This window comes from Streptomyces anthophorae (genome assembly GCF_049310305.1).
Classification (GTDB): domain Bacteria; phylum Actinomycetota; class Actinomycetes; order Streptomycetales; family Streptomycetaceae; genus Streptomyces.
This window is the reverse complement of sequence record NZ_JBLWQQ010000001.1, coordinates 5,098,087-5,209,966: the sequence shown is the minus strand read 5'-3', so window position 1 is coordinate 5,209,966 and position 111,880 is coordinate 5,098,087. Positions and strand designations below refer to the sequence as shown.

At 70.3% G+C, this 111,880-nt stretch carries 112 protein-coding genes, 1 tRNA gene and 1 pseudogene (1 of these 114 cut by a window edge); 31 read left to right on the top strand and 83 right to left on the bottom strand.

All coding sequences use genetic code 11. The features are described 5' to 3' along the window. Positions 1–291: 291 nt before the first annotated feature. The 4 genes from ACNYS0_RS23810 to ACNYS0_RS23795 all read right to left on the bottom strand — a co-directional run bounded on the left by ACNYS0_RS23810 (position 292) and on the right by ACNYS0_RS23795 (position 7,298). The gene (locus ACNYS0_RS23810; protein WP_422476514.1) at positions 292–1,989 is read right to left on the bottom strand and encodes a class I adenylate-forming enzyme family protein; all 1,698 of its coding nucleotides are present in this window, start codon (positions 1,987–1,989) and stop codon (positions 292–294) included. A 161-nt stretch (positions 1,990–2,150) separates the two neighbouring features. Continuing rightward, on the bottom strand, positions 2,151–3,656 hold the full coding sequence (locus ACNYS0_RS23805; protein WP_422476513.1) for an amino acid permease: 1,506 nt from the start codon (positions 3,654–3,656) through the stop codon (positions 2,151–2,153). 195 nt (positions 3,657–3,851) lie between these two features. Next, complete coding sequence (locus tag ACNYS0_RS23800) at positions 3,852–5,204, bottom strand: type III PLP-dependent enzyme domain-containing protein (RefSeq protein ID WP_422476512.1); 1,353 nt, start codon at positions 5,202–5,204, stop codon at positions 3,852–3,854. 237 nt (positions 5,205–5,441) lie between these two features. Further along, a complete protein-coding gene (locus tag ACNYS0_RS23795; protein WP_422476511.1) occupies positions 5,442–7,298 on the bottom strand; it encodes a PucR family transcriptional regulator in 1,857 nt (618 codons plus the stop codon). A 128-nt stretch (positions 7,299–7,426) separates the two neighbouring features. Between ACNYS0_RS23795 and ACNYS0_RS23790 the strand changes: the two genes are divergently transcribed. Beyond that, complete coding sequence (locus ACNYS0_RS23790) at positions 7,427–7,732, top strand: DUF6401 family natural product biosynthesis protein (RefSeq protein WP_422476510.1); 306 nt, start codon at positions 7,427–7,429, stop codon at positions 7,730–7,732. 20 nt (positions 7,733–7,752) lie between these two features. Here ACNYS0_RS23790 and ACNYS0_RS23785 read toward each other — a convergent pair whose 3' ends face one another. Continuing rightward, positions 7,753–8,562, bottom strand: coding sequence for a mechanosensitive ion channel family protein (locus ACNYS0_RS23785; RefSeq protein WP_422476509.1), 810 nt, complete (start codon positions 8,560–8,562; stop codon positions 7,753–7,755). A 196-nt stretch (positions 8,563–8,758) separates the two neighbouring features. Between ACNYS0_RS23785 and ACNYS0_RS23780 the strand changes: the two genes are divergently transcribed. The 4 genes from ACNYS0_RS23780 to ACNYS0_RS23765 all read left to right on the top strand — a co-directional run bounded on the left by ACNYS0_RS23780 (position 8,759) and on the right by ACNYS0_RS23765 (position 12,439). Beyond that, positions 8,759–8,831, top strand: a tRNA-Arg gene (locus ACNYS0_RS23780). 416 nt (positions 8,832–9,247) lie between these two features. Continuing rightward, positions 9,248–9,598, top strand: a complete 351-nt coding sequence (locus ACNYS0_RS23775; protein WP_422476508.1) for a helix-turn-helix domain-containing protein — start codon at positions 9,248–9,250, stop codon at positions 9,596–9,598. 913 nt (positions 9,599–10,511) lie between these two features. Then, positions 10,512–11,846 (top strand): NsdA family TPR-like regulatory protein, encoded by a 1,335-nt coding sequence (locus ACNYS0_RS23770; protein WP_422476507.1) that lies wholly within the window; start codon positions 10,512–10,514, stop codon positions 11,844–11,846. 44 nt (positions 11,847–11,890) lie between these two features. Further along, a complete protein-coding gene (locus ACNYS0_RS23765; protein ID WP_422476506.1) occupies positions 11,891–12,439 on the top strand; it encodes an NUDIX hydrolase in 549 nt (182 codons plus the stop codon). A 41-nt stretch (positions 12,440–12,480) separates the two neighbouring features. Here the strand turns inward: ACNYS0_RS23765 and ACNYS0_RS23760 are convergent, their stop codons facing one another. From ACNYS0_RS23760 to ACNYS0_RS23535, 46 genes are all read right to left on the bottom strand, one after another. Then, entirely contained in the window at positions 12,481–13,122 is a 642-nt protein-coding gene (locus ACNYS0_RS23760) for a collagen-like domain-containing protein (RefSeq protein ID WP_422476505.1), read from the bottom strand. Beyond that, positions 13,119–13,412: a hypothetical protein gene (locus ACNYS0_RS23755; protein WP_422476504.1), complete on the bottom strand. Its 294-nt coding sequence runs from the start codon at positions 13,410–13,412 to the stop codon at positions 13,119–13,121. The genes ACNYS0_RS23760 and ACNYS0_RS23755 overlap by 4 nt, the downstream gene beginning before the upstream one ends. Before the next feature lie 26 nt (positions 13,413–13,438). Continuing rightward, positions 13,439–13,666: a holin gene (locus ACNYS0_RS23750; RefSeq protein WP_422476503.1), complete on the bottom strand. Its 228-nt coding sequence runs from the start codon at positions 13,664–13,666 to the stop codon at positions 13,439–13,441. A gap of 2 nt (positions 13,667–13,668) precedes the next feature. After that, a complete protein-coding gene (locus tag ACNYS0_RS23745; protein WP_422476502.1) occupies positions 13,669–14,541 on the bottom strand; it encodes a peptidoglycan recognition protein family protein in 873 nt (290 codons plus the stop codon). A gap of 63 nt (positions 14,542–14,604) precedes the next feature. Next, positions 14,605–15,123 (bottom strand): hypothetical protein, encoded by a 519-nt coding sequence (locus tag ACNYS0_RS23740; RefSeq protein ID WP_422476501.1) that lies wholly within the window; start codon positions 15,121–15,123, stop codon positions 14,605–14,607. Continuing rightward, positions 15,120–15,623 (bottom strand): hypothetical protein, encoded by a 504-nt coding sequence (locus ACNYS0_RS23735; protein ID WP_422476500.1) that lies wholly within the window; start codon positions 15,621–15,623, stop codon positions 15,120–15,122. Before ACNYS0_RS23735 ends, ACNYS0_RS23740 begins: the two co-directional genes overlap by 4 nt. An 11-nt stretch (positions 15,624–15,634) precedes the next feature. Next, on the bottom strand, positions 15,635–18,079 hold the full coding sequence (locus ACNYS0_RS23730; RefSeq protein ID WP_422476499.1) for a LamG-like jellyroll fold domain-containing protein: 2,445 nt from the start codon (positions 18,077–18,079) through the stop codon (positions 15,635–15,637). Positions 18,080–18,083: 4 nt separating this feature from the next. Then, positions 18,084–21,284, bottom strand: coding sequence for a hypothetical protein (locus ACNYS0_RS23725; protein ID WP_422476498.1), 3,201 nt, complete (start codon positions 21,282–21,284; stop codon positions 18,084–18,086). A 175-nt stretch (positions 21,285–21,459) separates the two neighbouring features. Next, the gene (locus tag ACNYS0_RS23720) at positions 21,460–21,918 is read right to left on the bottom strand and encodes a hypothetical protein (RefSeq protein ID WP_422476497.1); all 459 of its coding nucleotides are present in this window, start codon (positions 21,916–21,918) and stop codon (positions 21,460–21,462) included. A gap of 13 nt (positions 21,919–21,931) precedes the next feature. Then, positions 21,932–22,468 (bottom strand): hypothetical protein, encoded by a 537-nt coding sequence (locus ACNYS0_RS23715; protein ID WP_422476496.1) that lies wholly within the window; start codon positions 22,466–22,468, stop codon positions 21,932–21,934. Between the two features lie 7 nt (positions 22,469–22,475). Next, on the bottom strand, positions 22,476–23,462 hold the full coding sequence (locus tag ACNYS0_RS23710) for a phage tail tube protein (protein WP_422476495.1): 987 nt from the start codon (positions 23,460–23,462) through the stop codon (positions 22,476–22,478). Positions 23,463–23,465: 3 nt separating this feature from the next. Continuing rightward, entirely contained in the window at positions 23,466–23,672 is a 207-nt protein-coding gene (locus tag ACNYS0_RS23705; RefSeq protein ID WP_422476494.1) for a hypothetical protein, read from the bottom strand. Between the two features lie 28 nt (positions 23,673–23,700). Next, the gene (locus ACNYS0_RS23700) at positions 23,701–24,168 is read right to left on the bottom strand and encodes a hypothetical protein (RefSeq protein ID WP_422476493.1); all 468 of its coding nucleotides are present in this window, start codon (positions 24,166–24,168) and stop codon (positions 23,701–23,703) included. Continuing rightward, positions 24,168–24,722: a head-tail connector protein gene (locus ACNYS0_RS23695; RefSeq protein ID WP_422476492.1), complete on the bottom strand. Its 555-nt coding sequence runs from the start codon at positions 24,720–24,722 to the stop codon at positions 24,168–24,170. The genes ACNYS0_RS23700 and ACNYS0_RS23695 overlap by 1 nt, the downstream gene beginning before the upstream one ends. 10 nt (positions 24,723–24,732) lie before the next feature. Beyond that, positions 24,733–24,963 carry a hypothetical protein gene (locus ACNYS0_RS23690; protein WP_422476491.1) on the bottom strand — a complete coding sequence of 77 codons (231 nt, stop codon included), beginning with the start codon at positions 24,961–24,963 and terminating at the stop codon, positions 24,733–24,735. 58 nt (positions 24,964–25,021) lie between these two features. Continuing rightward, positions 25,022–26,242 (bottom strand): phage major capsid protein, encoded by a 1,221-nt coding sequence (locus tag ACNYS0_RS23685; protein ID WP_422476490.1) that lies wholly within the window; start codon positions 26,240–26,242, stop codon positions 25,022–25,024. A gap of 85 nt (positions 26,243–26,327) precedes the next feature. After that, positions 26,328–27,041 (bottom strand): HK97 family phage prohead protease, encoded by a 714-nt coding sequence (locus tag ACNYS0_RS23680; protein ID WP_422476489.1) that lies wholly within the window; start codon positions 27,039–27,041, stop codon positions 26,328–26,330. Next, positions 27,038–28,333 carry a phage portal protein gene (locus ACNYS0_RS23675; RefSeq protein ID WP_422476488.1) on the bottom strand — a complete coding sequence of 432 codons (1,296 nt, stop codon included), beginning with the start codon at positions 28,331–28,333 and terminating at the stop codon, positions 27,038–27,040. Before ACNYS0_RS23675 ends, ACNYS0_RS23680 begins: the two co-directional genes overlap by 4 nt. Positions 28,334–28,344: 11 nt before the next feature. Next, positions 28,345–29,877, bottom strand: coding sequence for a terminase (locus tag ACNYS0_RS23670; RefSeq protein WP_422476487.1), 1,533 nt, complete (start codon positions 29,875–29,877; stop codon positions 28,345–28,347). Next, on the bottom strand, positions 29,810–30,091 hold the full coding sequence (locus ACNYS0_RS23665) for a hypothetical protein (RefSeq protein WP_422476486.1): 282 nt from the start codon (positions 30,089–30,091) through the stop codon (positions 29,810–29,812). The genes ACNYS0_RS23670 and ACNYS0_RS23665 overlap by 68 nt, the downstream gene beginning before the upstream one ends. A 180-nt stretch (positions 30,092–30,271) precedes the next feature. Next, positions 30,272–30,709 (bottom strand): hypothetical protein, encoded by a 438-nt coding sequence (locus ACNYS0_RS23660; RefSeq protein WP_422476485.1) that lies wholly within the window; start codon positions 30,707–30,709, stop codon positions 30,272–30,274. 21 nt (positions 30,710–30,730) lie between these two features. Next, the gene (locus ACNYS0_RS23655; protein ID WP_422476484.1) at positions 30,731–31,129 is read right to left on the bottom strand and encodes a hypothetical protein; all 399 of its coding nucleotides are present in this window, start codon (positions 31,127–31,129) and stop codon (positions 30,731–30,733) included. Positions 31,130–31,131: 2 nt separating this feature from the next. Continuing rightward, positions 31,132–31,410 carry an HNH endonuclease gene (locus ACNYS0_RS23650; protein ID WP_422476483.1) on the bottom strand — a complete coding sequence of 93 codons (279 nt, stop codon included), beginning with the start codon at positions 31,408–31,410 and terminating at the stop codon, positions 31,132–31,134. Between the two features lie 13 nt (positions 31,411–31,423). Then, on the bottom strand, positions 31,424–31,993 hold the full coding sequence (locus ACNYS0_RS23645) for a DUF4352 domain-containing protein (RefSeq protein ID WP_422476482.1): 570 nt from the start codon (positions 31,991–31,993) through the stop codon (positions 31,424–31,426). 194 nt (positions 31,994–32,187) lie between these two features. Then, entirely contained in the window at positions 32,188–32,367 is a 180-nt protein-coding gene (locus tag ACNYS0_RS23640; RefSeq protein ID WP_422476481.1) for a hypothetical protein, read from the bottom strand. A 111-nt stretch (positions 32,368–32,478) separates the two neighbouring features. Further along, the gene (locus ACNYS0_RS23635; RefSeq protein WP_422476480.1) at positions 32,479–32,907 is read right to left on the bottom strand and encodes a hypothetical protein; all 429 of its coding nucleotides are present in this window, start codon (positions 32,905–32,907) and stop codon (positions 32,479–32,481) included. Continuing rightward, on the bottom strand, positions 32,904–33,425 hold the full coding sequence (locus ACNYS0_RS23630; protein ID WP_422476479.1) for a hypothetical protein: 522 nt from the start codon (positions 33,423–33,425) through the stop codon (positions 32,904–32,906). The genes ACNYS0_RS23635 and ACNYS0_RS23630 overlap by 4 nt, the downstream gene beginning before the upstream one ends. Positions 33,426–33,432: 7 nt before the next feature. After that, positions 33,433–33,576 (bottom strand): hypothetical protein, encoded by a 144-nt coding sequence (locus tag ACNYS0_RS23625; RefSeq protein ID WP_422476478.1) that lies wholly within the window; start codon positions 33,574–33,576, stop codon positions 33,433–33,435. A 6-nt stretch (positions 33,577–33,582) separates the two neighbouring features. Further along, positions 33,583–33,768, bottom strand: a complete 186-nt coding sequence (locus tag ACNYS0_RS23620; RefSeq protein ID WP_422476477.1) for a hypothetical protein — start codon at positions 33,766–33,768, stop codon at positions 33,583–33,585. Beyond that, entirely contained in the window at positions 33,765–34,571 is an 807-nt protein-coding gene (locus tag ACNYS0_RS23615) for a helix-turn-helix domain-containing protein (RefSeq protein WP_422476476.1), read from the bottom strand. Before ACNYS0_RS23615 ends, ACNYS0_RS23620 begins: the two co-directional genes overlap by 4 nt. A gap of 146 nt (positions 34,572–34,717) precedes the next feature. Continuing rightward, entirely contained in the window at positions 34,718–35,380 is a 663-nt protein-coding gene (locus tag ACNYS0_RS23610; RefSeq protein WP_422476475.1) for a hypothetical protein, read from the bottom strand. A gap of 6 nt (positions 35,381–35,386) precedes the next feature. Then, positions 35,387–35,986, bottom strand: a complete 600-nt coding sequence (locus tag ACNYS0_RS23605) for a hypothetical protein (RefSeq protein ID WP_422476474.1) — start codon at positions 35,984–35,986, stop codon at positions 35,387–35,389. Beyond that, a complete protein-coding gene (locus ACNYS0_RS23600) occupies positions 35,983–36,192 on the bottom strand; it encodes a hypothetical protein (protein WP_422476473.1) in 210 nt (69 codons plus the stop codon). The genes ACNYS0_RS23605 and ACNYS0_RS23600 overlap by 4 nt, the downstream gene beginning before the upstream one ends. Continuing rightward, on the bottom strand, positions 36,189–36,326 hold the full coding sequence (locus ACNYS0_RS23595) for a hypothetical protein (RefSeq protein ID WP_422476472.1): 138 nt from the start codon (positions 36,324–36,326) through the stop codon (positions 36,189–36,191). The genes ACNYS0_RS23600 and ACNYS0_RS23595 overlap by 4 nt, the downstream gene beginning before the upstream one ends. Then, positions 36,323–37,090: a hypothetical protein gene (locus tag ACNYS0_RS23590; RefSeq protein WP_422476471.1), complete on the bottom strand. Its 768-nt coding sequence runs from the start codon at positions 37,088–37,090 to the stop codon at positions 36,323–36,325. Before ACNYS0_RS23590 ends, ACNYS0_RS23595 begins: the two co-directional genes overlap by 4 nt. A 76-nt stretch (positions 37,091–37,166) precedes the next feature. After that, positions 37,167–37,616: a hypothetical protein gene (locus ACNYS0_RS23585; RefSeq protein WP_422476470.1), complete on the bottom strand. Its 450-nt coding sequence runs from the start codon at positions 37,614–37,616 to the stop codon at positions 37,167–37,169. A 20-nt stretch (positions 37,617–37,636) separates the two neighbouring features. Next, positions 37,637–37,930 (bottom strand): DUF6011 domain-containing protein, encoded by a 294-nt coding sequence (locus tag ACNYS0_RS23580; protein WP_422476469.1) that lies wholly within the window; start codon positions 37,928–37,930, stop codon positions 37,637–37,639. Further along, complete coding sequence (locus ACNYS0_RS23575) at positions 37,930–38,163, bottom strand: hypothetical protein (protein WP_422476468.1); 234 nt, start codon at positions 38,161–38,163, stop codon at positions 37,930–37,932. Before ACNYS0_RS23575 ends, ACNYS0_RS23580 begins: the two co-directional genes overlap by 1 nt. After that, complete coding sequence (locus ACNYS0_RS23570; RefSeq protein WP_422476467.1) at positions 38,160–39,041, bottom strand: helix-turn-helix domain-containing protein; 882 nt, start codon at positions 39,039–39,041, stop codon at positions 38,160–38,162. Before ACNYS0_RS23570 ends, ACNYS0_RS23575 begins: the two co-directional genes overlap by 4 nt. Positions 39,042–39,123: 82 nt before the next feature. Beyond that, on the bottom strand, positions 39,124–39,900 hold the full coding sequence (locus ACNYS0_RS23565; RefSeq protein WP_422476466.1) for a DNA cytosine methyltransferase: 777 nt from the start codon (positions 39,898–39,900) through the stop codon (positions 39,124–39,126). Then, positions 39,897–40,724 (bottom strand): hypothetical protein, encoded by an 828-nt coding sequence (locus tag ACNYS0_RS23560; RefSeq protein WP_422476465.1) that lies wholly within the window; start codon positions 40,722–40,724, stop codon positions 39,897–39,899. The genes ACNYS0_RS23565 and ACNYS0_RS23560 overlap by 4 nt, the downstream gene beginning before the upstream one ends. Continuing rightward, complete coding sequence (locus ACNYS0_RS23555) at positions 40,721–41,611, bottom strand: PD-(D/E)XK nuclease-like domain-containing protein (protein ID WP_422476464.1); 891 nt, start codon at positions 41,609–41,611, stop codon at positions 40,721–40,723. The genes ACNYS0_RS23560 and ACNYS0_RS23555 overlap by 4 nt, the downstream gene beginning before the upstream one ends. Next, positions 41,608–42,267 carry an HNH endonuclease signature motif containing protein gene (locus tag ACNYS0_RS23550; RefSeq protein ID WP_422476463.1) on the bottom strand — a complete coding sequence of 220 codons (660 nt, stop codon included), beginning with the start codon at positions 42,265–42,267 and terminating at the stop codon, positions 41,608–41,610. Before ACNYS0_RS23550 ends, ACNYS0_RS23555 begins: the two co-directional genes overlap by 4 nt. A 91-nt stretch (positions 42,268–42,358) precedes the next feature. After that, positions 42,359–42,685 (bottom strand): hypothetical protein, encoded by a 327-nt coding sequence (locus tag ACNYS0_RS23545; protein WP_422476462.1) that lies wholly within the window; start codon positions 42,683–42,685, stop codon positions 42,359–42,361. Beyond that, positions 42,682–43,206, bottom strand: coding sequence for a hypothetical protein (locus ACNYS0_RS23540; RefSeq protein ID WP_422476461.1), 525 nt, complete (start codon positions 43,204–43,206; stop codon positions 42,682–42,684). The genes ACNYS0_RS23545 and ACNYS0_RS23540 overlap by 4 nt, the downstream gene beginning before the upstream one ends. Positions 43,207–43,296: 90 nt before the next feature. Then, entirely contained in the window at positions 43,297–43,734 is a 438-nt protein-coding gene (locus tag ACNYS0_RS23535) for a helix-turn-helix domain-containing protein (RefSeq protein WP_422476460.1), read from the bottom strand. A gap of 214 nt (positions 43,735–43,948) precedes the next feature. On the opposite strand from ACNYS0_RS23535, the gene ACNYS0_RS23530 reads away from it, so the two are divergent. The 3 genes from ACNYS0_RS23530 to ACNYS0_RS23520 all read left to right on the top strand — a co-directional run bounded on the left by ACNYS0_RS23530 (position 43,949) and on the right by ACNYS0_RS23520 (position 46,905). Then, positions 43,949–44,464 carry a helix-turn-helix domain-containing protein gene (locus ACNYS0_RS23530; protein WP_422476459.1) on the top strand — a complete coding sequence of 172 codons (516 nt, stop codon included), beginning with the start codon at positions 43,949–43,951 and terminating at the stop codon, positions 44,462–44,464. A gap of 397 nt (positions 44,465–44,861) precedes the next feature. Next, the gene (locus ACNYS0_RS23525; protein ID WP_422476458.1) at positions 44,862–46,142 is read left to right on the top strand and encodes a hypothetical protein; all 1,281 of its coding nucleotides are present in this window, start codon (positions 44,862–44,864) and stop codon (positions 46,140–46,142) included. A gap of 286 nt (positions 46,143–46,428) precedes the next feature. After that, positions 46,429–46,905, top strand: coding sequence for a hypothetical protein (locus tag ACNYS0_RS23520; RefSeq protein WP_345743345.1), 477 nt, complete (start codon positions 46,429–46,431; stop codon positions 46,903–46,905). Positions 46,906–49,022: 2,117 nt separating this feature from the next. On the opposite strand, the gene ACNYS0_RS23515 is transcribed toward ACNYS0_RS23520, so the two are convergent. Beyond that, positions 49,023–49,472, bottom strand: coding sequence for a hypothetical protein (locus ACNYS0_RS23515; RefSeq protein WP_422476457.1), 450 nt, complete (start codon positions 49,470–49,472; stop codon positions 49,023–49,025). A gap of 371 nt (positions 49,473–49,843) precedes the next feature. Here ACNYS0_RS23515 and ACNYS0_RS23510 point away from each other — a divergent pair. Together ACNYS0_RS23510 and ACNYS0_RS23505 are read left to right on the top strand one after the other, a co-directional pair. Further along, a pseudogene (locus ACNYS0_RS23510) lies at positions 49,844–50,155 on the top strand (HNH endonuclease); the annotation flags it as partial. A gap of 21 nt (positions 50,156–50,176) precedes the next feature. After that, entirely contained in the window at positions 50,177–50,494 is a 318-nt protein-coding gene (locus tag ACNYS0_RS23505) for a hypothetical protein (protein ID WP_422482925.1), read from the top strand. Positions 50,495–50,722: 228 nt separating this feature from the next. Here the strand turns inward: ACNYS0_RS23505 and ACNYS0_RS23500 are convergent, their stop codons facing one another. Both ACNYS0_RS23500 and ACNYS0_RS23495 read right to left on the bottom strand, forming a co-directional pair. Further along, complete coding sequence (locus ACNYS0_RS23500) at positions 50,723–50,851, bottom strand: hypothetical protein (protein ID WP_422476456.1); 129 nt, start codon at positions 50,849–50,851, stop codon at positions 50,723–50,725. A gap of 657 nt (positions 50,852–51,508) precedes the next feature. Continuing rightward, positions 51,509–52,291: a helix-turn-helix domain-containing protein gene (locus tag ACNYS0_RS23495; RefSeq protein ID WP_422476455.1), complete on the bottom strand. Its 783-nt coding sequence runs from the start codon at positions 52,289–52,291 to the stop codon at positions 51,509–51,511. Between the two features lie 329 nt (positions 52,292–52,620). On the opposite strand from ACNYS0_RS23495, the gene ACNYS0_RS23490 reads away from it, so the two are divergent. The 5 genes from ACNYS0_RS23490 to ACNYS0_RS23470 all read left to right on the top strand — a co-directional run bounded on the left by ACNYS0_RS23490 (position 52,621) and on the right by ACNYS0_RS23470 (position 55,294). Continuing rightward, complete coding sequence (locus ACNYS0_RS23490) at positions 52,621–53,163, top strand: glycine-rich domain-containing protein (protein WP_422476454.1); 543 nt, start codon at positions 52,621–52,623, stop codon at positions 53,161–53,163. 76 nt (positions 53,164–53,239) lie between these two features. Continuing rightward, positions 53,240–53,872 carry a class I SAM-dependent methyltransferase gene (locus ACNYS0_RS23485; protein WP_422476453.1) on the top strand — a complete coding sequence of 211 codons (633 nt, stop codon included), beginning with the start codon at positions 53,240–53,242 and terminating at the stop codon, positions 53,870–53,872. A gap of 140 nt (positions 53,873–54,012) precedes the next feature. Next, positions 54,013–54,531, top strand: a complete 519-nt coding sequence (locus ACNYS0_RS23480; protein WP_422476452.1) for an NUDIX hydrolase — start codon at positions 54,013–54,015, stop codon at positions 54,529–54,531. Between the two features lie 335 nt (positions 54,532–54,866). Beyond that, on the top strand, positions 54,867–55,004 hold the full coding sequence (locus ACNYS0_RS23475) for a hypothetical protein (protein WP_422476451.1): 138 nt from the start codon (positions 54,867–54,869) through the stop codon (positions 55,002–55,004). A gap of 23 nt (positions 55,005–55,027) precedes the next feature. Next, positions 55,028–55,294, top strand: a complete 267-nt coding sequence (locus ACNYS0_RS23470; protein WP_422476450.1) for a hypothetical protein — start codon at positions 55,028–55,030, stop codon at positions 55,292–55,294. A gap of 69 nt (positions 55,295–55,363) precedes the next feature. On the opposite strand, the gene ACNYS0_RS23465 is transcribed toward ACNYS0_RS23470, so the two are convergent. The 4 genes from ACNYS0_RS23465 to ACNYS0_RS23450 form a co-directional block, all read right to left on the bottom strand. Continuing rightward, positions 55,364–55,966 carry an HAD family hydrolase gene (locus ACNYS0_RS23465; RefSeq protein ID WP_422476449.1) on the bottom strand — a complete coding sequence of 201 codons (603 nt, stop codon included), beginning with the start codon at positions 55,964–55,966 and terminating at the stop codon, positions 55,364–55,366. Positions 55,967–56,013: 47 nt separating this feature from the next. Further along, a complete protein-coding gene (locus ACNYS0_RS23460) occupies positions 56,014–56,328 on the bottom strand; it encodes a hypothetical protein (protein ID WP_422476448.1) in 315 nt (104 codons plus the stop codon). 35 nt (positions 56,329–56,363) lie between these two features. Further along, positions 56,364–56,912, bottom strand: coding sequence for an NUDIX domain-containing protein (locus tag ACNYS0_RS23455; RefSeq protein WP_422476447.1), 549 nt, complete (start codon positions 56,910–56,912; stop codon positions 56,364–56,366). Positions 56,913–57,017: 105 nt separating this feature from the next. After that, positions 57,018–57,500 carry a GNAT family N-acetyltransferase gene (locus ACNYS0_RS23450; RefSeq protein ID WP_422476446.1) on the bottom strand — a complete coding sequence of 161 codons (483 nt, stop codon included), beginning with the start codon at positions 57,498–57,500 and terminating at the stop codon, positions 57,018–57,020. A gap of 291 nt (positions 57,501–57,791) precedes the next feature. Here ACNYS0_RS23450 and ACNYS0_RS23445 point away from each other — a divergent pair, with 291 nt between their 5' ends. Both ACNYS0_RS23445 and ACNYS0_RS23440 read left to right on the top strand, forming a co-directional pair. After that, entirely contained in the window at positions 57,792–58,664 is an 873-nt protein-coding gene (locus tag ACNYS0_RS23445; RefSeq protein WP_422476445.1) for a hypothetical protein, read from the top strand. A gap of 67 nt (positions 58,665–58,731) precedes the next feature. After that, positions 58,732–59,616: a hypothetical protein gene (locus ACNYS0_RS23440; RefSeq protein ID WP_422476444.1), complete on the top strand. Its 885-nt coding sequence runs from the start codon at positions 58,732–58,734 to the stop codon at positions 59,614–59,616. Between the two features lie 29 nt (positions 59,617–59,645). Here ACNYS0_RS23440 and ACNYS0_RS23435 read toward each other — a convergent pair whose 3' ends face one another. The 3 genes from ACNYS0_RS23435 to ACNYS0_RS23425 are packed head-to-tail and all read right to left on the bottom strand — an operon-like array spanning position 59,646 to position 62,650. Further along, complete coding sequence (locus ACNYS0_RS23435; protein ID WP_422476443.1) at positions 59,646–60,722, bottom strand: PAS domain-containing sensor histidine kinase; 1,077 nt, start codon at positions 60,720–60,722, stop codon at positions 59,646–59,648. Next, positions 60,715–62,256: a circadian clock protein KaiC gene (kaiC, locus tag ACNYS0_RS23430; protein WP_422476442.1), complete on the bottom strand. Its 1,542-nt coding sequence runs from the start codon at positions 62,254–62,256 to the stop codon at positions 60,715–60,717. The genes ACNYS0_RS23435 and kaiC overlap by 8 nt, the downstream gene beginning before the upstream one ends. A gap of 55 nt (positions 62,257–62,311) precedes the next feature. Beyond that, entirely contained in the window at positions 62,312–62,650 is a 339-nt protein-coding gene (locus ACNYS0_RS23425; protein WP_422476441.1) for a circadian clock KaiB family protein, read from the bottom strand. Between the two features lie 182 nt (positions 62,651–62,832). On the opposite strand from ACNYS0_RS23425, the gene ACNYS0_RS23420 reads away from it, so the two are divergent. Then, a complete protein-coding gene (locus ACNYS0_RS23420; protein WP_422476440.1) occupies positions 62,833–63,513 on the top strand; it encodes a response regulator in 681 nt (226 codons plus the stop codon). A gap of 236 nt (positions 63,514–63,749) precedes the next feature. Here ACNYS0_RS23420 and ACNYS0_RS23415 read toward each other — a convergent pair whose 3' ends face one another. The 3 genes from ACNYS0_RS23415 to ACNYS0_RS23405 form a co-directional block, all read right to left on the bottom strand. Further along, positions 63,750–64,832 (bottom strand): GNAT family N-acetyltransferase, encoded by a 1,083-nt coding sequence (locus ACNYS0_RS23415; RefSeq protein ID WP_422476439.1) that lies wholly within the window; start codon positions 64,830–64,832, stop codon positions 63,750–63,752. A gap of 183 nt (positions 64,833–65,015) precedes the next feature. Then, on the bottom strand, positions 65,016–65,594 hold the full coding sequence (locus ACNYS0_RS23410; RefSeq protein ID WP_422476438.1) for a GNAT family N-acetyltransferase: 579 nt from the start codon (positions 65,592–65,594) through the stop codon (positions 65,016–65,018). Positions 65,595–65,642: 48 nt separating this feature from the next. Next, positions 65,643–66,923 carry an MFS transporter gene (locus ACNYS0_RS23405; protein ID WP_422476437.1) on the bottom strand — a complete coding sequence of 427 codons (1,281 nt, stop codon included), beginning with the start codon at positions 66,921–66,923 and terminating at the stop codon, positions 65,643–65,645. A gap of 188 nt (positions 66,924–67,111) precedes the next feature. On the opposite strand from ACNYS0_RS23405, the gene ACNYS0_RS23400 reads away from it, so the two are divergent. The 4 genes from ACNYS0_RS23400 to dgoD all read left to right on the top strand — a co-directional run bounded on the left by ACNYS0_RS23400 (position 67,112) and on the right by dgoD (position 70,622). Further along, the gene (locus tag ACNYS0_RS23400) at positions 67,112–68,041 is read left to right on the top strand and encodes a sugar kinase (RefSeq protein ID WP_422476436.1); all 930 of its coding nucleotides are present in this window, start codon (positions 67,112–67,114) and stop codon (positions 68,039–68,041) included. Between the two features lie 4 nt (positions 68,042–68,045). Continuing rightward, the gene (locus ACNYS0_RS23395) at positions 68,046–68,792 is read left to right on the top strand and encodes an IclR family transcriptional regulator (RefSeq protein WP_422476435.1); all 747 of its coding nucleotides are present in this window, start codon (positions 68,046–68,048) and stop codon (positions 68,790–68,792) included. Beyond that, positions 68,780–69,388: a bifunctional 4-hydroxy-2-oxoglutarate aldolase/2-dehydro-3-deoxy-phosphogluconate aldolase gene (locus ACNYS0_RS23390; RefSeq protein ID WP_422476434.1), complete on the top strand. Its 609-nt coding sequence runs from the start codon at positions 68,780–68,782 to the stop codon at positions 69,386–69,388. Before ACNYS0_RS23395 ends, ACNYS0_RS23390 begins: the two co-directional genes overlap by 13 nt. An 82-nt stretch (positions 69,389–69,470) precedes the next feature. After that, a complete protein-coding gene (gene dgoD, locus ACNYS0_RS23385) occupies positions 69,471–70,622 on the top strand; it encodes a galactonate dehydratase (RefSeq protein WP_422476433.1) in 1,152 nt (383 codons plus the stop codon). 129 nt (positions 70,623–70,751) lie between these two features. On the opposite strand, the gene ACNYS0_RS23380 is transcribed toward dgoD, so the two are convergent. Together ACNYS0_RS23380 and ACNYS0_RS23375 are read right to left on the bottom strand one after the other, a co-directional pair. Further along, positions 70,752–72,614 carry an MFS transporter gene (locus ACNYS0_RS23380; protein WP_422476432.1) on the bottom strand — a complete coding sequence of 621 codons (1,863 nt, stop codon included), beginning with the start codon at positions 72,612–72,614 and terminating at the stop codon, positions 70,752–70,754. 153 nt (positions 72,615–72,767) lie between these two features. Continuing rightward, complete coding sequence (locus tag ACNYS0_RS23375; RefSeq protein ID WP_422476431.1) at positions 72,768–75,683, bottom strand: D-alanyl-D-alanine carboxypeptidase; 2,916 nt, start codon at positions 75,681–75,683, stop codon at positions 72,768–72,770. 213 nt (positions 75,684–75,896) lie between these two features. Between ACNYS0_RS23375 and ACNYS0_RS23370 the strand changes: the two genes are divergently transcribed. From ACNYS0_RS23370 to ACNYS0_RS23360, 3 genes are all read left to right on the top strand, one after another. Continuing rightward, positions 75,897–76,634 carry a GOLPH3/VPS74 family protein gene (locus ACNYS0_RS23370; RefSeq protein ID WP_422476430.1) on the top strand — a complete coding sequence of 246 codons (738 nt, stop codon included), beginning with the start codon at positions 75,897–75,899 and terminating at the stop codon, positions 76,632–76,634. A 289-nt stretch (positions 76,635–76,923) separates the two neighbouring features. Then, positions 76,924–77,781 (top strand): helix-turn-helix domain-containing protein, encoded by an 858-nt coding sequence (locus ACNYS0_RS23365; protein WP_422407972.1) that lies wholly within the window; start codon positions 76,924–76,926, stop codon positions 77,779–77,781. Positions 77,782–78,040: 259 nt separating this feature from the next. After that, a complete protein-coding gene (locus ACNYS0_RS23360; protein WP_422407973.1) occupies positions 78,041–78,241 on the top strand; it encodes a DUF397 domain-containing protein in 201 nt (66 codons plus the stop codon). Between the two features lie 151 nt (positions 78,242–78,392). Here the strand turns inward: ACNYS0_RS23360 and ACNYS0_RS23355 are convergent, their stop codons facing one another. Beyond that, a complete protein-coding gene (locus ACNYS0_RS23355) occupies positions 78,393–79,241 on the bottom strand; it encodes a hypothetical protein (RefSeq protein ID WP_422476429.1) in 849 nt (282 codons plus the stop codon). Positions 79,242–79,343: 102 nt separating this feature from the next. Here ACNYS0_RS23355 and ACNYS0_RS23350 point away from each other — a divergent pair, with 102 nt between their 5' ends. Both ACNYS0_RS23350 and ACNYS0_RS23345 read left to right on the top strand, forming a co-directional pair. Continuing rightward, positions 79,344–80,138, top strand: a complete 795-nt coding sequence (locus ACNYS0_RS23350; protein WP_422476428.1) for an SDR family oxidoreductase — start codon at positions 79,344–79,346, stop codon at positions 80,136–80,138. Between the two features lie 211 nt (positions 80,139–80,349). Further along, positions 80,350–81,909 carry a sodium:solute symporter family protein gene (locus tag ACNYS0_RS23345; protein WP_422476427.1) on the top strand — a complete coding sequence of 520 codons (1,560 nt, stop codon included), beginning with the start codon at positions 80,350–80,352 and terminating at the stop codon, positions 81,907–81,909. Between the two features lie 341 nt (positions 81,910–82,250). Here the strand turns inward: ACNYS0_RS23345 and ACNYS0_RS23340 are convergent, their stop codons facing one another. Continuing rightward, on the bottom strand, positions 82,251–83,372 hold the full coding sequence (locus ACNYS0_RS23340) for an ADP-ribosylglycohydrolase family protein (RefSeq protein ID WP_422476426.1): 1,122 nt from the start codon (positions 83,370–83,372) through the stop codon (positions 82,251–82,253). Between the two features lie 212 nt (positions 83,373–83,584). Between ACNYS0_RS23340 and ACNYS0_RS23335 the strand changes: the two genes are divergently transcribed. Further along, entirely contained in the window at positions 83,585–84,595 is a 1,011-nt protein-coding gene (locus ACNYS0_RS23335; RefSeq protein ID WP_422476425.1) for an AraC family transcriptional regulator, read from the top strand. Between the two features lie 235 nt (positions 84,596–84,830). Here the strand turns inward: ACNYS0_RS23335 and ACNYS0_RS23330 are convergent, their stop codons facing one another. Further along, the gene (locus ACNYS0_RS23330) at positions 84,831–87,422 is read right to left on the bottom strand and encodes a bifunctional FO biosynthesis protein CofGH (RefSeq protein ID WP_422476424.1); all 2,592 of its coding nucleotides are present in this window, start codon (positions 87,420–87,422) and stop codon (positions 84,831–84,833) included. 127 nt (positions 87,423–87,549) lie between these two features. Here ACNYS0_RS23330 and ACNYS0_RS23325 point away from each other — a divergent pair, with 127 nt between their 5' ends. After that, a complete protein-coding gene (locus ACNYS0_RS23325) occupies positions 87,550–89,052 on the top strand; it encodes a CehA/McbA family metallohydrolase (protein ID WP_422476423.1) in 1,503 nt (500 codons plus the stop codon). A 237-nt stretch (positions 89,053–89,289) separates the two neighbouring features. Here the strand turns inward: ACNYS0_RS23325 and ACNYS0_RS23320 are convergent, their stop codons facing one another. The 8 genes from ACNYS0_RS23320 to ACNYS0_RS23285 form a co-directional block, all read right to left on the bottom strand. Then, positions 89,290–90,843, bottom strand: coding sequence for an APC family permease (locus ACNYS0_RS23320; RefSeq protein WP_422476422.1), 1,554 nt, complete (start codon positions 90,841–90,843; stop codon positions 89,290–89,292). A 219-nt stretch (positions 90,844–91,062) separates the two neighbouring features. Next, entirely contained in the window at positions 91,063–92,604 is a 1,542-nt protein-coding gene (locus ACNYS0_RS23315) for a serine/threonine-protein kinase (RefSeq protein WP_422476421.1), read from the bottom strand. Between the two features lie 141 nt (positions 92,605–92,745). Beyond that, positions 92,746–94,206 carry an aldehyde dehydrogenase family protein gene (locus ACNYS0_RS23310; RefSeq protein ID WP_422476420.1) on the bottom strand — a complete coding sequence of 487 codons (1,461 nt, stop codon included), beginning with the start codon at positions 94,204–94,206 and terminating at the stop codon, positions 92,746–92,748. Beyond that, on the bottom strand, positions 94,203–95,942 hold the full coding sequence (locus ACNYS0_RS23305; protein WP_422476419.1) for an N-acyl-D-amino-acid deacylase family protein: 1,740 nt from the start codon (positions 95,940–95,942) through the stop codon (positions 94,203–94,205). Before ACNYS0_RS23305 ends, ACNYS0_RS23310 begins: the two co-directional genes overlap by 4 nt. Positions 95,943–96,176: 234 nt before the next feature. Beyond that, entirely contained in the window at positions 96,177–97,295 is a 1,119-nt protein-coding gene (locus ACNYS0_RS23300) for an LLM class flavin-dependent oxidoreductase (RefSeq protein ID WP_385760854.1), read from the bottom strand. Positions 97,296–97,401: 106 nt separating this feature from the next. After that, positions 97,402–98,190, bottom strand: a complete 789-nt coding sequence (locus ACNYS0_RS23295; RefSeq protein WP_422476418.1) for an SDR family NAD(P)-dependent oxidoreductase — start codon at positions 98,188–98,190, stop codon at positions 97,402–97,404. A gap of 24 nt (positions 98,191–98,214) precedes the next feature. After that, positions 98,215–99,129 (bottom strand): LLM class F420-dependent oxidoreductase, encoded by a 915-nt coding sequence (locus ACNYS0_RS23290; protein ID WP_422482760.1) that lies wholly within the window; start codon positions 99,127–99,129, stop codon positions 98,215–98,217. 967 nt (positions 99,130–100,096) lie between these two features. Further along, complete coding sequence (locus ACNYS0_RS23285; protein ID WP_422476417.1) at positions 100,097–101,365, bottom strand: amidohydrolase family protein; 1,269 nt, start codon at positions 101,363–101,365, stop codon at positions 100,097–100,099. A gap of 241 nt (positions 101,366–101,606) precedes the next feature. Here ACNYS0_RS23285 and afsR point away from each other — a divergent pair, with 241 nt between their 5' ends. After that, positions 101,607–104,585, top strand: coding sequence for an SARP-family global regulator AfsR (afsR, locus tag ACNYS0_RS23280; RefSeq protein ID WP_422476416.1), 2,979 nt, complete (start codon positions 101,607–101,609; stop codon positions 104,583–104,585). 205 nt (positions 104,586–104,790) lie between these two features. Further along, on the top strand, positions 104,791–104,970 hold the full coding sequence (locus ACNYS0_RS23275; protein ID WP_422476415.1) for a hypothetical protein: 180 nt from the start codon (positions 104,791–104,793) through the stop codon (positions 104,968–104,970). An 85-nt stretch (positions 104,971–105,055) separates the two neighbouring features. On the opposite strand, the gene ACNYS0_RS23270 is transcribed toward ACNYS0_RS23275, so the two are convergent. The 6 genes from ACNYS0_RS23270 to ACNYS0_RS23245 all read right to left on the bottom strand — a co-directional run. Then, positions 105,056–106,228, bottom strand: a complete 1,173-nt coding sequence (locus tag ACNYS0_RS23270; RefSeq protein ID WP_422476414.1) for a winged helix DNA-binding domain-containing protein — start codon at positions 106,226–106,228, stop codon at positions 105,056–105,058. Positions 106,229–106,273: 45 nt separating this feature from the next. Further along, on the bottom strand, positions 106,274–107,266 hold the full coding sequence (hemB, locus tag ACNYS0_RS23265; protein ID WP_422476413.1) for a porphobilinogen synthase: 993 nt from the start codon (positions 107,264–107,266) through the stop codon (positions 106,274–106,276). Between the two features lie 99 nt (positions 107,267–107,365). Continuing rightward, positions 107,366–109,045: a bifunctional uroporphyrinogen-III C-methyltransferase/uroporphyrinogen-III synthase gene (locus ACNYS0_RS23260; protein WP_422476412.1), complete on the bottom strand. Its 1,680-nt coding sequence runs from the start codon at positions 109,043–109,045 to the stop codon at positions 107,366–107,368. Beyond that, entirely contained in the window at positions 109,042–110,004 is a 963-nt protein-coding gene (hemC, locus tag ACNYS0_RS23255) for a hydroxymethylbilane synthase (protein WP_422476411.1), read from the bottom strand. The genes ACNYS0_RS23260 and hemC overlap by 4 nt, the downstream gene beginning before the upstream one ends. Beyond that, positions 110,001–111,638 (bottom strand): glutamyl-tRNA reductase, encoded by a 1,638-nt coding sequence (locus ACNYS0_RS23250; protein ID WP_422476410.1) that lies wholly within the window; start codon positions 111,636–111,638, stop codon positions 110,001–110,003. Before ACNYS0_RS23250 ends, hemC begins: the two co-directional genes overlap by 4 nt. Further along, positions 111,635–111,880: the end of a redox-sensing transcriptional repressor Rex gene (locus ACNYS0_RS23245; protein WP_422407996.1), read on the bottom strand. Its footprint extends 558 nt past the window's final position; 246 of the gene's 804 nt are visible here — the last part of the coding sequence; the start codon falls outside the window, past its right edge; its stop codon occupies positions 111,635–111,637. The genes ACNYS0_RS23250 and ACNYS0_RS23245 overlap by 4 nt, the downstream gene beginning before the upstream one ends.

Below are 111,880 nucleotides of genomic sequence, written 5' to 3'. Positions count from 1 at the left end.
GCCACCACGAACCCGCCTTCCGTCCCCGACGGTCGACTTCCACCCCACCTCGGCCAAGTGGCCACAGGCACGGCTCCCCGCCCCCGACGGCAGGCCGCCACCGACTTGGGCAATCTGCCGCCTGGGGCGGCAGGGTGGGCAAGGCGGCCCCCGGTGCCGCGCAACGCGAACCGGAGGCGCCGACCCCGGCAAGGCCCCCCGGGGTCCGGGTGCCGCCCAACCAAAACCACGGTCACCCCCGGTGCCGCCCACCCGTCCCCCGGCACCGGCACCGGCACCGGCCCCCGGCCATCAGCTCCGTGCCAGCGAGTCCCGGAGCCGGCGCTTCAGGATCTTGCCCGTCGCGTTGCGGGGGAGTTCCGTCTCCTGGAGGACGACGTGGGTCGGAACCTTGAACGCCGCCAGGGACTTGGCCACGAAGCTGCGGATGTCGTCCGGCCCGGCCGCGGAACCGGGCCGGACGCGGAGGACCGCCGCCACCTCCTCCCCGAGGACCGGGTGCGGGACACCCACGACGGCCGCCTCCAGAACGTCCGGGTGGTCGTGGAGGATCGCCTCCACCTCGACACAGTGGACGTTCTCGCCGCCCCGGATCACGAGATCCTTGATCCGGTCGACGACACTGACCCGTCCCTCCGAGAGCACCGCCAGATCCCCCGTCCGGAACCACCCGTCCGCCGTGAACGCCGCCCGGGTGGCCTCGGGCGCGTTCCAGTAACCGCGGATCATCGGCTGCCCGCGCAGGCACAGTTCGCCCACCTCACCGTCGGCGACCGCCTCGCCCGACGGGTCCGCGATCCGCACCTCCACCGCCGGCGCCGGACGGCCCACGCTCCCCGGCCAACTCCGGTACTCCTCCCCCGCGTTGGAGAGCACCCCGCCGAGCGTCTCGGTGAGCCCGTACCCGTTGCGGGGCTCGATGCGCTCGCCGTAGCGGTCGGTGAGGCGGGCCACGATCCCGGGCGGGGCCGCGGCGCCGCCCGTGCTGAATCCCGTAAGGGAGGGGAGTTCGTCGCCCAGTTCCTTGGCGCGTTCCAGGAGTTGGAGGGCCGTGGCCGGGACGCCGCCGAAGCTGGTGACGCCGTGTTCGCGGATCATGGCGAGCGCGACGTCCGGGTCCCACTTGCGCAGCACCACGATCGTGCCGCCCACCCCCATCGCCGCGTAGAACCCGGTGAACGCCGCCACGTGGAAGAAGGGGAACGTCAACAGACCGATGGGGGCCGGGCCCTGCCCCGGCATGACACCGCGCAGCAGCGCCGTGCGCGCGGCGGCGTAGCGGGGCCCCGCGATCGCGCCCATGTGCGCGTGGTGAGTGGCGACCGCCCCCTTGGGCCGACCCGTCGTACCGGAGGTGTAGAGGATCGTGGCGTCGGCGGCCGGGTCGATCTCCACGTCGGGCGGGCCGAGTTGGGGGTCGGGGGCGGGCAGGTCCGCATACCGCTCCACCCGGTCACCGCTCGCCTCCCGCCCCTCCTCGTGGCAGACCAGCGTCCAGGGGCGGGGGCTCGCCGCGTCGAGCCACGGCCGGACCCGTTCGTAGCGCTCCCCGTCGACGACCAGCACCGCGGGCCCGCAGTCGTCGAGGGCGTACGCGAACTCTTCGGCGGTCCACCACCCGTTGAGCGGCACCGCCACCAGACCGGCCAACTGCGCCGCCCAGAAGGCGACCTGCCACTCCGGATGGTTGCGCATCGCGATGACGGCCCGGTCGCCCGGCCGCAGCCCGTAGCCGCCCGCGCTCTCGTCGTCGGTGAAGCGGCGGGCCAGCGCGCACGCCGCCGCGAAGAACTCCCCGTAGGTCATGCGCCCGGTCTCGGAGACGACGAAGGGCGTGTCGCCGAACGCCCACGTCGTCTCGCAGAACTCGCGCAACGTACGGGGCCCGTCGGCATAGGAAAGGCGCCCGTCCTCGCCTCGTACGACGGCGAAGGGGGCGCCCGGAGCGGTCAGCAGCGCTTCCACGGAATCCACGGCATCAGCGTCCATGGTCGGACGGTACGTCCGGCGGCCCGACCCACGTCAAGGTACGTGCACCGGCCAACGGCCGGACGGGGCCCGGACAACACGGCGGACAGGGCCCCGACAACGCGGCGGGCGGTGCGCGTGAACCTCCACGCGCACCGCCCGCCGCCGAGCCTCGGAACCTTCTACGCCTCGGCCTTCGCCTGCTCGGCCACCCGCTTGTGCTCCGCCACCCGCTTGCGGGTCAGGAACCAGCCGATCACCAGGCTGACCACGATCAGCGGGGAGCAGTACACCGAGATCGCCGAGTCGCCGCCGCCGACGACCATCAGGACCACGACCGCGACCAGGAACACGATGGTCAGCCAGCTCGTGAACGGCGCGCCCGGAAGCCGGAACGAGGGGCGCTCCAGCTCGCCGCGCAGCGACTTACGGCGCAGCACCATCTGGCAGATCATGATCATGACCCAGGTGCCGATCATGGTGATCGCGGAGAAGTTGATGACGATCGCGAACGCCCGCTCGGGCACGATGTAGTTGAGGACGATGCCCGCGATGTAGCAGGTCGCGGTCAGCAGCACGCCGCCGTAGGGCACGCCCTTGCGGCTCATCTTCGTCGTGAACGCGGGCGCGGAGCCCGCCAGTCCCATGGAGCGCAGCACGCGGCCGGTCGAGTAGAGGCCGGAATTGCAGCTGGACAGGGCCGCCGTGAGGATCACGAAGTTCATGATGCCGCTGATGCCGGGCACGCCCAGCTTCCCGAGCAGCGTCACGAACGGGGACTCGCCCGCCTTGTACGCGCTCCACGGCAGGAGGAGGACGAGGAGCAGCACGGACCCGACGTAGAACAGCACGATGCGCCAGGACACGGAGTTGATGGCGCGCGGGATCACCTTGCGCGGGTTCTCCGTCTCGCCGGAGGCGATGCCGACCATCTCGATCGCGGCGTACGCGAAGACGACGCCCTGGATGAGGACGATCGCGGGGAGCAGTCCGTTCGGCAGCATGCCGCCGTTGTCGGTGATCAGCTGCGGTCCCGTGCTGTGGCCGTCGACGGGGTGGCGGCTCGCGAGCAGCCAGCAGCCGATGCCGAGGAAGCCGAGGATCGCGGCGACCTTGATGATCGAGAACCAGAACTCGAACTCGCCGAACCAGCGCACCGAGATCAGGTTGGCGCCGAGCACCACGAGCAGCGCCACCAGCGCGAGCGTCCACTGGGGTATGTCGCGGAACATGGCCCAGTAGTGCAGGTACATCGCCACCGCGGTGATCTCCGCGATGCCGCTGCACACCCAGTGCAGGAAGTAGACCCAGCCCGCCGTGTACGCGGCCTTCTCGCCGAGGAACTCACGCGAGTACGAGACGAACGAGCCCGACGTGGGCCGGTGCATCACCAGTTCGCCCATGGCGCGCGTGATGAAGAAGGCGAACAGACCGGTGATGGCGAAGATGACCACCAGGGACGGGCCCGCGGTGTGCAGCCGCTCCCCCGCGCCGAGGAACAGACCGGTGCCGATGGCGCCACCGATCGCGATCATCTGGACCTGACGATTGCGCAGGCCGGCCGCGTAACCCCCCTCACGGATGGCTCCGGCCGTGGCCTTGCCGCCCGTGGTCACACCGCTCTCGGTCGCAGCCGTAGAGGCCTGCGCGGGCCGAGCCTCGGACTCGGCTTGTGCTGTGTGCTCCATGGTTCTCCGACGTACGTGCAAAACGGCATGCCGCACACACGCGAGCGCGAACGCGCGCAAGCGTGTACGGCGTACCTGTTGGACAGGACTGGTCCGCCGGATTCGGCGAACTACGAGATCGGAACGGATCCCGGTGGAGTGTGCCGCGGGCTTACCGCGCGACGACACGCCACCTTAAACCGTTCACAGGGGCAACTAATCCACGAGCCCGACGAGTGAACCCACGTACGGGGCACCGGACTCGGCGAGCACCTCGTCGAGGGACTGCGCGGACCGGACGGGGGCGAAGGTCACCTTGCCCGCTTCTGCCCCGTTCTCCGACCGGACATATCCGTACACAGCAGGACGGGGAAGGCTGTTGTAGTGGAAGTGGGTCGAGAAGTAGTACGCGCCGGTGTCGTACAGCGCGACGAGATCGCCGGGCTCCAGTTCGGGCAGCTCACGGCCGCGCGCCACGAGGTCGCCCGCGAAGCAGCACGGCCCGGCCACGTCCTGCACCAGCGGAGCGCTCGTCCGCGGCCGGCCCTCGGCGTCGTACGCGCCGACCCGCAGCGGCCAGGAATCGGGCACGAAGACGGTACGGGTCGCCACCTGCGCGCCCGCGTGCGTCACGGCGATCCGCCGCCCGCCGGACGTCTTGGTGTACTCGACGTGCGCGGCGATGAACCCCTGCTTGGCGAGGAGCGAGCGCCCGAACTCGGTGACGAGCGTGTACCGCCCGTCGAAGAGCCCGGGGACGGTCTCCCGCAGGATCCGCGCGTACTCCTCGAAGCCGGGCGTGATGTCGTCCGACGCGAAGTTCACCGGCAGTCCGCCGCCGATGTCGATGGTGTCGATCTGCTGCCGCCCGACGTGCGCGTTGATCTTCTCGGCCAGGTCGTACGCGGCCCGTACGCCCTCGGCCATCAGCTCCAGGGCGACGCCCTGCGATCCGGTGTGGGTGTGCAGCCGGGTCATCCACGGCCGCGCCTTGTACGCGCCGACGACCCACTGCTCCGCGCCCTCGTCGCGCAGCGCGACGCCGAACTTGGAGGTGGCGGTCGCGGTGCTCATCGCGCCGATCGAACCGCTGCCGACCTGCGGGTTCACCCGCAGCCCCACGGGCGAGGCGCTGGGGTTCGCCGCGAACTCCTCGACGAGCGCGTCGATCCGCTCCAGCTCCTGCGGGTTGTCCGCGTTCACGGCGATACCGGCCGCGAGCGCCTCGCGCAGCTCACCGACGGTCTTGGCGGGCGAATCGAAGACGATCCGCTCGGCGGGCACCCCTGCCGCCCGCGCGAGGGCCAGCTCTCCGGGGCTCGCGACCTCGGCTCCGATGCCCTCCTCGTTCAGGAGCGCGAGCACGGGGACGAGCGAGGACGCCTTCACGGCGAAGGTGTGCCGCGCGTCGACGCCCGCGAACGCCGCCTTCAGCGCGCGCGCCGCCTCCCGGACCCCGGCCACGTCGAGCAGCCCGAGCACGGGGGCGTCGGGTCCTACGAGCCCCTGCTCGACGGCGGCACGCAGAGCGGCGTCGCGGCGGGCGGCGGAGGCGGGGGGCTGCGGCATCAGGGGTGGCCTGCCTTCTGCTTCGTATTGCTTCGTACGGGGTGGTGCTCGGGGCACTCGTCACTGTGCAGCGCGGCGGGGCGGCGTGTCTGCGTGCGCCGGCACGAAGTACGGGGCAGGGGGATGGTGCGCGGGCACAACGGGCGGACTTCAGGGCGGAACGTGTTGTGCCTGCGTACGACGGCGGGTGGGCGGGCATGGTGGCGGCGCACTACGCCCCGGGTTCTCATGCCGCGCTCACGGCAGCGGGATGAGCCCGGCCCGCCGCAGCCCGAGCTCGACGACGAGCCGTACGTCGGGGTCCGCCAGGTCGAAGCCGCCCAGCTCGCGGGCCCTGCGCAGCCGGTACCGCAACGTATTCGCGTGGATCCCCAGGTACCGGGCGGTGGCCCCGGCGTCCCCGAAGAACGCCAGATGCGCGGCCACGGTGCGCGGCAGGTCCGTCCCGTGCCGCTCGTCGTGCGCCAGGAGCGCCGCCACGGCGTCCCCGACGGACGGCACCTGCGCGGCGACGGCGTCCGACACCCGCAGCGCGTCCAGGGCGAACCGCACGTCGTCGGCGCCCGCCACCTCGGGCTCCCCGCGCTCGCGCAGCACCCGGAGCACCTCACCGGCCCCGGCGCGGGAGTCCACCGCGTCCTTCAGCGCGCCGACGACCGGCCCGACCGCGACGAGGGGCCGGGCCCCGGCGCCGCGCAGGACGGCGGCGAGGTCCCGGGCGAGACGCTCGGCGGCGTCGGCCCGGGGATCGATGAGCAACACGTCGAACCGGTCGCCGATATTTCCGGCTCCACCGGCATCTCCGGCTCCACCGGCATCTCCGGCTCCGCCTGCATCTCCAGCCCCTCCGGCGTTCGAATTTCCAGCCCCTCCGGGGTTCGAATTCCCAGCCCCTCCGGCGTTTGAGGAGCGGGGTCCGGGGCGGAGCCCCGAGTCCTGCGGACGGGGTGCCGCCCCGTGCGCCGGGGGCAGGCCACCTTCCACCCGATACGCGAACGCCGGCGAGCCATGCGCAGCAACCCGCAACGCCGCCGCCCGCAACGCCCGCTCCCGCACCTCCGGTGCCACGCCCCCCGACACCACACCGGAAAGCACCACACACGGCTGCCCGGGATCGACGCCGAGCGCGGCCCCCGCGGCGACCGCATCCGGCGACCGCTCCTCGAACAGCGCGCGCACCGCGTGCCGCCTGCGCCCCTCGGCGGACCGGGACCGCAACCGGTGGTGCAGCAGATGCGGGACCGCGATCGCGGCGGCCTGCCGCAGCGCGTCGCGGGCCCCGTCCGGCAGCGGCTCCCCGTCGGCGGCGGCCCACAGCGACCCGAGGACCTCATCGCCCGCGCGTACGGCGACGGCGAGCCGCTCGGGAAACCGCCCGTCAGCAGGTCGATGCACGACGTCCCCCGCCCACAGCGCGGCCAGGAACCCGCTCTCCGCGAGCTCGGCGACCCGCCACCGCGGCACCCGCCGCCCGAGGATGGTCAGCCGCCGCAGCGGATCGGCGGTGTCGGCGGTCGGCGAGTACGCCAGCACGTTGGACTCGGGGTCCTCGATGGTGATCGCGCCCCCGACGAGCGCGGCGAGCGCCGACGCGAGGGCCGGAAGATCCCCGAGCCCCACGTCGACGCCGGGCTCCGGCACCCGCGCCCCACCGGCCGCGAGCGCGGCCCGCAGCAGCCCGATCAGCTCGCCCCAGTCCACCCACGGGGCGCGGGCGAGCAGCGCGGTGGACACACCGTCTGCGACTTCGCCGAGCAGCGGCGAGACCCCTTCGGCACCCCGCCGCACGACCAGCGCCGCGGCCCCCGCGCGGTCGGCGGCCCGCAACACTTCAGCGGCAGCGGGATCCGACGTATCGACCCCCACGGCGATGAGCACCCGCCCCCGCTCCTGAAGGCTCTCCCCGGCGTCGAAGACCCCGACCCCGCCCACGGCGACGTCCGTCCCGCACGGGGCCCGTACGACCTCCACGACGTCCCGTCCCACGACCTCGACGACCCGCGCCAGCGTGGGGCCGCCGCCCGGAGCGGGATTCTCGGGCTGCGGCCTGTTGGACGCGGTTCCGGGCGCTGCGCCGGACGCGGAAAACTCCATGCCCCCAGTCTCACCGATCACGTGACCCCGCCCGATGTGACGCACAAGTCACCGCAAACACCCCACTTGTGAGCAACAGCACCCGCCACGCACCGCCAATCGGCCGCCCTCGCGCCTACGTTGGACGGATGTCCCCTCTTGCCCGGGTGAGCGAGGCGTACGGTCCGCGCTTCGCCGAATTCGCCTTCGAGCCCGCCTTCCTGGCCGCGGTGGACCAGCACGTGGCGGAGGTCCGCGACCGCCTGGAAGCCGGTTCGGCCGCACTGCACCCGCCGGCCCCCGACGCCGAGGCCCTCGGCGACTACGCGCTCGGCTTCCTCGACGCGCTCAGTGAGAACGGCTGGCTCGAACCCGTGGGACACGACTACGCGGTGTGCCGCCTCACCGCCATCAGCTGGCTGGTGAGACGGCACGACCTGCTCGACCTGGTGTAGCTCACACCGGTCGCCGGCCCCTACTGGTTGTCGAACCGCTCCCGCTCCTGAACGGGCTGGTTGGTGAGCGCGTCCTCGCGCCCCGCCTGATAGGCCCCGGCACCGCCGCTCCGGGCGCTCCCCTTCGCCTTGGCGGTCTCCTCCTCGGCCATGTTCAGCCACCGTTCCCAGCGCTGCTTCATCGGGCCGATGAGCCCGCCGCCGACGCCGACGATCAGGATTCCGGCGGCCGCCGCGAGCGCGGCGATCAGCACCGGCTGCGTGACGGTCGTGGCGATCCCCGCCTGCCCGAGCGCGGCAATCGCACCGAGCACGACGATGCAGGCCCAGACGATGGTGCCGATGGTCTTCCCGTACGAGACGGAGGACAGCGTGTTGGTGACGATGTCCCGCACCAGGTTGGCGACGGCCATGGCCACGACGATCAGGACGACCGCGACGATGCCGCGCGGCAGCCAGGCGACGATGCCGTTGATCATGTCGGACACCGGGTTGGGGCCGAAGACCCCGAACCCGAGCTGGAGCACGATCAGCATCAGGGCGACGTAGACGACCTTGCAGAGGATCGCGGTCGTGTCGTACTTCGACCCCTCGAGCATCTTCGCCGAGCCGGCCCGCTCGGCGAGCTTCTCCGACCCGATCTTGCGGAGGCCCCGGTCGAGCAGCTTGGTGATCATCTTGGCGATGAACCAGCCGATGACCATGACGACGATGAAGCCCAGCAGCTTCGGCACGAACTGGGCGACCTTCGACCACGCGTCGTTGAGCCCTTGAGTGAAGTTGACGGCGAGCGTGCTGGCGCCGTCCGGCGTACTGAGATTCTGGATCATGAGTGGTACCTCCACCCAGTGGGGCCGGGCGCCGCGAAGCCGCACCCGACGAGACGTGTCCCCCCTCGTTTTCCTGTGTCCCTCCGGCTTAACAGCCCCAGCCGCCCCCGGCCGCCCCACGTCCCCCATTGGCGTGACCCACCCCGCGCACCGGCCCACCCCACGCCCCGAACCCGATCCGCTACGCTGTTCACGCGCCTTCGTAGCTCAGGGGATAGAGCACCGCTCTCCTAAAGCGGGTGTCGCAGGTTCGAATCCTGCCGGGGGCACGTTTGTGATCAGGGGAAAGACCCCGGAAACCGCAGGTCAAGCGGGGTCCGGGGTCTTTCTGTCTCGACGTTGGGTACAGTCTCGGCACGCTGTCGCACAGTCCCGATACACCCTCAGTACGAGGGGCGGACTCCTAAATGACTCCTAAACGATCAAGTCGTTGACGCAGGTCGCGGCAGACACAAAGCGTCCGGCCCCCCTCGCGCGTTGAGGGGGGCCGGACTTGTGCGCCGCCCGCTGCCGGGGGCCACCACGGAGCGACGGCGCACGATCATGGATTGTTTCGCGCTGTACGACTTCCCACCCTGCTTAACGGATGCGCAGCCCCTGAGTCATTCACCCTTTCGAGCGAACGTGTGTTCTATTCCTTCAGACTACATCGAGCCCTGCGGCGTGACGCATATGCCGCAGAGCTATGTGCGCAGGTCTTCACGTTTCACGTCGCGACCGGTCACGATCAGCCAAAAGATCAAGAGGCGACCATTTGGGTACTGACACCCTCGCACAACGATCATTGTGTGGGTGGGTGGCAGCCCGACGAACCCCTCGACCCGACTGGGTAACCGCCCGTCGCGTCGCGCTCGGGCACCGCATCGCCGACCTACGCCGCCACGCTGACCTCTCGCAAGAGCAGCTCGGGAACCTCGCCGGCATGGACCGCCGATCGATCCAGCGGTACGAGAACGCACGCCGCGACCCCGCGTATTCGGACCTACTGCTCATCGCCGCGGCGCTGCGCGTCCACGTGACCGACCTCCTCGGATAGGTAGACCTGGCTCAGCGATGCGGTACTTACCCTTGCGTTAAATGTCATATACAGGAAGTGCGCGATCACCTCGCATCCCGGTGTTCCGTTCACGCCCCGTGTGAATCGGGCGGCGGCACGTCCGCCGTCGTGCCGCCGCCGCCCGCGCTCGGGGTCTGGGAACGCGGGAGCTTGAAGCGGCCGCCCCAAGCACGGGCTCGAGGCGGCCGCACTTCCCGGCGCCGGGGATCCGTGGAGGTGCCGGCGTCGGGGGTCGATGGTCAGCTGCGCGTGCTCCAGCCGACGGGTGACGCCTGTCTAGGACGCGGGGGCACAGGGCACTTACGGTGAATCTCGATGACCGCGCCCGCGCCCGAGTTGCTGAACACGTCGACCGTCTCGATCTCCTCGCCGGGGAGGAGCGGCTCGTCGCATCGCCAGCACAGCCGGCCCCGATCGGTGGTCATCGCGCTCGCCCTTCCCTCAGCGCCCGCCGCAACTCGACCGAGTCCGGGCACAAGCCGCCGTTGTCGGCGCACTGCTCGCAGGACGAGGCGTGCTCTATGAGCTGCACATACACCTGCTCTGCCGTGCAGAGAGGGCAGCCGCGCGGGAACCAACGCCGTCCACTCTCGTCATCGCGTTCGCCGAGGTCCACAACGAGAGCAGCACCGAGCGCGGCGCCACACCACACGCAGCACCGGCCGCAGAGCTGCACCTCGGAGAGTTCCCCAACAGCCGGTACTCGGACTGCTTCCACTCCTGCTACGCCGTTCACAACGCCGCTCCCTCCCAGCTGCCGAGCCCTCATCGTTCGCGCATGAAGGGGGCGTTCGGGAGTGAGTGCAGAGTGTGTGTCGCATGGACCGCTTCACACAGTGTGTGAACCAGACCTCACTACCCTTGTCGCACTGAGTAATTCGGGGGTCACGACATGGAACCCAATACCCTGCTCGACGCGCTCATCGACGAGGCGGGCATGTCCCGCAAAGGTCTAGCCGCGCGCGTCAACCAGGCCGGGTCGGCACAGGGGAAGCAGATGCGCTACGACCACAGCTCGGTGATCCGCTGGTTGAAAGGCCAACGCCCACGCGGCCCGGTCGCCGACCTGATCGCCGACGTGCTAGGCGACAAGCTCGGCCGACGGCTCACCCTCGACGACATCGGCATGGGCACCGCGGCCGCACAGCCCGCCGGCACCCCGCTCGACGGGTTCATCGGCAAGGCGACCGCGTTGTGGCGCGGCGACCACCAGCAACGCGAGGATCTCCAACAGGCCCCCATCATCACCGGGTTGCCCGCGGTCGGCCCGGTGTGGGAGTGGGAGAACCCGCCGGACGACACCGACGTCTCCAGCCGCGGCACTGTCCGCGTCGGCCTGCCCGACGTCGAGCAGCTGCGCACCGCCCGCGGCCACTACGAGCAGATGTACCGCAAGGCCGGCGGCGTCGCCACGAGGGGCCGCGTGCTGCGCTTTCTGGTCAAGGACACGGCGCCGCTGATGCGCGGCACGTACTCCGATCGCACAGGGCGTGAACTGCATCGCGCGGTCGGCGGGTTGGTGGCGGTCGCCGGGATCTGTGCGTACGACTCGAACGCGCAGGGCCTCGCGCAGCGCTACTACCACCAGGCGCTCCGCCTCGCGAAAGCCTCTGGCGACCGGGCGTTCGGCGGGTACGTGATAGCGCTCCTCGTCAATCACGCCATCTACCTCGGGGAGTTGAGGAGCGCGGTGGCGTTCGCCGAGGCTGGGCTCCGTACGGCCGGGAACGCGATCTCGCCCGCGCTCGCCTGCGACCTCCACGCGATGCAGGCGAAGGCGTACGCCCGGCTCGGCGACCAGGGTGGTGCGCACAGGGCGATGAAGCAGGCCGAGACCGCCGCCGGGCTGATCCGGCCCGACGAGGAGCCCGCCGAGACCGGTTACGTGCAGCCCGGTCTCCTGGAGACATCGCTCGCCGACACCCTCATGCGGCTCGGCGACACCGGACCCGCGCAGGCGTACGCGAAGTCGGCCGTCGACATTCAGACGCACGAGCGCGGCCGGGTTCACCGGCTTGCGACCCTCGCCGACTGCGAGCTGCGGGCGGGCCACGTCGACCAGGCCGCCGGCACTGCGACGCGGATGCTCGACACGATGCAGGGCATGGAGTCGCACCGGCTGTACGACCGGCTCGTCGGCGTGCGTCGCAACCTTGCAGCGACGAGGAGCCGCTCGGTGGGCGAGGTCGTCGGCAGGATCGACGACACCCTTCGCATCCCGCTGTAGCGGGTGTGGTCGGATGGAGCGCGTACCCGACGAGAGGCAGCAGCGTGTCAGTGTGGCGGAACCTCGGCGAGCGCACCGTGTACGAGAACCGGTGGGTGCAGGTGAACATGGCCGACGTCGAGCTCCCGGACGGACGGCACCTCGACCACACCGTGATCCGGCTGCGCCCGGTCGCGGTCGCCACGGTCGTCAACGAGGCGAACGAGGTGCTGCTCCTGTGGCGGCACCGGTTCATCACCGACGCGTGGGGCTATGAACTGCCATCGGGCGGCACCGGCGCTGGCGAGGACCCGGCCGAAGCCGCGGCGCGGGAGTTTGAGGAGGAGACGGGGTGGCGGCCGGGCCCGATGCAGCTGCTCCTCGCGGTCGACCCCATGCCTGGGATTTCGACGTCGCACCATCGCGTGTACGTGGCCGATTTGGCTGAGCAGGTACGGGAGATCCCCGTCGACGACTTCGAGTCGTCACGCCGTGAGTGGGTGCCGCTCGACAAGGTGCCCGAGCTGGTCGCGCGCGGCGAGGTCCGATCGGCGAACGCCGTGGCCGCGCTGCTCATGCTGCACGCGCAGCGGCTCGGCGGCGTCGAGGCATGACGAAAGGGCCCCGCCCTCCCGGAGGAGAGCGGGGCCTGGGTTCACGGGTACTGGCGGCGCTGCGGGTCGAGAGCGCCGAGGGACTGTGAATCGTTGCCCTGGTTCTGCTCGGGCTGTGGTGCCCCGTCGCGACGACACACGAGCGCGTCGGGATCATCGGGCGGGGGCTGCAGGGAATAGCCGCTGGGGCAGGTCTGCCCGTCGCTGCCGTCCTTGCCGTCGGCGCCGTCCGTTCCTGGTTCACCCTGTGGGCCCGCGGGCCCGGGTTCGCCTTGGGGGCCGGGTTGCCCTGCCGCGCCCTCCTGTCCCGCCGCGCCGTCCTGTCCGGCTTCGCCGCTGGCACCGGTCTGGCCGACTCCGTTACTGCCGTCGTCGCCGTTCTTCCCGCTCTTTCCTGACGGCCCGGTTGGCCCGGGGTTGCCCTGCTCGCCCTCGTCTCCCTTCGGTCCCTTCGGGCCTGTGACGGAGCGCCCGGGTTCGCCGCGGCTACCGGGCGGGCCGGACACCGGGTCGCCGCCGAGGTGTTCGACTTGGCGGGCGAGGGCGTCGCGGGCGGTGTACTGCGTCTGCAGGTCGGCGCGCAGTCCCTGCAGAGTGAGGACGACCCACAGGGCCCCGGCCAAGAACGCCAACGCGCCGAGGGCGTACAGGAGATCGCTGAGGCGGCGCTCCTTGTGCGTCACGTCTTCACCCCCTGCGAAGCCAGGTAGACGGTGAGCAGCAGCATGAGGACGGGGGCGATCAGGGCGGTGAAGATGAGACGCCGGTCGGCCGCGCGCCGGTCCTCGGTCTTCTCCTGGTCGTCCTTGATCTCTTGAATGTCACGCTGCAGGGAATCCATCGCGCGGTCGCGGGCGGTCTCTCGTGCGTCGTACACGTCCCTGCGCACCAGCTGGTCGAGCCGCAGCGACAGGTCGGCGCGTACCTCCGTGATGAGCCGCCACAGCTCGCTGTTCGACGGCTCATCAGCCACCGGGGCCCCCTCGTTCTAGTGCGGGATCAGGCGTCCGAGCGCGGTGTGTGCGGGGCCGCCCACCCGGCGACCCACGACGCGGCGGCCGGGACCAGGGCGAGGACGAACGGCTCCAACGCGTCCGGCATGCCGGAGATAAGCGACGGGTCGTCGGTGACGGCGCCGAGGACCGCGAGCCCGGCGAGACTCGCCAGGTAGGCGAGCACGCTGGACGCCTTGACCTTCTTCTCGATCGGAGCAGAGGACGAAGCCATGGTCAGGCCCCCTTCTGGGCGTTTCGGATCTCGCGGGTCAGGTCGCGGATCTCGTGCACGAGGTCGTAGATCTCGCGCAGGAAGCTGATCGGCTTCCACTTGGGGTTGGTCTTCACGGTCGGCGAGGTGGACGGGGCGTCGGCCTCGTCGACCTCCCACACGTCGTGGAACGTGTCGGGCACGGTGGACTCCTTCGGCGGGGTGGTGGACGTGCTGGCCGGTGACCAGCTGGGGGCGTGCGTGAGACGCTCGGCGACGTCTCGGCGGAACTGGTCCATGGAGAAGGTGAAGCGGCCGCGGCTGCCGTAGCCCTCGACCGGGCCGCGCGGGTCGACTTTGCCCTCGACCGAGGTCTCCAGGTGCCCGCCGCACGACTGCGCCGACCAGCCGTAGTGGCGGCAGATCGCGGCGTTGATGCGGACCCACGCTTCGTACTGCGCGCGCGGGTAGGCGTCGGTGTTGTTGCCGAGGTTCTCGGTTTCGATGCCGTAGGAGACGTCGTTGCCGTCGACGGTGCCCGACGCGCTGGACGGCTTGGGATGCGTGGTCTTCTCGTTGAGGAACGAGGTATACGCGTTCTGCGCCATGGTCCCTGCGTGGTTGGCGCGGCCCGCGCTGCACATCGTCGCGACGCCGGACTTGGCGAGGTGGATGTGCGCGAGCGGTCCGGGCAGTCCGGGCACGCCGTTCTTAGCCACGACGTCGCGGGAGTTGGAGCCTGCGGTGTGGTGGTTGAGGACCATGTGGACCGGGCCGAACGCTTTGCCGGTCGCGGCGTCCCGGCCGCGGGTGCGCCAGCCCGCGTACTCGGACGTCTTCACGCCCTCGGCGCGCAGGGCCGCGATGAATGCCGACGGGGACATGGGTGTCGCCATGAACTCTCCAGGAATGACGAAAGCCCCGGCCATGTGGCGCGGGGCGGCCGGGCGTTGGGCTGGTCAGGCGGCGGCTTCGTAGCGGCCGGAGGCGTAGAGGATGTCGCCGGCCGCGTACACGAACGGCAACGTCGAGTCCCAGATCCCCGAGGTATCTGCACGGTTGGACACCATCGTGCGGAAGACGCCGCCATTCGTCGTCGCGTAGATAGCGGTGGCGCTGTAGTGCAGCGAGGTCGACGCGTCGAATGCGTCAACGAGGATGATGCGCTGCGAGAACCCGGAGGCCGGCGCAGCGGGCAGGCCGATCATCCAGTTCTCGGATCCGCCGCCCGAGCCTGCTGCGGTCGTCGATCCCCATGTCAGCTGGACAACCCAGTCGACGGTGCGGCCGACCTTGAGGTAGCGGCCGGTCAACGTGCCGTTTCCGAGTGTCGGGTTGGTGCCGGTGTCGGCGAACCAGCCCGGCGTGTACGTCTGCCAGGCGCCGAAGAAGCTGTTGAACTGGTCGCGGATCTCCTGGTTGAGGAGGGCGGCCGTCACGGTCTCGCCGACGATCCAGGTCTTGGGGGCGAACGTCACTGCGGCTCCTCGGGTGCGGGCTCGGCCGGTGCCTCCGGGTCCTCGGGCGCGGGCTCGGGGTCCTCGGGCGCGGGCGCGGCGGGGTTGCGCGGGTCGTCGGTGTGGAACCAGAACCGGCGGTCCAGGGCGAGCGCTTCGGCTTCGGCGGCGGGGATGTCGTCGGGCACGATGAGCGGCACCCAGTCGCGGCGGCACTGCGGGTGCGCGCACCCGAACCGTGGGTCGAGGACGGACACGATCCACGCGTTTCCGCAGGTGCATTCGGCGACCCATCGGCCGTCGTCGATGCGCGCGTACAGGCCCGGGTCGTCCGGCACTGACTGCGTGGGGACGGGCATCCGCCAGCCGAACTTGTACTCCACCCACTTGTAGACGAGTTCGGCGCCCGGCACCTGCGACCAGTCCTGTGCGATCTGGCCGCGCCGCGGAGTGGGTGGCAGGTAGTACGTCTCGGCCTGCACGATCGCGTCGGCGGGCGGGGAAGGGACGGGGATGGTCATGGGCCCTCCGGTCAGTAGGCCAGCCTGGTCGTCTGGTCGAGCTGCGAGTAGTCCGGGTCGTCGAGGATCCACACGGAGTCGGTCGCCGAGGCGCTCGTGTGGAACGTGATGACGTGGCTGTTGTGCTTGATGACCTCGCTGTATCCCTCGACGGTGACCCGCATGGAGAGGGCGGGCGCCTGCGCGGGCAGGTTGTAGACGCTGAAGTACGAGCCGATCTCGGCGTCCAGGACGTCGAGGTAGTACGGCAGCGTGAACGCCTCGATGGGTACCTCGCGCAGCTCCGGCGTGGGGTTGGCGTAGCGGGACACCAGCCAGTACGCCGCGTCGAGCACGGAGTTGTCCGAGGTCTTCAGGATGTTCATGTCCTGCGAGTACTCGCCGAACGCCGCCACCGACTGCGACGCGGTGACGCGCTGCGTCGCCCCGCCCGGCCGGGTGGCGTCGACGATGTTGACCATCTTCTGGTCGTCGTCCGCGAGCGAGATGCCGGGCTCGAGGTCGGCGTAGTCGATGGTGAACGTCTCCGCGCCAGGGCTCGGGTTGTAGCGGATGTCGCGGGACTGGTAGGCGAGCCCGTACCAGTCGCGTTCGGCGAACAGGCGGCCGGACTCGGTGGCCTCGACCTCGCGCATGCGGGCCATGGCCGTGCTCCCGGCGGGGCCTTGGCTGGCCATCGGGTCGTGCGTGCTGCCCCACACCGTGATGTCGAGCAGGCCCACGTAGTACGCCAGGCGCAGCATCCGGGTGTCGGCGCTCTCGCCCGCATGCCCGTTCATGCCGGCGTCGTAGCGGCTGGCCTGGCTCGGCCCGAAGCCGATGCTGTCGCTGGTGAACATGGCGACGTGCCCGATGTTGCCATTGAACAGGCGGGCGCCTCGGTAGCCGCCGATGTGCAGCACGCGCATGTCGTGGACCGACACCACGAACGACGAGGTGTCGGTGACCGTGCCGTCGATGCGCAGGGTGTGGGACCGCTCGTCGTAGGCGACGTGGTGCCACTTGCCATCGGCGAGGTTGGCCGGCCCGGCGGGAGTGACCGTCGTGGTGAAGCCGTCCGAGATCATCTCGAACTGCAGGCCGCCGGTCGCGTTGAGCGACATCACCAGCTGGTAGCTCAGGTCCGTGCGGTGCATACCGAGGATGACGCGGTTCGCCGTGGTGGTCTGGATCCACGCCTCGAAGGCCAGGTAGTTGCCCATGCGGTCTTGGAACTGCGGGCCGAGGTCGGCGGTCAGGTACTTGCCCGCGGTGGCCGAGACGGGCGTGAACACGGCCAGCTGCTCGCCGGTCTCGGCGGGCCCCTCGGTGCTGCCGAGGGCGAGGGTGCCGCTGCCCGCGGCCCCGGCCTGCGTGACGGGAAGGGCCGGCGCCGCGGTGCCGGACAGGTCGCCCGCGCTCGTCGCGGCGCTGTCCTCGGTGAGCGGGTAGTACAGCAGGGGTTGGCCGACGATGATTTCCTCGCCGACCATGCTCCTCAACGACGGCAGTTTGTTGAACCGCTTGAACATGTCCGTCGCGGTGATCGTGACCTTGGAGTACAGGCCCTCCCACTCGATCGGCCATTCGTTGACGGTGCCGTAGAAGCGGGGCCGGATGGTGGCGCCGACCAGGTCGAACTCGACGTAGTCGCCGGTGCCGCCGGTCCGGTTACCGATCATCTCGACGACGAGCTGCTGCGCGCTCACCCATGCCGGGGTGGCCAGGGTGCGGCGCGTCGTCCAGTTGAAGCCGTCGCCCGAGGTTTCCCAGTAGAGAGTGCCCGCGGCCTCGCGCAGTCGCAGCCACATGTGGTTGATGGCGGAGAACGTGAGCTGGGTCGCGGCCCCGTCGAAGTAGCCGGTCTCGGAGACCAGGCGCAGCGTTCCGGCGACCGGGTTGTACGTGAACCCGGCGCGGGTTCCGTCGGTCGTGGAGTTCGCCATGATGCTCACCGCTGCGCTCGAACTCCCGCCAGCGGCCGGAAGCGTGGCGAGCTTTACCGTGAACTTGCTGCCCGCCAAGGTCCATTGGCGGGCGGTCTGGTAGGCGGAGAACCCGCCGGGGGTGACGGGGACGCGGGCGCGGCCGCCGACCTCGAGGGCGCCGCCGTAGCTGTTGGGCCACAGCGTGCTGCTGATCCGGTTGTCGTCGAAGTCGTCGCCCAGCTGCGCGAGCGGGTAGGGCGCCGACCCGGTGCGCTGCGGGATGACCGCCACGGACACGCGGATCGGCGCGTTGCGCCGCACGAACGGGTAGTACGGCGAGCCGCTGTTGCCGGGCGTGAACCTTCCGTCCTCGTTGTTGAGGGTGAGGGTGGCCGTTCCCGGCTGCGTCTCCGACAGCTCGTCGGACGCGCCCCGGGTGATGGCCACCCCCTGGTTCTTCACGTCCACGCACTGCGTGATGTCCGTCCACGTGATCGTGGACGGATCCAGCACCAGACCGCCCCACCCCATCTCAACGAGCAGCCCCACGCGATCACCCCCCTACCTGCAGACTCACGGTCGTGCCCTGCGCACGCCCGTACCGGACCAGCACCTTCTGGAACTCGCGGGCCACGGCCACCGGGTCCATCGCGTTGCCGATGTTCACGTTGACGACCATCCCGCCACCGGCGCCGGGCGCGACGGCAGGCCGCCCGATGACGGGCCGGGTCGCGGCGACCCGCCCAGCGACGGCGCCGAGCGCACGGTCCAGGACCGGGGTGCGTTCGGTGAGCCCGGCCGCCAGGCCCTCGGTGGAGTAGCGGCCCACCTGCGCCATGACGCGCGAGGGCGAGCGGATACCGAGCGCCTTGCGGATGGCCTTGTCCATCCCCTTGGCGATCTTCAGCATCTGGTTCTCGATGGCCTTCTGCTGCGAGGCCAGACCCTTCAGGAACCCCTTGCCCGCGTCCTTGCCCGAGTCGTACAGCGCGTCGGCGCCGGAGTTGCCGAGCTTCTCGGCCTGCGCGTTGATGCCGTACTGGGTGGTGTTGATCTCCTTGAACAGCTTGCTGTTCGCGCCCGCGAGCGCGGAGGCGTAGGCGTAGCCCTCCTCCGGGCCCATCGTCAGGATCTCGCGCAACATGGTCTTGTTGAGGCCGCGCTTGGCGAGGGTGTTGATGTAGCTGGTGAAGGTCTTCATCTTCGCCAGCCGGGCCTGCAACTTGCTGTTGATGCCGGACGCGGAGACCTGCTCCTCGCCCTCGAACATGCCGCCCAAGCTGGCCGACTGCTTCGCCCCGACACGGGTCGTCTCGGCGAAGTCCTTGGCCCGCTTGATCGTGGCCGCGATGCTGTCGCGCTTGCTCGCCAGGGTCTGCAGCTTCTTCGTCCACTTGTTGACGAAGGCGACGTAGAAGTTGTCCTTCTTGCCGGTGAACGCGGACCAGATGTCCTTGGCCAAGTCCTTGGACGTGGACGCGATCTTGGACTTGGAGCCGGTCAGACCCTTGATCAGGCCCGAGCCGACGTCCTTTGCCAGCGCCGTCGTGCGCTTCGACGGTGAGGCGATCTGCAGCTCGGACTTCATCGCCGAGATAATGTGGCCGGCCGCAGTGCGCGCGGCGCCACCGATCGATCCCATCGAGCCGAGCAGTCCCGAGGTGAGGCCCTGGCCAGCAGCCAGGCCAATCCCCGAGGGAGAGTCGAGGCGGGCACCGGCGGCCATGGCCTTGGACTCCCCGTGGCTGAACACGGTCTCGCCGCCCGCGAACTTCACTAGCTCGGGGCCCTCCTCGCCGACCACGGCCCAACCCGCCATGGGGCGGCCGCCGTCGGCGAACCCGGCCAGCCTGCTGACGGCATCCATGCCCTGCTGAATACGCCGTTGGACGGTGACCGTGACCGTCTTCGACTGGACCCGGCCGATCTCTGCAACGATGTTGCGAGCCGCGCGGGAGGCCATGTCGGACAGCCTGACCGTCGGCTTACGGTCCTTGATCGACGCGAGCTGCCCCTTGGCCGACCTCACCTTGGCCTGCAAGTCATCGATCTTGGCCTGCAGTGCGGCACGCTTCGACGGCGGCACCGACTTCATCTGCGCCTTGGCCGCGGCGATCTGGGACTGCCAGTTGGAGATGTTCAGCTTCAGCTTGCCTGCGGACAGCTTCGGCCCGACCGAGTTCGCGAACCCCTGCGCCTTGTCCTCGGCGGTCTTCAGCCCCTGCAGGTAGGAGGCGCTGAACTCCTGGAACTTGCGGTCCGCTGTCTTCAGCTTGCCGCCGAGGCCGGGAATCCAGCCGAACGCCGAGGCCGCGCCGTGCAGGATGCCGCCCAATGCGACGACGATCCCGCCCGACATGATGCGGAACGCGCTGATGAGCTGGGGCAGAGCAGTCACGCCGGCCTGCACCAGGGTGAGGATCGCGATGCCGCCCTGGCGGGCGAACTCGAGGATGCTGCCTCTGTTCCGCTCGATGCTCTCCGACAGGCTCTGCAGGGGTCCCTTGGCCTTGTCGACCTGCGAGAAGGACGGCAGCAGGCTGCCGACGATGGCCGAGCCGACATCTCGGGCTACCGGCCCGAGGATGCTCAGGATCTGGTAGCTCGACTTCAGGCCGTACCCGAGATCCTTGAACAGCGGAGTCAAGGCCTTGACGCCCGTGCCCAGGGCGTCCAGGACCGTGGATGCGCTCACGCCCGCGTTCGTGAACGCCTGCCCGAGCAGCGGGCCCAGGGAGCGGGCTACCTCGCCCGAGAAACGGCCGACCGCCGGAAGTACCCGGTTGATCATGGAGAACAGGCCGTCGAGAAACTGCGCGCTGCCCTTGATCCCGGCCTTCAGCCCGTCGAACATCCCGGGCAGACCGCGGCCGAGTAGGTCCCGGATCCCGGTCGACAGTGCGGTCAAAGTCGGCTTGGACGCCGCACCGAACGACAGGAAGGACCGCCCGAGTTGACCGACCCCCGCCCCCAGATCGACGACGAACTTCTTGCCGAGGTCCAGGTTGGTCTGCAGGTCGCGCTGGAACCCGGACTCCCGGAACACCGACCCGGCTCGCCGGGCGAGGCTGCCGAACGTGCCGCCCAGGTCGGTCATGTTCCGGCCGAGCAGCTTGACCAGCGGAGACGCTGCCTTCACCGCAGAGGTGAAGCCCGGCAGCATCGCCTTCTGGACGTCTCGGCCAATCCCAGAGAATTCCTTCTTCACCCCGACCAGGGCCTTGGTGAAGGTGCGCGCCTCAGGGCTCAGCTTCTTCAGCGCCTTGTTGTACTCCTCGGTGCCCTTGCCCGAGGCCTCCATCGCCTCACCGACACCGGAGAACCCCAACTTCATGGTGCCCGCGGCGAGCCCCGCGCCGGCCATCATCGGCACGACCGCGCCGAGCGCCGGCAGCAGCGACAGGCCCGCCGCCGCAGCCACCGCACCCATGACCCCGCCGAGGCCGCCACCGCTCGAACCGAGCGAGGCGGCGGCCTCGCCGCCCGAGCTCGCGACGTCGTCGAGCCGGTTGGACAGCGAGGGCAGGCCGTCGCCCATGGATCGCGCGGCGTCCCCGGCGGACAGGAACCCGCCGTTGAGGTCCCGCAGGTGACCGTTCGCGTCCCGGGTGAAGCGCTGTACCGATGCGCTGTTCTGGCGCATGGTGCCGTCCAGGCGCTGGTGCAGCCGGGCCGCGCTGTTGCCCGCACCATTGAGGGTGCGGCTCAACTCATCGCGCCCGCTCAGGACGAAGTTCAGGTGGTTCGTGGCCACGCCGCCCCCTCTTTGGTCAGGGCGGGCGCGGCCCGCTATTCGGTTGTTGCGGCCGCCTTCAGGCGGGCCTCGTGCTGATCGATCCACGCGCACAGGTAGTCGAAGTCGTCGATGGTCAGCTCGTCGACGTCACGCGCGGTGTAGTGCAGGTACAGGCCGAACAGCGGCAGGTAGTTCAGGCGGCGGTCGGCGAACCATCCGCCGTCGTCTCCGGCTCCGGGGCGAGGGCCAGGTCTTTTGGGGCGGCTGCTTCCTTGATGGCCAGCTCGCAGGCCTCGCGGTCGTGGGCGGCGTCCCGCAGTTCCTCCCATGCCTCGGCCAGGCTCTCGGGGTCGTCCTTGAGCCTGGCGAACAACTGGGCCGCGATGTCCTCGACCTCGCGCGCGTCGAGGCGCACCCGCACCTCGTCGTCGTAAGGGTCGAAGTCGGCGAGCCGCAGCGTCGGCTCGGCGCGTTTCTTCAGCGCCCACGCCACCGTGCGCACGGACGTGACGTCCCCGGCCCGCAGGCCTTGCCGGACATCGGCCCACTTCATGTCGGCGGTGCGCTCGATGATCTGCACCTCGGACGCGCGTAGCCGCCGTGCGTCGAGTTCCTCGGGCTCGCCGTTCTCCGGCGTGTAGATGATGATCACTGCTGCTCCAGGTTCAGCTCAGGCGGCGGCGCACGTCGTCGAGGACGCGGGCCACCTCACGCTCGATACGGGGGGTGTGGGAACGCACGGTGTTGTCCCACCAGTAGGGCTGCACGTACTGGCTGGCCCACTTGCTGCGGTTGCCGAACACGGGGTGTCGGATACGGCCGGGGGGCGGGCCCTCGTTGAGGACCTTCGGCATGTTCCGCATGTCGGCGGGCAGCCGCGCCTTGTCGATCCAGACCTTCGCGCCCGCGCCACCTGCGGTGGTGCGCACGCTGATACGGATGGCCCCGGCGATCGTGGCGCGCAGCGGCCGCGTCGTCGGCGACGGCCCGCCGTGCGGAACGACGCCGTGACGGTTGCGCTTGCGGCCGTCGGACCGGATCTCGAGGCCGCGGATCGTCGACTGCAGGTCGGCCTTGAGCGGCTCGGCCGCGCGCCGGATGCGGCGCTGCATGCTGCTGCGGATGTTCTCGTTACCGGCAGCCCGCAGCCTGCGCTGCAGTTCCAGCAGGCTGCCGGTGTTGAGGAGACGGACCTCGCGCATCGCTCACCTACAGGGTGATGTCGGTGCTGATGTACTCGATGCTCGGTTGGTTCGTGCCGTCGTACAGGCCCGTGAAGCTGATCGTGGGCTTGACGACCTCGAACCCCTCGATGGTCGGAGGCGCCTCGTCGACCTTGATGGCGGGCAGCTTGATCCGGAACGTCTCGAAGAACGTGGCCGCGATGTTCGGGCCGACGAATTCCCACACGAGGCTGGTCGCGGCGTCCGAGGTGTGCAGGTCGTCGAGGAGAGTGGCCACGTAGTCCATCTCGACCGAACCGGTGATCTTCACCTGGTCGTTCGAGATCGGTTCCTTCTTCAGCCCGGCCTGCCCCGCATAGAACCGGTCGACAGCTTGCGGCCGCTCGAACTTGACGGACACCTTGCGGATGCCGTCGAGCGCCGTCTCGGACGCGTACACACCGGACTTGAGCGCCATCTGCCCGAAGTGGAACGGGGCCTGCGGCGCATACGAGGCGACGACCAGGGTCTGGCTCTCATCGCAGTCCTTGCAGTCGAACTCGAAGCTCGCGGTGAGCATGCCGCCCTGCTCGCACGAGAACTCGGCCGAGGTGACCTTGCAGCCCAGGAACGTCTTGTCCGAGACCGCACCGGTCGTGAGCGGCACGCCCTTCTGGATCACCAGCGACTTGCCCGCGGTGTCGGCCAACGGGTGCGTCTGCAGGTACGCCGGGCCGGCGCCTTGCTGCACCGGCGTCACGGTCGTGCCCATGAGGGCTTGGAGCAGCAGCCCCATCCCCTTGTTGGTCACCTCCAAGTCCACGCTGCCGTTGGCCTCGCGCTGGGTGACCACACGCCGCGACGACAGCGGCAGCAGACGCCCCGCCGCGATCCCGGCGCTTTGCGCGGTCGTCTTCTTGAGCACCAAGGATTCCTTGGTGAACTCCAGATGCTTGGCCGGCGCCGCGTAGGTGCCGTACGTCGTCTCTGCGCCGATGCTGAGTTGGGCGCCGAGCCCGGATCCGATCGCCATGGATCAGCCCTCTTCCTTCTGCAGCGACTTCGCCGCGGTCTTCTTGGGCTTCGCGCCCGGCTCCTCGATCGACTCCCACGTCTGCGTCTGACAGACGTAGGCCTCGAACCGCTCGTCGGGCACTTCGACAATCGCGTCGGGCTCGACCGCGCGGCCGCCCAGCTCGGGGACGGTCACCAGCTCGGGCCCGATCAGACGCACACGCGCCATGGGGAACTCCTCGGGTGGGGTGGGTGGTTCAGATACGGGCCCGGCAGGTGACCGTGAATGCGAGGCCTGCCAGGGCGCCGTCGCTGGTCTGGTCCTGCGTGAGGCTGCCGGCGGTCAGGTGCGCCCACAGCACGACACCGCCCAGGGTCGGCGCCTCGGGTGCGGCGTCGGTCGCACGCAGCGCGTCCTCGACCTCGGCGAGCAGCTCGAACACGGCCGCACGCCGCAGCGCCATGTCCTTGTCGCCCGCGCGCACTTCGGCATAGCCGGTGATGGTGAAGTTCTCGTCACGGGTGCGAGCCCCCGCCGAGTTGAAGCTCTGCTCGATGGCGGCCGCCTGGTCGGCGCCCGGCGCCCACCCGACGTACAGGCGCCGCCTGCTCGTGTAGTTCACGGCGGGTGGCCCGTCGATGACCTCGGCATCCGCCAGCGCGGGCGCCGCACGCAGGATCGCGAGCAGCGCGTCGACCGCCGCGCCCACACGGGAGGTAGCCATCACGCCACCCCCGGCGGCAGCTTGTACGCCTCGATCAGCTGCAGCACCCGGTTGGGCACCGCGTACCCGAAGCCGGGGATGGGCTCGTTGACGCTGAAGTCGTCCATGCCGCCCTGCCCGCGCGCGCTGCCGTACTGCGTGCGCCACAGGTGCTGCAGCAGGATCGCGGCCGCCAGCTTGATCGTGGGCGGCACGGTGCCGTTCTCCGCGATCCGGCCGGCCGTGTAGACGACCCGCCAACGGGCCCCGCTGAACGAGCCGTTCAGGTAGCGCACGATGCCCGTGGCCGGGTCGAGGTCGAGGCCGGCCACGTCGAGCGCGGTCCCGCTGCCGAGCGGGGTGACCGACGTGAGGGCGGTGACGGGAACGGAGGACAGGCACATGGTGCAGCCGCGGCCCTCGACCGTCTCGGTCACCTGCCGGAACATGACGGGCCCGATGTGCCGCTCGATGACGTCGGTCAATGCATCGACGTACACCTGCAGTTCGAGGTCGTCGCCGGTCGTCTCGATGTCGAGCTGCCGCTTGGCCTCGTCGAGGGTGAGCAGCGCCATGGCCTGCCCCCTACTTGGACTGCGGCTTGCGGCGGGACGGCGTCGACGTCTCGGCCTTGGGGGCGGTGGCCTCCTCGACCTGCGGCGCCTCGGACTCGTCCGCCTCGTCGGGCATCTCGGCGAGGCCAGCGCGGACCATGTCGTCGGCCTCGGCCTCGGGCAGGTCGACCAGCTCGCCGCGCGGAGGCCAGTCCTGCCCATTGCGCGTGCCGGACATGGTGACCTTCATGCGCACCTGCATGGGTGCTCCCTTCACGGGTGGGGGCGCGGGGCGGCGGTGCGCCGCCCCGCGCGGGGGATCAGGCGGCGTTGCCGGTGAACGTCTTGACGGCGCCGGTCTGGTCGACGAGCAGACCGTCCGCGCGGATGATCGCGCGGTAGGTGACCAGGTCGGAGTTGAACGCGTAGTCGTCGGAACGCTCGAACCGCACCCCGCCGGCCATGCGCACGAAGTACTGCGAGAAGTCGCCGAACAGCACGGACTTGGCGCCGAGCCCCACAGCGGCCACGTTCGGGTCCGTGTATACGGGCTTGCCGAGCAGCGTGTCCGGGGCGCCGACCTGAATGGAGGGCTGCCACAGGTACTGCTGCTGCGTGTCCTTCAGCTTGCGGACCGCACCGAGCGCCGCGTCCCGCATCAGCCAGCCACACGACGTGCTGTTGCGGTATGGGGAAATGACCGAGTGGTACAGGTCGATCAGGTTGTCCGCAGTGAATCCGCCCGTCACCCCCGTGCCACCGGTGACACCGGCCGACGCAGAGGTGACGATGCCGGTCGGCTTCGACGTGCCGTCGCCCGTGATGGCATGCACGCCGAACGCGTTGCCGAGCGCGCGCCCGGCCTGCATGGCGAGGTAGCCCTCGAGGTCGACGCCCGTGTCGGCGAGCAGCTCGGCGGATGCCTGCAGCAGGACGCCGTACTTGTAGGCGCCCAGCGTGCGCTTGCCGAACGCCGGGTCGGACTCGGACAGCGGCTGACCCTCGGGCGTGATCGCGGCGGTGGAGTGCGCGGTCGTGACCGGGATCTCGATGCTCTCACCGGACGTCGTGTTGAGCACGGTCGGGCCGGCCATCATGATGCCGGACACCTCGATCAGGTGGGCCATGAGCTGCCCGTAGAACGTGGTGGGCACGGTGTTGCCGCCCGCTGTCGCCGTGCCCTTGACGAGGTCACGGAACGCGACGCCCTGCGGCGCTGCGATCTCGATGGCGCGCTGCTCGCCGCGCGCCCACTGGCGCAGCTCGGAATCCTTCTTCCCGGCCTGCTCCTGGCGCTCGTCGGCGGGCTTGTCGAGCAGCTTCGCGAACGCCGCCTCGGCGTCCTGGTTGCGCTGCTCGGCCTCGGCGAGCTGCTTGGCGCGCCCGTCGATGCGGTCGATGTCGGCGTTGAGCGCCTGGTAGGTCGTCTCCTCCTCGGCCGACAGATCCCGCTTCTCCTCCTCGGCGGTGTCGAGCAGCGCCTTGGCCTGCTCCCAGACGTTGTTGCGGCGCTCCTGCAGCGCCTTGATGAGACTGGACACGTAGCCCTCCTGGGCATGACGACGACACCGCTAGCCGCAGGCCAGGGGTGTCAGGGATGGATGGTGAGGTGGGGTTCGCCCTGCCTCAGAAGGTGCGGCGCTTGATCAGCTCGGCGCGCCGCTGCCGTACCGCGAGCAGCGGGTGGGGTTCGCCCTGCCCGCCCTGCGGAGTCGTGGTGTCCTCGCCGCGCTCGGCGGGCTTCAGGTCGATGACCGTCGTGTCCTTGGGCTCGGCGAGGAACCGTTCCAGATGCCCGCCCTCGGCGGCCGCCCGGACCTCGGCCATGTCGGCGCCGGCCCGCTCGGCGAGCGAGCGCAGCCCCGTCGACGTGTCGAGGTAGGCCGGGGTGTTGACCGGGGCGACGTCGACGAGCTGCCCGGACAGCAGCGTCCGCACCGGGAACCCCTGCTCGGTCATGCCCCAGTCGTCCTCGAACGTGTAGAACGCGAAGCTGGAGCGCTGCACGTCGCCGCGCTGCACCAGCTCGTACACGTCGCCGCGAGCCGCGGGCACGTCCACGCTGTAGTCCAGCCCGGTGCCGTCCGTGGCCAGCCGCAGCGTGCCCGCCCCGGCAGTGCCCAGCAGCATGTTGTCGTCGTGGTTGTAGCGGGCCATCGCCTCGGGCCAGCCGTCGCCCTCGGACTTGGCGAAGAACCCGGGATCGATCCGCTCGACGAACCCGCCGAGGTTGCGCGACAGCGTGTTGAACTTCGCCGCGTACCCGCCGATCGTGCGACTGTCGCCGGCCGCCCGCACCTCGACGAGGCCGCGGGTGAACCTGCGTTCCTGCTCGTTCATGGTTCCTCCGTGACCGGTGGGGTGTAGCTACCGGTGAGCTGTGCGCCGGCCTGGTTGAGGATGTGCCGGGCCTCGTCGGGGCTGAGCATCACGCCCACACCGGCGCCCAGCTTCTGGATCATCTCGACGACGTTGCGGGCGTTGGCCTGGTCCGGGTCGAGGCTGACGGACAGTGCGGTCGACAGCGGCAGATAGGTCTGGCCGAGCCCGTTGGGCAGCGGCGGCTCGTCCTCGAGGGCGCGCACCTCGTCGCGGTTGCGCCAGCCCTGGTCGAGCGCCATGCCGTAGGCCTGCATGCGCGACAGGAGATCGGTGCGCAGCATCGCGTCCGGGTTGAACTTCACCTCATGGCCGGGCGGCAGCAGCTGTGACAGCGCGTCCTCGAGGCGGGCCAGCCACGGGCGCAGCGTCCACGTCAGCAGGTCGATGTTGTTCTGCTCGACCGTGGCGTAGGTGAGGCTGCTGCCGGTCTCGCCGCCTACCTTCTCGGGTGGCACGCCGTAGATCGCGGCCACCTGGTTCGCCGATGCCTTGATGGTCTCCAGGAACTGCGACTCGTCGGCGGGCACGGAGATGGGCCGGTACTTCGTGCCGAGCCCCAGCACCGCCACGTCGCGCTCGGCCGCGGCCTCCTTGAACCGGGCCTTGAGGATCACCGACGCTTCGCGCGACACCTCGCGGTCGGTCTCCAGCACGGCGGCCGGCGTCGACCCGTTGGCGAACCAGTCACGGCCGAACTGCTGGGCCAGCAGCCCGGTGTCGGTCGTCGACGCGAAGTACGCCACCGGCGACAGGCCGAGGATCTGACCGGGCAGCGTGTACGCGGCCACGTGGAACAGTTCGCCCGGATCGAGCTTGCGGCCCTTGTAGTACCAGACGGGGACCGTGGCGAAGTTGTCGAACAGGGTCACGTCGTCGGGGTGCAGCCACTCGATCTGTGTCGGGTAGCCGGCGCCGTCGCTCGCGACGACCAGGCCGTAGGCGTTGCCGCGCAGCGCGAGCGAGGACATGCAGCGGTGCAGCCAGTCGTAGCGCGTGCCGGACGCGGCAGGGTGCACGAGCAGGGTGGGCACCGGGACGGGCAGACGCGCGTCTCCCGCGCTGCGGTACACCTTCAAGGGCAGGGACGCGACCGCGTCCGACAGCAGCCGTGTGGCGGCGTACACGGGCGCCAGCCGCAGCGCCCGTTCCTGCGATGTGCCGCGCAGCCCGCTCGCCGGACCACCCGAGCCCCACACGTCCTGATACGACAGCGCCCGCTTCTCCTTGCGGCGGAAGGGCCACCACCTCATAACAGCCCCTCTCACCACACTGAGTTGAGTACGTCGCCGGAGTCTTCGACCTGGGCGCCGAGCCCCCACTTGGCCAGCGTCACCGCGACCAGCGGGGAGATGTCCACGGACGGCACGCGCCGCGCCCACGCCCATGCGTCGCCGAGCGGCCGCTTCTGTGCGCCCGCGAGCGCGGTGGCCAGCGGGGCGTTGTCGATGTGCGAGAGCGCCTGCTCGGTGACCGCGTCGTAGAACTGGCCGCATGCCGCGGCGACCTGCCGGGCCTTGGGCTGCACCACCTCGATGCCGATCCGTTCCTGCAAGTCTTCGATCAGGGACGCGGCCGGGCCCGCCCCGTCGACGACCCAGCACTTCGGCTTGTGCGCCTTGTGCAGCTTCTCCGCCCGGTCCACGATCCACGCCGTGCCGGGCTGGTGGTCGATGACCTCGACGTGCGTGCCGCCCCGCCAGTGGCCGGCCACGGCGATCGCCGCGTGCGACCGCTCCGGGGTCATGTCGATGGCGAACACGAGCGGGTCGGACGGCTCGGACTCGGCGGCCGCCAGCGCCCGCCACGCGTCCTCGCCGATGACCTGCCAGGTATCCGCAGCATCGGACGGGTAGCGGCCCACGCCGAGCCGCTCCTGCGCGTACAGGGCATCGCCCATCGTGAGCCGCTCGTTGGCCGACTTCTCCAACGTGAGCCGGTACCCGATCGCCGGGTTGGCGATCAGGATGGACTCGCGTGCGTCGACGTCGTCGTGCTCCGTACAGTCGCGCGGGCACTCGTCGCGGTGCTCGTTGATCGACCACTCGAAGTAGGCGAGCGCCGGATCGGGCACGCCGGTCTCGGCAGCGCCGAGCGCGCGGCGCCGCAGACGGGCCAGCTGCACGGACGGCGTCCCGATCCCAGCCGAACCCAGGTACCAGGTCGAGGGGTTGTGGACCGCGGCGAGGGTCGGCGCCAGCGCCCCCATGGCGTCATCGCCGAGGATCATGTCCTCGTCGAGGATGATGCAGTCGGCGGTGAACCCGCGGCCGGAGCCTCCCGAGCGGGCGATGAACCGCAGCAGCTGCCCCGTGTGCAGCTCGATACCTTCCTCGCCGACCGTCTGCCAATACCGCTTCACGCGTTTGTGCAGGTCAGGGCATGAACGGATGAGGCGCTCGATCCGCTTGAACGCGTTCTTCGCCGTCTTGAACTCGTGCGCGCTGTGCAGGATCAGGTTCTCGCCGCCGATGAACAGGCCCCACAGCTCGCGGGCCTCGATGATCCCGCCCTTCCCGTTCTGCCTCGGCACGTTCACCGCGACCTCGGGCGACGACCAGTTGCCGTCGGCGCGCTCGCCCATGCCCTGATCGAGGACGAACTGCTGCCACGGGTCGAGCTTCAGGCCCGCCCGCGCGGCGAGGTCGACGGCTTCCTGCCCCGCCGAGGACAACGCCGTGCCGGGCACGGTGAAGATGCGCGGCCGCTGGTGGCCGTATGCCGGGCCGTCAGTCGCCACTGGCAGCTTGCTCTCGGGCCGCAGCACGGCGCTTCTGTCGCTGAGCAGTGATGTCATCGACGCTGTCTCCCTCCGTGGCGACGGGTGCGAGCTTGCGGAGGGTGTCCATCACGGCGCGTAGCTCTCGGGCAGCGTTCGCCCGAGGCGTCGCACCATCCGTTGAGTCCATCGATTCGGCGAGCGCGATGGCGACTTGGGCCATGCCGGGCGCTGTTTCGCGAACGCTGAGCTGATCGATCTCGTCGGTGATCTCGTCGGTGACCGCGCCCATGATCACCCCCGGTCGTGACGGAGCGTCACATCACGCTCGGTGACTGCCCGCTAAATCGCTGGCGCCGAGGCCAGCGGATCAGCGAGTGATCCGGGCCGCGCAAAAAACAGGGCGAGAAGGGCGTTTGGGTCGCCCGCCCCGGGCCTCAAAGAATGGCGGGGGCCCGGCCCCGCCTCATGATCACCAAGGCCGCGAGGCTTGGGGCATCGCGTTCGGCGACTGCCTGCGGCGGGCGTTGTACCACCTGCTCGCGACCCGTGCCATGCCCGGCTGCCGCATGGCGTCGATGCGTCGCATGACGATCTCGCGGCCCGGGTCCACGGTGATGATCCGGGCATCGAGTCGCTCATACTTCTTGATCGTCTTTGTGCTGGGTTGGGTGTGGATCACGTACACGTCTGTCTTGTCGAGGTGTTGGTACGCCTCGTTGAGGGCGGCGAACCGTGCACGGTGCACCACCCGCATCAGCACATCGGTGTGAGCGTGGTGATCGGCGCCGGGCCCGGCCATGGCCAGCGCCATCAGGTCCAGGTCGATGACGATGTCCGTGGCCTTGGCGTGCGCCTGAATCCATGACGACTTACCTGCTGCCGGCGGACCGGTCACGACGTACAGCACGTCACCCTCCAGCGCTGCGGGTCAGGACAGGGGGAGCGGCGGAGTGTGGCGGGGCACTGCGGTCAGCCCGGCCTCGGCGAGGGTCAGGGCCAGCACGTCGGCCATCGGTACGTCTACGGACTCGGGGGTGAGGGCCGGTGCGTCGGCCTTGCCGTACCAGACCTCATGCATGTCCGCGCCGTTGACCGTCTCGACGCGGATGGGGTTGTGGCTCGTCTCGATGTCGATGACGGTCACGTCCTGCTCAATCAGCGGGACGAGGTACTTGCGGACGAGGGCGGCCCACGGGATGTCGAACGTGGTGTAGTCGATGCCCTGCGCCTCGCACCAGTCGAGCCAGGGTTCGGGGTCGTCGCCGTCGTTGAAGCCCCACTTCGACAGCAGGTCGGAGCTGAACAGGGTCAGGTGCGGCTCGGACACACTCACCACCTCCGAGAAGACCGTACCGGCTGTCGCAGCGTCATCCGGTTCCCACGGGCCGAGTTGCATCTGCGGTGCGCTGAGCGGGCGTTGGCGGGGTCGAGCAGGTCGCCGCCCCGGGAGAGCGGTTCGAAGTGGTCGAGGGTGAAGGCGAGCGGGTGCCGGCGTCCGTCCACCTCGGTGGGGATGTTGTGGCCGCAGATCCAGCACGGTAGGCCGAGGGCTTTCTGTGCGGCGACGAGTCGGCGGTAGGGGCGCCCGTTGCGCGGGTTGCCGGCCACGGGCGCCACCTCCTTACGCCTTGGGCACGGCCCACTCGATGGGGCTCTCGCCGTCGATCGCGTAGTCGATGGTGGCCGGCCTGGTCTTGGCGTGGACGGGGAAAGCGACCTTGCCGCGTGCGCACTTCTCGGCGCCGAGGACCTTGTCCATGGGGAACTCGGGCTTCGGCATGTCGCCGCCGGACAGGCCGGTCGACTCCATGCTCGTGCTGTCGGCGTAACTCAGTGACCACGGGGTCTGGCTGACGCTGATGTCGTCGCTGCCCGTGTTGCAGACGCGGATGTCGGCGGTGGCCCACGAGTCGCCGCCCAGCTCGTCGCCGGGCGCCTGCGGGCCCTTCTCGGTGTGCGTGTACGCGAGGACCTCAATGGAGGCCTTGGCGCCCTCTGCGCCCTCGACAGGCACCTTGTCGCCGATGGCGAGCGGTCCGTCCTTCTTGGGCGCGGCCTGCTCCTCGGGCTCCTGGGTCACGGTCTTGGTGACGGTGACGGCGGGCTCGGGTGCGTCGCTGGTGCTGCAGGCGGTGATGGTGGCGAGCAGTAGGCCGGCGGCGAGCAGGCCGGTGGTGGTGCGGTTGTGCATGGTCCCCCCTGGGATGTGCTGTGTTGAAGCGCATCATCCGGTATGTGGGGAGGAAGTGGAGACCGCGTGATGCAGCCGTGACACGACGAAGCCCCCGCCGGGGGGACCGTGCGGGGGCTTCGTCGTGCGTCTGTGTCGGCTGTGCCTGGGCACGCCGGATGTGCCTTGAGTGTTACAGCAGGTCAGTTGGCTGGTCAAGCGGCGTTGGTGGTGGTGTCGGGCTGCAGCTCGGCGAGGTCGACGAGGGCGCGTCCGTCGCGGTCGTGGCCGTGTCGGGTGAGGGTGCCTCGGTGGAGGCGGACGCGGAGGGTGCCGGGCTTGATGCCGGTGGCGGTGGCGGCGGCGTAGATGTCGACGAGCACGGGCTGCTGCATGTGGCCATGATGCCCGCGGCGATCAGTTCTGGTGCGGGCATCCTTCGACCCACCAGCCGCACTTACCGCAGTAGGTGGGGGCGGCACGGAGGATCTTCAACAGGGTATGGATCATCGCTGGTTCGCTTCCTCGGGTTCTGTCTCGGCGGGCGGGTGGTAGATGCACATAACCCCGATCGGATCCTGAGCCCCTCTCGCGATGGCGCGCGCGTGATCTGCGGCGATGTCGTTTCGGGGGGCACCCCCTCTCGGTGGGGGAGTGGCGGACCAATCGGACATCTGCCATGCGGTGACGACCCATACGAGCGGTACGGCGTAGATCAAGTACGGGGCGCGGGTGATGAGTTGTCCCCAGAACGCTGCGGCGCCGAGTGTGATCGCGGTGCGCAGCAGGATGCGGCCGAGCCACGGCGCGTCCGTGCGCAGTGTGTGACGGTCCGGGGTGTGGGGCTCGGCGGACAGCCAGTGGCCGAACGCCTCGAGGGTGAGGATGGTGCCGAGGCACAGGCGCCGGAAGGCGGCGGTGAGTTGGTCCTTCATCCCAGGCCTCCGACCCAGTCGCCGAGGGTGGAGACGACGGGGGCGAGCACGTACCCGGCGAGGCCGGCGACGCTGGAGGCGAGGCCGAGGCTGATGCCGGCGAGGGCGCCGCGTACGAAGTCCCAGCGAAAGCCGCGGACGGAGCCGACGCCGAGTAGTACGACGGTGGCGATGATGACGACGGCGTGCCCGCCGGGAGTGAGCGCCAGCTGTGAGCCGCGGGTGACGGTCGGGGAAGTGCCGCCGACGCCGTAGACGAGGACGATCTCGCCGACCTTGTTGGTGCCCCACAGGGACCAGTCGGCGGTGGCGCCGATGAGGCCGCCGGCCGAGAGGATGAGCAGGGTGCCGTAGGCGAGGCAGAGCAGGAACGGGCCGAGGCGCTTGAGAGCCTTGTAGCTCAGGCGCTTCTTGTTGGAGGCCCACCAGCGGGAGACGTCCCAGCCGATGAGGGACAGGCCCACGGTGATGCCGCCGAGTGAGACGACGGCGTAGGTGGGGATGTTGAGCGGGGTCATGGGTCCTCTACCGGAGGATGGCCGCGGCGAGCGCGGCGAGTGTGGTGATGAGGGCGACGGTCCCGGTGATGCGGGGGACGTCGTCGAGCGCGACGGCGCAGGGGCCGATGAACGCGACCAGGACGGCGACGAGGAAGAACGCCGTGGGCACTGGGGTCTACTCGATGACCGGGAGGCCGGCGAAGTAGGCGTCCCACGACCACGGGGCCGGGGCGGGCTCGTAGCCGGGCGGGAGGCCGCCGGGCGGGAGCGTGGGCAGCGGCTGCTCGTCGGCGTCGGGGCCGACGCCTGCTCGGCGGAGCAGGTAGCGCACGCGGCGCTCGTCGGGCGCGGGCTGCGTCATGACGCGACCTCGGCAGCACGCGGCTTGGCGTCCTCGGTGAACCAGTTGCGTCCTCGGTCGTCCTTGCTGTGGACGTCGAGGCGTCCCGCGTGGACCCAGCTCCGCACGGTGGACGGGTCGACGCCGAACCGGTCGGCGACCTCTGCGGTGGTGAGCAGGACGGGCGGGGGTGGCGGTCGGTGGCCAGCGTCCTGGTCGTCCTCGTCGCCGTCCTGGCCGTCCTGCAGCCGCAGGTCGGCCGTGCAGATGACGAGCGGGGCCGCAGGGGCAACCGGGACGCTCGGGACGTCCGGGGCTTCGGTGGTGTCCTCGGCGTCCTGGTGCGTGCCGGGCGGGGTGGCTGCGAGGTGCAGCAGGTGCCCGACGACCGCCGGGGGCACGAGCGACGTGACGGCCACGAGCCACGCCTGAGACGCTGCGAGGTGCCCGGTGCCGATGAGGTGGGACACGACCTGTGCGGCCATGGCGAGGCCGAGGGCGAGGCAGGCGCCGAGGATCGCGGACCAGCGGCCTCGGTCGCCGCTGCGGCGGGTGGAGGCGACGGCGGCCGCGATGCCGGCATAGGCGGAGAGGACGACCGGCATGCCGTAGGCGAACTGCTCGGACCAGCCTGCTGCGCGGGCGAGGTGGTACTCGCCGGGGGCGCACATGAGGAGTGCGACGGCGAGGACGACGGGGCGGCCGCCGGCGGTGAGTCCGCGTACCCAGAGGGGCGGGATGGGCCGGTCGGGGCTGAGATGGGTGGGCCGGAAGATCCGGCCCAGCGCGCCGCGGGCGCGGTGGGGCATGGCAGGATTCGCCATAGCCGTCTCCTTGCTTGATCAAGGGTGGCGGTCAGGCCCTCGTTCGGTGTTACCAGCACCGGCGGGGGCCGTTCTGTTTTTGGTTGTACGGGTCAGCTTGGCACAAGATCAGCCGGTTAGCCATGCTTTGTTACGAATCCCGCGCCTCAACTCGCGAGCGTCCCGAGGGAGTTGGCGGCGTCCTGCTGGGCGCGGGCGAGGGCGAGCGCGCGGGATGGCGGCCACGTCGAGCCGCACCACCGGCAGGTGACCGTGCCCTCGCCGGGACGCCGGGTCAGGACGGCGCCGCACCGGGTGTCCTCGGCGTCCACGACGGTGGGGCACAGGCCCATCCGGATGGGACGCTCGGCCGGGTCGGTGGGCTCGACGATCGAGCGGACGCCGCGTTCGAGGTCGCGGATCTCCTCGGCCATGGCGCCGGCCATCGGCCAACAGCCCGAGATCCATTCCAGGTTGATCGAGAGGGCGCGGGCGGCGACGAGGACGCGGCGCTCGGTGTCGCCCGCGATGACGGGCGCTCCCCATTCGCGGTCGGCCTGCATTGCGCTGCGCCAGTCCTCGAGGATGCCGACGATGCCGCCGGGGCCACGGAGGCTGAACGGGGCCTCGGCGACGGGCAGGGGCGCCTCGGTGCGGCCGCCGTTCCGTACGCCCTCGGCGGGTCCGGTGACGGCGGGCTGTAGGAATCCGGCGAGCGCGGTGTACCAGCGGGGTGCGTCGTCGAGGCGGTGGGCGGTGGCGAGGGTGCAGCCGGGGCACAGGTAGCCGTGCTCGAGGTCGGTCTCGCACAGGCCGCAGGTGGCGCTCATGGTGCTCTACTCCTTGGGTGTGGCCAGGCGGTAACGGACGCTCTCAGCGACCGGGTGCACGGCTGTGGGCTCCTTCGCCAGGCGCTGCGCCCTGGCATCGAGCTGGTCGCAGTAGGCGCGCACGCGCTCGATGGCGGCCGCGGCCTTGGCGCGTTCGGCCTCGGACCTGTTCGAGGTCTGCTCTGCCACGCGGAGCAGCTCCTCGAGCTGCGCGGCGTGCTCCTCGGCGCGCTGTCGGGCCTGATGCGGGGTGAGCGCCCCGGGGGCAACGCGCTGCAGGACGAACGCGAACCGCTCGGGCGACTCGGCGACCTTGACCTCCATCTCGATGGGGGTCTCGGTGTAGTTGGGAGCGTCGCCGAGCATGGCGCGGGCGGCGCCGACCCAGTGGGCGACCAGCTCGCGGGCGGGCTCGATCTCCATGGCCATGCCGTTGCGGAAGTCCAGGGCCTTGAGGCCGGTCTCGGCGAGCTGCTTCTCGATCCAGCGCTCTCGGGCTTCCTCGTCGCGGCCGCCGAGCTCGGCGAGCAGCTCGTCGCGCTCGGCGTACAGCGCGTCGAGGGCGGCGTCGTTGATGCTGTTGGCGGTGTGGCGCTGCTCGGTCATGCGGCCCACCTCGCGCGGTCACATCCGTCTTCGTGCGCGGTGCCGGTGGATGTCCACCAGACCTCGCAGCAGGCGTCATTGAGGGCGAGGGCGGCCTCGTCCTGCTCGGCGGTGGCACCGACCACGACGATGCGGATGCGGGCGGTGCTGTGGCCCACGATCCAGCCGAACGCGAGGGTGAGGAGGACGTAGACGAGGTCGGTCATCGGCCGGCCTTTCGGTGGATGGCGGTGGCGAGGGCGATGAGCAGCGCGGCTGCGGTGCCGGCCGAAGCGCCGACGGTGAGGACGGCGCGGCCGATGAGGGTGGTGCCGAGGGCGGCGAGGTCGTGGACGATCACGGCTGCTGCTCCTCGTCGGCCTCGCTCATGGCGGTGAGCAGCGTCTTGACGGTGACCGTGTGGTAGCCGGGTCGGCCCGAGCACAGGCGCTCAACGGCGTGGAGCCGACGGGCGAAACGGCGCGCGGTGGCCTCCGCGTCTTCAGTACCGTCGGCCTGCTGCGCCTCGTCGGCCATGCGGCGGTAGTGGTTGCGCAGTTCCAGTTCCGTGGCGCAGTCCTGGCAGCCGGAGTTCCAACGGGCGGCGATGTCGGCGGCCTCGCGCAGTACGGCGGCCCGGTCGGCGGGCGCGGGGAGGACGGTCAGGACGGCCTCGGCCTCCTTCTGGAAGTCGTGCCACGCGGGGCTCTGCGCCCGGAAGCCGGGCGTCCATTTCCAACCAACGTGGTTGGCGAGCGCCTCGGCGATGCGGTCGCGGAGGCCGGTGTCGGCGGGCTGCTCGGCGGACTGGGTGGCCTGCTGGCTCAGCGTCTGCACGTACCGGGCGAGGATCGTCTCCTCGTCGTCGTCGCCGTCCCACGCGTCGGGGTCGGTCATGGTCGCGAGGATGGCGTCACGGAAGTGCCGGTAGGCGGTGGCGTCAGGGTCCTCGGCGGCCGGGTCGGCGGGCGCGGTGACAGGCGGCGCGGCGACGGAGGCGACAACGAGCGCCTGCTGCAGCTCGTACTGCGCGGTGATGGCTTCGGTGCCTGGGTCGCGGCTGTCGCGGATCAGGTCGGTGAGTGACGCGAGCGCACGGCGGGAGGCTTCGAGCAGTGTGGTCATGTCGTCTCCGGGGTGGTTGTGGTGGACTGGCCGGACCGGCCGCCCCGCATTGCCCGCGGGGCGGCCGTGCTGTTGCTCACTGGCTGGACTCGTCCTCGGCCCACGCCTTGACCGCCACGCGGATCGGGTCGGCCTCGTGCCAATAGGGAGCGTGTCCATCCGGCAACGGGTCGCCCGCGAGGAGTGCGCTGACCACGGCCACGACCGATGCGGGTTGGGCATAGCGGCCGAGCATGGGCAGGAACTCCGGTTCGCGCTCCAGGTGGCCGTCGCGGTGGCGTGGTGCCCACTGCCACTGCTCGGCCGGGTGCTCCCACATGAGGGCGATGCCGTGCTCGTGCGCGTCGGCGGTGTCCCAGTCGAGGTAGGCGGACAGCATCGTGGTGCAGCCGGCGTCGGGGCCGTTGTCGTACGGGTCGGTCTCGGCGTCCGACGTCCAGTAGTCGTCGGGGCCGAGGTTGGCGGCGGTGAGCGCGTCGACGACGGAGTTGATGTACGGGTCGTGGGGCAGCGTGCGATTGGTCATGTGCTTCTCCTTGGTGGTGGTCAGAGGGACCAGAGGGCGGGTTGGTCGGTGAGGGGAAGTTCGGCCTGGCCCTCGATGGCGGGGCCGGGCACGGGCGGCGGGGGCGTTGCGGCCGGTCGGCGCTCGGCGGCACCGTGCAGGCGCCGGTAGCACTTGGGGCCGAGGCCGCGGGCCCGGGAGATCGGGTCGGTGAGGCGGCGGCCGCAGATGCAGCGGCGCTTGGACGGGGGTGGGTCGCCCGGCAGCGGCACGTCGGCGACGGGGCGGCCGTCGTGCGTGGGCTCGTCGACCGGGGCCGAGGTCCAGGCCGGCATCAGGCGGCCTCGTCCTCGATGAGGCGGAGGTGTCGGCGCTCGTCGGCGCGGCGGTTGTCGCCCCACACCCATCCGTCGATGGCGGCGAGCAGGTCGGCGCAGTGCTGCGCTTGCTCGGTGGCGCTCCAGGTGGGGCCGGGCCGCACGCGAGCGTCTGCGGGGCGTGGGGGGCGCGCGTGCCCGAAGGTGCCGGTGGGGACCTCCTCGGCTGCGAGGCGATCGTGTGGAGTCATGACGCGTTCCTCTCGGAGGTGGCCTGGTAGTCGGCGCAGCCCTGGCAGAGTCCGGTCCGGCCGTAAGGCAGGGGCATGTCGCAGTCGGGTTCCTCGCAGCGGGTGAGCACTTCGCGGGCCTGCACCGCTGCGAGCGCGGCGTCCGCCGGTTCGCCCGCCTGCCTCTCACCCGTCGATGACTCGTCTTTCTGCTCGGCCCCGCCCGCGCGCGTCTGTGGCTGAGTTGGGAAACCCATCGGAGTGTGGTCGGGGAGGGGGTCCCTACCGGAGGTAGGTAGGTACTGGTAGACCCCCGCTGCGGACGCTGTCCGGAACGCGTCCGTGGACGTTGTCCGGGGGCGTCCGTGGACGCTGTCCGGATCCTGGCCAGGGGTTTCGGAACCCCCGCTGCGGACGCTGTCCGGATGACGTCCGTGGACGCTGTCCGTGCTGTTGTCCCCAGGGTTTTCCACAGCGTCCTCGGACGCTGTCCGCGCAGCGTCGGCCAGCTTCGCGGCCTTGGCTTTCGCGTGGGCCTTCCGCTGCCGGGTGTCCGTCATGTGGTGGATGTGCTCGCCCCAGTCGATGCGCCCGACCGGCATGGCCAGCTGGTACATCGACGAGGCGTTCGGCCGGCGCTTCCGCTCCAGCATGTCCACGCCCATGAGGACCTTCACGGCCCGGGTGACGGTCTCCTGCGAGCATCCGGCGAGCGTGGCCAGGGTGGCGCGGGAGGGGAACGCGTTGGACCCGTCGGCGTCGGCGTACGTGGCGATCCACACGCCGACTGTGGCGACGCGCGCCACCTCGGGCACAGTCCGGCCCACGCGCAGAACCTCGGCCCGCAGGGCGTTGGTCCAGGCGTTGCGCACGGACTGCACGCGCTCCTCAGTGCTCAACTCGACGCTTCTCTCTATGGGTCGGGCGCCCGGGGCGGAGGTGTGGCTGGTCACCCCGCCCCGGGGCCGTGTGCGGGTGCAGTTACAGAGCCGCGGGCACAAGCGCGTCCGCGTAGTCGGCAACGATCAGTCGGCCGATGTGCTCGGCGGCTGCGGGGATGACGGCGTTGCCGTATCCGGCAAGCTGCTCCACTTGGTGGGGAACCCCATCAACCAGGCGATCCACTCGGGGTTCGGCTTCAAGCCACTGACGCGCGGCCTGCCCTCGCGCAGCCACAGAAAGGCCATGTAGTCCTCTAGCTGCGAGCGGTGATCGCCGCTCTCCGCGCGGGACCATGCGATCCCGTGGGGTCCCATTGAGGCCCTGGGAGTGGGCCACGAGGAGGACCCGTTCACGGGCAGCCTGAGGGGCGCCGAACTCGGGCGCTGAAAACACTCGCCACTCCGCATCGAGCCCGTCAGCGGCCAGGTCACCGAGGAGCCATCCGAAGGCGTCGGTGTCTCGAACAAGGTCGGCGACGTTCTCCACGAAGACGTAGTGGGGTCGTACGTGGCGCACAACGGAAGCCATTGCGGGCCACATCCATCGCTCATCGGCGATGCCGAGCTGCTTTCCGGCGATGCTGAAGGGCTGGCAGGGGAATCCGCCGGCAACGACGTGGACTTCGGGCCGGGGCTCGGAGTCCCACCAGGCGGCGAAGGTGCGTACGTCGTCATGGCGGGGGACCTCCGGCCAGTGGTGGGCTAGCACTTGCCGGCAGAACGGGTTGACCTCGACCTGGGCGACGGTCGTCATGCCGGCCTGCTCCAAGCCCAGTTCGATGCCGCCGATCCCGGAGAACAGGGAGACGACGTTCACGACCCGCTCCCGGCCTGCTGCTTGACCTCGGCGGCGGTGACGTGGGCCTGTGGGAACTCGGCGGGCACGGTCGTCTCGCTGCGGCGGATGGACTCGTAGACGATGTGGAGTTCGGCCAGGTCGGGGTTCGTCCACTTCCCGGACTCGCGGCCGCGGTGCGTCTCCAACTGGGCGAGGGTGACCCCGAGTTCCTCGTACGCTGCGATGGCCTCGGCCGTGCGCTCGGACAGCGGCTTGTCACCGGCGCCGTTCTCGATGGTGTTGGTCGCGGTGGCTCGAGCCTGGTTGCGATACCAGGACGGCAGCACAGTGAAGATCATTTCCCGGAGGCGGCGGGCGCCGTTGTTGCTGTTCGACTCGTAGACGTCGCGCGGGTCCTCAAGACGCGTGCTGCCGTTGGTCTTGGTGTAGCGGGTGTGCGGCACGATGAACGTCGTGGACGCGCGCTCGTTGGTCTCCAAGTCCCAGGCCCACGCCTGCATCTCGGACTCGCCGGCCACGTCGTCACGGCGCAGCTCGTGAACGCCGTGGTGCAGGTTGCCCCAGCAGCGGGCCAGCTCCTTCGCGAACTGGATCGTCTCGCCGGACACGTTCGAGCCGCCGCGGTTGAAGCGGAAGAACGAGCGGGACGCGAGGTCGTGCTGCCGGAAAGCCGTGGTCATCTTCTGCACGGCGAGCGCCTCGTTACGAGGGAACTGCCGGGCGACGATGACCGCGGCCTGAACCTCGGCGACGGCGCGGGACTGCTCAACCGCGGTGCCCTGACCGACGAACTGAGGGGCGGGCGCGGCCGGAGCCGCGTACTGCTCGGGAAGGTTGTTCACAGGTACTCCTCGGTGTCACGCTTCTCCGCCCACACGGGCAGGGGCAGGGGCACGATGTCGTCGTGGTAGGCGGGCCAGCGGCCGGAGGCGGTGCACTCGGTGAAGGTGTCGAGGGCGCGGCGGTTGCGGGCGGCACCGATGCGGCGGGCGAACACGTCGGCCTCGAACACGGTCACGACGTACGGCGCAGTCTTCTCCTGGCACACGAACACGAACGCGGCGTCGGCCGCGGCGAGGCCCAGCGCGCGGGCGCCGCGCCGGTACCAGTCGTCTTGCTGGTGGTAACCGAACTCGTGCATCGCCTTGGCCAGGGCCTCGGGCTCGGCCGAGCGGCAGGTCTTGTAGTCCGCCAGGATCAGCCGACCGTCGCGGGCGTCGGGCAGCCAGTCGAGCCGGACCCTGCACATCACGCCGGTCCGCTCGTCGCGCCAGAACAGCGACCGCTCCGGGGTGCCGCGGGCGGGGTCGAACAGCAGCGAGGCGATCGGGTGCCGGCGGATGGCCTCGGCCATCGCGTGCACCTGCTCGTACTCGGCGCGCTTGAGCGGCACGGCGCCGACGGCGCGGGCCTCTTTCACCTCGGCCTTGGCGGCGGCGGTGTCCCACCGCTCGTAATCGACGAGCTGCAAGTCAGGGCCCTCGCCGAGCACGAGCTTGTGCGCGGCGTTCCCGATGTCCCACACCTTCTTCGGAGGCTGCGGGTTGTCCTGCTCCCACCGGAAGATTGCCGGGCACGACGGGGCGAGCAGGCGGCGCGCGCCGCTGGACGACAGGGCGTACCGGTGCGAGTGGTACTCCTCGTTGCTCATCTCGTAGAGGCCGGGCTCAGTGATCGGGGCCGGGCCGGAGGCCGGGGCCTGAGCCCCGGCCTGCACGGTCGTCGTCACGCGGCCACCCCCTTGGCGGCGTAGCGGGCGCGCTGCCAGGCGTTGAAGCACGTACGGCAACGCCGGTGCCCGTCGGTCTTGTTGATCGTGTTCTCGGGCGTGAACTCGTGGCCGGCCGTGCACCGGTTCTCCCGGGCGGCGACCGCCGAGGGCGCCATGCCGCGCCTCGTGTTCTCGGCGATCGTCACGACGGCGAGGTGGTGCGGGTTGACGCACGAGCGGTGTAGGCACTGGTCGCCGCCGGGGCAGGCGTCCGTGTGGCACTCGTGGTCGACGACGTGCCCGGTCGGGACGGGCCCGTGCCGGTACACAGCGGCGATGGTGTGCGCGCCCCGCATGGTGCCGCCGATCCTGAACTGCCCGTATCCCGTCTTGGGGTTGACGGCGGCGGTCCACTGCCAGCACTCGGCGGCCGTGCCGATCTGCACCTTGGCCCAGAACCGGTCGACGAGGTACGTACGGCGGCCGGGCTTATCGATCGCGACCAGGAACCCATCGAGCGCGAGCGCCCGCAGGTCCTTACGAGCGGTGTTCCGGCCGGCCGTCGGCCACGGGGAGCCGTCGAGCAGCTGCACGGCGCGGGCGACGGTGACGGCCTGGCCGTCGGTGACGAGCGCGGCGAGCAGGTAGCCGCGTCTGGTCTCGGTGCTGATCACCGGCGACCTCCTTTGGTCAGGCGGCACACCACGGCGGAGCCGAGGGCGTACAGCGCCATGGCGATGGCGATGATCAGGAGCACGGTTCCGATCACAGGGCACCGCCCGTCTGCTGTTGCTGTCCGGCGAGCAGCGCGCGCAGCTTGCGCACCTGCGGCGCCACGTCGTCGGTGAGCAGGGGCTCGGCCACGGAGGTGAGGGCGTAGGCGATGGGGTCCTCGTCGACGGGCCGCGACTCGGCGCGCTCGGCCTCGAGGTCGGCGACCCGCTCGCGCAGCTGCTGCAACTCGGCGGCCTGCTCGGGGGAGTTGAGGAGTCTGGCGGAGTCGAGGGCGAGCGCGATGCCGGCGGCGAGACGGCCCTGCTCCTGCGCGGCGAGGATGACCCCGGCCGCCGCGTTGATCGCGCGGCAGTTCACGCGATCACCACCGACCGGGCCGGGTCCCACGTGCAGGACTCCGTGCCCTTCTGCTTCTCGTCGCGGCAGATGCCCGGCTGGTGGCCCGGCGATCGCTGGCACTTGTGCTCCATGTGCTCGGGGCACTGGCTGCCGCAGAACTGCACCTCGTTCAGCGGCACTGCCTTGAACTGGGTGGTCGGCTGCTCGACCGGTTGGATCTCCATACCGTGCCGCTTGGCCCACGTGCGGGCGTGCTTCTCGTCCTGCTGCGCCACGTGCGCCGTGAAGTCGACGTAGCCGTACACGTGGTACGTGATCGGCCCGAACACCAGGTCCGTGTACGCGTTGCCGTGCTCGGTGTACTGCACGCTCAGCCCGTGCGTAGTTGCGACTTCCTCGACAGCCGAGTTCGCGCCCAGCGGCAGCAGGATGCGCTCGCTGTCCGCGCACGGCATGGTCGGCGTCGACTCCAAGGTGTCGGCGAGCGCGCGCAGTCCGGCGATGTACTCGCCGCGGTGGTCTGCGATGATGTCGGTCACGGTGACCTCTCTTGATCGTTGGTTGGGGTTGCCGGTCGTGGTCGCTCGGGCCTGCCAGTCGGAGCGGCCATCGGCGTTTCTGGGGCGAGGTCAGGCGGCGACGGGCGAGACCTGGCTCGCCTCGTTGTTCCGCTTGATGTCGTCGGCGGTGAAGGTGATGCGCCCGTTGTCCTGGTGGTGCCAGATCTTTCGGGCATGGCACTTCGCCTTGAGCGTTCGCACGCTGGTGAACGGCAGGAGCTGCAGGTCAACGACCTCCTGCGGGGTCCAGCGGCGGAGCGCGGTCTCGTCCACAACTTGCGTCGTGCGCTTCCGGGGCACGGCGTCTCCTTGGTGGGTGATGTCGCCGATGTCGACGGCGAGGGCGTCGGCGACCGCGCGGAGTCGTTCCGGCTCGGGGCGTTTGATCTGGTCGGTTTCCAGCCGCGACAAGTAGCTGCGGTGGACTCCGGTCTGCTCTTGAAGTGCACGCAGACTCAGACCACGCTCATTTCTGAGGTCCCGGATGCGGGTTCCGTTCGGTCTCACGCTCAGAATCTAAGTGCAACCTGAGTACAAGGTCAAGCATTCTGAGTACACACCCTCAGAAACTGAGGCCCCATCTGTCTCACCGAATGGCGCCAGAGTGCATATGCGGGGCGCATGATGCGTCCACCCAGTCCTGAAACGACTGCTAATGCGCAGGTCAAAGGCTCAGAAGTGGCGTCCCATCAGTCTCAGATATGAGGCATGATGGTGAGCCATGGATCGAGACGACTGGGCACTCCTCGGCGCCACGCTGAAGCGCGACCGCAGGCGGCAGGGCCTGACACAGCAGGAAGCCGCTGACGCACTGGACGCAGGACTCTCCTCGATCCAGGCGATTGAGCGCGGGCACGAGTACAGCAAGCCCACGCGCACGATCCGTCAGTACGCGGCGCTGTTGCACTGGACCGACGGCTCTGTCGAGCAGGTGCTCGGCGGCGGCGAGCGGACCCTGATCCATGCCGAGGCCCCGGACTCGACGCCGGCCGACGCGGACCTCGAGGACAGGCGCCTGCCGCTGCGGATCGTTCACGAACTGTCGGACGACGGCGAGCTACTCGACACCGCTGTGATCAAGATCGGCGAGAAGGGCCGCGCGGTCATCGTCGTCAAAGGCGAACCGGGCGTCGCGGCCGAGGAGTTGCTCGAGGAGCTGCGCGCCTGGAACCGGAAGCGGGCGAGCCTCGAAGAAGGAGATGCCACAGAGCCCCCAGCAGCCGCTGAAGGCTCATAGCAGCTCGCGTGTCCCCCTACGTACAAAGGGTCCACAACTGCCCCGAAAGTGTGGAACCATGACCGGACGCTGACCAGGGGGCCACCATTCGGACAGGGGTGGTGCTGGTGTGCGTCAAATTCTGTGTGCGTCTGATCTGTGTGGTGGGTATGCCCCGCAGTACCCAGGTCTTCATCGACCTTGAGCGCACCCCCGATCACCTCGAAGTCCTCACCGACGCATCGCTGTTCAGGCGAAGCGGACTGACCCGCTACGGCGCCCAGGCCGTCGATGAGGCACTAACGAGAGTCGACCCCCGCCTCAACTTGCGAACCGCCCGGACCTGCGCCGCGCATGCGCCCCACGCGATCGCGGTCTGAACTCACCATCACAGCGGGGAAGTCGAGGGGGTTGCGCCGTGGCGTATGCAGAGAAGGTCTACAAGGTTCGGGACGGGAAACAGACGAAGCAGTTCACGTGGCGTGCCTGCTACCGCGACCCGAGCGGCAAGAAGTGCACCGAGCCGGGGTTCGACACGCAGAAGCTGGCCCGGGCGTGGGGCGTCGAGCAGGAGCGCCTCATCAAGGCGGGCGTCTGGATCGACCCAACGAAACGGGCTACGACGTTCGGCGAGTTCGCCACGATCTTCATGGCGTCCCGGCGAAAGCGCGGCCGCACCGGCGGCACGCGCTGGGATCGGCTCGACAACCACATCCTGCCGCGCTGGAAGGACGTGCCGCTCGGCGCGATCACATGGTTCGACGTCGACTCGTGGCAGCAGTCCATGACGATCGAGGACGTGAGCCGCGGGCACTGCGTCTCCCTCATGTCGACGATCATGACGGGTGCGATGGATGCCGGGTACATCACAGTCAACCCCTTGTTCGGCCGGCGCCGCACTCGGGACACCTCGGGCGAGGCGGCCCGACCCCGGCCGCCAAAGATCCGGCGCGATGGCGGGGTGCGGCCCGAGGACGCGGTGCGTATCGCCGAACGGCTCGGCCCCGCTCGAGGTACCCACATCCTCACGACCGCTTTCTCCGGGCTGCGGTGGGGCGAGGGCCTCGGCCTGCATCGGGACAACACGTTGCTGTGGCGGCGCCAACAGTGGGGTGCCGGCGAGTTCGTCTGTCCGGTCTTGCGCGTCGTCGAGGAGTACGCCGAGTACCAGCGTCGCGACGAGCAAGGGAACAAGCTGGGCTACGTGCTGCAGCTGGAGCCGACGAAGAACGACGGCAGCACCCGCGACATCGACGTGCCTCCGTTCCTGGCCCGCCTGTTGCGCTGGCAACTGGACGACTGGCCGCACGAGCGGCCGTTCGCTACGGACAGCGGCAAGCCGTGGCGCCGCGGCAACTGGGCTCGGACGTTCCGGCCGGCATGCGACGGGCGCGAGGAGCGAACGAGGCGGCGGGGCGTCGCGTATCGGGAGGCGTGGGACCCGATCTGCGAGGGCCTCGACATGCGGGCGCTGCGCGCGCTGCACGACACCCTGCAGTCCGAGCTGGGAGTGAAGGAGCCACTCGCATTCGAGGCGGCCGGGCACCGCCGGCCGGGCATCAAGCGGCACTACCAGAAACCGACACCCGCAATGCGGGCCGAGCGCATCGAGGGGCTCGAGGCCGTATTCTGGGAGGCGATGGCGAACGCCGGACTCCGCACACTGTGGGATCGCGTGGACCTGGTGAAGCACCCGTAGCGGCTCGCTCCTAAATCGCTCCTAAACGATCTACGTTGAGCGGCCCATAGACGAGGTGGCCAGCAGCGTTCCCGCCCCAAAGCGCCATTCTCCTAAAGCGGGTGTCGCAGGTTCGAATCCTGCCGGGGGCACCAGTTCAAGGGCCTCGGACCGGTCACGGTCCGGGGCCCTTGGCATCTACAGCTGACATCAACGCGCGCGGTCACTGACGACCGCGACGGGGCGGGCCCACATGCCCGAAGCCACAGCGGTCGTCGCCTCACCGTCACCGCACGTTAGGGGGAGCATGCCCGCGCCTCTTGCTCTCAGGTTCGAGCGGCGAACCACGAAGGGCGCCCACAACGACCTGCAATTGCGTATTGCCTCGTACCGTCACCGATGCGATTCGTACTACCTCGCCATCGACGAGTCACCCACCGCGCTGCGGCACCTCGGCGCGAGTCTGGCCCGCCTGCTGGACCAATGGCTGGAGCAGGTCGACGAGCTGCGGGTTGCAGGAGGCGTCGCCTACTTGCCCTACGACTTCTCGGACCAGTGCACGGCCTGGCTGCGTGTCTCATCGGCAGACGGGTGCGCAGCGGACGTCCAGGCCGGCTGGAGCCTCGCAGAGGGGTGGGGCATCGAACCCTCCAACTACCGTGCAACGGCACCGGAGATCACAGACTTCGATCCGATCCCCAGCGCCCGGATCGAGTGCTCGATGAGCGACCTGATGCAGTGCCTCGCAGCCAACCGTGAAGCTCTGGCGGCCACGGGGCCGTAGCGCGATAGAACTTTCCCTACTTCATCAAGACCGGCTGCGCTCCGCTCCGCCGGTTAGCCGGGAGCATGAGTCGAGCACCCGACGCACACCGGCCTCGGTCAAAGACGATGCCTCCGGCGGGGGATCGGCCGGCACCGGGGGCCGGGGGTCGCGCTGCCGAGTGCGGGCACGTCGTTGGTTGCGGGGAGCTCCCATCCCGTCCACCGTCGACCCAGGCAAAGCCGAGCAGACGTGGCCCCTGGTGTCCAGGTCGTTCGTACAGTGGCGCGCTCCAACTGGACGCCAGGGGCCACGCCCGCTCCACATCCGTGTAGGTCGACGGCGGACGGGATGGAGTACCGCGCGACTCACCAACCCCGACGACTAAGCGGACTCCGGCCACCTATTTGTCAGTGTCGTGCCGTAGGACTGTGGAGACCGGAAATGAGGCTCCGGGAAAACCTCTCATCATAAGGGGCTCCACTGACAACCCTGGATGATCGGGAATTCTCCTGCAACCCTCGCCGGGCAAACCCTTCAGAATAAGGGGTGCCACTAACAAATCAAGGTGTTCAACAAACGGGGGTTGAAACACCCGCTCAAGCGTGATGCTCGTCACCAGATCAAATAGGGGAAACCGCAGGTCAGCGAATTCCTGCATGATCCGTTTTGGCGCCAGAGCGTTCATCTACTCCGGAGATTCGCCAGAAATGGTTGCGGGGTTGTGAATAGTGGTGGAACGACATTGGCGACGGTCGACCACTGCCGAGGCAACTCCCGCTCGGCAAGCGGCCGTTGGAGCTGAATGTCAGTCCCATGCGCTAGCGTCGCTGCCACCCAAAACGACTGAGGCGCCCGCCTCCCGCGAAGAAGTTAGGGCGCCTCACCGATGAACCGAAGGGGAACTATGGATCCACTCTTGGCCCGGAATGCGCTCCGCCAAAACGGAGGCATTACATCTCGCACTCTCGCACACGGCACTGACAGCCGCAACCGCTTTTTGATCTTGCTCGGCACCATTCTGAGCTGTGTGATCAATGGCGACACCATGTCCGCGATATTGCGCCAGGCAACGTGGCTGGTGGTAGCCGTGATCGTCCTAATCGCTGTCCAGATCTTGGATAGCCGACTGCGGAGCCGCTCCCGCTTTCGCGGCGGACATCACGCGCTACGGCTGCACGGCAACGTAGCCCCGCAACTGGGGTGACCTCTGCCAGCCCATAGCGATCTCCGGAGCCTTCATGCGGTCCCGGCGGCCGTGAGTAGCTGATCCGGGCACTGTGGATCAGAAGGCATACCCTGTTAGGTGGCGAGGTCGTCCGCACGGTAAAGGCCGGGACCCGGGGTGCGACAAGGGTCGGCTGCCGCACCACTCAAGCCCGTGCCACACCCGTGCCAGATCGGACGGGAAACCACGGGGAACGGCAGGCATGAAGTCGACCGCGCCGAGGGGGCGTTAAGGCGCTCCCTCGCAGGTCAGGGGCTCAACTCCCCCTAGATCAACCGAGCTTCCCAAGCTGAGATGGGTGTGGCTCTTCTGGAGGGATGACCGCCTAGGTTCATGTGTGGGCTCGGTGTCGGCGGCGATGCCATGTCAGTGCGGGAGACGCAAGGGCAAGGACGAACGCGATGCCCGCAGTGATCATGGACGGCCTCGTCTGTCCTTGGGCAAGCACGTACACCCCACCAGCGATACCACCCAGCGCTACGCCGAGTGCAGGCGGCCAATGGCACGTGGCCAGTCCCGTGATCACCACCACGAGCGTCGGCATCACTGCGAGAAACACCACCCAAAACGGCCACGGGACGCTGTGGTGCGGAGCAACGCAGTCACCCCTGATGCCAGGCTCGCAACGGGCTATGAACCCAGAGATCCCCCAGCTCATAAACAGCATGACAAGGGCCCCGAGCAGAATCCACCAGAGGCTCGTTTCATCGAGCGGTCGAGTTCGCGACAAGCGCCTCGCGCCCACCTTGCGCTCTCTGCCAGGTCCCATACCGCTGTGACCATAGGGGTGTGGTGCTGCTCCAGGGAAGCCCCGATCCTGCACGGGCCGGCCGACAGATGTGACTCTCCTCGGCGGCCATCCCTCCAGAGGAGCTACACCCAGCTGAGATTCTGGCAATCGTTTGGCGCCTTAGGTTCGCTGCAGAACCTTCCGCATCTCCTCGGTCAACGCTGCCCGAGTCTGGCGGGCGGATCGCCAAGCATTGACGTACTCCGAGGAGTTCGGGGCGTGGCCAGCAGCCACCGCGTCGTGAAAGTCGAGCACAGACAGGGTGGCGCTTGCGGCTCTGTCGACGATCGCCCGTTGCGCCACCAGTTCCAGTTGTTGCTGTGCTGCGTAGACACCGTGTTCGGCGATCGCGACGTGCCCCTTGCCGACACGCTCAGGGGAAGTCTCTGCCCGAGAAAATGCGTCCTTGGCTGTCGAAAGAGCCGTGAGGTACGCCGTGAAGGCGGCGCGCAGCGTGTCACGATCCCGCTCCGAACGGTCGCGCCGCCAGCGGACATGATCAGCAAGGAGCGTGGCGAGCACGCCAAGCACCGTGCCCACGGCTGTCGCTGCAAGCGTCGACCATTGCATGCGCCCCCCTCAGGTTCCTGCGCGAGCGGTTCGTGCTCCCAGCCAGCAGTACAGCAGCGAAGTACCGCAACTTCAGCAACCGCCAGCAACTTGTCCCGTCGGCTTAGGACCTTGATGCGGCCGATATGACCACCCACGACCGACCTTCATAGAGCTACGGATTAGATGTTCCTCGTGCCACAGCCGTGCCAGAACGAGCGGGGAGCCACGGGGAACGGCAGGTGCCGGCGGGGGGTGTACTCCACATCCGCTGGACTGCTCCTTGCGCAGGTCAGCCGCCAAGTCGCCCAACCTCGCTCCTAAAGCGGTGCTGACAGCGCCCTGCCTTCGCAGGATCAACATCTATCGGCTGCTCGGCCAAGCCCAGGCTGATGTCACAGGTGGCTGGCATGCTACGAGCAGTCGACAGAGGGGGGCCTATGTCCGTACCAAGTAAGTGGAAAATTGCACAGCATTGGAATGAAAGCCCGAGAAGGGAAGTTTTCGCACCACACCTGTTGCTTGATGAGCCATGTTGCTTCGCTTGCGGGTGGTTCTCAGAGCGATGGAAGCGAACCACTGCCCAAGCCTCATGGCAGCGTGCCAATCTCGAACGAGCCCACATCATCCCCAGCAGCCTCGGCGGGTCAGACGACGCGAGCAACCTGCTCCTACTCTGTAGGCCTTGCCATCAAGAATCTCCAGACTGGGCGGACCCCGCCCAGATGGCTCGCTGGATCGCGACCAGAGAAGAGCGCCCCAGTAGGGAACTTGAGACCTTCTTAGCCTGGTTTGCGGCAGTGGAGAAGGCTCCGGATTTCAAGGACGCCCTAGCCTCTGTCATCTCGGAGGAGGGGGCAACTGAGCGAGTTTCGGAGCTCCTTCAGGACCTCCTCGGCCGAGCAGGAACCCACTTCGGCGTTGGATTCAGCCAAGGCACACGTGTCGCCGTGCTTCAGGCAGCTGCCGATGAGATCAACAGACGTGTTCAGCAGACAGGCCAGGAGGCTGATGAATCTCGGTCGGTTGACATCCAAGACTGACATCAACGCCTGCGTACAGCAGCAGTCGTGCATGATCTCGCTCAGCCACAGCGTTCAGACAATCTTACGGCCGAGCTGAGCCTTGATCGAACTCCTAAATCGAGTGTCGACAGGTCGAAATTTGACGGGCACCAGCTCAGTAGGGGCCTCACCTCCGGATTTTCGGAGCCCTACTGGCATCTGTACTACGGAGCCGCGGGGCGGGAAGCCGACTCGCCCGCGTCGCAGCTACTCGTCGTCGCCCTCGTCGTACCCCGGGAAGAGCCTCGTTCCGAGACAGGCGCCGCCCACGAAGCCCAGGATCCCGGCCACCACGGCGCCAAAGCCGGCGTCGGTGCCGCCCAGTTTCCACACCATGATCGCGGCCCCGAGCGCGCACACCGCAGCAAGCACTGCGACTGGTGGGCGGGTCCACCTGTCGTGTCCCCGGACAGGGCCGTGCATGTTCATGCATCCACCGTGACATGCATGTTTGGCGAGTAGGGAGGGACCAAGGTCACCGGTTACTCCGTCGCCCGACGATTCGCCGGCTCCGCAGGCAGAAGTGGAGGGCAAGGATCTGGGACTGGCTCCCGCTTGAGGCGTGCGATGTACGCCTCCAGCAGTCGGACCGCCGGGCCGTGTCCGTAGTGGAAGGCGAAAAGTCGCGGAACCTTACCGCTGGGGCCTGCAAGTTCTGGGTCGGCTCCGTATGCAAGGAGCACGGCAGTACACGCGGCATCAAGAGGTTCTCCGGTCTGGGCCGCTCCGTCTGCCTCCATGTCGATGGCGTGCAAGAGCAGCGTCAAGTTCCCGGACACCTCATTCGGATCGGTGCCGGTATCCAGCAACCTCGTCAGCTCCGCCAAGTCGCCATGTTCAACGGCATGGTGAGCTGGGCTGTCGGGCACACCCAACCAAGGCTCATAGTCCATGGTTCTGATCCAACATCAGATGGTCCGCCCTCGTGCGGCATCGGAGTACCGCAACCGCAACCGCCCGAATCGACCATGCCCCACGTCCCGTGAGATCGGGCTACTCCGGTGGACGGGAGTAGCGCTCCACAGTGGCCTTGGACGTCGATGTGTCGAGCAGCCGCAGTTCCCACGGGCCCGTGTTCACGTCGAAGTCCTTGCCGAAGCCGACCCACTTGCCCGCCATCCGGCGTCCGGTCGGCTCGATGAGCATCTGGATCGCGCCGTGGTAGCGGGCGCCCCGGTAGTACCCGCCCGAAGCGGTCTGCTCGACCCACGACCCGGTGACGATGTTCCGGTCCGCCGTGAGGTCGAGGTGCAGGGGACTGTCCGGGTTACTGGACGCACCCGGCAGCGACTCGGCCGTGAGCCGGTTGCCCCGGTGCACGACGAGGACGTGGTGCTTGCCCTCGTACGAGGTGTCGCGGCCGGAGGAGTAGAACTCGTAGCGGCTCAGCCAGATACCCGAGTAGTCCACGGCCTGGGCGTCCGGCGCCGTCTCGGGCGCCCCTGACGCTTCCTGGACGCCGGACGCCCCGGCGTCCATGTCGTGGCCGCCCGCGCCGTCCTCGTGGACGCGGGAGGAAGGCACGGCGAGCGCGAACCCGAGTGATTCGATGGGTCGACCCGTGAACCGCTGAAGCGCGCGGGCGTACAGCGGGCGGCACGTCCGGGTCTGGCCCGACTCCCATCGTTGTACGAGGCGCTTGCTGGCTTCGTTGGGTTCGCCCAGGTCCTTGCCGGTCTTTCGGAGGCCGTTCGCGAACTCGTCCTGCGAGAGCCGCATGCCGATTCGCACGGCACGCAGGACGTCGTTCGTCTGGACCTGTGCTGTGGTGGTCATGGTCCGAGGCTAGCCTCGCGCCCGCTCCAATGACACCGGTTTGACGCCTTCGTGTGACGCCGACTTGCCGCCTTTCGGACGCCTGGAACGTCGTCGCGATGGTCGTGGCGCGTCCAGAAGATGGGAGCCATGTCCATCCGGATCAGCGTGTACACGGTGAGAGCCGACGGCAGTCAGACCGCCTCACGGACCCTCTATGAAGGCGAGGGCTCCGACGAGCCGATAGCGACCAGCGTGTTGCCGCCGTGCTCCTGCCCTGTCTGCCGCCGACGCGGAGGACGCTCACCAGGCACCACCACGAATCCCCAATCGCGTGGAGGCACATCAGCATGAGCACCGCCGTGAAGGTCCGCGACCCGAAGACGTTCGTTCCCTCGGCCGTGTGGGAGCGGCAAGTAGCACTGATCATGCGGGGCACCGAGATCAGCATCGAGAAGGCAGAGCGCATCTTCGGCCAGACCGTCGCCTACTTCGTGACAGCCGGAGAGAACCCTGACCTCCTCGTTGGCCCGTCCCCCGAGGTGGACAAGGGTGTCCACTCGTTCATGCTCGACACCATCCCGTACCACCAGTTCACGTACGGGCACTTCGGCCGGTACGTCCACCACGTCCCCGAACTCGAAACCGACCTGTGCGTCCAGTGCACCAACAACGGCGGCGGTGACGGCAAGAAGGGGGGCGACGTGGCGTGCGTCAGCGACGACGACAAGGTGGAGGCGGCCGAGGGCCGACCGATGGTCCTTGAGCAGACCGTGAAGGCCATCGAAGCTGCTGGCTTCGCCGTCGACCGCGAGCTGTGGAACATGGGCGTCAAGTGCACTCAATGCCATGCCGGGTGCACCGACTCACCCAACACGGGCAAGGGCAAGTAGACAGCAAAGCACAAGAGTTGGAGCCCGTCCCTCTACATTCGGGGCGGGCCCCTTCCCCCTGAGAGGAACCGTCCGCATGTCGCTCGCCGAGACCTGGGACCGCTTCGCCAAGGAGCGCGCACCGCGCCGTGCGGTGAACGCGCGGGGGCGGTCGACGTGGCTCAACTGGACGCAGTACCCGGACCACGGCCCCGACGAGGGCGTTCTCGGTACGTCGTTGGCGGGCCTGAGGGTGTTGGAGCTGGGCTCAGGGAACGGCGACAACCTCGCCCACCTGGCCACGCTCGGCGCCGCCTGCACGGGCGTGGACGTCGCCCCGAGCCGCGAGGCCGCCGCACGCGAACGCTGGGGACACCTGCCGGGCCTGGACTTCCGTACGGCCGAGGCCGTCGACCACCTGACCACCGAGACCGCCACGTTCGATGTGGTGCTGTCCATCTTCGGCGCGGTCTGGTTCGTGGACCCGGACACGCTGCTGCCCCTCGTACGGGCCCGCATGAACGAGGGCGGCACCCTCGCGTTCTCCCATCTCCCGGCAGGCAGCCAGGAACTCACGCCGGGCCGCAAGGCCGGCATGCGCCACGACCACACACCCGCCGAGTGGACCGGGCTCCTGCACCGCCACGGTTTCACCGACGTACAAGCCGAGGTCATCGACCCGCCGACGGGCCAGAACACGGCAACGATGCTGATCCGGGCAACCGCGTAGCGACGCTGGGTACGAAGCCGTGAACGAGCCGCCATCCCGTCCGCCTCGCGGATCTTCGGCGGCACCGTCGCCTACGTCGCGCAGGGCCTGTTCCGCGGGATTGAGTGAGGGGCTGAAATGGCGTGCTACGTTCCGGAACCGTGACCAAGTACGTGCCGCCGCTGTGGCCCGTGTCGGTGAAGGGCGTGGCCCTGGACGCGAATGATCGCGTGTTGCTGCTCAAGAACGAGCGCGACGAATGGGAATTGCCCGGCGGACGGCTGGAGATCGGCGGTCCGGACGGGGCCGTTGTCGCCGATGACAGTCCGCAGGCCGCGCTGGAGCGGGAGATCCAGGAGGAGACCGGCTGGGAGGCCAAGGCCGGTCCGCTGGTCGAAGGCGGCGTATGGATCTACGAGCCCGTTCCGGGCCGCAAGGTCCTCATCGTCACTTACGGCTGCACCGTACTCACGCCCGGACGGGCACCTGTCGTCAGCTCTGAGCACAAGCAGCTCGGCATGTTCACTGCGGACGAAGTGCCAGGGCTGACCATGCCCGAGGCCTATAAGCAGTCCATTGCCGCTTGGTACCGATGCGCCGCTTCACGTCGCGGCCTGAGCAGGACGCCGCACATCAAGCAAGGCCTCGGGGGCTCGGGCCGCCGGGAATCCGATGGCTGACCGCCACATCCCTCGGTACCGTCCCCCTATGACCGACCACCGAAGGGGCAATGCCGCGTAGGCGCCCATCAGCCCTGCGGGGCAGTATCCCCGTCCGCTCTCCGAGGCGGCGAAAGTACCCGTTCATCGATCACCTTTCAGGCTCCTGCACGGCTGACCTGCGTCGGCTCGAGCGGACCCGCTTCTGGCCCGAAGCCACGGAGGAAGCGTTCTGGCACTGGAAGGTGCTCGCCCATGGCCCACTCAGGCAACTGACGGACCGGTTCACAGGCTTGGACTGCGGCATCCCCGAGTGCGGGTGCAACGGCGCATACTTCCGTGAACACCTGGAAGTCGTGCTCCTGACACTGCCCAAGAAGAGCGCCCGTGAGCTGCGCGCCCTGGTGCGAGCCCTTGACACGAAGATTCTGGCGAGGGCCAAGGTCATCCCGGCCGAGAGCCTGGACGGGCCGTGGTGGCGAGGCCGGCTCTAGGGAGAATGCGCGATGGAGGCCCCATGAACCGCGCCCGCACAGCCACCGTGGCGGTCCTGTCCGCCGCCCTGCTCGCAGCGTGTGCGCAGGAGAAGCCCGAGCTGCGTCCGCCCAGGACGCCCGGTGAAGGCGCCTGGTACGAGAGCACCAAGGCCGAGCGTCATGAGTACTGCGAGGCCTACCGCGCGCACGACCCCCAGCACCCCATCAGCATCCCGAAGTACCCGTCGGAGGAGTCCAGGGACGAGTTCGCCGACGACTTCTACAACGTGCTGAAGAAGAAGTGCTGAGCAGCCGAACCGGTGCCGAATGCCGAACCAGGTGGGATTCGCCGGGGCGGTGGATCCGCCGGGCCGGCGTCACTCCAGATGAGCTGCGATGCGCGCGACGGTCCTCGGGTTGTCCTCAAACAGGTGCGCCTGCATACCCGCTGCCCGCGCCGCCTCGACGTTCACCGCGACATCGTCGATGAACAGGCAGTCCTCGGGCCGCACGGCCAAGCCGGCGCACGCGGCCTCGAACGCACGTGAGTCGGGTTTCTCGATGCCGATCTCGTGCGAGTAGACGATCTGCTCCACCAGTTCGTCGAAGCGATACAGCGCCGTTTCCCGCTCCCGGGCGCCGACGAAGCTGTTGCTCAGGATGCCGAGCCGGCAGGTTCCCCGCAGCGAACGCACATAGTCGATGAGTTCCTCGTTCGGCGTCCCCAGGTACTCCGCCCAGAGGTCCGCCATGAAGGCTTCGGCCAAGGGGACATCGAGCCTCAAGCGGGCCGCGACCTGCTGGTTCACCTCTCGCTCGCTGATGCCTCCGACGCTCCCGGCCCGCCACACGTCGTGCATCCGCTCATCAACAGTGCCCGGCGGCAACTCCAGCCGCTGTTCCCACCGTTGCACCCACCCCGTCTCCGGAGTGATCTCCAGTACGCCCCCGATGTCGAGAATGACGCAGGAATCAGCCATGCAAGCTCCCTCTCCTCCACACCCGCCGCCGTCTTGTGACAGCCCTGTCACCGGGCCCACACCCGGTGGAACTCCTCGGCCGAGATGGCCTCCAACTGGTCCTCGTCAGGGTCGACGGCCTGATCCGTCAGCCAGCCGTGCTCGTCCCCCAGGTGCTCCCAGCTGTACCGATGGAGTCGGCCTTCCGAAGTCAGCTCGGCTTGCTTGATGACAGCCAACTCGCCTCGGTCCGGCACGACTTCGAGGTACCACATGCCACCCTCTTCATCGGCGAAGCGATAGTGGCACCGCGAGGTGGCAGCCTCGTCAAGGGATCGAAAGTACGCCACGACCTCCGCTTCGATACGCTCCAGATCAGCCACGCCTCCCCCGCCCCCTTCGACTCCCGGTACGTGCTTCACCCTTCCACGCCCCCGATACGTTGCCCGTGCAGCATGAGGAGCGCGGCGACCGCGTTGGCCGAGCGGATCTCTCCTCGGGCGATCAGGTCCGGGATCTTCTTCAGTGACACCCACTCGCGACGCGACGACTCGAAGTCGTCCAGCGGGATTTCACGCACCTGTTCCGCGGAGTCGGACCAGTACACGCGGTGGTGCGACGTCGAGATGCCCGGCATCGGGTCGACCGCGAGGAGCAGCCGCATGGGGCCGGGGCGCCATCCGGTCTCTTCCTCGAGCTCGCGCGCCGCCGCGGCCGCCGGGTCCTCGCCTTCGCCGGTCCCGCCGGAAGGGAGTTCATAGCCCCACGCGTCGTTGATGAAGCGGTGGCGCCACAGGAGCAGCACCTCGTTGGCTTCGTTGACGACGGTGGCCACGGCGACGGGGCGGAGGCGGATCACGGTGTGGTCGAGGTGCCGGCCGTCCGGAAGCTCAACGTCGGCCATGTTCACCTGCACCCACCGGTTCTCGTACACGGTGCGCTCGCCCAAGTTCCGCCACGCTGACACGCTGCCGTCCTCTCGCCTGGCACGCTTTCCATCCGACCACAAGAACTACCCCGTGGGTGCCCCGCCCCCGTGCTTGATTACGCCACCCGCACCGCGCTCCCGAAGCTAGAGCCGTCGGAAGTACACGGCCACCGGATTCGGGGTGCACCCGAGCCGCTCGTACAGGGCCCTCGCCGGGGCGTGGAAGAGGTCTCCGCCGGTGGCGATCTCCACGATCTCCGCTCCGAGCAGGCGCATCCGCTCGAAGGCGTGCTCGCACAGAGCGGCGCCCAGGTGGTGTCGTCGGTGCTGGGGCGAGACCGCGAGGAGTACGACCTCGCCGTGTCGGCGGTCCGGGTCGACCGACCACGCCACGTAGCCCGCGATCTCGCCTGCCACCTCGGCGACGGCGACGTACGAGTGACGCTCTGGGGCGTGGAGTCCGGCTACCTGCCCTCGGTAGTCGTCGCGCCAAGTGCCGTGCTGCACAGCGAAGATGGTTTCGCCCATCAAGGGGCGGAAGACCTCCTCGAAGAACGGGCGGAACGTGTCGATGGTCAGGGCGGTGAGTGGAGCCAGGTCCTCGCGGGTGAACGCACGCAGACGCATGGGGTGCCTTTCTTGCCGTCAAAGGGAGTTGGGCATGGGTCGGCCCGCTCCCGGCCGGGGAATCGGCGGAGAGACGGGGGCCCTCAGGCCCGCGAACGCCAAGCGGCAAAGCACTCCATGACCCGGACCGTAACGCCCCCGCCGGGCCCCGGGAAGCCACCTGCCCCTGTGACCTCCTTGTGAAGATCCAATGGGGTTGGCATACTCCTCCAGCCGCCCCCCAACGGCCAGAGCCCGCACAGGGCTTGGCTGTCTTCGTATTCCCCTGGGGGGATCTTGAACATGCATGCTGTGTCGCGCGCTGTCGCTCTGACGGTGGCCGCGGTCGCGACGACGTTCGCCGTGGGGGCGCCTGCGCACGCGGTCGACGTGGAGTCCGGGACGTTCGACGTCGTCAGTGAGGTCGGGGACCCGGTCGGTGGCGGGTATCCCTATTCGTACGTCGACGGCGCGGGGTCGGGCGACTCCATGTACGCCGGGTGGAACGACGAGCAGAACTCCGTGCACGTCATCGTGCTCGCCGCGAACGGGGATCGGTGGGACCTCACCATGGGGGCGCCGAGCGGTGAGAAGCTCGCCGTCGGGACGTATACCGGGGCCACCGACACACCCTCCCTCGGCGGGGCCAAGCTGGCCGTGGACGGGACGTTCTACGGGTGCGAGTCCGAGGGGACGTTCAGCATCGACCGGCTCGAACTCGGGCCCCGCGGGTACGTCCAGGCCCTCGACGCGAACTTCGCGCAGAACTGCAAGGACACCGTTCCCGGGCTCACCGGGCAGGTCCACCTCACCAATCCGCCGCCGCCCGCCGAGCTGAGCCTCGCGGCGGATGTCGACGCCACCGGTTCCGTGTCCGCCGACGGCAAGGCGACCGTGCGCGGCACCGTCACCTGCTCCGAGCCCGTCGACGACGTCCTGGTGAACGGCCGTATCGAGCAGGTCGTCGGCAAGGACGCCCTGGCCACCGCCACGTACTACACGCATGTCGCCTGCACCCCGGGCGCGCCCGTCGCCTGGTCCGCCGTCGGCACCGCCACCGGGAGCGTCCCCTTCGCCAAGGGCGACGCCTCCGTCGGCTACAAGGCCCAGGCGGCCGACCCGGTGTACGGGCACACGGTCGTCACCGACCCCGCAGCCACCACCGTCGTGTCGCTGCGCAAATGACGAGTGGCCGCACCCCCTCCCGTACATATGAGCCAACTAGCCTTCTCCGACCACTATTTGGAGATTCGTGAGATACAGACGCGTCATCGCCCGTACCGTCACCGCCTTCGCCGCCACCGCGCTCCTCTCCGGAGCGTTCGGCGTCGGGACCGCCGAGGCCTATGACGTCGAGTCCGGCAGTTTCGCCTTCAGCGGGGACGCCGGTGAGTACATCAGCGGCGGGCAGTCGTACGCCTACGCCGAAGGGCTCACCGCGCAGGGTTACCTCACCAACGGCGTCCCGACCGGCGTCGGCGTGTTCGTCGACGGGGCCGACGGCAGCAGCTGGGCCCTGCACCTCGAAACGCCCGCCGGTGACGTCCAGCCGCTGGCACCCGGCACCTACACCGGCGCCGCGGCCAACCCGGACGCGAGCCAGCCGTGGGTCGAGCTGCGCGGCGACGGCCGGGACTGCCTCGCCGAGGGGTCCTTCACCATCCAGGACGCGGACATCCGCGCCCACGGTTACGTGAAGCAGCTCGACGCCACCTTCGAGCAGCACTGCCCCGGTGCCACGGAGTCGGTGCGCGGCGAGGTCCACCTGAGCAACCCGGAGCCGCCCGCCGAGACCGCGCTGGGGCTCGACGTCGCCCCGGACGCGGTCGCCGACCCGGTCAGCGGGCGCGCGCTCGTGCACGGCACCGTCACCTGCACCGAGCCCGTCGCCCTCGACACGTACGGGACGGTGAGCCAGACCCTGGACGGTGTGACCACCCGCGGCACCTACCGCACCCAGGTCGACTGCGTGCCCGGTGAGCCCACCGCGTGGACGGCCTCCGCCGCTTCCACCAGCGGCGTGCCCTTCCAGCGCGGGGGCGCCACCGTGATCGCGAGCACCACCGGCAAGGACCCGTTCTACGGCCACACGATCACGGCCGGCTACAGCGGACCGCTCCAGCTCACGAAGAAGTAGCCACGCTCACGAAGAACACGAAGAAGCAGTCACGCGCGGCGCAGCCTCAGGTGGAAACCTGGGGCCGCGCCCGCGTCCTCGGCCGACCCCGGTTCGTACCACGCGTCCCCGCCCCCGGCCCGCGCCAGCATGCGGACGATCCACAGGCCGAGGCCCGTGCCCTGCGGCCCATGCGCGTGGGTCGCGCGGCCGAAGCGCTGGAAGAGGCGGGGGACGGCCTCGGGCGGGACTCCGGGGCCGCCGTCGTGGACCCGGAGGTCGATGTGCCCTGCCACCGCCGTGACCTGTATGCCGATCGGAGGGCCGCCGTAAGTGAAGGCGTTCTCCAGGTAGTTGACCAGCATTTCGGCCAGGTCGCCCCGGTCCACGAACGCCACGACGTCGGGCGCGCAGTCCACCTCCACTTGGAGGGCGTCCTCGTCCATCGCGCCCAGTTGTTCGAGGATGAACTCCAGGACGGGGACGGGCCGCGGCGCGGCGTCGACGGCGTTTCCGTCGATTCTCGCCGCGGCCAGGTGCTTGCGTACGAGGGTCTGCAACCACGCCGTCGCGTCGATGATGCGGCCCGCGATCTCCGCCCGCTGCTTGTCGGTCAGCCGGTTGTGCTCGTCCCGCAGCGTGTGCGCCAGCACGCCGATCGTGGCCAGCGGGTTGCGCAGTTCGTGCGCGGTGACGGCGATGACGGTGTCCTGGCGGGCGAGCGCCGCTTCGAGCGCGTGCTGCGTCCGGCGCCGCTCCGTGACGTCCCGCAGCATCGCGACGTGGAGGCGGTCGTCGGGCGTGCGCGTCGCCGTGACCCGCATTTCGACGACGCGTCCCGAGCCCGAGGGCAGGACGAGGTCGATCTCCGCCGGTTCCCTGGCGGCGAGCGGGAAGCCGAAGGGGAGGCCGAGGAGTTCGTCCGCCGGGCGGCCGAACAGTTCGGCCGCCGCCGGGTTGCAGAGCCGGATGAGGCCCTCCTCGTCGACCGCGACGATCCCGTCGGGCGCGGCGTCCACGACCGCCTGGACGGGGTGGGCGCGCGGCCCGGTGTCCGCGCTGTGCCGCGGTTCGGCCCCGGCGGGTTCGTCGGTCGGGGACCCCGACGGCGGGCCGGCGTCAGCCATCAGGATCGTGTGCATCCTTGCCGGGATCCCGCGTGTCCCGCGGGCTCCACTGCGCTCCGCCGGTCGACGGGTCGTGCTGTGCCGGCGTACCGGGCGGCGAGTCGGCCGTGCCGAGGACGTTGGACGGGCCGTGCATCGGTTCGCCGATGTGCAGGCCGGAGCCGTCGATCTCGTAGCGGCGGATGCCGGTGTCGTGGGCGGAACCGCGGGTCTGCAGCACCGCGATGGCGCGCTGTATCTCGCCGTGGGCCTCCACGTGGCGCAGCAGGATCGTCACGTCGGTGAGGCTGGTGACCTCCATCGCGATCGCCGGTGCGACGGTCGGGGGGACCCGGCCGGTGGGGGCCGAGGTGAGCAGGGTCGTGACCTCGTGGTGGCGCAGCACCGCGCCCAGGGAGATGACGAAGTCGAGCAGCGCGCGCGAGTTCACGACGCGTTCGAGCGCGGAGAGGGTGTCGATGCACACGCGGGAGGGGCGGAACTCCTCGATGACGCGCCGCACCCGCATGAAGCTCTCCTCGGGCGAACTCACTTCGGGGTATTCGGACACGACGCGCAGCAGTCCCGAGGCTTCCATGGCGTCCAGGTCGAGCCCCCAGCCGGCGGCGTTGCGGGCGAGCTGGTCGCGGGTTTCGTCGAAGCTCTGGAGCAGGCACCGCTCCCCCGCTTCGACGGCGGCAGCCGCGAAGAACAGGCTCGACAGCGTCTTGCCCGTGCCGGTGGGCCCGGTGAGCAGCACGATCGAGTCCCGGAAGAAGCCGCCGCCGCACATGGCGTCCAGGCCGGCGTTGCCGGAGGAGACCCGTTGCGTCGACGCGCGCTCCCGTGGCCGCAGAAAGGCGAGCGGCATGATCACGATGCCTTCCCTGGGGCCGATGGTGAAGAGCCATTCGCCGGTACGGTGCGTGGTGCCGCGGAACTTGACGATCTCGACGGTCCTGCGGCGCCGCTCCTGGCGCAGGACGTTGCGCAGGACGATGACGTTGTCCGGGACGAACTCCTCGACGCCGAAGCGGGACACGCTGGTGTACTCCGCGTCCCGCTCGACGGTGACCACGGTGGTCACACCGAGCGAGTCCAGGGCCGAGACGATCCGGTGCACCTCACGGCGGATGCCCCCGGCGCTGGTGAAGTTGGTGAGGATCGCGCCGATCGAGTCGAGCGCGACCCGGCGGGCGCCGGTCCTGCGGACGGCGTGCGCGATCCGTGCCGCCAGCGCGGCCAGGTCGTAGGACCCGATCGTCGGCGTCTCGCGGGCGGTGCCCGACGACGCGTCGACGAACACCCACGTCCCGGCCCGCTCCCACTCCTCGATCGGGAAGCCCAGGGAGGCGGCGTTGGTCCGGATGCCGCCGGGGCTCTCCTCGAAGGTGACGAACACTCCGGGGTCGCCTTGGTCCTGTACGCCGCGTGCGAGGAACTCGATGGCGAACAGTGTCTTTCCGCTGCCGGTCGAGCCGGCCACCAGCGTGGAGCGTCCCTCGGGCAGGCCGCCGAGGGCGATCTGGTCGAAGCCGTTGATGCCGGTGGGCACCCTGGGGATGGGAACCCTCGGAGGGGGCCCCTGGCTGCCGTCGGTTCCAGTCATCTCACCCCCGCCTCTCCCGGGACGGTACGTCCTGGACGGGCAGCCCCAGCGCGAGGGCGGCACGGCCCTGGTCGGACAGATCCCCGATGACGCGGCGCTGCGGGAGTGGCGCGACCTTGATGACGGTCGGGGTCGCCAGGATGTGGTGCTCCTCGGCCAGTTCGGGCCGGCTCATGACGTCGATCACGGTGAGTTCGTAGCCGTCCACGAGCCGGGCTTCGCACAGTGTGCGCAGGTTCGAACGCGCGGCGTCGGAGCGCTCCGTCGCCCCGGCCACGAAGAGCGTGAAGCAGTGCGTGGCCTGTCCGTTGCACGCCGGTGGGTCGTGGTCACTGTGCATCGCGAAGCCTCCGTGGTGCGGCTTCTCCGGCGTTCGATTTTAGTCAGCGGCTTGGTCAACTACCAGATTCCCTCGGGGAGTTGATGCCCCTCCTCGGAAATCCGGTCCCCCGGCTACGATCGAAGGACGGGCCGCCGCCCGGGGCCCGGGCCCCGGGGCCCGGGCCCCTTTGAGGACTTCCCATGATCCGAGTACTTGTGGTCGAGGACCAGCGGGCGATGGCGGACGCACTGGAGATCGCGCTCGGGGTACAGCCCGACCTCGACTGCGTCGGCGCCGTGCGAACGGTCGAGGAGGCCCTGCCGCTCGTCGCCGCCCACGGCCCCCACGTCGTGCTGATGGACATCCACCTGCCCGGCGCGGACGGCATCGAGGGCACCCGGCGCATCAGGGCCGAGCACCCGGGCACGCGGGTGCTCCTGCTCACCGCCGACACCGACCCCGGTCAACTGGTGGCCGCCACCGAGGCGGGGGCGGCCGGTTTCCTCGCCAAGGACAGCGCGTTCCCCGCCGTGCTCGCGGCCGTCAGGGCGCCGGCCGAGGGGCCGATGTACGTCGAGGAGTCCACCCTCGGCATCCTCGTCGCGGCGATCGGCTCCTCCGGCGGCGCGGCGGCCCGGCAGCGGCGTGACGCCGACGGGGCCGGGCTCACGTCCCGGGAGCGGGAGGTCCTGCGCCTGATGGGCCGGGGTCTCGGTCCCCGGGCGATCGCCGAGCGGCTCGTGGTGAGCCCGCACACCGCGCGCGGCCACGTGAAGCGCGTCATGGCGAAGCTCGGCGCGCACAGCCAGCTGGAGGCGGTCGTCCTCGCCGCCAGGTCCGGGCTGCTGCGGGTGTCGGCCGACGAGCCCCGGGAACGCTGAGCGGACCGCGCCCGCCCGGTCGCGAAACAGCCCACGTGGGCCGCTCCATCGGCCCATGTGGGGGCTTACCCGGTCCGCGCACCCTTTCTAGTCTTGTTGATGTGCGGTCGTGGACTCCCGCCGACGATGCCACTCCCGCACACCGGTCCACGCAGGCACCTCCCGACCACCGGGCCCCGTATCTCGAGCGACTACGGGGCCCGGCGGCCTGTCCGGGCTCGTGCCCGGACCACGCGTCAGCGGGGACCGCGCAGCGACCCCACCGTCCGCAGCACCCGGTCCGCCCGCTCCCGCAGTTCCGGATGCGCGAGCACCGTGTTGCGCAGGCCGCGGACCGGGCGGCGCCAGAGGCGGTGGGCGGCAGCGGCGGGGTGGGGGCGGGTCGCGAAGCCCTCGGCGACCCGGAGTTCGCGGGTCTTGAGCCAGTCCTTGTACTCCTTCTCGCCGCGGCCCCAGTCCATCAGCCGGATGCCCTGGCGGCCCGCGGCCTCGACCATGCGCAGGTGCATGAGGAGGCCGGGCGAGTAGTAGCTGAACTCCGGGTCGTACGCGGTGAACCAGGCCGCGAAGACCGTCCGGGACGTCGGCCCGAAGTGGGCGGCGACCGGGCGGTCGCCCGCGTAGACGACCGAGAGGACGCCCGTGAAGTGGTCCTCGCGGACGTGGAAGAGGTGGTCCGTGAGGTGCACGATCCACGGCCGGGCGAAGCGGTCCATGCGGCCGGTGCGGCGGTACTGGGCCGACTTCCAGCGCATCAACTGCCCGAGGACCGCCGGATCCCGCTCGTCGTAGACGAAGCGCATCTCCCCGACGTTGCGGCTCAGGCGGCGTTCCTTCTTGAGGGTCGTCTTGGCCTGGCCGGGATAGGCCGCCTTCAGCCACTCCGCGTACGTCTCGTGGCTGCCGTCCTTCAGGTCGAGGACGGGTGAGGCGAAGGTTCCGGTGACGTAGCGGCCGAAGGGTCTCTGTTCCTCGACGAGGTGGTCGAACTCGAAGACCGAGAGCCCGCAGGAGCGCAGGAGTTGTCTCGTGTCCCAGGTGACCCCGGGCCGGTGCACCAGCGCCTGGCAGTCGGACAGGCCCATCCCGATGGCGCGGCCGATGCCCGCGGGCCCCTTCTCGTACGGGAGGAAGCCGACGGGTTCGCCGCCCTCGCGCAGCACCGCCACATGCGCGCGGCCCTTGAACCTGGCGACGCCCTCCGCGAACTCCGGCGACAGGAAGGGGTTCTGGAAGTCCGGAGAGTGCTCCATCGTCTCGTGCCAGGCGGCACGCAGGGACGCGCTGAGCTCGTCGGCTCTGTACGTCGTGATGTTCAACGTCGGTTCGCCCGCCCCTCGCCGCGGGCGCACGGCCCACCGGCTATCGGGTACGAGCGTCGATACGTGAGCGTGCCGCTCATGAGCCCCCCTCTTCCCCCAGAGGGCTCAAAGGTCGCGAAACAGTACGCACGCTGTCAAGAGCCCTTCGGGCACTTCGGACATCCAACCGGAAGCCGGTGTCTACAAGTTGAGCCGCATGTGGACGTGCATGTCGTGCCAGCCGTCGGTGTGCAGCGCCGAGCTGCGCCGGGTGCCCTCCAGCTCGTAGCCGGACTTGAGCGCCACCCGGCACGAGGGTTCGTTGCGGGTGGAGTGCTGGAGGTCGAGGCGGTGGAAGCCGAGGGCGAACGCCCAGTCCGTCAGCGCGTCCAGGGCCCTGGGCGCCACGCCTGCCCCACGGGCCTGCGGCAGCACCCAGTAGGCGACCTCGGCGACGCCGTCCAGGAAGTTCATCTCGCGCAGCGCCATCCGGCCGAGCGGGGCGTCGTCTGCGGCCCCGGCCACCATCCACTGGGCCGACGTCTCCTCCCGCCAGCCCGTGTGCGTCGCCTCGACCCAGGCGCGCGCCTCGTCCAGGGACTCCATGCTGCGGATGTGCCAGTAGCGCAGGACCGGGTCCTGGAAGGCGTCGTGGACGGCCCGCGCGTCGTCGAACGCCGGGGTGCGCAGGACGAGTTCACCGTCGGCCGAGCGGAGCGTCGGCTGCGGGGCCGACGCCAGGGTGCCCGGCTCGATGACGTGCTTGGTGTCGAAAGGCATGATCCGCATCATGACCGGATCCCACCGCCCGCGCACCCCGATTCCGGGTCAGTCGCGGGTGCGGACCGGTGCCGTCTCCGGGAGGCGCCAGACGCACAGCGCGCTGGCGAGGCCGGCGAGGGCCATGTAGCCCGCCAGGTACCAGGGGCGGTCGCCGCCCGCGTCGACCAGGAGCGTCGCCACGAAGGGCGAGGTGCCCGCGAAGATCACGCCGTTGATCTCGCGGACGAAGACGAGACCGCTGTAGCGGACCTCGGTCGGCAGCGACTCGGCGTAGAACGTGCCGGTGACCGCGAAGATCGAGTTGAGCATGAGCGCGAACGCGATCGTGATCGCCAGGTAGATCAGCCACGGCTCGCGCGTGTCCACCAGCCAGAAGAACGGGTACGCGAAGAGCGTGATCGCGACCGCGCCGCCGATCATCACCGGCTTGCGCCCGACGCGGTCGGAGAGCGCGCCCGCGAGGGGGATGGTGAGGATCGAGACCGCCGAGGCGATCGTGATGCCGAGGACCGAGGTGCCGGAGGACAGGCCCAGCTGGTTGGTGAGGTAGCTGGGCAGGTAGCCCTGGATCGCGTACGAGGCGATGGCGGTGGCGCAGCCGGAGCCGATGAGCAGGGCGATCGCCTTGGGGCGGGCCTTGATCGCGGCGAGCACGGGGAGCTTCTCGCGCCTGCCGCTGTCCCGGGCCTGCTCGAACTGCTCGGTCTCGGGCGCGGCGTTGCGGATCAGCAGCGCGATCACGACCACGAAGGCGCTGGCCAGGAACGGGATGCGCCAGCCCCAGCTCAGGAAGTCGTCCTCGGGCAGCGTCGAGACGGCGGCCACCGCGCCGGAGGCGATGACGACGCCGATGAACTCGCCCGCGCCGGGCAGCGAACCGTAGAACCCGCGCTTGCCCTCCTCGGCCGCCTCCGTCGACATGACGTACGCGCCGCCCAGCTCGGCGCCGACGCCGAAGCCCTGCATCATCCGGCACAGCACGAGCAGGACCGGGGCCCAGATGCCGATCGAGTGGTACGTGGGCAGGAAGCCGATGGCGAGGGTGCCGACGCCCATCAGGATCACGGTGAGGATCAGCACCGGGCGGCGGCCGATGCGGTCGCCGAGGTGGGCCAGGACGAGGCCGCCGATGGGGCGCACGGCGAAGCCGAGCCCGAAGGTCGCGAACGAGGCGAGGGTCGCCGCGAACGGCGAGACGTCCGGGAAGAAGACCTTGTTGAAGACGAGCGCGGCCGACGCGCCGAACAGGAAGAAGTCGTACCACTCGAGGATCGAGCCGACGACGCTCGCGGCGGCGGTGCGGCGTTGGCGGGTGCGGGCGCTCATGCCCTTCGCGTCCCTCGGAGCGGACGTCTCCTTGTGGGTGGATGTGCTCGTCTTCGGGCTCATCTCACTCGCTTTCCGGGCTCGGCGGGCCGACTGACGACCCGATGTTGCAACATATGCACGCCTGTTGCGTGAAGGCTGCTAATGTTCTTCATGGGCCCATCGGGATGTCAATGGAGGGACGGCGAATGTCCGGTAAGGCGATCTGCCTCGGCGAGACGATGGCGCAGGTCACCCCCGCCGACGGCGAGGGGCTCGAGCACAGCAGGGAGCTGCGGCTCGCGGTCGCGGGCGCCGAGTCGACCGTGGCGCAGTACCTCGCGGACCTCGGGCACGAGGCCGCGTGGGTGAGCCGGGTCGGGGACGATCCGTTCGGGCGGCGGATCGTCGCGGCGGTCGCCTCGCGCGGCGTGGACGTGGCCGGGGTGCTCGCCGATCCGGCCGCCCCCACCGGCGTCTACTTCAAGGACCCGGGGCCGGACGGCACGCGCGTGCACTACTACCGGGCGGGCTCGGCGGCGTCCCGGATGACGGCCGCCGACGCGGACCGCGTGGACCTGACCGGCGTACGGCTGCTGCACCTCACCGGGATCACACCGGCCCTCTCGGACGGCTGCGCCGAGCTCGTGGACACGCTCGTGCGACGGGCGGCGGACAGCGGGACGCTCGTGTCGTTCGACGTCAACCACCGCCCCGCGCTGTGGAGTTCACGCGACGAGGCGGCGGACGCCCTGCTCGCGCTCGCCCGCCGCGCCGACGTCGTGCTCGTCGGGCGCGACGAGGCCGAGACCTTGTGGGACACCGCCACCGCCGAGGATGTACGCGACCACCTCGCGCCGCGCGGCACCCTCGTGGTCAAGGACGGCGACGTGGGGGCCACCGAATTCACCGCGGCCGGGAGCGAGTTCGTGGCGGCGCCCGCCGTCGACGTCGTCGAGGCCGTCGGAGCCGGGGACGCCTTCGCGGCCGGGTATCTCAGCGGGCTGCTCAAGAGGGCGCCGTCCGCCGAGCGGCTCGCGCTCGGGCACCGGCTCGCCGGGCGGACGCTGCGCAGCATCGAGGACTACGTGCCCGCCACCGGCCCCACCGCGGCAGCCACGACCGGCGAAGGACACTGATCCCATGTCACAGACCGTCCGTCGCGCCATCGACATCCTTGAATTCATCGCCCGCCGCCCGCGCACCCAGACCGAGGTCGGCGAGCACCTGGGCGTGCACCGCTCCACCGCGCTGCGCATCCTGGAGTCCCTCACCGAGGGCGGCCTCGCGCGCCGCCTCCCCGACGGCCGGTACGCGGTCGGGCACCGGCTCGCCGGTCTCGCCCACCTCGCCCTGGAGCAGTTCGGCCTCAAGGACGTCGCGGGCGAACACCTGCGGCTGCTCGGCGAGCGCTGCGGGCACACCGTGCACCTCGCCGCCCTTGAGGGCGAGCGGATCGTCTACGTCGACAAGGTCGACCCCGTCGACGGTGTGCGCCTCTACTCGCAGATCGGCCGCCCGGTCACCCTGCACACCGCCGGTGTCGCCAAGGCGATCCTCGCGTACGTCCCGCGCGAACGGGCCGACGAGCTGCTCGCCGACTGCGACTTCGCGCCGCACACCACCACGACGATCACCTCCCCCGACGCCTACCGCAAGGCCCTCGCCGAGACCAGGACCCGCGGCTGGGCCGTCGACGACGGCGAGTACGAGGACTTCGTGAACTGCGTCGCCGTGCCCGTACGGGACAGCAGCGGCGAGGTCGTCGCCGCCGTGTCGGTGACCGCGCTCAAGGCCAGGGCCGACCTGGGCGCCCTCGAATCCGACGTGCTGCCCGACCTCATGACCACCGCCGACACGATCTCCAAGGAGCTGGGATGGCGTCCGTAACGTTTGATGAGTTGTTCGCCGGGGTGCCCGTCATGGCGATCCTGCGCGGCATGCCCGCCGACAAGTCCGTCGAACTCGCCGTACGCGCCTGGGACCTCGGCATCGAGTGCGTCGAGGTCCCCGTGCAGACGGAGGAGGCCGCGCGGGTGCTCGGCGCCGTCGTCACCGCGGGCGCCGAGCGCGGCAAACCGGTCGGCGCGGGCACGGTCACCTCCGGTGAGCGGCTCGGGTGGGCGGTGGACGCGGGCGCCGCGTTCACGGTGGCCCCTGGTCTTGACGTGGAGGTGGCACGGGCGAGCGTCGCGGCGGGGCTGCCGCACCTGCCGGGTGTCGCCACCGCCACGGACGTGCAGGCCGCGCGGGCCATCGGACTGACCTGGCTGAAGGCGTTCCCGGCGAGCGTGCTCGGGGTGGACTGGTTCCGGGCGATGCGGGGGCCGTTCCCGGAGGTGCCGTTCGTTGCCACGGGGGGCATGGACGCGGGGAACGCTGCCGCTTATTTGGCGGGAGGGGCGTCTGTGGTTGCCGTTGGTTCGGCCCTGGAGGACTCGGCGCAACTTCCCTTGCTGGCCGAACTGTTGCGGTCACCCGTGTGAGCGTTGCGGGGCTCTGCCCCGGGCCCCGCTGCTCAATCGCCGCAGGGGCTTATTTGTGCCCACCTGAACTTTTGGAGTCGCCATGAAGATCACCTCGCTCACCACTTACCTTGTTGCTCCCCGTTGGTTGTTTTTGAAGGTGGAGACCGATGAGGGGATCACGGGGTGGGGGGAGCCCGTCGTCGAAGGGCGGGCGCACACGGTCGCCGCCGCTGTCGACGAGTTGAGCGACTACCTCGTCGGGCGGGATCCGCTGCGGATCGAGGACCACTGGCAGGTCATGACGAAGGCCGGGTTCTACCGGGGCGGGCCCGTGCTGTCGTCCGCCGTGTCCGGGATCGACCAGGCCCTGTGGGACATCAAGGGCAAGTTCCACGGCGTCCCGGTGCACGATCTGCTGGGCGGCGCCGTCCGGGACCGGATGCGGATGTACTCGTGGATCGGCGGCGACGACCCGAGCGAGGCCGCCGAGCACGCGGCCCAGCGGCTCGAACAGGGCTACCGGGCCGTGAAGATGAACGTCGGCGGCAGGATGCGGCTCCTGGAGACCTCGCGCGAGATCGACGCGGTCGTCGAGCGCGTCGCCTCCGTGCGCGACGTGCTCGGCCCCGACGGCGGCGTCGCCGTCGACTTCCACGGGCGCACCTCGCCCGCCCTGGCCAAGCAGCTCGCCCAGGCCCTCGAACCGCTGCGCCCGATGTTCATCGAGGAGCCGCTGCTCCCCGAACTCACGTCGCAGTACGGGGACTTCACGGCCTCGACGACCATCCCCGTGGCCACCGGTGAACGCCTCTTCTCCCGCTGGGACTTCGACCCGGTCCTGCGCTCCGGCATCGCGCTCGCGCAGCCCGACCTGTCGCACGCGGGCGGCATCTCCGAGACCCGCCGGATCGCCGCGCAGGCCGAGGTGCACGGCGTGGGCCTCGCCCCGCACTGCCCGCTCGGGCCGATCGCGCTCGCGGCCTGCCTCCAGGTCGACTTCGCGTCGCCGAACGCGTTCATCCAGGAGACCAGCCTCGGCATCCACTACAACGTGGGCTCCGACCTCGGCGACTACCTCGTCGACCCGTCCGTCTTCGCCTTCGACTCCACGGACGGCCACATGGCACGGCTGACCGCGCCCGGCCTGGGCATCGAGGTCGACGAGCAGGCCGTCATCAAGGCGGCCGCCTCCGGCCACCGCTGGCGCAACCCGGTGTGGCGCCACCAGGACGGTTCTTTCGCGGAATGGTGATCACGTCTCGGGGCTCCGCCCCGGACCCCGCGCCTCAAACGCCGGCGGGGCTGGGTATTTCAAGCCCCTGCGGCGATTGAGCAGCGGGGTCCGGGGCAGAGCCCCGGGACCGCAACGCCGTGCGACCAGTCACCTCAGCTCCTCGGGGCACGGCGTCCCCCGGGGCAGCTGATACGGCGCCGCGAGGCGATACGTTCCCGGCTTCGGGGCGAGCAGCACCGTCCACGCGTCCCCCGCCTCGTCCTTCTCCGTCTCGATGAGGCAACCGTGCACGTTCGCGTACCGCTTCGCCAGGGAGTCGTCCGACTCCCTCGCCCGCTTGGACGCCTCCGTCTCCTTCGGAGAGCCGAGGCTCTTGCCCTCCGCGTCGACGACCGAGAGCCACGGCGAGTACGGGACACGGATCAGCACCCGGCCGGGACGGGTCACCTCGATGGTCAGCTCGCCCTGTTCCGCCGCGTCGACGACCGCGTGCGGTTCGGCGAGCGGCTCCGGGTCCGTGACGGCGAACAGCTGCCAGTTGGCGTCGCCCCACACCTGCTTGAGGTACGGCAGGCCGCGCTGGACGAGCTGCCGCTCGCGCTCGGCGCCCTTGCCGTCCGGCTCGTCCTTGGGCAGCACCACGTAGTGCACGGCCCAGCGCCGCAGCCACTCGCGGTAGTTCGCCGAGTTGAGGGTGTCGTCGTAGAAGAGCGGGTTGCGCTCCATGTCGGCCTGCCGGTTCCAGCCGCGCGCCAGGTTCACGTACGGGGCGAGCGCGGAGGCCTCGCGGTGCGAGCGGGCGGGCACCACCTCGACGCGGCCGTGCTCGGCCCTGACCTCCTGCAACTCATTGACCAACGGCACCAGTTCACGGGCCCAGGAAGCGGCGGGGGTGGTCCGCACGACGTCGTCGACCGACTTGAAGCCGATCCACGCGTTGAAGGCGACGAACGCGACCACGATGACGTACCACTTGCGCGAACGCGGGGCCGTGAACGGCAGGGCCGCGAGCAGCGCGACGCCCGCGAACAGCATCGGGAGCCGGGTGATGTTGGAGCCGATCTGCGAACTGATCAGCCACACCAGGAGCACGGACAGGGTGTAGACGGCGGCCGTGATCCGGACCGTCACCCACCCCTTGGGCACGAGGACGCACACCAGGACGCCGTAGACCATCGGCAGCAGCGCCGACCCGAACGACATCGGCTGCGTGCCGGAGAACGGGAACAGCCAGGCCGACAGCACGACGACGGCGGTCGGCGCGAGTCCGAGCGCGTACGCGCCGGGGCGCCGCTTCTGAAGGAAGAGGGCCACGGCGACGAGCCCGACGAACAGTCCCGCCACCGGCGAGCAGGCGGTCGCGATGCCCGCGAGGGGCGCCGCCACGGCCGCTTTCGCCCAGCGCCTGTAGCGCCAGCGGTACGGCCAGCAGAACACGGCGGCCGTCGCCGCGAGCCCGAACATCATGCCGAGGCCGAACGTGACGCGCCCCGACGCGGCGTTGCAGAGCAGGGCGAAGACACCGGCGAGGGTCGGCCACAGGGGCTTGGCGACCACCCGCGTACGGATCAGGATCATGGTGAGCAGCGCCGCCGACAGGGTGCCCGCGCCCATCATCGTCGTGCGCACACCGAACACCGACATCAGATACGGCGAGACCACGCTGTACGACACCGGGTGCATGCCGCCGTACCAGGCGAGGTTGTACGCGGAGTCGGGGTGCCGGCCGACGAACTCGGCCCAGGCGTCCTGCGCCGCGAGGTCTCCACCGCTGTTCGCGAACGTGAAGAACCAGATGAGGTGGAGGAGTGCGGCCACCAGTGTGGCGAGGGTGACGGGGTGCCGGGCGAATCGCTTCAGGCGGGCGGTGCCGCCCAGGATTTTTGCGACCGCCTCGGCCTCGGAAGGTCCTTCGGGCTGTTCGGGGACCTCGGGGAGTCGTATCCGGGGGCTACCCTTGTCCGTCCCGGGCTTCGCGTCGTCGGCGCGCGTCGGCCTCGCTGTGGCCACTCCCAACACTCCCGTTTACCCGTGTGCCGTTGTGAATGAACGGGTGGGCGTCCCCCGCCTGCCCGGTCTCGCGACGCTAGCACGGTGTCCGCGGACGGGCGCCGTGGGAGGCCGACGGGAATCGGCCTCCCACGAGCGGTCCCGGGAGGGGCGTCAGCCGACGCGGGTCAGCTTCGCGCCGAACCCGGGCTCGGTGAGGCCCTTCTGGAGGGCCACCGGCACCTCCACGGCGCCGCCTTCACCGTCGCCGACCTCCAGCACGCCGACGGTCTCCCCCGCCTTGCCCGTGTGCGGCACGGACTTGCCGTCCTGGTCCGCGAGTTGCAGGTGCACGGTCTTGCCGGCCCAGCCGACGGCCTTGACGTCCTTCGTGACCGTGACGGGGGTGTGCCCGCCGAGCTGGTCGTCGACGTAGCCGACGACGTCGCCCTTCTTCAGGACCGTCGACGAGGTGACCGCGTCCTGGGCGGCGAGCATCGCGGTCTTGCTGACCGCGTTGACCGTGTCGATGATCGGGGCCCTGTGCTGGCCGAGGACCGCGCCGACGACCGTGACCGTCGAGCCGCCCGCGTCCTTGGTGGCGGCGAAGAGCAGGTTGCCGCCGGCCTTGGTCGTCGTACCGGTCTTGATGCCGATGGCACCGTCGTACGGCACGAGGCGGTTGTAGTTGGTCCACTTCTTGCCGGACGGGTCGGTCCAGGTGGGCAACTTGGTGATGTCGGTCAGCGCGGGAATCTGCACCAACTCGTTCCCCAACTTCACCTGGTCCTCGGCGGTGGAGACGGTGCTCTCCTTGAGGCCGGAGGGGTCGGTGTAGGTGGTGTTCTTCATGCCGAGCTTCTTCGCGGTGGCGTTCATCTTCTTGACGAACGCCTCCTCGGAACCGGCGTCCCAACGGGCCAGCAGACGCGCGATGTTGTTCGCGGACGGGATCATGACCGCCGCGAGCGCGTCCTTCTGGGAGATCTTGTCGCCCTCCTTGACGGTGTTGAGCGTCGACTCGTTCTGCCCGTCGGCGTCGTAGCCGCCCTCCTTCTCGGCGGTGGCGTCGATGTCGATCGACGGCCCGTCCGCGCCCGCCTTCAACGGGTGGTCCTTGAGCACGATGTACGCGGTCATGGACTTGGCGACGGAACCGATCGGCACGGGCGTCTGCTTGCCGAAGTTGTCCATCGTGCCGATGCCCTGGACGTCCATCCAGCCCTGGCCCTCGCCCGGCCACGGCAGGGACGCCTTGTCGCCGTCGAAGCTGTACGTGGCGTCGGCGGTGAGCGAGAGGGACGGCGTCGGCAGCGGGCGGACGGCCTGGATGACGCCGAACACGACGATCAGCAGGATGACGATCGGCGTCCACACCTTGACCCGGCGTACCGCGGTACGGACCCGGGTCTCCGGGGGCGGCGGGGTGTTGGTCAGTTCGGCGAGCAGGTCGAGCGGCGGCTTCGGCGGCAACGGCTGCTGGGTCGTCCGCTCGGCCGGTTCGACCGTGGGCTGCTCGGCCTCCGGCGGGAGCTCCTTGCCCGTGGCCTTGCCCTCGTCGAGCGACTTGAGCGGCACGAACTTACTGCTCTGCGCGGTCCCGGCCGCCTTGAGCGTGGTGGTCGGCTGGTCCACGGGCTGCGGCACGGCCTTGAACACAGCGGTGGCCTGATCCACCCCACGACCGGCTCCGCCACGGCCCCCGGCCTTGCCGTCGGCCTTGCCGTCGGCGTCGGCGCCCGACTTGGCGTCGGCCTTCGCGCCCGACTTGGGGTCCGATTTGGCGTCGGCCTTCGCGTCCGGCTTGGAGCCCGACTTCGCGTCCGGCTTGGCGTCGGTGGGCTTGGGATCGGCCTTGGCATCCGGCTCGGCATCGGACGCGCCGGCGCCTCCGGAAGCCGACTTGGCGTCGAACTTCGCGTCGGTGCTCTTGGCGCCCGGCTTGGCGTCGGACGGACCGTCGGCTCCGGGGGCCGACTTGGTTGCGGCCTTGCTGTCGGCATCGAGGTCCGGCTTGGCGTCGGTGGGGCCATCGGCCTGCGGGTCCGACTCGCCACCGGCCTTCGCGTCGGCGCTCTTGGCGCCCGACTCGCCGCCGGACGGACCGTCGACTCCAGGGACCGGCTTGGCTCCGGCCCTGCTGGCGGCCTCCGGGGCCGACTTGGCCTCGGACGCGCTGTCACCCTCGGGGTCCGACTCGGCGTCGGACGGGCCATCGGCCTGCGGGTCCGACTCGCCACCGGCCTTCGCGTCGGCGCTCTTGGCGCCCGGCTTGGCATCGGACGGACCGTCGACTCCAGGGACCGGCTTGGCTCCGGCCCTGCTGGCGGCCTCCGGGGCCGACTTGGCCTCGGACGCGCTGTCACCCTCGGGGTCCGACTCGGCGTCGGACGGGCCATCGGCCTGCGGGTCCGACTCGCCACCGGCCTTCGCGTCGGCGCTCTTGGCGCCCGGCTTGCCGCCGGACGGACCGTCGACTCCGGGGACCGGCTTGGCTCCGGCCTTGCCGTCGGCCTGCGGGGCCGACTCGCCACCGGACTTCGCGGCGACGGGCTTGGCGTCCGTCGGGCCCTCGGCCTTGGAGGTCGACTGGTCATCGGCCTTGGCGTCAGACGGCTTCCCGGCGCCCTTGGCGTCAGCCTTCGCGTCGGACCCGGGCGTCGACTCACCGTCGGCCTTCGCGTCGCCCTCGGCAGAAAGCTTCCCGCCCTCCGCGCCCGACGCGCCGTCGGCCTTCGCCTCGGCAGCCGGCTCCCCGTCGCCCTCGGCGTCGTCCCCGGCGGACAACCCGGCGTCACCCGTGGCCGACGCGGTCTCCGCCTCGGCGTCGTCCGAATTTGCAGATGCAGACGAATCGGCGGAGCCCCCGTCGCCCGCCACCCACGCCGCCACGGCCGCCCGCAGGCGCTCGTCGCCGGCGTCCGGATCCGGGGCCGCGGCGCCCGTGTCCGGTTCCTCGTCCGCCGCGTCGCGGACCGAGAACACCGCCGTCTCCTGGTCCACGCCGCGCGACACCGCGAGACGCGGATCCTCCGGAGCCGGACCTCCCGACGCCTTGTGCTCTCCCGACCTGTCGGGGGTCCCCGCCACCGATGCCTCCTCGACCGAATGAACCACTCAACCACTTGTCGCCGGACAGACCAGCCCTGTCCGAACCATGTACCAGTGTCCTGTGTGGGGGCTTAACCCACGTGGTAGACGAGAACGACATACCTATAGGTTCCCGCCCAAAGCCCCCACGCACTCTCGACAGACAGATGTGAGAGGGGTCACCCTGTCATTCATCCACGCGGGGAGGCATGGATGGGCAGGAGCCGCAGAACACTTCCGGAGGAGCTTCTGCTGCTCGCTCTGGACCCGGCCACGGGTACCACAGCGCAGCCGCAGTCGCTCGACCTAGGTCTGGCCGGAGCACAGCTAGTAGAGCTGGCGCTGGCCGGACGGATAGCCCCAGACGGGGATCGTATCGCCGTGGTGGCACCACGGCCGACCGGAGATCCGACACTGGACTGCGCGTTGGAGTTGCTGCGAAGGCGTGGCGCTCCCGTACGGGCCGTCCACTGGATTGGCGGGCCGCGTCTTGGCCTGCGACAGACCTACCTCTCGCATCTGGAGCGGTGCGGCATGGTGCATGCCGTGGCCGGACAGATGTGCGGGGTGCTGCCGACGACTCGCTACCAGGCGACGGAGACGGCGATCAGCCGGGAGATCAGGGCCCGGCTGGACAGCGCGATCCGCACCGGGGTCCCACCGGACCCACGGACCGCGGCGCTCGCCGCACTGGCCCATGCGGTCGGACTCGGCAAGCACCTGTATCCGGGCAACGAGGGCAGGTCCTCGCGCTCCCGGCTGCGGGACCTGATCAGGCACGACCCGATGGGCGGCCTCGTGGCGCACGCCGTGATGGACGTCCAGAACGGTGTGGCGGTACAGCCACGCCGCTCACCGGCCCCCTCGGCGGGTCGGGCCGCACCGGAGCCCGCACGCGGCGTTCCGATGCAGCCACGCCGCGGATCCATGGCTCGCGCCGTGGCCCACTAGGCGAACCGCACCACCCGTAGCACCGCAGCGCCGCACCGTAGTCCCCAAGAACCGGTCCGGGAGCCGCTGTACCGCGCGGGGTGGCGTGCCGGGCGTGAGGACGACGCCCCGGCCCGTCGCCCCGCGCGCTCGCGTTTGTGCTGCACAGGAGGCACGTGCAAGCCGCATGTGCGTCCGCGCACATCCGCCGTTTCCCAGCGCAGGGCCGCCTCGGGGTGGCAATCTGCTGAGCAGTAGATACGCAACGTATGCAGAACAGAGAAATGCACGTAGCCGGAGGTGCACGTCCGTGGCGTCCAACGTCAATCCCACCGTCAGGCGACGCCGGTTGGGCCAGGAGCTGCGCCGGCTCCGGGAACTCAAGGGCATGACCGCCGAAGAGGTCGCCGAGCGCCTGCTGGTGTCGCAGTCGAAGATCAGCCGCCTGGAGAACGGGCGGCGCAGCATCAGCCAGCGCGACGTACGCGATCTGTGCGGGGTGTACGAGGTCGAGGACCACCGGGTCATCGACTCGCTGATGCAAATGGCCAAGGATTCGCGCCAGCAAGGCTGGTGGCACTCCTTCGGCGACATCCCGTACAGCGTCTACATCGGTCTGGAGACCGACGCGGCGTCCCTGCGGGTGTACGAGTCGCAGTGCATCCCCGGCCTGTTGCAGACCCGCGGCTACGCGGAGGCGCTGATCCAGGGCGCGATGCCCGAGGCCTCGCTGACCGACGTCGAGAAGCGCGTACAGGTCCGCATCCGCCGCCAGGAGCGGATCGAGGACGAGGCCAACTCGCTGCGCCTGTGGGTGGTCCTGGACGAGGCGGCGCTGCGCCGCGCCGTCGGCGGCTCCGCGGTGATGCGCGAGCAGCTGGAGCACCTCGCGGAGGTCTCCGGGCTCCCCCATGTCACCGTGCAGGTGCTGCCCTTCGAGATGGGCGCGCACCCGGGGATCACGGGGCAGTACGCGATCCTGGAGTTCCCCGACGCGGCGGACTCCAGCGTCGTCTACATCGAGGGCGTCACCAGCGACCTCTACCTGGAGAAGACGCAGGACGTGCAGAAGTACAGCGTCATGTACGAGCACTTGCGTGCGCAGGCGCTGAACGTGGAACAATCCCGGCAGTTCATCCTGGAAGCCGCGAAGCGGCACACGCGCTGAGAACCAACTCGCGTAACGGACCGCAGAGTTCAGGCCTCCGGTCCGGGCCCCGCCCGTGGGAAAGCCCCGCACGGTACACCTTTCCCACGGGCTCGCGGAAGACCCACCTGGAATATGCCATCCGGTCGAGTGAATGGCCCCACCGCTGCCCCGAGTCGGCGAGTAGCGTCGATCACGCCAACAACAGACAAGGTGTTGGCGCAAAGCCGCGGCAGGTCCGCGGCCCAGCAAGGGACAACTGGCCAGACCGGAGCAGATCATGGCAATCACCAAGGGCGCACAGCCCACCTGGATCAAGTCCTCGTACTCGGCAGGGAACGGCGCGTGCGTGGAGATCAAGTCTCCCGCGGCCCACGCCGTGGCCGTACGCGACTCCAAGGACCCGCAGGGCCCGAACCTGGCGTTCGCGCCCGGTTCATGGAGCGCCTTCGTCACGGAGATGGGCCGGGTCGACGTCTGACCCCCAGCACACTCCGTGAGACAACCGAACACGCAACACAGCACGATGCAACACAGCACCATGCAACACAGCACCACTGACAGAGCCCTCTCGACTGGTCCGCCGTCCTGGCCGAGGGGGCTCGGCGCTGTCCGGGGCCAAAGGACCCGGGTCAGCGCAGCTGGTCCACGTACCGGTCCGTACCCGGCACCGTCGGGATGAACGGGGCCACCAGCTCCACCCGGCCGAGCCCCGACTCCGCCACCGCCCCGCCCAGGCCCGCGAAGTGCTCCTGCCAGGCCTCGCGCGGGTCGGACTGAAGGAACCAGAGCAGGGTGAGCCGGGTGTCGACGCCCTCGACCTGCTTCACGTACGTCATCCGGTCCCCCGGCAGCGGGGTCGGACGGAAGACCGTGACCATCGCGGCGGGCGAGCCCGCGAGCCGCCGCGGCAGGTGTTCCTCGCGCAGCCAGTCCAGGAGTTCCGCGCGCTGCCCGGGCCCCTCGGCGTCGATCACCTCGACGACCAGGCCCTGGTACGGGTGGTCGAGGGCGTGGAAGTCGCGCGGCCCCTCGTCCCCGTCCCGGTACACGGTCGCCTCGTGGTCCTGGAACGACGTGAAGACGTGGGTGCGGTCCTGGTGGACGCGGTCGTCGCGGTTGAGCCGCTTGTTGATGCCGACGGTCCACTTCATGTGGTCGGCGTAGCGGCCCTCGGTGATCCAGTACGTGGAGATGTAGCAGCCCGCGGTGACCGGCTCGGCGACCGCCGACTTCTCGGGGTAGCGCAGGAGTTGCAGGTCGCGGGTGGCGACCCAGCGGCGCCCGGAGTACATCCACGGCATGGCCATGGCGCCGGCGTAGTAGTGGTCGTCCTCGTACCAGCGGTTGTACGCGTGCTCATGGCCCGGGTGCGGTTCGACCATGGTGATCAGGGCGTGTCCCGGACGCACCCCGTACGGCCCGACGGCCGCCAGTTCCGCGTACGTCTCGCTGTGCGTGTCCTCGTGCGTGTCCGCCATGCCGCTCACCCTCTGCCCTCTCGCGCAAGCCTTCCATCTCCCGTTCGACGCCCATACTCTGACGCCCCGTCAGACAAAGCGCCAGAGCCGGGAGGCGAACCGATGGTGAATGCGGAACTGCTTGCGGGGAAGACCGTGATCGTCTCCGGAGTGGGCGCGGGACTCGGCCGCCAGGTGGCCGAGGCCGTGCTGCGCGACGGCGGGAACGCGGTGCTCGGGGCGCGCACCGAGGCCCATCTCGCGTCCTGTGCCAAGGAGTTGGACCCGGACGGCACGCGGACCGCGTTCCGCTCCACCGACATCGGCGACGAGGCGCAGTGCGAGGCACTGGCGGACCTGGCGCGCGAGCGGTTCGGGGGCGTGGACGCGGTCGTCCATGTCGCGGCCTGGGACAGCTACTTCGGCGGCCTGGAGGACGCCGACTTCGAGACATGGAGCAAGGTCGTCGACGTGAACCTGCTCGGCACGCTGCGGATGACCCGGGCCTGCCTGCCCGCCCTCAAGGAGCGCGGCGGCTCCGTCGTCTTCATCGGGACGCAGTCGGCGATCGCGGCGCCCTCACAGGTCCGGCAGGCGGCGTACGCGGCGTCCAAGGGCGCCCTGACGAGCGCGATGTACTCGCTGGCCCGGGAGGTCGGCCCGCACCGGGTCCGGGTGAACACCGTGCTGCCCGGCTGGATGTGGGGCCCGCCCGTGCAGGCCTACGTCCAGATCACCGCGCAGACCGAGGGCGTGCCCGAGGACGAGGTGCTCGGGCGGCTCACCGAGCGGATGGCGCTGCCGGACCTCGCGACGGACGGGGATGTGGCGGACGCGGCGGTGTTCCTCGCGTCCGACCGGGCGCGCGCGATCACCGGCCAGCAGCTCCTGGTGAACGCCGGAGAACTCATGCGGTAGCCGCACCGCTCGGGAAAACCGGCGACATCGCAGGTCAGCCGCAATGCCCCCGCTTCTCCCCGAGTTTCGGGACGTTCTGAATTCTGTCCGGGGTTCATATCCATGACTACAGAACCCTTGACCGGCACTTGGCGCGGAGGTTCAATCCCCCACGTCCCCAACACCCTTACCGGGGGCAACCGTTGTGCAGCGGAACCCCTGGAGGGGGCACATGAACAGTCTCGACTGGGTCGTGCTCATCGCCTACTTCGGCGTGATGGTCGCGATCGGTGTCTGGTCCCACAAGCGCGTCGACGACGTTTCCGACTTCTTCACCGCGGGCGGCAAGATGCCGTGGTGGCTGTCCGGCATCTCGCACCACATGTCCGGCTACAGCGCGGTGATGTTCACCGGGTACGCCGGTATCGCGTACACGTACGGCGTGACGTCCTTCGTCACCTGGTCCTTCCCCATCGCACTCGGCATCGCCATCGGCGCCCGGCTGTTCGCGCCGCGCATCAACCGGCTGCGCTCGCGGCTGCACGTGGCCTCACCTCTCGAATACCTCAAGAACCGCTACAACCTGGGCACCCAGCAGGCGCTCGCCTGGTCCGGGATGCTGCTGAAGATCGTCGACGTGGGCGCGAAGTGGGCGGCCATCGCCACGCTGCTGTCCGTGTTCACGGGTGTGTCCCTGAACCAGGGCATCCTCATCACCGGCGCCATCACCGCGGTCTACTGCACCATCGGCGGCCTGTGGGCGGACGCGCTCACCGAACTCGGCCAGTTCATCATCCAGTTGCTGGCCGGGATCTCGATGTTCATCGCGGTCGTGCTCGAACTGAGCGACAAGCACATCGGCTTCTTCGACGCCTGGAGCCGGCCCGAGCTCCAGGGCCACGACAAGCCGCTCGTCGGCCCGTACGGCACGGTCTTCCTGCTCGCGTTCCTCTTCATCAAGCTCTTCGAGTACAACGGCGGCATGCTCAACCAGGCGCAGCGCTACATGGCGACGAGCAGCGGGCGCGAGGCCAAGCGGTCCGCGTATCTGTCCGCCGCGCTCTGGCTGATCTGGCCGGTCGTCCTCTTCTTCCCGATGTGGATGTCGCCGCTGCTCGTTCAGGCCCAGAAGCCGGACGGCTCCGACTCGTACGGCCTGATGACCGAACAGCTGCTTCCGCACGGCCTGCTGGGCCTGGTCATCGTCGGCTTCTTCTCGCACACGATGGCCATGTGCTCCTCCGACGCCAATGCCATCGCGGCCGTCTTCACGCGGGACGTGGCGCCCGCGCTCTCCTCGAAGGCGCGGGAGTGGGGCCCGCGCACGGGCCTGGTCGCGGCCCGCCTCACGACGGTGATCTTCCTGGCGCTGTCCATGGCGGTGGCGACGCAGGTGAACTCGCCGACGTTCAAGGACATCATCACGGTCGTCATCAAGTGGGTGGCAGGCCTGATGGGCCCGATCGCGATCCCGATGATGCTGGGGCTGCTGCGGCAGTTCCGCAGGTCGGGGCCGACGGCCGCGCTCACCAGCTGGGGCATGGGTCTGCTCGCGTTCTGGCTGGTGAACTACCCGATCAGCTGGAACATCGAGGGCGGCGTGCCGCTCCAGTACCAGGTGTCGATCCCGCTCGCGGTCTCGCTCGTGCTCTACATCCTCATCGGCTTCATCAAGCCGGAGGACACCCCCGAGCGCGACGCGATCATCGCCCGCATCAACTCGGACGACGACGGATCGACGAGCGCCACGCTCCCGACCCCGGCGGCCCAGCCGAGCACCACGGGCGACTGACCAACTCAAGCCCCGCTCTTCAAGCCTTCGACGGCGAGTGCCCACTTCAAGCCCTCGACGGCGGGTGGGCACTTCAAGCCCTCGGCGGCGAGTGACCACTTCAAGCCCTCGGCGGCGAGTGACCACTTCAAGCCCTCGACGGCGGGTGAGCACTTCGAGCCCCCGGCGGCGGCTGAGCAAATCAAGCCCCTGCGGCGATTGAGCAGCGGGGTCCGGGGCAGAGCCCCGGCCTTTCAAGCCCCGCCGGCGATTGAGGCGCGGGGTCCGGGGCAGAGCCCCGGCCTTTCAAGCCCCGCCGGCGATTGAGGCACGGGGTCCGGGGCGGAGCCCCGGGGTGTGGCCTAGGCCCGCGGATACCGGGCCAACCACCCCGGGGAAGCGGCCGCAGGCCCATGCAGGGCGGCCCCCTGCGTCATCTCCATGGCGAAGTCGTCCGCGAGCTCCAGGATCGTGGGGCGCCCCTCCAGCTCCGCGACCCACGCGGGCGGCAACGCCGTCTCCCCGTGCAGCGCCCCGAGCAGCCCGCCGCACAACGCACCGACCTGCGCGGATGGCCCGTCGTGGTGCACGGCGAGACCGAGTCCGTGCCGGATGTCGTCGCTGACGAGCGCGCAGTACACGGCGGCCGCGAGCACACCGGTCGCATCGCCCTCCCCGACCAGCTCGCCGACCCGCGCGGCGGTCGGCATGCCCTGCCGTACGGCGCCGAGCGCGTGCTTGAGCGCATCCGCGACGGGCGGGTGCCCGGGGCGCGCGGCGAGCAGGGCGAGCGCCCGCTGCACGGCGGTGTCGAGGGAGTCGCCGCGGGCGAGGGCGTGCACGAGGACCGCGTACGCGCCGGCCGCGAGGTAGGCCTCCGCGGCGCCGTGCGTGTGCACGGCGCACTCGACGGAGAGCTGGAGGACGAGCTGCGGCTCCCAGCCCACGAGGAGCCCGAAAGGCGCGGAGCGGGTCGCCGCCTCCGCGCCGTTCGCGTCCAGGTTCTTGGGTCGGTCGAGGGTGCCCATGACGTCGTTGCCGAGCCCCAGCAGACACGCCTGAGCGGCGCCCCGCCGCGAGTACAGCCACTCCTCGCGGGCCAGCCAGCCGTCCTCCTTGCGGCGCAGGTCGGGGCCCCAGTCGCGCTGGGTCGCCGCCCACCGCAGGTAGGCGCGGTGCACATCGGTCGGCGGATGCCAGGCGCCGGTGTCGCGGCGCACCTGGGCCCTGATGAGCCCGTCCACGGTGAAGAGGGTCAGCTGGGTGGCGGCGGTGATGGCACCCGTCCGCCCGTACACGGGCACGAGCTGCTTGAGCCCCTCGTTCCCGTGCTCGGCGTGGATACCGTCGAGCGTGAGGCCGTCGAGCGGGGCGCCGAGGGTGTCACCGAGTGCGCCGCCGAGCAGGGTCCCGCGCACCCTGCTGCGGAAGTCCTGCTGTTCGGCGCGGCCCCAGACCGCCGCCGCATTGGGCGCTGCGCCCATGGGGCACTCCTCCTGTCACAACCCTCGACCCTTCGGCTTGGAGCACTGTAATCGACCGGCGTCGACCAGGAATGTTCACGAAGTGATGGGACTGTGGACGAGCGTGCGCACGGTGGCCATTGCCCGGAACCCTCCCCGCCGCCCCGCCCGGCGGAGCACCATGAAGGCACACGTCTTCTGGTGCTGAGGGGCGCCGGGAAGGGTGGGACGACATGGACGCGGGCAAGGGACAGGGCCTTGCGGGCGCGGCCAACCGCTTCACCACGCGGTCCGTGGACGAGGCGCGCGCCTTGCTGTCGCAGCAGTTCTACGACATGAAGCTGGACACCCCCGCAGCGGACGACTTCGAGCTCGAAGCCGATGTCGTGGTGCTGCGGGGCGTGACGATCGGGCGCATGTCGTTCGGCGCCGCCATCAGGGCCTACGTCCCCGAGCTGGACTGTTACCACGTCGTGGCGCCGGTGACGGGTTCCTTCGGGATCGGTCGGTGCGGGGCGGCCGACGCCCGGGTGACGGCCCGTACCGGAAGCGTGCTGAATCCCCCGGCGGGCTTCCGGGCCTTCGACTTCTCGCCCGACTGCGACACGCTCACGATCAAGATGGAGAAGACGGCTGTGCACCGGCAGCTGGAGATCATGCTGGGCGGGCCCGTGCACCGCAACGCCGACTTCAGGCCGGCGATCGACACCTCCCGGGGCGCGGGACGCAGTTGGGCCGGGCTCGCCCGCTGGATCGCGCTGGACGCGAACAACCCCGGCGGGCTGTTACAGAGCCCCATGATCTGCGGGCGGCTCGAACAGACCCTGCTGGAAGGCCTGTTGCTGGCCACCGACCACCGCTACCGCGACGCCCTCGAAGCGCCCCCGCCCGACATGCCCGCCGCCGCCGTCAAGCGCGTCATGGACGCCGTCCGCGACAACCCGGCCGAGCCGTGGGACGCGAACCGGCTCGCCGCCGTCGCCCACGTCGGCCTGCGCACGCTCCAGGAGGCCTTCCGGTCGCAGGTGCGCATGACGCCCATGGGATACGTGCACGAGGTGCGGCTGCAACGCGTACGGATGCTGCTGCGCACCGCCGAACCGGGCGAGACCACCGTCACCGAGGCCGCCTACCGCTGGGGCTTCGTCCACCTGGGCCGGTTCGCCCGGCGCTATCGGGCCCGGTTCGGCGAGCCGCCCTCCCGTACGCTCGCCGCCGCGCGCCGCACCGCGCGAACCGGATAGCGGCCGCGCGCGAACCGGCGAGCCCCGGCCCCCGCTCGGGCCGTACGGTCCTGGTACCGCCCCGCGCACGGGATGTCGCGGACGATGGACGGCGTCGGCGCCGCCCACCCGCCGCTCCCCTCGGTCCCGTGTCCGGAAGCGGACTTGGCGCAGGCAATGCGGGAGCGCCTGCACGCCCTCGGGCCCGGCCGCCCAACCTGTCAGCGGCGCCGGGCCCGGGACCTCCAGGACAGCCCTACGGCTCCAGCACCGGCAACAGCTCCGGCAGATGCCCGTCCGACGCCCGCGCCGCGCGCACCCGCTCCTCCGGGACGGCCCCGTACAGCGTCGTGCGCGGCTTGGCCGGGCGGCCCGCCGCGTCGGCCACCGCGATCAGGTCCTTGACCGACTTGTACGAGCCGTAGGAGGAGCCCGCCATGCGGGAGATGGTCTCCTCCATGAGCGTGCCGCCCAGGTCGTTCGCGCCCGAGCGCAGCATCTCGGCCGCGCCCTCCGTGCCGAGCTTCACCCAGCTCGTCTGGATGTTGGGGATGTGCGGGTGGAGCAGGACGCGCGCCATGGCCGTGACCGCCCGGTTGTCGCGGGTCGTCGGGCCGGGGCGGGCGATGCCCGCGAGGTAGACCGGCGCGTTGGTGTGGATGAACGGGAGCGTCACGAACTCCGTGAAGCCGCCGGTCTCCTGCTGGATCGAGGCCAGGGTGCGCAGGTGGCCGAGCCAGTGGCGGGGCTGGTCCACGTGCCCGTACATCATCGTCGAGGAGGAGCGGATGCCCAGTTCGTGGGCGGTCTTGATGACCTCGATCCAGTCGGCCGCCGGGAGTTTGCCCTTCGTGAGGATCCAGCGGACCTCGTCGTCGAGGATCTCCGCCGCGGTGCCGGGGATCGAGTCGAGGCCCGCCTCCTTGGCCGTGGTGAGCCACTCGCGGATGGACATGCCGGTGCGGCTCGCGCCGTTCACGACCTCCATCGGCGAGAAGGCGTGCACGTGCATGCCGGGCACGCGCTCCTTGACCGCCTTCGCGATGTCGAAGTAGGCCGTGCCGGGCAGGTCCGGGTGGATGCCGCCCTGCATGCAGACCTCGACCGCGCCGACGTCCCAGGCCTGTTGGGCCCGGTCGGCGACCTGGTCGAGGGAGAGCGTGTAGGCGTCGGCGTCCGTGCGGCGCTGGGCGAAGGCGCAGAAGCGGCAGCCGGTGTAGCAGACGTTCGTGAAGTTGATGTTCCGCGTGACGATGTACGTGACGTCGTCGCCGACCACCGACTTGCGGATGTCGTCCGCGATGCCGCAGAGCGCGTCGAGGGCGGGGCCGTCCGCGTGCAGCAGGGCGAGCGCCTCGTCGTCGGTGAGCTTCGTCGGGTCGTCGGCCGCCTGCTTCAGGGCCGCGCGCACGTCGCCGTCGATGCGGGACGGCTCCATGCCGGGGGCCGCCTGCTCGCGCAGCGCCTCCCAGTCGCCGTAGACCACGTCGAAGTCGTCGCGGCGGTCCTTCGTGCGGCCCTCGGTGTCGATGGTGCGGTGCAGGTCGGTGCGGCCCGAAGCCGCCACGTACCCCTCGTCGGGCTCCTGCCAGGGGCGGCCGACGACGGGCGCGTCGGCGACCGCGAGCCCGTCGGCGTCGGACAGCGCCTGCACGTGCGGGAGGAGGCGCGGGTCGAGCCACGGCTCGCCGCGCGTGACGAACTCCGGGTAGACGCACAGCCGTTCCCGCAGCTCGAAGCCGACCTCGGCGGACTGCCGCGCCAGTTCCTTCAGCTTCGGCCACGGCTTCTCCGGGTTCACGTGGTCGATGGTCACCGGGGAGACGCCGCCCCAGTCGTCGATCCCGGCCCCGATGAGGCGCGCGTACTCGCCGTCGACGAGGTTCGGCGGGGCCTGGATGTTCCCCGACGGGCCCATGATGTGCCGGGCGACCGCGACCGTCGCGACCAGGTCGTCGAGTTCGGCGTCCGGCATGCCGCGCATCGCCGTGTCCGGCTTGGCGCGGAAGTTCTGGATGATCAGTTCCTGGATGGCGTGGTACGAGCGGGCGGTGCGGCGCAGCGCGAAGAGGGACTCGGCGCGCTCCTCGTACGTCTCCCCGATGCCGATGAGCAGCCCGCTGGTGAACGGGACGGAGGAGCGGCCCGCGTCCTCCAACACCCGCAGCCGCACGGCCGGTTCCTTGTCGGGCGAGCCGTAGTGCGGCATCCCGGGCTCGGACCAGAGGCGCTCGGCGGTCGTCTCCAGCATCATGCCCATGGAGGGCGCGACGGGCTTGAGCCGCTGGAAGTCGGTCCACGAAAGGACACCCGGGTTGAGGTGCGGCAGCAGCCCCGTCTCCTCCAGGATCCGGATCGAGATGGCCCGCACGTACGCGATGGTGTCGTCGTAGCCGTGCGCGTCGAGCCACTCGCGGGCCTCGGGCCAGCGGTCCTCCGGCTTGTCGCCGAGGGTGATCAGGGCTTCCTTGCAGCCCAGTTCGGCGCCCTTGCGCGCGATGTCGAGAACCTCGTCGGGCGACATGAACATTCCGTGGCCCTCGCGGCGCAGCTTGCCGGGGACCGTCACGAACGTGCAGTAGTGGCACTTGTCACGGCACAGCCGGGTGAGCGGGACGAAAACGCTCTTGCTGTACGTGATGACACCCGGCCGCCCGGCCGCTTCCAGGCCCGCGTCGCGCACGCGGGCGGCGGACGTGGTGAGGTCGGCCAGGTCGTCGCCGCGCGCCTGGAGCAGGACCGCGGCCTCGGCGACGTCGAGAGCGACACCGTCCCTGGCCCGTTTGAGCGCGCGGCGCATCGAGTTGGCAGTGGGCTGGCTCTCCTGTACGGCGTCCTGATCACTCATGAACCGAGCATACGAGCGCCATCCGGACACTTCGAGGGCGCCCGTCGGAGCCCTTCCCTTACACCGCGGTTCACGGCTCAATACGAGGGTTGCACGCGCCACGCCAGCCACCTTTGGGAGCCGCCACATGTGCACTGACGCCGAACACGGAATCGGCAGACGAGCCTTGCTCGTGACCGGCGCCGCGAGCGCGCTTACGCTCGGCACCATGAGCTTCGCCAGCGCCGCCGACGGCTCGACCTCCACGAAGACGCTCAAGGGCACCCTGCCGCCCGGCTCCCCCGACTACGTCTACCTCCCGGTCGACGTCCCCTCGGGAGTACGCGAGATCAAGGTCTCCTACACGTACGAGAAGGCCACCGGGCTCCCCGCCGGCACCCAGAACAACGCCCTGGACATCGGCGTCTTCGACGAGCGCGGCACGGAGCTCGGCGGCGCGGGCTTCCGCGGCTGGTCGGGCGGCGCCCGCACCGAGTTCTTCGTCCGCGCCGACGACGCGACGCCCGGATACATCCCGGGCCCGGTCCGCCCCGGCCGCTGGAACATCGCGCTCGGCCCGTACACGGTGGCGCCGGACGGCCTGCCGTACGAGGTGACGGTGACGCTCACGCACGGGAAGCCGGACCCGACGCCCCGCCCGACGTATCCGCCGCAGCGCGCCCGCGGCCGGGGCCGCGCCTGGTACCGGGGCGACTGCCACCTGCACTCCTGGTACTCGGACGGCCGCCGCACACCCGCCGAGATCGGCGCGCTCGCCCGCGCCGCGGGGCTCGACTTCATCAACACGTCCGACCACAACACGCACTCCGCGCACGCCCACTGGTCGGACGTCGCGGGCGACGACCTCCTGGTGCTGATCGGCGAGGAGATCACCACCCGCAACGGCCACGTGGTCGCCCTCGGCACGGACCCCGGGACGTTCGTCGACTGGCGCTACCGGGCCCGAGACAACCGGTGGGCGAAGTACGCGCAGCAGATCCGGCGCGCGGGCGGCCTCGTCGTCCCCGCCCACCCGCACGCCACGTGCATCGGCTGCGGCTGGAAGTTCGGCTTCGGCGAGGCGGACGCGGTCGAGGTGTGGAACGGCCCGTACACGCCGGACGACGAGGTGTCGCTCGCGGACTGGGACAACACGCTGGTCGCGTACGCCCGTTCCAAGGGCCGCACCGGGTGGCTCCCGGCGATGGGCAACAGCGACGCGCACCGCGACCCGGACCGCGTGGGCGGCCCGCAGACCGTGGTCCTCGCGGACGAGCTGAGCCGCGAGGCGATCCAGGCGGGCATCAAGGCGGGCCACTCGTACGTGGCGGAGTCCTCGTCGGTCGAGCTCACCTTCACGGCGACCGGCGGCAAGGGCGAGGTCGCGGGCATCGGCGAACGCCTCGCGGTGGGCCCCGACACCCCGGTCACGGTGACCCTGAAGGCGAAGGCGCCCTCCGACTGCACCCTGCACATCGTCACGGACCAGGGCACCCTCTTCACGTCCGCGGCGGGCGCGACCTCGGCGACGTGGCGCACGACGGCGTCCTACGCGGCGTACGTGCGGGCGGAGGTCAGGCATGCGCCTTCGGTGCAGCCCCTGCCGGGCGCCCTCGCGGCCTTCACGAACCCGATCTTCCTGGGGACGTGAGACCGCGCCCCCGACTGTGCCTTTCAAGCCCCGCCGCCGATTGAGCTTTTCAAGCCCCGCCGGCGATTGAGGCGCGGGGTCCGGGGCAGAGCCCCGCGGCCGCAACACCGGCGCCGATGCCTACGTCCTGGGGCGCTGCCCCAGACCCCGCTGCTCAATCGCCGCAGGGGCTTGAAAAGCCGCGCCTCAATCGGCGGCGGGCTTGAAAGGATCAGTCGCCGCAGGTGCTTGAAGTGCCTACTCCGCGACGACCAGCACCGGAGTCTCCCGGTTCAGGACCTCGCCGCGGAAGAACGCCGGGCTGCGCCGGCCCATCACCAGCATGATGACCACGCCGACGAGCAGCAGACCCACGCCGATCACGAAGACCGAACCGACCCCGAGGACCGAGGAACCGCTGCCGTACGCCGGGTTCCACATGTCGACGAGGGTCTTCACGAAGACGGCGGACAGCAGGACGCCGCCGAGCAGCGGGAAGAGGCCCTTGAAGGTGAAGTCGCGCGCGGAGTCGCGCAGTTCCGCCTTGAAGTACCAGGCGCAGGCGAAGGCCGTCAGCGCGTAGTAGAAGCAGATCATGAGGCCGAGCGCGTAGATCGTGTCGACGAGGACGTGCTCGGAGACCAGCGTCATGACCGTGTAGAAGACGCCCGTGGCGACGCCCGCCGTGACCGTCGCGCGGCCCGGCGTGCGGAACTTCGGGTGCACGCGCGCGTAAGAGGCCGGCAGCGCCTCGTACGTCGACATGGCGAGGACCGTGCGGGCGACCGGGATGAACGTGGTCTGGAGGCTGGCCGCGGCCGAGGCGAGGACGGCGAGGAACAGGAGGATGCCGAGGCCGGGGCCCATCACCGGTCCCGCGAGCGCCGCGAAGACGTTGTCGGAGGTCTCCGGGTTGGCGAGGCCGAGGCCCTTCTCCCCGGAGCCGACGACCATCTGCGCGGCCACGCCCGTCGCCAGGTAGGAGCCGACCAGGACGACCATCGCGATGAGCGCGGCGCGGCCCGGAGTCCTGTCGCTGCCGATCGTCTCCTCGTTCGCGGTGAGGCAGGTGTCCCAGCCCCAGTACATGAAGATCGACAGGGACAGGCCCGCCGTGAACGCCCCGAAGGACTGCACGGAGAACGGGTTCAGCCACGACCAGGAGAAGTCCACCGAGGTCCCGGCGAAGTCGGCGGAGCCCGCCTTGGCCACCGCCATCGCGACGAAGACGGCGAGCACCACCAGCTGGAGTCCGACCAGCGTGTACTGCACGCCCTTCGTCGCGGTCATGCCCCGGTAGCTGATCGCCGTGGCGGCCGCGATGAGGACGAGGCACGTGACGATGTGGACGGCCTTGTCGTCGTCGAGCGCCGCCACCGATGCGCTGTTGGTGATCTCGCCCGCGAGCAGCCAGAAGTACGAGGTCGCGACCCCGGCGAGGTTCGAGAGCACGATGATCGTCGCGATCACCAGGCCCCAGCCGCACATCCACCCCACGCGCGGCCCGAAGGCCTTCACGGTCCAGGTGAAGGACGTGCCGCAGTCCGGCATGACCTTGTTGAGCTCCCGGTACGCGAAGGCCACGAGCAGCATCGGCAGGAAGCCCGCGAGGAACACGGCCGGCATCTGGAGGCCGACCTCGCCGGCCGTGGAGCCGAGCGTGGAGGTCAGGCAGTAGACCGGGGCGACCGTGGAGACGCCGATGACGGCGCTGCCGAGCAGCCCGACGGAGTTCCCGCCGAGGCCCTTGCCGCCGCCCGCGGTGGTGTCTGCGGCCCGCTCCGTCGAGGGCCCTGCGTCCAACTGAGTCATGAACAGGACGTTAAATCCTGCGGTTTCCACATCTGGCGGTATTTGTCACGACCGAGGCGGCTATCAATCCATGGGGAATCCGGGCAGACACCCGGCGCATCCCAGGGGGATGAGGCCAGTCTACCGGCAGATCGCAGGCCAATGGCCCGGCGTTCGATATTCGGTAATCGAAGCCGGGTCCGTTTTCACCCGATTCAAAATTTTCCCGTGCCTACTGCGTCACGTGCGTCCCGCCGGGCGGCCCCCGCCACGGAAGCGGCCGACGGCGGTGGGCACCGCGTAGATCAGGGCGAGCGTCAGGAGCGCGAGGACCGCCATCAGCGCGGGCGCCCCGGTCGAGATGCAGAGGGCGAGCACGACCGCGGCCCCCAGACCGATCCAGAACACCAGGTGCTCGTGGTCGCTGCCGCCCCGCCGGGACAGCAGGACCGCCCGGTAGATCAGCACGACGACGGCGACGCCGTCGATCAGCCCGAGGACGCTGGGGACCTTCAGCAGCGCGGCGAACCCCGCGGGCACCAGCCACAGGAGACCGAGCAGCGGCCGCCCCGGCAGTCCTGGGCCCCCGTCGTGCCGCTCGGCGGTCCCGCGCGGCGCGGGCCCCGACGAGGGCCGCGGCGTCCCGGCCGGGTGCGGCTGCTGCCCGTACGCGGGCCAGGCCGGGGCCGTCGGCTGCTGAGCGAAGTGCGCGCCACCGGGCGGCGTCGAGGGCGGAGTCGAGTACGGGGCCGGGGCCGGGGGCGGCGTCGAAGGCGGCGGCGGGGACGCGGGACCGGCTCCCGGCACCCGCGTGGCCGCGTCGTGGAAGTCTCCGCCGCTCGGCCCGAACACGCCGCCCGCGTCCGGCCGCGTGGACCCGGGCCCTGCCCCTGGCCCGTGCATCACCGTGTCGGCCCGTGCCTCCAGGTTGAGCAGCTGCCCGGACTTGCGGGCGATCAGCGAGATGACCTGCCCGGGCAGCCACGCGTCACCCGTCGCATCGTGCGTGCGCGCCCGGGCCACGAGCTGCCCCACGTCGGGCCGCCGCTCCGGCTCCGGGTCGAGGCACTGCCGGATGAGGTCCCGCAGCTCGTCCCCCACGCCCGGGAGCTGCGGGTCGAGGCTGCCCCGGTGCGGCTGGACGCCGGTGGCGGCGAAGGCGAGCGTGAGCCCGTAGCTGTAGACGTCCGTGGCGGCGGTCACCCGCTCGCCGTACGCCTGCTCCGGCGACATGTAGGCCGGGGTCCCGATCCGGGCCCCGGTCGAGGTCAGCCCCGCCGAGGAGAGCCCCGCGTCGAGCGCGGCGTGCACGATCCCGAAGTCGATGAGGCGCGGCCCGTCGGCGGACAGCAGCACGTTGGACGGCTTGAGGTCGCGGTGCACGAGCTTCGCGCGGTGCACGTGCTCCAGGGTCTGCGCGAGATCGGCGGCGAGCCGCCACAGCGATTCGGCGGGCAGCGGCCCGAACCGGTCGACCGCGTCCTGGAGGGAGGGCCCCGACACGTACTCCGACGCGTACCAGGGGTGCTGCTCGTCGAGGCCCGTGTCGACGACCGGCACCGTGCCCGGCGCGCCGACCCTGCGGACGACGTCCGCCTCGCGCCGGAAGCGTTCACGGAAGCCCGGCTGCGCCGCCATGTCGGAGTGGATGAACTTCAGCGCGACGTTCCGGCCGCCCGTGTTGCGGGCCAGGTAGACCCGCCCCATGCCGCCTTCACCGATCCGCCCGAGCACCCGGTACGTGCCGACCGTGCGCGGGTCCCGCGCCTCCAGCGCCTCCATGGAACCCCCGGTTCCGACGTAGTGACCATCTACAACTGCGCATTTTCACATGCCCAGTTGTAGACACGCAGAAAGGAGGTGCGTGGGTTCCGTGGGACTGGTGATGCAGTCGGGACCCGCCCGTACGCGGCGCGGCGCGGCCTAGCCGGGCCAGACGATCGACTGCCACTCGCTGTACGCGTGCAGAGCGTACGAACCGACGTCCCGGCCGACTCCGCTCTTCTTGAAGCCGCCGAACGGCGCCTCCATGTTCCGCCCGATGGTGTTCACGCCGACGCCGCCGGCCCGCAGCCGCCGCGCGACCCGGAAGGCCCGCGCGACATCGCCCGACCACACGTAGTCGATGAGGCCGTAGTCGGAGTCGTTGGCGAGGGCGACCGCCTCGTCCTCGTCCCCGTCGAACGGCACCACCGCGACGACGGGCCCGAAGATCTCCTCCCGGACGACCCGCATGTCGTTGGTGCAGTCGGCGAGCAGCGTGGGCGCGACGTAGAACCCCTGCTCAAGAGCGGGCCGCTCGCCACCGGCGAGGACCGTCGCACCTTCCTTGCGTCCCAACTCGACATAGGACTCGACCCGCTCGCGGTGTGCCGCCGAGATGACGGGCCCGACGACGGTCCCCTTCGCGCGCGGGTCGCCGACCTTCATGTAGCCGATGTACGCGGTCAGCTTGGCGACGAACTCGTCGTAGACGGACCGGTGCACGATCGCCCGCGTCGGGGCCGTGCAGATCTGCCCGCTGTAGAAGGCGTACGTCGTCCCGATCCCGGCGACCGCCGAGTCCAGGTCGGCGTCGTCGAGGACGACCGCGGCGCCCTTGCCGCCCAGCTCCATCAGCTGCCGCTTCATGGACCGGCCGCACACCTCGCCGATGCGCTGACCGACGGCGGTGGAACCGGTGAAGCTGACCATGTCGACGTCGGGCGAATCGACGGCGGCCTCGCCGACACCGACCTCGGTCCCGCTCACGACGTTCACGACACCGGGCGGCGCCCCCGCCTCCTCCAGCGCGGCCGCCATCCGGAAGACGGACAGCGGATCCTGCGGCGCGGGCTTCACGACGACGGTGTTGCCCATGGCGAGCGCGGGGGCCACCTTGCCCGCCGGGTTGGCCCACGGGTTGTTGTACGAGGTGATGCAGGTGACGACGCCGACCGGCTGCCGCACGGCGAGCGCGCCCGTCACGCCCGCCCTGCCCATCGGCCCGGCCTCGTTGATCTGCGGCGTCATCGCCTCCTCGACCGGTTCAAGGGCGCCCTTCGCGTACCGCCGGAACCGCGCGACGCCGACGCCGACCTGCATGCCGCGCGCGGTCCCGGTCGTCGCCCCGCTCTCGGCCTGCGCGAGTTCGGCGTTGGCGGCGAAGTCCCGCTGCATGAGGTCGGCGGCCCGGTCGAGGATCGCGGCCCGCTCCTCCGGCTTCGTGCGCGACCAGGCTTCGAAGGCGTCGCGGGCCGCGCGCGCGGCGTCGTACACCTGCTGCCGGGAGGCCTCGGGGGCGTGCCCGACGACGTCCTCGCTCGCCGGATCGACGACGTCGTAGTGCCCGGCCCCGGGCTCGACCCACTCACCGCCGATGAACAGCCGCTGGGATTCGCTCACTTGGTGCTCACCGTCCGGGTGTCGGCGCCCGACCGCAGCACCTTGCCCGGCACCGCACCACTCACGACATCGCCGCGCATGGCCTCAACACCATTGACCCATACGGCGGTTATCCCGATGGCCTTCGAGTCGAGCCGCGGGCTGTCGCCGGGCAGATCGTGCACGAGGGTCGCCTTCCCGGCGTCGATGGTCTCGGGATCGAACAGCACCAGATCGGCGTGCCACCCCTCCTGGATCCGCCCCCGCTCCCGCAGCCCGAACAGCTGCGCAGGATCATCGGTGAGCATCTTGACGGCCTGCTCCAGGCCCAGCAGCCTCCGCCCCCGCAGACAGTCCCCGATGAACCGGGTCGTGTACGGCGCCCCGCACATCCGGTCCAGGTGCGCGCCCGCGTCGGACCCGCCGAGCATGACGTCCTCGTGGTTCCAGGTCTCGGCCCGCAGCGCCCAGGAGTCGGGGTCGTTGTCGGTCGGCATCGGCCACAGCACGGTCCGCAGACGGTCGTTGGCGCAGATCTCGACCAGGCACTCGAAGGGCTCCTGCCCCCGCTCGGCGGCGATGTCCCGCACCACGCGCCCGCTCAGGCCCTCGTTGGCCTCGGAGTACGTGTCCCCGATGACGTACCGCCCGAAGTTGGCGAGCCGCCGGAAGACGCCGGCCTCCTTGCTGTCGGCGCGCCGCAGCATCTCGCCGCGCACGTCCGGGTCCCGCAGCTTGGCGATCCGTTCATCGACCGGCAGTCCGAGGATGTCACCCCACCCGGGAATCAGGTTGAGCGCGCAGAACGTCCCGAGGGACATGTTCATCGGCGTCAGGATCGGCATCGTCAGGGCGACGATCCGGCCGCCGGACTTCCGGGCCCGCTCGCTCGCCTCCAGCTGCCGCGGCACCCGCTCGGGCACGGCGGCGTCGATGGTGAGCACGTTCCAGTTGAGCGGCCGCCCGGCAGCAGCCGTCATGTCCACGAACAACTCGATCTCGTCATCGCTGAACTGGTCGAGGCACCCGGCGACGATGGCCTCGATCTGCGTCCCCTCGTGCTCGCCGACCGCCTCGCTGAGCGCGATCAGCTCGGCGGGCTTCGCGTGCCGGGAGGCGACGGGTTCGCCGTCCCCGTCGGAGTGCGAGGACGACTGGGTGGTGGAGAGCCCCCAGGCCCCGGCGTCCATGGCGTCCTTCAACAGCCCGACCATCCGGTCGAGTTGCTCAGGCGTCGGCTGCCCGCCGACGGCGTCCGTCCCCATCACATACCGCCGCAGCGCACAGTGCCCCACCATGAACCCGGCGTTGACGGCGATCCGCCCGTCGAGCGCGCCCAGGTACTCCCCGAACGAATTCCACGTCCACGGAGCGCCCTCCTCCAGGGCGACCAGCGACATCCCCTCCACCCTGGACATCATCCGCCGCGTGTAGTCGGCGTCACCGGGCTGCTCCGGGTTCAACGGGGCAAGCGTGAAGCCACAGTTGCCACCGGCCACGGTGGTCACACCGTGATTGAGCGAGGGCGTGGCGTACGGGTCCCAGAACAGCTGGGCGTCGTAGTGCGTGTGCGGATCGACGAACCCGGGCGCGAGCACGAGCCCCGAGGCGTCCTCGGCACTCCGCGCCTCCTCGGCGACCTTCCCGGGCTCGGCGACGACGGCGATCCGCCCGCCCCGAATCCCGACATCGGCAATAAAGGCAGGCGCACCGGTCCCGTCGACAACGGTGGCGCCCTTGATGAGGTGGTCGAGCATACGAGTCCGTCTCCCTTCACACTTCAATTCCCTGCGGCCCCGGGCCCCGCACCTCAAGCCCCTGCGGCGATTGAGCAGCGGGGTCCGGGGCAGCGCCCCGATCTTTTGAAGCCCCGCCGGCGATTGAGGCGCGGGGCCCGGGGCAGCGCCCCGCGACGTCAACCACCCCACCCGCACCGCCCGAAGGGCCCCGGCCTCCGTCCGGGAGGGGAAGCCGGGGCCGGCCCAACCGGACTACACAGCCGACCGGAACCTGGTCGTCCGATGCACCGGATCCGTATCGATCTTCGGAATCACGTGCTCCCCGATCAGCTTGATCGAGTTCAACGTGTCCTCGTGCGACACCCCGATGGGCAGCCCGAACGACAACTGGTCCGCCCCCGCCTGCTCCCACCGCTTGCACTGCTGGAGCACCTCGTCCGGATCACCGCAGATCATCAGCTCCTCGGCGATGAGCAGCTCGATGATCTCCTCGGAGTAGTCCGGAAGCAGTTCGGGCCACTCGGGAATCCCCTCGGGCCGCGGGAACGTGTCGTGGTACCGGAACAGCAGCGACTGGAGGTAGTTGAGCCCGCCGCCGACGGCTATCTGCACCGCCTTCTCGTGCGTCTCGGCACAGATCGCCGTGGACGTCACCATGACGTTGTCGTTGACGAAGTCACCGATGGGGTCCGGGTCCTGGATGGCCGTCTTGTACTGCTCGAGGACCCACTCCATGTCGGAGACCTTCTGCACGCTGAACCCGAGAACACCGAGCCCCTTCTTCGCCGCCATCGCGTACGAGGGCGGGGACCCGGCCGCGTACCACATGCCGGGGTGGGACTTCCCGTACGGCTTGGGCAGCACCTTGCGGGGCGGCAGCTCCCAGTGCTTGCCCTTGAACCCGACGTACTCGTCCTGGAGCCACATCTTCGGGAACTCGCGGATGGTCTCTTCCCAGATCTCCTTGGTGTAGTTCATGTCGGTGACCCCCGGCATGAACCCAAGAATCTCGTGGCTTCCCGCACCACGGCCGCTGCCGAACTCGAACCGCCCCTCGCTGAGGTGGTCGAGCATGGCGACCTTCTCCGCGACCTTCACCGGGTGGTTGACCGGCGCCAGCGGATTGAAGATGCCGGACCCCAGATGAATCCGGTCCGTCGCGTGCGCGAGGTACCCCAGGAAGACATCGTTCGCGGAAAGGTGCGAGTACTCCTCCAGGAAGTGGTGCTCGGACGCCCAGGCGTACTTGAAGCCGGACTTGTCCGCCTGGATGACGTACTCGGTCTCGTTCATGAGCGCGCGGTGCTCGGCCGTCGGGTCCGTCAGCGCCTGCTTGCCCAAGTATCCCTGTACAAAGAGCCCGAATTCCAAGGAGGTTCACCGTCCTCGTCAGTTTCTGACGCATCGTCAGATTGGTTGGATCGACTGTTCCACTGCGGTGGTTGAGCGTCAATACCTGACGCAGCGTCAGATACGGTCAGAGGACGCTGACGCCCGCCAGCCACCCGCCGTCCACGACGAACGGCTGGCCCGTGATGTACGCCGAGTCCTCCTCGGCGCTGAGGAAGAGCGCGAGCCGCGCGACCTCCTCCGGCTTTCCGACCCGGCCGAGCGGCACCAGCTTCCGGTACAGCTCGTCGAGGGCCTGCGCGGCCTCCTCGGTGTTCGCCTCGGGGTCGAGCTGGGAGGGATTGCTCATGGCGGTGTCGATGGCGCCGGGGCAGACGGCGTTGACCCGGATCCTCTGCGCGGCCAGCTCGAGCGCGGCGACGCGGGTGAGCCCCACGATGGCGTGCTTGGTGGCGGTGTACGCGCCGACGTACGCCATCCCCGTCACCCCGGTGTACGAGGAGGTGTTGACGATCGAGCCACCTCCCGCCGCGCCGATCTCGGGGGCCACGGTCTTGATCCCCAGGAACGCGCCCACCTGATTGACCTGGATGATCTGCTGGAACTCGTCGAGGGGCGTCGAGACCAGCTCGTTGAACCGCAGGATTCCCGCGTTGTTGACGAGCCCGTCGATCTTCCCGAAGGCGGCCTTCGCGGCGCCGACGGCGGCGACCCAGTCCTCCTCCTTGCTCACGTCCAGGTGCACGTAGAGGGCGTTGCCGTTGCCGAGGTCCTTGGCGACGGCCTCGCCCTGGTCGTCGAGCACGTCGGCGACGACGACCTTCGCGCCTTCCGAGGCGAACAGCCGCGCCTCCTGCTCCCCCTGTCCGCGCGCCGCACCGGTGATGAGGACCACGCGTCCGTCGAGCTTGCCCATACGTCGAACCCCTTGCCTTGTCGGTCAGTTGAGGTCGTTCAGGTGCGGAGCGACTTCGACGGCGAACGCCGCCATCTGGTCGGTGAGTTCCTTGCGCGTCCGGCTGCGGAACCGGATCTGGATCTGCTGCACGCCCATCGCGGCGTAGGCCCGCAGCGACTCGGCGATCGCCTCGCCCGGGCCGGTCAGGGTGCGGCGCCCGACGTCCCAGGCCGCCTCGCCCAGGTAGAGCGGTTCGGTGATGGCGCCCACGGTGAGCGGCGTCTCGATCCCGGCCTCGGCGCGCAGCCGCCGCAGCTTCTCGATCTGCGCCGGGAGCCGGTCCCTGGGGTCGCCCTGCGGCAGCCAGCCGTCGCCCTTGAGCGCGGCGCGGCGCACGGCGGGGGCGGAGGAGCCGCCGACCCAGATCGGCACGTGCCGCTGGGCGGGCCGGGGCCGCTGCCCGAGCCCCTCGAACCGGAACAGTTCCCCCTTGTGCACGGGGAACTCCTCCGGCCCGAGCGCGGCCTTGAGCGCATCGACACTCTCGTCGAGCACGGCGCCGCGTTTGGCGAAGTCGACGCCGAGCGCCTCGAACTCCTCCTGTACGTGCCCGGCCCCGACGCCGAGGACGAGCCGCCCGCCGCTGAGGTGGTCGAGCGTCGCGTACTGCTTGGCGGTGACGAGCGGATGCCGGAGGCCGACGATCGCGACGTGACTGAGCAGCCGTACGCGTTCGGTGACGCCCGCCAGGAAGGAAAGCGTGGCGACGGGGTCGTACCAGGTCGTCGACATGGCGTCGGCGAGCCGGCGCGGGATGGCGACGTGGTCGCAGCTCGCGATGTAGTCGAACCCGCTCCGGTCGGCGGTGCGGGCGATCTCGGCGAGATCCTCGACACCCGCGCCCGCCTCCCACGGTTCGGCGTAGACGGTGCTCTGGGACTGGACCGGGAGTTGCATTCCGTACGCGAGCGACACCACGAGACCCCCTGCCGATCGGTTTCTGACGGACCGTCACATCCTCACGCCTGACAGATCGTCAGGCAAGCCCCTGCACCGCCCCTACGCCTCGGGGCTCCGCCCCGGCCCCCGCGCCTCAATCGCCGGCGGGGCTCAATGACGCCCACCCACCCCCGGCCCCTGATCCCGCCACCCACCGCCGAGCCTGAACTTCACCCACTCACCACAGGGCCTTGCTCTCACCCACCCACTCCAGGGCCCGGACTTCGCCCACCCACCGCAGGGACCTGATTTGCCCACCCACCCCAGGGACTGGACTTTGCCCACTCACCACAGGGCCTTGCTTTCACCCGCCCCCCAGGGACTGGACTTCGCTCACCCACCGCAGGGACCTGATTGCCCACCGGCACAGGGACTGGACTTTGCCCACCCAGCCCAGGGGCTGGACTTCACCCACTCACCGCAGGGCTTGCTTTCGCCCACCCACCCCAGGGCCCGAACTCCGCCCACTCACCGCAGGGTTGCTTTTACCCACCGGCCCCAAGGGCTGGACTTTGCCCGCCCGCCGCAGGGGCTTGCTTTCGCCCACTCACCCCAGGGCCCGAACTTCGCCCGCTCATCGCAGGGCTTGCTTTTGCCCACTGCCCCCAAGGGCTGGACTTTGCCCGCCTGCCGCAGGGGCTTGCTTCTCAAGCCCCTGCGGCGATTGAGCAGCGGGGTCCGGGGCAGCGCCCCGATCTTTTGAGCCCAGCCGGCGATCGAGGCACGGGGGCCGGAGCTCAACCCGGACCTCTCAAGCCCCGCCGCCGATCGAGACGCCGGGGCCGGAGCTCAACCCGGCCCCCTCAAGCCCCGCCGGCGATTGAGGCGCGGGGCCCGGGGCAGCGCCCCGCGACCGCAACACCGGTGCCGGGGGACCGGCCAGGGGCACCGCCCCGCGACCGCAACACCGGTGCCGGGCGACCGGTCAGGGCCTCCAGCACCCGTCCGGATCCAGACCGAGCAGGTCAATCGCATTGCCCCGCACGATCCGCTCGACCACATCCGCCGCCAGGTGCCCCATCTGCGCCTCACCGACCTCCTTCGACTTGGGCCACGTCGAATCGGAGTGCGGATAGTCCGTCTCGTAGAGAACGTTCCCGACCCCGATGGAATCGAGATTCCTCAGCCCGAACGCGTCGTCGAAGAAGCAGCCGAAGACGTGGTCGGCGAAGTACTCGGACGGCGGCTTGCGCACCTTGTCGGCGACACCGCCCCACCCCCGGTTCTCCTCCCACACCACATCCGCCCGCTCAAGGATGTACGGGATCCACCCGATCTGCCCCTCCGCGTACATGATCTTCAGCTGCGGGAACCGCTCGAACTTGCCGCTCATCAGCCAGTCCACCATCGAGAAACAGCAGTTGGCGAAGGTGATCGTCGACCCGACGGCCGGCGGCGCGTCCGGCGACGTCGACGGCATCTTGCTGCTCGACCCGATGTGCATCGCGATGACGGTCCCGGTCTCCGCACACGCCGCGAGGAACGGGTCCCATTCGTCGCCGTGGATCGACGGCAGCCCGAGATGCGGCGGGATCTCCGAGAACGCGACCGCCCGCACCCCGCGCGCGGCATTGCGCCGCACCTCCGCCGCCGCCAGCTCGGGGTCCCACAGCGGCACGAGGGTCAGCGGTATGAGCCGCCCCCGCGCCTCGGGCCCGCACCACTCCTCCACCATCCAGTCGTTGTACGCCTGCACGCCGAGCAGCCCGAGCTCCCGGTCCTTGGCCTCGGTGAAGGTCTGCCCGCAAAAGCGCGGGAAGGTGGGGAAGCAGAGGGCGGACTGGACGTGGTTGACGTCCATGTCGGCGAGCCGTTCCGGCACGCTGAACGACCCCGGCCGCATCTGCTCGTACGTGATGACTTCGAGTTTGATCTCGTCCCTGTCGTAGCCGACCGCCGTGTCCAGGCGGGTCAGCGGGCGGTGCAGGTCCTCGTACACCCACCAGTCGCCGATCGGCCCCTCGTCACCGGGCGCGCCCATGACCGGCGCGAACTTCCCGCCCAGGAAGGTCATTTCCTTCAGCGGGGCGCGGACGATACGGGGCCCGGTGTCGCGGAACTTCTTCGGCAGCCGGTCGGACCAGACGTTCGGCGGCTCCACGGTGTGGTCGTCGACGGAGATGATGCGCGGGAAGTCGGCCGATTCCAGAGGGTTTTGAGCGTTTCGAGTGCTTTCTGTCTCCGTGGTCTCCATGCGCTCACGGTAGCGCCGATCTGACGACCCGTCAGCTAGTGGGGGCACAGTGGTTCCCGTTGGCTTACGCGTGTGGTCTCTGTGATGGGTGCCTTCCATGGCTGACGTTTCCCCCAGGAACAAGGCAAACTGACGGCAGTTGTCTTTGATGTGCGCGCAACACGGCGCGCCGGTTGGACGGCGCGACAGAATGACGTGCGCGGAACGACCCGTGCGGACGCGGCGGCAGGGAGCAGGGAAAATGGTCGGTGGACCGCGGGTACCGGAGCAGCGGCATGCCGCCCCGCCCGAGGAACCCCCGGGCGCGGCCCCGGCCGCGGGCTCCGACCTGCGCTTCAGCGTGCTCGGCCCGGTCAGGGCCTGGCGCGGCGACGAGGCGCTGCCCACCGGTTCCCCGCAGCAGCGCGCGCTCCTCGCCGCCCTCCTGCTGCGCCAGGGCCGCACGGCGACGGCCGCCGAACTGATCGACTCCGTATGGGGCGACGAGCCGCCTTCGCAGGCGCTGGCCGCGATCCGCACCTACGCCTCGCGGCTGCGCAAGATCCTCGGCCCCGGCGTCCTGGAGACCGAGGCGGGCGGCTACGCGCTGCGGATGGCGCGGCCGGACGCCCTGGACCTCGCGGCCGCCGAGGCGCTCGCGGCGCGGGCCGAGCGGGCGCGGCAGTCCGCCGACCTGTGCCTGGCCCGGGCGCTGGCGAACGAGGCGCTCGACCTGTGGGACGGCGAGTCGCTGGCCCACGTACCGGGCCCGCACGCGGAGACGGAGCGCGCCCGCCTGGAGGAGTGGCGCCTGCAACTCCTCGAAACCCGCCTCGACATGGACCTGGAGCAGGGCTGCCACGCGGAGGCGGTCTCCGCCCTCACGGCCCTGACCGCCGACCACCCGCTGCGCGAGCGCCTGCGCGAACTGCTGATGCTTGCGCTCTACCGCTCGGGCCGCCAGGCCGAGGCCCTCGCCGTCTACGCGGACACCCGCCGCCTCCTGGCCGACGAGCTCGGGGTGGACCCGCGCCCCGGCCTCTCCGAGCTCCAGCAGCGCATCCTCCAGGCCGACCCGTCCCTGTCGGAGCCCTCGGCGCAGCCGGCGGAGCACTCCCAGACACCGCAGCGCCCGGCCCAACTCCCGGCCACCGTCCCGGACTTCACGGGCCGCGCGTCCTTCGTGACGGAGCTCGGCGACACCCTCGCCGCCGCGTCCCGCGAATCGGGCGCGGGCTCCGTGATGGCGGTCTCGGCGGTGGCGGGCATCGGCGGGGTCGGCAAGACCACCCTCGCCGTGCACGTGGCGCACGCGGCCCGCGGCGCGTTCCCCGACGGGCAGCTCTACGTGGACCTCCAGGGCACGAGCCCGCGCCCCGCCGAACCCGAGACGGTCCTCGGCTCCTTCCTCCGCGCCCTCGGCACCCCGGACTCCGCGGTCCCCGAGTCCCTGGAGGAGCGCTCAGCCCTGTTCCGCTCGACCCTCGACGGCCGCAGGACCTTGGTCCTCCTCGACAACGCGCGGGACGCGGCGCAGGTCAGACCGCTGCTGCCGGGCACGGCGGGGTGCGCGGCGCTGATCACGGGCCGGGTCCGGATGGTCGACCTGGTGGGCGCGCACCTCGTCGACCTGGACGTCATGTCCCCCGACGAGGCGCTGCTCCTGTTCACCCGCATCGTGGGCGAGGAACGGGTGACGTCGGAGCGCAAGGCGGCCCTCGACGTCGTCGCGGCCTGCGGCTTCCTCCCCCTGGCGATCCGCATCGCGGCCTCCCGCCTCGCGGCCCGCCGCACCTGGACTGTGTCGGTGCTCGCCGCGAAGCTCGCGGACGAGCGCCGCCGCCTGGACGAGCTCCAGGCGGGCGACCTCGCCGTCAAGGCCACCTTCGAACTCGGCTACGGACAGCTGGAACCCGCCCAGTCCCGCGCCTTCCGCCTCCTGGGCCTCGCGGACGGCCCCGACATCTCCCTGGCGGCGGCCGCCGCGGTCCTGGACCTCGACATCGAGTCGACGGAGGACGTCCTGGAGTCCTTGGTCGACACCTCTCTCCTGGAATCCGCCGCTCCTGGCCGCTACCGCTACCACGACCTCGTCCGCCTCTACGCGCGTGCGTGCGCGGAGCGCGACGAGACGGTCGGGGAGCGGGAGGCTGCGCTGTCGCGGCTCCTTGACTTCTATCTGGCGACGGCGACGCGCGTCTACGCGATCGAACGGCCGGGAGACCGCCTGGTGGACCACGTGGCGCCGACGGACCACCCGGGCCTCTCCTTCCAGGACCAGACAGCGGCTCTGGACTGGCTGTTCGCCGAGTCCGAGTGCCTGCTGGCCTGCCTCCAACAGTCGCTTCGGGCGGACCTGTTGCAGCGGGCGGCGAGCCTCATCCTCGTGGCCAAGGACCTGTCCGAGTCGGGCGCCGGCTCGTTGCGGTACGAGCGTGCGGCCGTCGCCCTGCGCGACAAGGCCCGCGAGCTGGGCGACCCCGTCGCCGAGGCGCGGGCGCAGACGACGCTGTCCCAGGTGTGGGCGTTCGCGGGCCGTTTCGACGAGGCGGAGCGGGCGGCCGCGGCCGCGATGGACCTGGACGCCGCATCGGACCCCTGGTCGAACGGCCACGCACCGCACGAGCGCGGCATCATCGCCTTCTACCGCAACGACCTCGACCAGGCGGACACATACCTTCGGGTGGCCCTCGAGAACTTCCGCGCGGACAAGAACACCCCGGGTGAGGCCAGCGCGCTCTGCAACCTCTCCCGCATCCACCTCGCCCAGGGCAGGCCCGACAGCGCCATAGAGCTCGCCGAGCAGGGCATCGAGGTCTACGACCGTCTCGGCACGGCCCTGCGCCTGGCCAACGGACGGTACGCCCTCGGCCTGGCACTGACCGCGGCGCAGCGATACGGCGAGGCGCTCGACCAACTCACCGCCGCACTGGGTATTTTCCGCGAGAACCGCCAGCCCTTGTGGGAGGGCGTCACGCACCTCCGGCTCGCCGAGGTGCACCTCGCGGCCAAGCGCGCCCCGCTCGCCGCCGCCCATGCCGAACAGGCCATCGCGTTGCGCGGCATCGGCGGGGAGTGGCGGCGCGGCGGCATACTGACCGTTCTCGGCAAGGCGTTGGCGATGCTCGGCCAGCCGGACCGGGCGCAGGCCTGCTGGAGCGAGGCCCTCGCCATCTACGAGCGTCTCGGCTCCCCCGAGGCCGCTGAGGTCCGGACGCTGCTGAAGCCCGTCGCGGCGTAGGCGTCCCCTTCAGGCGGCCGTTCATCATTCGTTTATCGCGGCACGCCACTCTCTTCATTGCCGACCCGTCGCGTCGGGGGGCAGACGGATTGGCGGTCGGGCCGGCCGTTACGGTGCGGCCCTACGACGGCCGCCCGGCAACCCACGGGGGAGTTGCCGGGCGGACGTCCTCCGCACGTACGCCACCTACAGGGAGATCATCGCCATGAGCGACAAGATCAAGCCGCAGGACAGCCACATCTCGAGCGAAGAGCTCGACGAGGTGAAGCCGCTCGACAGTCACATCTCGAGCGAGGAACTCGACGAGGTGAAGCCGCAGGACAGCCACATCTCCGACGGCACCATCACCCCGCAGGACTCGCACATATCCAGCGAAAAGGCCTGAGACCACCACGGAGACGGGGATCGGCCGCGGCGGACCGGAGGGGGAACCGCCGCGGCCGAGGTGTGTCCGCAACCAGCGCCGCCCGCTAAAGGCCGAGCATCCGCGTCTCCGCCACCGGCAGCCCCTTGTCCCACCAGTGGTCGTAGCGCCGGTAGGCCCCCGGGTCCCGGCCCATCAGCAGGCGGGCCACGCCCCGCGCCTCGGTCTCCAGGGCCTCCCACGCCGCCTCGGGCAGCGGGTGGAACGCGCCCACCTCCACGCCGCCGCCGTCCGCGGCGAGGCGCCAGACACCGGCCACGTAGCCGTCCACGAGGACCGTCGGCAGCACGTCCCCGTTCACCCTGGTCACATGCTTCCGGTACGCGGGCGGGAGCACCCGGCCCCGGTCCGCGTACGCGAGCAGGACGCTGTCCCACATCGCCATGAGGCGCGGCGGCGCGGGCACCTCCGGATCGGGCAGCACCCCGCCCGGCACGTCGTACAGCACCTCGCCGCCCGGCCCCGTCAGCCGCACCAGGTCCTCGTCGAGCGCCGCCCGCACCCGCCCCTTCTGCACGAGGGCGAACTGCGCCATGTCCGCCACCGACGCAGGCCCGAACCCCGCCAGGTAGCGGCGGATCAGGGCCCGCAGCCCCGCGGCCACCGCCTCCGGCTCCCGCAGCCGCGGCCGCGCACCCGCCTCCGCCGCCACGAACAGCTGCCGCTTGTCGGAGGCGTACGACCACGGTGAGCCCTCGACCGGCGCATGCCACAGCGGCGCGTACTGCCGCAGCATCCGGCAGGCCGTCACCAGCTCCTCGCCGTCAGGACCGGCCCGCCCCGCGAACCAGTCCGCCAACTCCCCCGCCGTACGCGGGTGTTCAGCCACCCGCAACAGCTCAGGCAGCAGCGCGTCCGCGTCCTCCGCCACCAGACCCGACGCCCGGAACCGCGGATCCCCAAGGCGCGCACCCCGCACCGTCGGCTCCACCGCCGCCCGGAAGTCCTGGTAGTCGTCGACATGCACCGCGTGCAGCGTGATCCGCATCAGCGTCGACTTCACCGCCCGGAACCCGCCGAACACCGCGTCCAGGTCCCCCGGTTCGAACCCCGCCACCCGGTTCCACAGCGCCACATACGGCGAAGCGGGCTGCTGCGCCTGGAGCGCGACGACCCGCCGTAGTGCCTCCTCGGCCCCCACGTCCGCCCGGCCGAGCAGCAACTGCCTGGCCAGAGTCGACCTGTTGAGGACCTGCGCGGAGATCGAGTTCGTGGTCATGCCGGAATTCTTCCGGCACGGCCCGCCCCGCGCACCCCGAAAACGTCAGTCCAGCTTGCGCGCCACTTCCGTGGCCCAGTACGTGAGGATCATGTTCGCGCCGGCCCGCTTGATGCCGAGCAGCGACTCCATGATCGACTTGTCCCGCTCGATCCAGCCGCGCTCCGCCGCCGCCTCGATCATCGCGTACTCGCCGCTGATCTGGTACGCCGCGACCGGCACGTCGGACGCGTCGGCGACCCGGGCCAGGATGTCGAGGTACGGGCCGGCCGGCTTCACCATCACCATGTCGGCGCCCTCCTCGAGGTCGAGCGCCAGCTCCCGCAGGGACTCCCGGACGTTCGCCGGGTCCTGCTGGTACGTCTTGCGGTCGCCCTGGAGCGAGGAGCCGACGGCCTCGCGGAACGGGCCGTAGAAGGCGGAGGAGTACTTCACCGAGTAGGCGAGCACGGCGACGTCCTCGCGGCCGATCTGGTCCAACGCGTCCCGGATGACGCCAATCTGACCGTCCATCATGCCGCTCGGGCCGACGATGTGGGCGCCCGCGTCCGCCTGGACCTGCGCCATCTCCGCGTACCGCTCCAGCGTCGCGTCGTTGTCGATCCGGCCCTGCTCGTCGAGGACGCCGCAGTGGCCGTGGTCCGTGAACTCGTCCAGGCACAGGTCGGACATGACCAGCAGATCGTCCCCGACCTCGGAACGCACGTCCCGCAGCGCGAGCTGGAGGATGCCGTCGGGGTCCGTGCCGACCGTGCCCCGGCCGTCCTTCTTCTCGTCCAGCGGCACGCCGAACAGCATGATCCCGGAGACGCCCGCCTCGGCGGCCTCGGCCGCGGCCTTCTTCAGGGAGTCACGGGTGTGCTGGTACACGCCCGGCATGGAGCCGATCTCCACGGGGGCGTCGATCCCCTCGCGCACGAACGCGGGGAGGATCAGGTCGGACGGATGCAGCCGCGTCTCGGCGACCATGCGCCGCATGGTGGGAGTCGTCCGCAGCCGCCGCGGCCGCGCACCGGGAAAAGAACCGTACCGAGTCACTGAACCTGTCACCTCTACCTACCTACGGGATACCCGTGAAAACAGAAGGGCGGGCATCCGGGCCCGTAAGCCCGGAAAATGCCCGCCCCACACTCTTCCTTACGGAGCCGCGCGCCTGCGCCGCGACCCCGGACGCCGCTCGCTCGGCCGCGTCACCGGATCCCCCGCCTCGATGGCCGCGAGCCGCCGCTTCGTACCGAAGTCCGCAAGCGCCGCCGCCAGCTTCAGCACCGACGGCTCGGGCGCCATGACGTCGACCCGCAGCCCGTGCTCCTCGGCCGTCTTGGCCGTGGCCGGACCGATACAGGCGATCACCGTCACGTTGTGCGGCTTGCCCGCGATGCCGACCAGGTTCCGCACCGTCGACGAGGAGGTGAAGAGCACCGCGTCGAAGCCGCCGCCCTTGATCGCCTCACGCGTCTCCGCCGGCGGCGGCGAGGCACGCACGGTCCGGTACGCCGTGACGTCGTCGACCTCCCAGCCCAGCTCGATGAGCCCGGCGACGAGCGTCTCGGTCGCGATGTCGGCGCGCGGCAGGAAGACACGGTCGATCGGGTCGAAGACCGGGTCGTACGGCGGCCAGTCCTCCAGGAGACCGGCGGCCGACTGCTCGCCGCTCGGCACCAGGTCCGGCTTCACGCCGAAGGCGATGAGGGCCTGCGCCGTCTGGTCGCCCACCGCGGCGACCTTGATCCCGGCGAAGGCGCGGGCGTCGAGCCCGTACTCCTCGAACTTCTCGCGGACGGCCTTGACCGCGTTCACCGAGGTGAAGGCGATCCACTCGTAGCGGCCCGTCACCAGGCCCTTGACCGCGCGCTCCATCTGCTGCGGCGTGCGCGGGGGCTCGACCGCGATGGTCGGGACCTCGTGCGGCACGGCGCCGTAGGAGCGAAGCTGGTCGGAGAGCGAGGCCGCCTGCTCCTTCGTCCTCGGGACGAGCACGCGCCAGCCGAACAGCGGCTTCGACTCGAACCAGGACAGCTGGTCGCGCTGGGCGGCGGCGCTGCGCTCACCGACCACGGCTATGACCGGCCGGTTGCCCTCGGGCGAGGGCAGCACCTTGGCCTGCTTCAGGGTCTGCGCGATCGTGCCGAGCGTCGCCGTCCAGGTCTTCTGCCGCGTCGTCGTACCGGCGACCGTCACCGACAGCGGGGTGTCGGGCTTGCGGCCCGCCGCCACCAGCTCACCGGCCGTGGAGCCCACCGCGTCGAGCGTCGTCGACACGACGACCGTGCCGTCGGACGCGCCGACCTCGGTCCAGCAGCGCTCGGAGGCGGTGGCCGCGTCCACGAAGCGGACGTCGGCACCCTGGTCGTCACGGAGCGGCACACCGGCGTACGCGGGCACGCCCACGGCCGCCGCGATGCCGGGCACGACCTCGAAGGTGACGCCGCCCGTCGCGCAGGCGAGCATCTCCTCGGCCGCGTACGTGTCGAGGCCGGGATCGCCCGCGACCGCACGCACGACCCGCTTGCCGCCCCGCGCGGCCTCCATGACAAGATTGGCCCAGTCCCTCAGAGCCGGGACCGCGACGGCAGTTGACGAACCGTCAGTGGTCGCCGCACGCTCCGGGGTGCCCGTGGCGTCGAGGACGGTCACGCCTGCCTTGGCGTGCGTCCGCACGACGTCGAGCACTTCAGGCTCGGCGATCAGCACATCCGCTCGGGACAGGGCCTCCACGGCCCTGAGGGTCAGCAGCCCCGGATCTCCGGGACCCGCACCCAGGAAGGTGACGTGCCCAGGTGCACAGGCGGTCGATACAGCGGTGGTGGGGCTCATCGTGCTCGCTCCCCCATCAGACCGGCCGCACCCTTGGCCAGCATCTCGGCGGCGAGTTCCCGCCCGAGTGCCAGCGCCTCGTCGTCCGACGAGGGCACGGGACCGGTGGTGGACAGCTGCACCAGCTCGGAGCCGTCGGTCGAGCCGACGACGCCGCGCAGGCGCATTTCCTTGACAATCTGCCCGTCGACCAGAAGGTCGGCCAGCGCACCCACAGGTGCGCTGCAACCGGCCTCCAGGGCGGCGAGCAGGGCTCGCTCGGCGGTCACGGCGACCCGTGTGAACGGGTCGTCCATCTCGGCGAGCGCGGCGACGAGTTCACCGTTGTTGGCGGCGCACTCGACAGCCAGTGCCCCCTGGCCGGGGGCGGGCAGAATCATGTCGGTCGGGAGGAACTCGGTGACTTCCTCGCTGCGACCGGTGCGGCTGAGGCCCGCGGCCGCGAGGACCACACCGTCCAGCTCGCCCTTCTCGACGAAACCGATCCGGGTGTCGATGTTCCCACGGATCGGCACGGTCTCGATCCGCATGCCGTGGCTGCGCGCGTACGCGTTCAGCTGCGCCATGCGCCGCGGCGAACCGGTACCCACGCGGGCACCCGCCGGGAGATCGGTGAACTTCAGTCCGTCGCGCGCGATCAGCACGTCACGCGGGTCCTCGCGCACCGGTACGGCGGCGAGGGCCAGCTCCTCGGGCTGCGCGGTCGGCAGGTCCTTGAGGGAGTGCACCGCGAAGTCGACCTCGCCCCGGGCGAGCGCGTCGCGCAGCGCCGTGACGAAGACACCGGTGCCGCCGATCTGCGCGAGGTGCTCGCGGGAGGTGTCACCGTACGTGGTGATCTCCACCAGCTCGACCTCGCGGCCGGTCAACTGCTTTACGGCTTCGGCCACATGCCCGGACTGGGCCATGGCCAGCTTGCTGCGCCTGGTGCCCAGCCTCAGGGCTTTCTCGGCGGTCATGCCGGGCCTCGATTCTTGCCTTCTTCGTGGGGGGTGGCCCGGGAGACGGCCGCGACCGTCTCCTGGTCCAGGTCGAACAGGGTCCGCAGGGCGTCCGCGTACCCGGCGCCGCCGGGCTCGGCGGCGAGCTGCTTGACCCGTACGGTCGGCGCGTGCAGCAGCTTGTCCACCACGCGCCGCACGGTCTGGGTGATCTCCGCGCGCTGCTTCTCGTCGAGCCCGGGGAGCCGGCCGTCGAGCCGGGCGATCTCGCTCGCCACCACGTCCGCGGCCATCGTGCGCAGCGCGACGACGGTCGGCGTGATGTGCGCGGCCCGCTGCGCGGCGCCGAACGCGGCGACCTCGTCGGCCACGATCGTCCGCACCAGGTCGACGTCGGCGGCCATGGGCGCGTCGGCGGAGGCGTCGGCGAGCGACTCGATGTCGACGAGGCGGACCCCGTCGATCCGGTGCGCGGCCGCGTCGACGTCGCGCGGCATCGCCAGGTCGAGCAGGGCGAGCGCCACCTGCCGTACGGGCTCGGGAGTGCGCTCGCGGCGCATCTCCGGGACCCGCCCGGCGACGGCGAGGGCGGCGATGGTCTCGGCCTCGGATGCCTGGACCGGGCGGACCTGCTCGCGGGGCGCGTTGTCGACCCAGGCGCCGTGCTGTTCCAGGGCGGCGGCGTCGAATCCGGCGACCGCGGCCTCGCCTTCGACGGAGAAGCCACCGCGCACGGTCTCGACGACCGGCGCCGCCTCCCCGGCGGGCCTGCCGGAGACGGGGGCAGAAGCGCCCGGCACCTCGGCGCCCGCGGTCGGCGTGCGACCGGCGACGGCGGAACGTACGGCCTCCGCGGTCAGGACGAGACCGGTCGCGCCGGTGCAGGAGATAGCGACGTCGGCACGTGTCAGTTCGTCCGCCACGGCGTCCATCCGGACCGCGCGGGCCGCCGTGCCGCCCTCGCTCAAGATCTCGACGAGCCGGTCGGCGCGCTCCGCCGTCCGGTTCGCGACGACGACCTCGGCGACCCCGGCCCGCGCGAGCGTGGCCGCGGCGAGCGAGGACATCGAACCGGCGCCGATGACGAGCGCCCGCTTCCCGGCCGCCCACGCGTCCACCGGCTGCCCGGCGGCGAGCTGCTCCAGGCCGAAGGTGACGAGCGACTGCCCGGCCCCGTCGATCCCGGTCTCCGAGTGGGCGCGCTTGCCCACCCGCAGGGCCTGCTGGAAGAGGTCGTTGAGGAGCTTGCCCGCGGAGTGCAGCTCCTGGGCGCGCGCGAGGGTGTCCTTGATCTGGCCGAGGATCTGGCCCTCGCCGACCACCATCGAGTCGAGCCCGCACGCCACCGAGAACAGGTGGTGCACCGCCCGGTCCTCGTAGTGCACATAAAGATAAGGAGTGAGCTCTTCGAGACCCACGCCACTGTGCTGCGCGAGCAGCGTCGACAGCTCGGCGACACCGGCGTGGAACTTGTCCACGTCCGCGTACAGCTCGATGCGGTTGCAGGTGGAGAGCACCGCGGCCTCGGCGGCCGGCTCGGCGGCGAGCGTGTCCTGCAACAGCTTGGCCTGGGTGTCCGCGTTCAGCGCGGCACGCTCCAGGACGCTGACGGGGGCGCTGCGGTGGCTCAGACCTACGACGAGGAGGCTCATGCCGGCATCACGGCGGGCACGTCCCCGTCGGGTCCCTTGCGGTCGTCGTTGTTCTTCTCGGCGGCGGGCTTGGTGACCTTGGCGGCCGGGCCCTCGACGCCCACGGCGCCCTCGGCGGCGGCACCGTCGTCGGGCGCCTCGCCTGCCTTGCGCTGCTCGTGGAACGCGAGGATCTGAAGCTCGATGGAGAGGTCGACCTTGCGCACGTCGACGCCGTCCGGCACGGAAAGGACGGTCGGCGC

What these genes read in the sequence shown, in the direction of transcription:
- ACNYS0_RS23810 (WP_422476514.1), bottom strand. Translation starts at nt 1,989, where the DNA reads ATGGACGCTGATGCCGTGGATTCCGTGGAAGCGCTGCTGACCGCTCCG.
- ACNYS0_RS23805 (WP_422476513.1), bottom strand. Translation starts at nt 3,656, where the DNA reads ATGGAGCACACAGCACAAGCCGAGTCCGAGGCTCGGCCCGCGCAGGCC.
- ACNYS0_RS23800 (WP_422476512.1), bottom strand. Translation starts at nt 5,204, where the DNA reads ATGCCGCAGCCCCCCGCCTCCGCCGCCCGCCGCGACGCCGCTCTGCGT.
- ACNYS0_RS23795 (WP_422476511.1), bottom strand. Translation starts at nt 7,298, where the DNA reads ATGGAGTTTTCCGCGTCCGGCGCAGCGCCCGGAACCGCGTCCAACAGG.
- ACNYS0_RS23790 (WP_422476510.1), top strand. Translation starts at nt 7,427, where the DNA reads ATGTCCCCTCTTGCCCGGGTGAGCGAGGCGTACGGTCCGCGCTTCGCC.
- ACNYS0_RS23785 (WP_422476509.1), bottom strand. Translation starts at nt 8,562, where the DNA reads ATGATCCAGAATCTCAGTACGCCGGACGGCGCCAGCACGCTCGCCGTC.
- ACNYS0_RS23775 (WP_422476508.1), top strand. Translation starts at nt 9,248, where the DNA reads ATGTGCGCAGGTCTTCACGTTTCACGTCGCGACCGGTCACGATCAGCC.
- ACNYS0_RS23770 (WP_422476507.1), top strand. Translation starts at nt 10,512, where the DNA reads ATGGAACCCAATACCCTGCTCGACGCGCTCATCGACGAGGCGGGCATG.
- ACNYS0_RS23750 (WP_422476503.1), bottom strand. Translation starts at nt 13,666, where the DNA reads ATGGCTTCGTCCTCTGCTCCGATCGAGAAGAAGGTCAAGGCGTCCAGC.
- ACNYS0_RS23745 (WP_422476502.1), bottom strand. Translation starts at nt 14,541, where the DNA reads ATGGCGACACCCATGTCCCCGTCGGCATTCATCGCGGCCCTGCGCGCC.
- ACNYS0_RS23735 (WP_422476500.1), bottom strand. Translation starts at nt 15,623, where the DNA reads ATGACCATCCCCGTCCCTTCCCCGCCCGCCGACGCGATCGTGCAGGCC.
- ACNYS0_RS23715 (WP_422476496.1), bottom strand. Translation starts at nt 22,468, where the DNA reads ATGCGCGAGGTCCGTCTCCTCAACACCGGCAGCCTGCTGGAACTGCAG.
- ACNYS0_RS23710 (WP_422476495.1), bottom strand. Translation starts at nt 23,462, where the DNA reads ATGGCGATCGGATCCGGGCTCGGCGCCCAACTCAGCATCGGCGCAGAG.
- ACNYS0_RS23705 (WP_422476494.1), bottom strand. Translation starts at nt 23,672, where the DNA reads ATGGCGCGTGTGCGTCTGATCGGGCCCGAGCTGGTGACCGTCCCCGAG.
- ACNYS0_RS23700 (WP_422476493.1), bottom strand. Translation starts at nt 24,168, where the DNA reads ATGGCTACCTCCCGTGTGGGCGCGGCGGTCGACGCGCTGCTCGCGATC.
- ACNYS0_RS23695 (WP_422476492.1), bottom strand. Translation starts at nt 24,722, where the DNA reads ATGGCGCTGCTCACCCTCGACGAGGCCAAGCGGCAGCTCGACATCGAG.
- ACNYS0_RS23690 (WP_422476491.1), bottom strand. Translation starts at nt 24,963, where the DNA reads ATGCAGGTGCGCATGAAGGTCACCATGTCCGGCACGCGCAATGGGCAG.
- ACNYS0_RS23680 (WP_422476489.1), bottom strand. Translation starts at nt 27,041, where the DNA reads ATGAACGAGCAGGAACGCAGGTTCACCCGCGGCCTCGTCGAGGTGCGG.
- ACNYS0_RS23675 (WP_422476488.1), bottom strand. Translation starts at nt 28,333, where the DNA reads ATGAGGTGGTGGCCCTTCCGCCGCAAGGAGAAGCGGGCGCTGTCGTAT.
- ACNYS0_RS23670 (WP_422476487.1), bottom strand. Translation starts at nt 29,877, where the DNA reads ATGACATCACTGCTCAGCGACAGAAGCGCCGTGCTGCGGCCCGAGAGC.
- ACNYS0_RS23665 (WP_422476486.1), bottom strand. Translation starts at nt 30,091, where the DNA reads ATGGGCGCGGTCACCGACGAGATCACCGACGAGATCGATCAGCTCAGC.
- ACNYS0_RS23645 (WP_422476482.1), bottom strand. Translation starts at nt 31,993, where the DNA reads ATGCACAACCGCACCACCACCGGCCTGCTCGCCGCCGGCCTACTGCTC.
- ACNYS0_RS23640 (WP_422476481.1), bottom strand. Translation starts at nt 32,367, where the DNA reads ATGCAGCAGCCCGTGCTCGTCGACATCTACGCCGCCGCCACCGCCACC.
- ACNYS0_RS23635 (WP_422476480.1), bottom strand. Translation starts at nt 32,907, where the DNA reads ATGAAGGACCAACTCACCGCCGCCTTCCGGCGCCTGTGCCTCGGCACC.
- ACNYS0_RS23630 (WP_422476479.1), bottom strand. Translation starts at nt 33,425, where the DNA reads ATGACCCCGCTCAACATCCCCACCTACGCCGTCGTCTCACTCGGCGGC.
- ACNYS0_RS23620 (WP_422476477.1), bottom strand. Translation starts at nt 33,768, where the DNA reads ATGACGCAGCCCGCGCCCGACGAGCGCCGCGTGCGCTACCTGCTCCGC.
- ACNYS0_RS23615 (WP_422476476.1), bottom strand. Translation starts at nt 34,571, where the DNA reads ATGGCGAATCCTGCCATGCCCCACCGCGCCCGCGGCGCGCTGGGCCGG.
- ACNYS0_RS23610 (WP_422476475.1), bottom strand. Translation starts at nt 35,380, where the DNA reads ATGAGCGCCACCTGCGGCCTGTGCGAGACCGACCTCGAGCACGGCTAC.
- ACNYS0_RS23605 (WP_422476474.1), bottom strand. Translation starts at nt 35,986, where the DNA reads ATGACCGAGCAGCGCCACACCGCCAACAGCATCAACGACGCCGCCCTC.
- ACNYS0_RS23600 (WP_422476473.1), bottom strand. Translation starts at nt 36,192, where the DNA reads ATGACCGACCTCGTCTACGTCCTCCTCACCCTCGCGTTCGGCTGGATC.
- ACNYS0_RS23590 (WP_422476471.1), bottom strand. Translation starts at nt 37,090, where the DNA reads ATGACCACACTGCTCGAAGCCTCCCGCCGTGCGCTCGCGTCACTCACC.
- ACNYS0_RS23585 (WP_422476470.1), bottom strand. Translation starts at nt 37,616, where the DNA reads ATGACCAATCGCACGCTGCCCCACGACCCGTACATCAACTCCGTCGTC.
- ACNYS0_RS23580 (WP_422476469.1), bottom strand. Translation starts at nt 37,930, where the DNA reads ATGCCGGCCTGGACCTCGGCCCCGGTCGACGAGCCCACGCACGACGGC.
- ACNYS0_RS23575 (WP_422476468.1), bottom strand. Translation starts at nt 38,163, where the DNA reads ATGACTCCACACGATCGCCTCGCAGCCGAGGAGGTCCCCACCGGCACC.
- ACNYS0_RS23530 (WP_422476459.1), top strand. Translation starts at nt 43,949, where the DNA reads ATGGATCGAGACGACTGGGCACTCCTCGGCGCCACGCTGAAGCGCGAC.
- ACNYS0_RS23520 (WP_345743345.1), top strand. Translation starts at nt 46,429, where the DNA reads ATGCCCGCGCCTCTTGCTCTCAGGTTCGAGCGGCGAACCACGAAGGGC.
- ACNYS0_RS23515 (WP_422476457.1), bottom strand. Translation starts at nt 49,472, where the DNA reads ATGCAATGGTCGACGCTTGCAGCGACAGCCGTGGGCACGGTGCTTGGC.
- ACNYS0_RS23505 (WP_422482925.1), top strand. Translation starts at nt 50,177, where the DNA reads ATGGCTCGCTGGATCGCGACCAGAGAAGAGCGCCCCAGTAGGGAACTT.
- ACNYS0_RS23500 (WP_422476456.1), bottom strand. Translation starts at nt 50,851, where the DNA reads ATGGTGTGGAAACTGGGCGGCACCGACGCCGGCTTTGGCGCCGTGGTG.
- ACNYS0_RS23495 (WP_422476455.1), bottom strand. Translation starts at nt 52,291, where the DNA reads ATGACCACCACAGCACAGGTCCAGACGAACGACGTCCTGCGTGCCGTG.
- ACNYS0_RS23490 (WP_422476454.1), top strand. Translation starts at nt 52,621, where the DNA reads ATGAGCACCGCCGTGAAGGTCCGCGACCCGAAGACGTTCGTTCCCTCG.
- ACNYS0_RS23485 (WP_422476453.1), top strand. Translation starts at nt 53,240, where the DNA reads ATGTCGCTCGCCGAGACCTGGGACCGCTTCGCCAAGGAGCGCGCACCG.
- ACNYS0_RS23470 (WP_422476450.1), top strand. Translation starts at nt 55,028, where the DNA reads ATGAACCGCGCCCGCACAGCCACCGTGGCGGTCCTGTCCGCCGCCCTG.
- ACNYS0_RS23465 (WP_422476449.1), bottom strand. Translation starts at nt 55,966, where the DNA reads ATGGCTGATTCCTGCGTCATTCTCGACATCGGGGGCGTACTGGAGATC.
- ACNYS0_RS23450 (WP_422476446.1), bottom strand. Translation starts at nt 57,500, where the DNA reads ATGCGTCTGCGTGCGTTCACCCGCGAGGACCTGGCTCCACTCACCGCC.
- ACNYS0_RS23435 (WP_422476443.1), bottom strand. Translation starts at nt 60,722, where the DNA reads ATGGCTGACGCCGGCCCGCCGTCGGGGTCCCCGACCGACGAACCCGCC.
- ACNYS0_RS23425 (WP_422476441.1), bottom strand. Translation starts at nt 62,650, where the DNA reads ATGCACAGTGACCACGACCCACCGGCGTGCAACGGACAGGCCACGCAC.
- ACNYS0_RS23420 (WP_422476440.1), top strand. Translation starts at nt 62,833, where the DNA reads ATGATCCGAGTACTTGTGGTCGAGGACCAGCGGGCGATGGCGGACGCA.
- ACNYS0_RS23410 (WP_422476438.1), bottom strand. Translation starts at nt 65,594, where the DNA reads ATGCCTTTCGACACCAAGCACGTCATCGAGCCGGGCACCCTGGCGTCG.
- ACNYS0_RS23405 (WP_422476437.1), bottom strand. Translation starts at nt 66,923, where the DNA reads ATGAGCGCCCGCACCCGCCAACGCCGCACCGCCGCCGCGAGCGTCGTC.
- ACNYS0_RS23400 (WP_422476436.1), top strand. Translation starts at nt 67,112, where the DNA reads ATGTCCGGTAAGGCGATCTGCCTCGGCGAGACGATGGCGCAGGTCACC.
- ACNYS0_RS23395 (WP_422476435.1), top strand. Translation starts at nt 68,046, where the DNA reads ATGTCACAGACCGTCCGTCGCGCCATCGACATCCTTGAATTCATCGCC.
- ACNYS0_RS23390 (WP_422476434.1), top strand. Translation starts at nt 68,780, where the DNA reads ATGGCGTCCGTAACGTTTGATGAGTTGTTCGCCGGGGTGCCCGTCATG.
- dgoD (WP_422476433.1), top strand. Translation starts at nt 69,471, where the DNA reads ATGAAGATCACCTCGCTCACCACTTACCTTGTTGCTCCCCGTTGGTTG.
- ACNYS0_RS23370 (WP_422476430.1), top strand. Translation starts at nt 75,897, where the DNA reads ATGGGCAGGAGCCGCAGAACACTTCCGGAGGAGCTTCTGCTGCTCGCT.
- ACNYS0_RS23360 (WP_422407973.1), top strand. Translation starts at nt 78,041, where the DNA reads ATGGCAATCACCAAGGGCGCACAGCCCACCTGGATCAAGTCCTCGTAC.
- ACNYS0_RS23355 (WP_422476429.1), bottom strand. Translation starts at nt 79,241, where the DNA reads ATGGCGGACACGCACGAGGACACGCACAGCGAGACGTACGCGGAACTG.
- ACNYS0_RS23350 (WP_422476428.1), top strand. Translation starts at nt 79,344, where the DNA reads ATGGTGAATGCGGAACTGCTTGCGGGGAAGACCGTGATCGTCTCCGGA.
- ACNYS0_RS23345 (WP_422476427.1), top strand. Translation starts at nt 80,350, where the DNA reads ATGAACAGTCTCGACTGGGTCGTGCTCATCGCCTACTTCGGCGTGATG.
- ACNYS0_RS23340 (WP_422476426.1), bottom strand. Translation starts at nt 83,372, where the DNA reads ATGGGCGCAGCGCCCAATGCGGCGGCGGTCTGGGGCCGCGCCGAACAG.
- ACNYS0_RS23335 (WP_422476425.1), top strand. Translation starts at nt 83,585, where the DNA reads ATGGACGCGGGCAAGGGACAGGGCCTTGCGGGCGCGGCCAACCGCTTC.
- ACNYS0_RS23330 (WP_422476424.1), bottom strand. Translation starts at nt 87,422, where the DNA reads ATGAGTGATCAGGACGCCGTACAGGAGAGCCAGCCCACTGCCAACTCG.
- ACNYS0_RS23325 (WP_422476423.1), top strand. Translation starts at nt 87,550, where the DNA reads ATGTGCACTGACGCCGAACACGGAATCGGCAGACGAGCCTTGCTCGTG.
- ACNYS0_RS23320 (WP_422476422.1), bottom strand. Translation starts at nt 90,843, where the DNA reads ATGACTCAGTTGGACGCAGGGCCCTCGACGGAGCGGGCCGCAGACACC.
- ACNYS0_RS23315 (WP_422476421.1), bottom strand. Translation starts at nt 92,604, where the DNA reads ATGGAGGCGCTGGAGGCGCGGGACCCGCGCACGGTCGGCACGTACCGG.
- ACNYS0_RS23305 (WP_422476419.1), bottom strand. Translation starts at nt 95,942, where the DNA reads ATGCTCGACCACCTCATCAAGGGCGCCACCGTTGTCGACGGGACCGGT.
- ACNYS0_RS23295 (WP_422476418.1), bottom strand. Translation starts at nt 98,190, where the DNA reads ATGGGCAAGCTCGACGGACGCGTGGTCCTCATCACCGGTGCGGCGCGC.
- ACNYS0_RS23290 (WP_422482760.1), bottom strand. Translation starts at nt 99,129, where the DNA reads ATGCAACTCCCGGTCCAGTCCCAGAGCACCGTCTACGCCGAACCGTGG.
- ACNYS0_RS23285 (WP_422476417.1), bottom strand. Translation starts at nt 101,365, where the DNA reads ATGGAGACCACGGAGACAGAAAGCACTCGAAACGCTCAAAACCCTCTG.
- afsR (WP_422476416.1), top strand. Translation starts at nt 101,607, where the DNA reads ATGGTCGGTGGACCGCGGGTACCGGAGCAGCGGCATGCCGCCCCGCCC.
- ACNYS0_RS23275 (WP_422476415.1), top strand. Translation starts at nt 104,791, where the DNA reads ATGAGCGACAAGATCAAGCCGCAGGACAGCCACATCTCGAGCGAAGAG.
- ACNYS0_RS23270 (WP_422476414.1), bottom strand. Translation starts at nt 106,228, where the DNA reads ATGACCACGAACTCGATCTCCGCGCAGGTCCTCAACAGGTCGACTCTG.
- ACNYS0_RS23260 (WP_422476412.1), bottom strand. Translation starts at nt 109,045, where the DNA reads ATGAGCCCCACCACCGCTGTATCGACCGCCTGTGCACCTGGGCACGTC.
- hemC (WP_422476411.1), bottom strand. Translation starts at nt 110,004, where the DNA reads ATGACCGCCGAGAAAGCCCTGAGGCTGGGCACCAGGCGCAGCAAGCTG.
- ACNYS0_RS23250 (WP_422476410.1), bottom strand. Translation starts at nt 111,638, where the DNA reads ATGAGCCTCCTCGTCGTAGGTCTGAGCCACCGCAGCGCCCCCGTCAGC.